We start from the raw sequence: 93,172 nt of genomic DNA, 5'->3' as shown, positions 1-93,172 counted from the left end.
GCGGGGGCTCTGGCTGCGGGGCGGCGGCGTCCGCCGCTGCCGGCGCCAGTGCGGGGGGCCGCGCGGGGAGGGGTCGGCGGTCCGGCCCCGGCGCGCCCACCCTCGCGTACCGGACCCCGCCGGGGCGGCCGCACCCGTACCCCCGTCCGGGCGACGAGCCGCGGCGGTTTCCCGACGGCGAGCCGGACGGCTCCTGGGACGTCACGATCACCTCGCTGCCCCGCAGGCCCTCCCGGCGCCCGGCGCCGGGCCCGCGCCCGCCGTTCACCCCACCGCCCCCTTCCCCGCCGCCACCCGTGGGCCCGCCGGGCTGAGGCGGCGGCGGGGAACGTTCCGTACCGAATCGAACACGCTCGGCCACCAGCTCGTTCCGGGCGCTCCGGACACCTCGCAGTCGGCCCGCATTCACCCCGCCTCCACCGCCCCGCCACCCCCCGTGCGCCTGCCACGCACGGCGGCGGAGGGCGCTGCGCCGGAAAATGGTTCCGGCAGGTGGGACAGGGGTCCGAGCATGTGGGACGGGAAGATACGGTGAGGGCACCATGAGCGCTTCGCAGACCTCCGACGTCCCCACCCTCCTCGTCAAGATCTTCGGCAAGGACCGTCCCGGGATCACCGCCGGGCTGTTCGACACCCTCGCCGCCTACTCCGTCGACGTCGTCGACATCGAGCAGGTCGTCACCCGTGGCCGCATCGTCCTGTGCGCCCTCGTCACCAGGCCCGCCTCCGGCGGCGAAGGCGAGCTGCGGGCCACGGTCCACAGCTGGGCCGACTCGCTGAAGCTCCAGGCCGAGATCCTCTCCGGCACCGGCGACAACCGGCCGCGCGGCAGCGGCCGTTCCCATGTCACCGTGCTCGGGAATCCCCTGACCGCCGAGTCCACGGCGGCCATCGCCTCCCGGATCACCGCGACCGGCGGCAACATCGACCGCATCTTCAGGCTCGCCAAGTACCCGGTGACGGCGGTCGAGTTCGCCGTCTCCGGCGTGGAGACCGGGCCGCTGCGCACCGAGCTGGCCACCTCCGCCTCCCACATCGGCGTGGACGTGGCCGTGGTCTCGGCGGGGCTGCACCGCCGCGCCCAGCGCCTCGTCGTCATGGACGTGGACTCGACCCTGATCCAGGACGAGGTCATCGAGCTGTTCGCCGCGCACGCGGGCTGCGAGGCGGAGGTCGCCGAGGTGACCGAGCGGGCCATGCGCGGCGAGCTGGACTTCGAGCAGTCGCTGCACGCCCGCGTGAAGCTGCTGGCCGGACTGGACGCCTCGGTCGTGGACAAGGTCCGCTCCGAGGTGCGGCTCACGCCGGGCGCCCGGACCCTGATCCGCACCCTCAAGCAGCTCGGCTACCAGGTGGGCGTGGTCTCCGGCGGGTTCACGCAGGTGACGGACGATCTGCAGGAGCGACTGGGCCTGGACTTCGCCTCGGCCAACACCCTGGAGATCGTCGACGGGCGGCTGACCGGCCGGGTCACCGGCGAGATCGTGGACCGGGCGGGCAAGGCGCGGCTGCTGCGCCGCTTCGCCGCGGAGGCCGGCGTGCCGCTGGCCCAGACGGTGGCCATCGGCGACGGCGCCAACGACCTGGACATGCTGAACGCGGCCGGGCTGGGCGTGGCGTTCAACGCCAAGCCGGTGGTGCGCGAGGCCGCGCACACGGCGGTGAACGTGCCGTTCCTGGACGCGGTGCTGTTCCTGCTCGGGATCACCCGGGAAGAGGTCGAGGCCGCCGGCCTGACCTGATGGCGCGCACGTGAGGAGGGCGGGCCCCGGCGGATCGATCGCGCCGGGGCCCGCCCTCGTTCCCTCCGCGTACGCCTTGCCGTGCGCGGTGGCGTGCTCAGTGGTCCTCGGGCGTCCAGAAGTCCAGCAGCGTGCCCACCCCGTGCTCCACGGTCTTCCAGGAGCCGGTGAAGGAGACGACGGCGAAGGCCGCGGTCGGGAAGCCGGTGCGGCTCATCCGGACCGCGGCGTCGCCCTCGGCGCTCCCGGAGAGGGCGTCGGCCAGCGCGTGCATGCCCGGGTTGTGGCCGATGACGAGGAGGTTCTCGACCTCGTCGGACGTCTCGTTCAGCAGGGCGATGAGCTCGCCCAGGGAGGCGTCGTACAGCCGTTCCTCGTACGAGGTGCGCGGCCGGTGCGGCATCTCGTGGACGGCCAGTTTCCAGGTCTCGCGGGTGCGGACGGCGGTGGAGCAGAGGGCCAGGTCGAAGGCGATGCCGGTCTCGGCCAGCTTCAGCCCGGCGGCCGGTGCCTCCTTGCGGCCGCGTTCCGCCAGCGGGCGGTCGTGGTCGGCCACCTGGGGCCAGTCGGCCTTGGCGTGCCGGAGGAGGACGATCCTGCGGGGTGTGTCGGCGCTCATGGCTCCCAGCTTCGCATGAATCGGGCCATCGGGCGCAGGGTGTTGGGGGCTTGGCGGGAGGCGGACGCGGGGCTCGGCCGCGTGGCCGGGAGCGCGCCCCGGTCAGCCGACGACGCGCAGTATCTGCTCGGTGACCTGGACGATCGCGGAGGCTTCGCCGGTGGCGGCGTGGGCTTGGCCGGAGCCGGCGAGGAGGAGCAGCAGCAGGCCGAAGGCGAGCGCCGGCAGGGCCAGCGCCCACCAGTGCAGGCGGGTGCTCGCGCCGTGGACTCGGGGACCGGGGGTGTGCGTGGGGGCCGACATGGCCGCCTCCGTGGGTACGCGGGGTGGGACTGGCTCGCTCTCTTCGAATCTAAGGATTCGAAGGCGCGGTGCCCATCCGGGACACACCCCAGTCGACCCTGACCCTGGCCCCCTAGGGGGTGGGGGGGTTACCCCTACCCCTGCGGCCTGTCAGGGGGAGACGACGGAGGCGAGGACGGAGATGATCACGGTCACGACCAGCATCGCGCCCAGCACCAGGCCGAGCTTCTTGTGGCTGTTCTGCGGGTTCGGTTCGAGTACGGGCGACATGCCGCTCAGTCTCGCATGCCGCATTCGTCCTCGATCGTGCGGTCCCGGCCGGCCAGGACGCCCAGCGCGATCTGCGGGACCAGCAGGGCCGCCATGAGGGTGAGCGGCAGGTCCCAGCCGCCGCTGTGCTGGTAGAGCGCGCCGACGAGGAGCGGTCCGGGGATGGAGATCAGGTAGCCGACGCTCTGGGCGAAGGCGGACAGCTTGACCACGCCGGCCGGGGACTTGGCGCGCAGCCCGATCATCGTGATGACGAGGGGGAAGGCGCAGTTGGAGACGCCGAGCAGGAGGGCCCAGGCCCAGGCTCCGGCGGCGGGCGCGAGGTAGAGGCCGGTGTACCCGACGAGGCCGAAGAGGCCGAGGGTGACGGCGATGGCCCCCTGGTTCCGCATCCGGCCGGCCAGGTTGGGGATCACGAAGGCGAGCGGGACGCCCATGACCATCGTGACGGCGAGCAGGACGCCGGCGGTGGAGGCGGAGACCCCTGCGTCGCGGAAGATCTGCGGCAGCCAGCCCATGGTGATGTAGGCGCCCGTGGCCTGGAGGCCGAAGTAGCAGGCCAGGGCCCAGGCGGTACGGCTGCGGACGATCTTCGGGCCCGCGTCCGCCCGTACGCTCACGCCCGGGCGGCCGGCGGCGGCCCGCTTCTCCCGCCGGGCGGCCGCCGCGACGGGCAGCCAGGGCAGTACGGCGACCAGCGCGAGCACGGCCCAGACCAGCAGACCCGCACGCCAGCTGCCGCCGAGGGCGGAGGTCATCGGGACGGTCGCGGCGGCGGCGAGCGAGGTGCCGAGGGCCAGGGCCATGGAGTACAGGCCGGTCATGGTGCCCACGCGGTCCGGGAACCAGCGCTTGACGATGACCGGGAGCAGCACGTTGGTCAGGGCTATGCCGGCCAGGGTCAGGGCGCTGGCGGCGAGGAAGCCGGCGGCCCCGTGCGTGAAGGGCCGGATCAGCAGGCCCGTGGCGACGGCGGCCATGCCGGCACAGACGACGGCGGCGGGGCCGAAGCGGCGGGAGAGCCGGGGCGCGGTGACGCCGAAGACGGCGAAGCAGAGGGCGGGGACGGAGGTGATGAGTCCGGCCACGGTGCCGCTCATGCCGAGGCCCGTGCGGACCTCCTCGAAGAGGGCTCCGAGGCTGGTGATGGCGGGCCGCAGGTTGAGGGCGGCCAGCACGATGCCGACGATGAGGACCGGCCCGAGCCACGCGGGCTCCGGCTTCGGCTGCGACGGCTTCCGGGCGCTCGCGGGGTCTGCGGAACGGGTCGGCGCCGGTATGGCGGGCGCGGCGTCCGGCCGGTTCAGGGTCCGTATTTCTTCGTCGGGCATTACACCATCATAGAATCATGGGATGATTGGTTGTCCAATCTCGGAGAGGAACCCGTCCGTATGCCGCTGACCTCGCCCCGGCGCTCCGCGCTGGTCGATCAGGTGATCGCCCAGCTCCGGAACCAGATCACGTCCGGCGAATGGCCCGTAGGGGCCCGCATCCCCACCGAGCCGGAGTTGGTGGAGCTGCTGGGCGTCGCCCGCAACACCGTCAGGGAGGCCGTACGGGCGCTGGCGCACAACGGGCTGCTGGACATCCGGCAGGGCTCGGGGACCTACGTCATCGCCACCAGCGAGCTGGCCGGGGTGATGCACCGCCGCTTCGCGGGCGCCGACCCGCGGCACATCGCGGAGCTCCGCTCGACGCTGGAGTCCGCGGCGGCCCGGCTGGCGGCGGAGCGGCGCACCGAGCGGGACATGGGGCAGCTGGACGCGCTGCTGGCGCGGCGCGAGGAGGCCTGGGCGAGCGGGGAGGCGGAGCGGTTCATCGCGGCGGACGTCGCCCTGCACATGGCGGTGGTGGCGGCCTCGCACAACGAGGTGCTCATCGAGCTCTACGCGGACCTCGGGGACCTGGTCGCCGACTGGCTGCGCACGGACGTGGGCACGGAGCTGGATCCGGCGGCGCACCTGGACCACGCCCGCCTGATCGAGGCGGTCCGGCGCGGGGACGGGGACACGGCGGCCTCGGAGGCGGCGGGCTACCCCTACGTCTGCCTCGGCGGGAAGTAGCCCGCGCGGGGGCGCGGGTCAGGGCCGCTGGTGGGTGACCCAGGCCGAGCGGACCTCTTTCCAGCAGCGGCCGGTGAGCTCGGTCCGCCCGGCCGGCGACAGGGAGACGGCGGCGCTGTCCGTGTCCACGTCCCACCAGCGGTCGCACTCCACGTGCAGGCGCAGCAGGTCGGTCTCCGGATAGCCGTTCTGGCACGTGGCCGTGGCCAGCGAGCCCTCGATCACCGTGTCGCAGTCGGCGCCGAAGAGCTCCCGGGGTGCGGGCGGCGGGGGCCGTACGGGCGGCTCCGCGGGGATCTCGTCGAGGTCCACGGCCGCGGGCTCCACGACGGCTGCCGCCCCCGGCTCCGGCAGCGCCTGCTCCCCCTCTTGGCGCGCGTCGGCGCCGGGGACCAGGAATCCGGTCAGGACCACCGAGGTGATCAGCAGCGATACCGCTCGGCTCCGCCTCGCGCGCACCCGCGTACCTCCTCCCCGCACGAGCCGGGAAGATCCCGACTCGGTCAGTTTGCAGGCATCTGTCCCGGTTTTCGACTCGGGAAGATCCGGTCGGAGGGCGGACATCTGATCGAGCGTCCGGCCCGGTCCCCCGCGCCCACCGGGGCGAACGGCGACGGCCGCGCCTTCCGGAAGGAAGACGCGGCCGCCGCCGTACGGACGTACCGGTGCCGCTCAGGCACCCATCGCGTGCAGGCCGCCGTCCACGTGGACGATCTCGCCGGTGGTCTTCGGGAACCAGTCCGACAGCAGGGCGACGACGCCCTTGCCCGCCGGCTCCGGGTCGCTCATGTCCCACTCCAGCATCGAGCGGGAGTTCCACACGTCCGCCAGCTCCGAGAAGCCCGGGATGGACTTCGCGGCCATCGAGCCGATCGGACCGGCCGAGACCAGGTTGCAGCGGATGTTCTCCTTGCCCAGGTCACGGGCGAGGTAGCGGCTGGTGGCCTCCAGCGCGGCCTTGGCCGGGCCCATCCAGTCGTACTGCGGCCAGGCGTACTGCGCGTCGAAGGTCAGGCCCACGACGGCCGCGCCCTCCGCCGGGAACAGCGGCTTGCACGCCATGGTCAGCGACTTCAGCGAGAACGCCGAGACGTGCATGGCCGTCGCGACCGACTCGAACGGGGTGTTGAGGAAGTTGCCGCCGAGGGCGTCCTGCGGGGCGAAGCCGATGGAGTGCACGACCCCGTCGAGGCCCCCGAGCTCCTCGCGGACGAGGCCCTCCAGGCGGGCCAGGTGCTCGTCGTTGGTGACGTCGAGCTCGATCACCTTGACCGGCTTCGGCAGCTTCTTGGCGATGCGCTCCGTCAGCGTCGGCCGCGGGAACGCCGTGAGGATGACCTCGGCGCCCTGCTCCTGGGCCAGCTTGGCGGTGTGGAAGGCGATGGACGACTCCATCAGCACCCCGGTGATGAGGATGCGCTTGCCGTCGAGAATTCCGCTCATGGTGATCAGTGACCCATGCCCAATCCGCCGTCAACGGGAATGACGGCTCCTGTGATGTACGCGGCGTCGTCGGACGCCAGGAAGCTCACGGCCGCCGCGATCTCCTCGGGCTGCGCGTAGCGGCCGAGCGGCACCTGGCCGACGATGCCGGCGCGCTGCTCGTCGGTGAGCACCTTCGTCATGTCGGTGTCCACGAAGCCGGGGGCCACGACGTTGAAGGTGATGTTGCGCGAGCCGAGCTCACGGGCGAGCGAGCGGGCGAAGCCGACCAGCGCGGCCTTGGAGGCGGCGTAGTTGGCCTGGCCGGCCGAGCCGAGGAGCCCGACGACCGAGGAGATCAGGACGACGCGGCCCTTCTTGGCACGGAGCATGCCGCGGTTCGCGCGCTTGACCACCCGGAAGGTGCCGGTGAGGTTGGTGTCGACGACGGAGGCGAAGTCGTCCTCGGACATGCGCATGAGCAGCGTGTCCTTGGTGATGCCGGCGTTGGCCACCAGCACCTCGACGGCGCCGTGCGCGTCCTCGATCTCCTTGTAGGCCTGCTCCACCTGCTCGGAGTCGGTGATGTCGCAGCGGACCGCCAGGACGCCGAGCGCGGTGAGCTCCTGCGGCGGCTCACCCGACCGGTACGTGATCGCGACCTTGTCGCCGGCCTGTGCGAAGGCTCGGGCGATGGCGAGGCCGATGCCCCGGTTTCCTCCGGTGACGAGAACCGAGCGGCTCAACGGATCACCCTTTCGACTAGCGGTCTGAGTACCAGAAACCTATAGGCCGGGCCCCCCGCACGCAGAATCGATCTCCCACAGGGCCTCGGTACGGGGTCTGTCGAGTCCCTACAGAAAGGTGTAGGCACGAGAGCCCCGGGCGCGACATGATCGAGGCGACCAGCCCCGACCCCGGGAGGACCACCGTGCCCCATTCCATCGACGCGGCCTTCACCGCGCTGCCCTTGCGGGCGCTCGCCGACGCGGCGCTCGCCCGGGCCCGCGCGCTGGGCTGCGACCATGCCGACTTCCGGCTCGAACGGATCCGCAGCGCCTCCTGGCGGCTGCGGGACGCCAAGCCGTCCGGCAGTTCCGACACCACCGACCTCGGGTACGCGGTCCGCGTGGTGCACGGGGGCAGCTGGGGATTCGCCTCCGGCGTCGACCTGACCATGGACGGCGCCGCGAAGGTGGCCTCGCAGGCCGTGGCGATGGCGAAGCTGTCCGCGCAGGTCATCAAGGCGGCGGGATCGAAGGAGCGGGTGGAGCTCGCCGACGAGCCGGTGCACGCCGACAAGACGTGGATCTCCGCGTACGACGTGAACCCGTTCGAGGTGCCGGACGCGCAGAAGGCGGACCTGCTCGCCGACTGGAGCTCGCGGCTGCTGGCCGCCGACGGGGTCGCGCACGTCGACGCCTCGCTGCTCGCCGTCCACGAGAACAAGTTCTACGCCGACACCGCCGGCACCATGACCACCCAGCAGCGCGTGCGGATCCACCCGCAGCTCACCGCGGTGGCGGTGGACGCGACCACCGGCGAGTTCGACTCGATGCGCACCATCGCCCCGCCGGCCGGCCGCGGCTGGGAGTACCTGACCGGCACCGGCTGGGACTGGGACGCCGAGCTGGAGCAGATCCCCGGGCTGCTCGCCGAGAAGATGCGGGCGCCGAGCGTCGAGGCCGGGCGCTACGACCTCGTCGTGGACCCGTCCAACCTGTGGCTGACCATCCACGAGTCCATCGGCCACGCCACCGAGCTCGACCGGGCGCTGGGCTACGAGGCGGCGTACGCGGGGACCTCCTTCGCCACCTTCGACCAGCTGGGCAAGCTCAAGTACGGCTCCCCGATCATGAACGTGACCGGTGACCGCACCGCCGAGCACGGGCTCGCCACCGTCGGCTTCGACGACGAGGGCGTCCAGGCGCAGAGCTGGGACCTGGTCAAGGACGGCACGCTGGTCGGCTACCAGCTGGACCGGCGGATCGCGAAGCTCACCGATCTCGGCCGCTCCAACGGCTGCGCCTTCGCCGACTCCCCCGGGCACGTGCCCGTGCAGCGGATGGCGAACGTCTCGCTCCAGCCCGATCCGGGCGGACTGTCCACCGAGGACCTGATCGGCGGGGTGGAGCGCGGCATCTACGTCGTCGGCGACCGCTCCTGGTCGATCGACATGCAGCGCTACAACTTCCAGTTCACCGGGCAGCGGTTCTTCCGGATCGAGAACGGCCGGCTGGCCGGGCAGCTGCGCGACGTCGCCTACCAGGCCACGACCACCGACTTCTGGGGCTCGATGGAGAAGGTCGGCGGCCCGCAGACGTACGTGCTGGGCGGCGCCTTCAACTGCGGCAAGGCCCAGCCGGGCCAGGTCGCGGCCGTCTCGCACGGCTGCCCCTCCGCGCTGTTCCGCGACGTGAACATCCTGAACACCACGCAGGAGGCCGGCCGATGAGCCGTACGAGTCCCCACGAGATCGTCGAGCGCGCGCTGGAGCTGTCCACCGCCGACGGCTGCGTCGTCATCGCCGACGAGCAGTCGACCGCCAACCTGCGCTGGGCGGGCAACGCGCTCACCACCAACGGAGTCACCCGCGGCCGGACCCTGACGGTCGTCGCCACCGTCGACGGCAAGGAGGGCACGGCCTCGGGGGTCGTGTCGCGCTCCGCCGTGACCGCCGAGGACCTGGAGCCGCTGGTCCGCGCCGCCGAGGCGGCCGCCCGCGGCGCCGGCCCCGCCGAGGACGCCCGGCCGCTGGTCACCGGCACCCCGGCCTCGCCGGACTTCACCGAAGCGCCCGCCGAGACCTCCTCGGCGGTGTTCGCGGACTTCGCCCCGGCCCTCGGCGAGGCCTTCGCCCGGGCCCGCGCGGGCGGCCGCGAGCTGTACGGCTTCGCCAACCACGAGCTGGTCTCCACGTACGTCGGCGCCTCGACCGGCCTGCGGCTGCGCCACGACCAGCCGAACGGCACCCTGGAGCTCAACGCCAAGTCCGCTGCCACTGCCGATGGCCGGTTGCTCTCGGCCTGGGCCGGCCGCTCCACCCGGGACTTCAAGGACGTGGACCCGACGGTGCTGGACGCCGAGCTCGCCGTACGGCTGGGCTGGGCCGAGCGGAAGATCGACCTGCCCGCGGGCCGGTACGAGACCCTGCTGCCGCCGACGGCCGTGGCCGACCTCCTGATCTACCAGATGTGGTCCGCGGCGGCCCGGGACGCGGTGGAGGGCCGTACGGTCTTCTCCAAGCCCGGCGGCGGCACCCGGCTCGGCGAGAAGCTGTCGCGGCTGCCGCTGACCCTGCGCAGCGACCCGAACGCGCCGGGCCTGGAGTCCGCGCCGTTCGTGATCGCGCACAGCTCGGGCGACGACGCCTCGGTCTTCGACAACGGGCTGCCGGTCCCGGCCACCGAGTGGATCCGCGAGGGCGAGCTGGCCCGGCTGACCACGACCCGGCACAGCGCCGCCATGACCGGCATGCCGGTCGCGCCGGGCTTCGGGAACCTCATCCTGGACGGCGGCGGCGACCGCTCGCTGGAGGAGATGGTGGCCGCCACCGAGCGGGGTCTGCTGCTGACCTGCCTCTGGTACATCCGCGAGGTCGACCCGGCGACGCTGCTGCTCACGGGCCTGACCCGGGACGGGGTCTACCTGGTGGAGAACGGGCAGGTCGTCGGCGAGGTCAACAACTTCCGCTTCAACGAGTCGCCGGTGGACCTGCTGTCGCGGGCCTCGGAGGCGGGGCGGACCGAGAAGACCCTGCCGCGCGAGTGGAGCGACTGGTTCACGCGGGCCGCGATGCCCGCGCTGAGGATCCCCGATTTCAACATGAGCTCGGTCAGCAAGGGTGTGTGACCACCTAGACTGAGCCCTTGGCGTGACGCATTTCCCCATGTGAAGGAGTCGAGAGACCGTGACGGACATCGTCGACGAACTGAAGTGGCGCGGGCTCTTCGCCCAGTCCACCGACGAAGAAGCGCTGCGCAAGGCGTTCGCGGACGGTCCGGTCACCTTCTATTGCGGCTTCGACCCGACGGCGGCCTCCCTGCACGTGGGACACCTCGTGCAGGTGCTGACCGTACGCCGGCTCCAGCAGGCCGGGCACCGGCCGCTGGCGCTGGTCGGCGGGGCCACCGGTCAGATCGGCGACCCGCGGCCGACCGCGGAGCGGACGCTGAACGACCCGGAGACGATCGCGAACTGGGTGAACCGACTGCGCGGCCAGATCGAGCCGTACCTGTCCTTCGAGGGCGAGAACGCCGCGGTCATGGTGAACAACCTGGACTGGACGGCGGGCATGTCCGCCATCGAGTTCCTGCGGGACATCGGCAAGCACTTCCGCGTCAACAAGATGCTGACGAAGGACTCGGTCGCCAAGCGGCTGGAGTCCGACCAGGGCATCAGCTACACCGAGTTCAGCTACCAGCTGCTCCAGGGCATGGACTTCCTGGAGCTCTACCGGCGCTACGGCTGCACCCTCCAGCAGGGCGGGTCCGACCAGTGGGGCAACCTGACCGCCGGTCTCGACCTGATCCACCGCCTGGAGCCGCACGCCGAGGTGCACGCGCTGGCGACCCCGCTGATGGTCAAGGCGGACGGCACCAAGTTCGGCAAGACCGAGGGCGGGGCCGTCTGGCTCGACCCGGAGATGACCACCCCGTACGCGTTCTACCAGTTCTGGCTGAACGTGGACGACCGGGACATCTCCACCTACATGCGGATCCTGTCCTTCAAGTCCCGCGAGGAGCTGGAGGAGCTGGAGGCGCAGACCGCCGAGCGGCCGCAGGCGCGCGCCGCCCAGCGGGCGCTGGCCGAGGAGCTCACCACCCTGGTGCACGGCGCCGACCAGTGCGCGGCCGTGATCGCCGCGTCGAAGGCGCTGTTCGGCCAGGGCGAGCTGGCGGACCTGGACGAGGCCACGCTGGCCGCGGCCCTGTCCGAGCTGCCGCACGTACGGGTCGCCGAGCCCGGCCTGGTGGTGGACCTGCTCGCGGAGACCGGGCTGGTGGCGAGCAAGTCCGCCGGCCGGCGGACCGTGAAGGAGGGCGGGGCCTACGTGAACAACGCGAAGGTCACGGCCGAGGACGCGGTACCCGCCAAGGAGGAGCTGCTGCACGGGCGCTGGCTGGTGCTGCGCCGCGGCAAGAAGAACCTGGCGGCGGTCGAGGTCACGGGCTGACGCCCGGGGCCCGGCGCCCGGCATGACGCGGGGGCCGCTGCGGACGACTCGTCCGCAGCGGCCCCCGCGTCATGCGCCCCTCAGGTCATCTGCTTGCTGCCGCCCTTGAGCGACTTGTAGACCATCTCACCGAGAGCCACGATCAGCACCGCTCCGGCGAGCTGCAGCAGGTGCCGGGTCCAGTCGATGCCCTTGGTCTCCCCCACTCCGATCCACACCGCGACGGCGTTGCCGAGGATGCCGCCGGCGATGCCGAACAGGGTGGTCAGCCAGAGGGGCTGGAACTGCTTGCCCGGCAGGACGGCCCGGGCGATGAGCCCCAGCACGAAACCGACGATGATCGCCCACAACCATGACATGTCGAGCCTCCTCGTGGCGCGTTGTGCGCATGTGGGCCCAGTTTCGACCCGTACGGCGTACTGCGCATTCCGGACAGCCCCATTCGGGGCACACCCCCTCTCCTCCCCGCGGAGCGGGCGGCGTACGGTGGGAGGGTCCGGACCGGGAGTGTCCGGCAGGCGAATCGGGCGGTGGAGCATGGAGCGGAAGAAGCGGAACGGGGCCCAGGTCTTCCGGATCACCGGGGCCCGGATGAGCCTCCACGAGGACGTGCGGGGACGGCAGCGCCGGTACGTCGTCTCCATGGTGATCAGGACGCTCTCGGTGCTCGCGACGGTGATCCTGTGGAACGTGGAGCGTCACGTGGCGATCGTGACGCTCATCGCCGGCGGGCTGCTGCCGTACGTGGCCGTGGTCATCGCCAACGCGGGGCGCGAGTCGACCCCCTCGCTGCCCTCGCACTTCATCCCGTCACCTGTGCGTCCGGCACTGGATACGGGAAACCTCAAGAAAAGCTCAGATCAATCATGAAGTTCCGGTGCACCGCACCGGGTCCTGCGTGACATACTGCCTACGCGCTCCGCATCCCCCGTCGGAGCGACGGACCGACGCCGGGCAGCTCCCCCCGTGGCTGCTCGGCGTCGCCCTTCCGTGACAGGGGTTTGTAGGGTTGAGGCGTGAACTCCCCTGACTCCTTCAGCTCCCCCGGCTCCCCCGGCTCCCCGGAATCCGCTCTCCCCGCCCGGCCCGGCGACGCGCCCGCGCCCTCCTGCTCGGCCAAGGGCTGCCGCGCGGCGGCCGTCTGGGTCCTGGCGTGGAACAACCCGAAGCTGCACACGCCCGAGCGCCGCAAGACGTGGCTGGCGTGCGAGGAGCACCGGGAGCACCTCTCCCGGTTCCTGGGGGTGCGCGGATTCCTCAAGGACGTCGTGAAGCTCGACGAGTGGGTGCAGCCGGAGGGCTCGGAGCGCCCTTGACGGCCGACGACGGCCGCGGTCGGCTGCCGTCGGCCGCGGTGACCCGTGGCCGGCGGCGTCAGCCGCCGATCGCGGACATCGGCCGGTCGGGCTGGAGGAAGGACGGGTCGTCGAGTCCGGACCCGGCCTTCTTGCCCCACATCGCCACCTTCCACAGGCGGGCGATCTCCTCGTCCGGGGCCCCGGAGCGCAGCGCGGCGCGCAGGTCCGACTCCTCGGTGGCGAACAGGCACGTACGGACCTGGCCGTCGGCCGTGAGCCTCGTACGGTCGCAGGCCCCGCAGAAGGGGCGGGTGACCGAGGCGATGACGCCGACGGTGGCGGGGCCGTCGTCGACGACCCAGCGCTCGGCCGGGGCGGAGCCCCGCTCCTCGGCGCCCTCCTCGGTGAGGGTGAAGCGGGTGCGCAGCGAGGCGAGGATGTCACCGGCGGTGATCATGCCGTCGCGCTTCCAGCCGTGCTGGGCGTCGAGCGGCATCTGCTCGATGAAGCGGAGCTCGTACTCGTTCTCCACGGCCCAGGCGAGCAGGTCGGGAGCCTCGTCGTCGTTGAGGCCCGGCATCAGGACGGCGTTGACCTTGACGGGGGTCAGGCCGGCCTCGCGGGCGGCGGCCATGCCGTCGATGACGTCGCGGTGGCGGTCACGGCGGGTGAGCGTCTTGAAGACCTCGGGCCGCAGGGTGTCCAGCGAAACGTTTACCCGGTCCAGCCCGGCGGCCTTGAGCGCCTGTGCGGTGCGCTTGAGGCCGATGCCGTTGGTGGTCAGGGACATCCGGGGGCGCGGCTCCAGGGCCGCGCACTGCTCGACGATCCCGACCAGGCCGGGGCGCAGCAGCGGCTCGCCGCCGGTGAAGCGGACCTCGGTGATCCCGAGCTCGGTCACGGCGATCCGGATCAGCCTGACGATCTCCTCGTCGGAGAGCAGATCGGACTTGCCGAGCCACTGCAGGCCCTCCTCGGGCATGCAGTAGGTGCAGCGCAGATTGCACCGGTCGGTGAGCGAGACGCGCAGGTCAGTGGCCACGCGGCCGTAGGTGTCCAGAAGCATTTCGGGCCCCCTCCCTGTCCGGTCCATAGAGACGTTCGCGCCACTTCGGGTAAACGCCGGGCGCTGTATCCGAGCCTACGCGACGGCCATGACGCGTAGGGGTGCCCGAATGAACGAGACGCGGCGTGGCCGCGTCGTAGAGAAGTACGACGCGGCCACGTTGCGTGCTCGGCCCATCTCACATGTGCACGGTGTCAGTGCGCGCCCGTTCCCGTAAGGGAGCGGACCTCAAGCTCCGCGAACTTCTGGGGGTCGGCCGGCTCCTTGGACAGGAGCGTGCCCAGCCAGCCCAGCAGGAAGCCGAGCGGGATGGAGATGATCCCGGGGTTCTCCAGGGGGAACCAGTGGAAGTCGACCCCCTTGAACATCGAGGTCTTCTCGTTGCCGGACACGACGGGCGAGAAGAGCACCAGGACCACGGACGAGATCAGGCCGCCGTAGATCGACCAGAGCGCGCCCTGGGTGGTGAAGCGCTTCCAGAAGAGGCTGTACAGGATCGTCGGCAGGTTCGCCGAGGCCGCGACGGCGAAGGCGAGGGCGACCAGGCCCGCGATGTTGATGTCCCGGGCGAGGGCCCCGAGGACGATGGCGACGGCGCCGATGACGACGGTGGACCAGCGGGCCGCCCGTACCTCTTCCTTCTCGGTGGCCTCGCCCTTGCGGATCACGTTGACGTAGATGTCGTGCGCGAAGGAAGAGGAGGAGGCGAGGGTGAGGCCCGCGACCACGGCGAGGATCGTCGCGAAGGCCACCGCGGAGATCACGGCGAGCAGGATCGCGCCGCCGGTGGAGTCGGCGCCGCCGCCGACGGCCTGGGCGAGGAGCGGGGCGGCGGTGTTGCCGGACGGGTTGGAGGCGGTGATCTCCTTGGGGCTGAGCAGCGCGGCGGCGCCGAAGCCGAGGGCGATCGTCATCAGGTAGAAGACGCCGATGATGCCGATGGCCCAGTTCACCGACTTACGGGCGGCCTTGGCGGTGGGCACCGTGTAGAAGCGGATCAGGATGTGCGGCAGGCCGGCGGTGCCGAGGACCAGGGCGAGGCCCAGGGAGATGAAGTCCAGCTTGGAGGTGCCGGTGATGCCGTACTTGAGTCCGGGCTCCAGGAAGGACGAGCCCTTGCCGCTGTTCTCGGCCGCTTTGCCCAGCAGGTCGGAGACGTTGAAGTCGAACTTCCACATCACCAGGAAGGTGATCAGCAGCGCGCCCGCGATGAGGAGGACGGCCTTGACCATCTGGACCCAGGTGGTGCCCTTCATGCCGCCGATGGTGACGTAGAGGATCATCAGGACGCCGACCAGCGCGACGATGGCGATCTGACCGCCGTCACTGGTGATCCCGAGGAGGAGGGAGACCAGCACGCCGGCGCCCGCCATCTGGGCCAGCAGGTAGAAGATCGAGACCACGATGGTGGAGGTGCCCGCGGCGGTGCGCACGGGCCGCTGGCGCATCCGGTAGGCGAGTACGTCGCCCATGGTGTAGCGGCCCGAGTTGCGCAGCGGCTCGGCGACCAGCAGCAGGGCCACCAGCCAGGCGACCAGGAAGCCGATGGAGTACAGGAAGCCGTCGTAGCCCTTGAGGGCGATGACGCCGGCGATGCCGAGGAAGGACGCGGCGGACATGTAGTCGCCGGAGATGGCCAGGCCGTTCTGGAAGCCGGTGAACTGCCGGCCGCCCGCGTAGAAGTCGGCGGCGTCCTTGGTCTGGCGGCCGGCCCAGATCGTGATGACGAGGGTGGCGACGACGAACAGACCGAACAGGGTGATGATCAGCGGCCGGTGCTCGGTGGCCCCCGCGGCCACGTCCGCCGCGAGGGGGACGGGGAGGGTGGCGCTCATTCGCCCGCCTCCATCCGCGCCTTGATCGCCGCCGCCTTCGGGTCCAGCTTCGTGGCGGCGTGGCGGGAGTACAGCCAGGCGATGAGGAACGTCGTCGCGAACTGGGCCAGGCCGAACACCAGGGCGACGTTGATGTTGCCGAAGAGCTTGGTCCCCATGAAGCCGCCGGCGTAGTTGGACAGGAGGACGTAGAGCAGGTACCAGGCGATGAAGGCCACGGTGAGGGGAAAGGCGAAGGAGCGGTAGGAACTGCGCAGTTCGGCGAACTCGGCGCTCTGCTGGACGGCTGCGAACTGCTCTGCCGCGGGGCTCGGCGCGGGCGTTCCCGCGCTGCCGTGCGGCGGCGCTGCTTCGGTGGTCACGGGGGGCTCTCCTTGTGACGCGGGTGCGGTGGGGACGACGGACAAAACAACCTCCGTGTGGGGGGACGGTGGCGCTGATCCCCCCTTGTCAACGGCACGTACGGCGCGTCGGGACGGTTCAACACCCTTTGGTTCTTCGGATGATTCTTCGAAACCTGATTTCGTCGAACTGATGGCGGAAAGTCGATCGCCGGCACTAGGTTCGGTTGTCATGAACCCGCCGTCCGGCGCGACCCCGCGCGGGCGGCTTCTTTCACTGATGATGTGGAGAACCCATGGCTCAGCTGGGGTCACGATCCCCTGAATGGCGCGGCCGTCTCGCCGTTCCGGTCGGCCTGGCGCTCACCGCCTCGCTCGCCTTCCTGCCCTCGGTCGCGGCCTCCGCCGCCCCGCTGGGCAGCACGGCGGCGGGTACGGCGGCCGCGGCCAAGCCCGACACCACCGGCCCCAAGCTCTCGTACGTCGCGAACCTGACCACGTACGCCTCGGTGAAGGCCGCGAAGAAGGCCGTCGAGCGGGCCGGTGGAACGGTGGTGACGTCCTATGAGCAGATCGGGGTCGTCGTCGCACACTCCCAGAACCCGGACTTCGCCAAGCAGCTGCGCGCGCAGCGCAGCCTGTTCGTGTCGGTCGGCGCCACCCGGACGGCCCCCCTCCAGACGGTGGCGACCACCGAGGAGGGCACGACGCAGAAGCTCGGCGCGGCGGACGCCGCGAAGGCGGCGGCGGCGGCCACGGACGGTCAGGAGCCGCTGGAGCCCAACCAGTGGGACCTGCGGGCGATCAAGGCCGATCAGGCACACAAGATCAACGATGGCAGCCGGGACGTCACCGTGGGCGTCATCGACACGGGTGTCGACGACACCCACCCGGACCTCGCCCCGAACTTCTCCAAGAGCCAGTCGGCCAACTGCGTCGGCGGGGTCGCGGACACCACCGACGGCGCGTGGCGCCCGTACCCCGACGGCAGCGACCACGGCACGCACGTCGCCGGGACCATCGCGGCCGCGCGCAACGGCATCGGCGTCGCGGGCGTCGCGCCCGGCGTGCAGGTCGCCGCGATCAAGGTGAGCGAGCCGGGCACCAGCCTGTTCTTCACCGAGGCCGTCGTCTGCGGCTTCATGTTCGCCGCCGAGAAGGGGATCGAGGTGACCAACAACAGCTACTACGTCGACCCCTGGCTCTACAACTGCAAGGCGGACGACGACCAGAAGGCGCTGGTGGAGGCCCTCGGCCGGGCGACCAAGTACGCCGAGCGCAAGGGCGTGCTCAGCGTGGCCTCGGCGGGCAACTCCAACCACGACCTGGCGTCGAACGCCATCGTCGACGACTCCAGCCCGGACGACGGCACCCCGGTCCCGCGCACCATCGACCCGCACGTCTGCCTGGACATACCCACCCAGCTCCCGGGTGTGGTCACGGTGAGCGCGACCGGCAACCAGGGAGTGCGGTCGTACTACTCCAGCTTCGGCCTGGGCGTGGTCGACGTCGCCGCCCCCGGCGGCGACAAGTGGCAGATCCCGGCCACCCCGGACGCCAACGGGCGCGTGCTGTCGACGCTGCCGGGCGGCGGCTACGGCTACAAGCAGGGCACCTCGATGGCCGGCCCGCACGTGGCGGGCGTGGCGGCACTGCTCAAGAGCGCGCACCCGAAGGCCACGCCCTCGCAGCTCCAGGCCATGCTGAAGGCCCAGGCCACGAAGACGGCCTGCCCGGAGAAGATCTACGACGCCACGGGCGCGCTGGTCGACGCCACCACCTGCCAGAGCAAGTGGGGCCAGACCGGGTACTACGGCTACGGCGTGGTGGACGCGCTGAAGGCCGTCAAGTAGCGGGGCGTACGCCCGATACGGGAGGGGCCGGCCAGGGGGATTCCCCCGGGCCGGCCCCTCCCGCCGTCGTTCAGTACGTCACAGAGCACGGCTCGCCGGGCTCAGGGCTTGATGAGCACCTTCAGCGCGCTGCGGTCGTCCATGGCGCGGTAGCCGTCCGGGACCTCGTCCAGCGACACGGCCCGGTCGAAGACGGGCGCCGGGTCGATCGCGCCGCTGAGGACGTCCTCCAGCAGCTCCGGGATGTACGCCCGCACCGGCGCGACGCCGCCGCGCAGGGCGATGTTGCGGTCGAACATCACGCCGAGGTCCAGGCCGGTGCCGCTGCCGTGCGGGACGCCGACGTAGCCGATCGCCCCGCCGTCGCGGGTGATGTTCACGGCGGTGCGCATCGACTGCTCGGTGCCGACGGCCTCGATGACGGCGTGCGCGCCGTGGCCGCCGGTGAGCTCGCGGACGGCGGCCTCGGCCGCCTCCCCGCGCTCGGCGACCACGTCGGTGGCCCCGAAGAGCTTGGCGATGTCCGTACGGGCGGTGTGGCGGCCCAGGGCGATGATCCGCTCGGCTCCCAGGCGCTTGGCGGCGAGCACCCCGCACAGGCCGACCGCGCCGTCGCCGACGACGGCCACGGTGGAGCCCTTGCGGACGCCCGCGCCGAGGGCCGCGTGGTGCCCGGTGCCCATGACGTCGGAGAGGGCCAGCAGGCCGGTCAGCAGCTGGTCGTCGGAGACGGCCTCGGCCGGCAGCTTCACGAGGGTGCCGTCGGCGTGCGGGACGCGGACGGCCTCGCCCTGGCCGCCGTCGAAGCCGACCGAGCCCCAGAAACCGCCGTGCACGCAGGAGGTGTACAGGCCCTCGGAGCAGAAGTCGCAGGTGCCGTCGGACCACATGAAGGGGGCGACGACGAGGTCGCCGGCCTTCAGGCCGGACACGGCCGAACCGGTCTCCTCGACGATGCCGAGGAACTCGTGGCCGATGCGCTGGCCGGGCTGGCGCGCGGCCTCGCCGCGGTAGGCCCACAGGTCGCTGCCGCAGATGCAGGCACGCAGCACGCGGACGACGGCGTCCTCGGGGCGCTGGATCGCAGCGTCGGGCACCTCCTCCACGCGGATGTCGTGCGGGGCGTGGATGACGGTGGCGCGCATGGGTGTGCAGCCCTCCGGATCAGTTCGTTCAGTCTTGTAGGACTTCCCTACCGTACGCCTGCCGCGGGGCGAGTGCTCCAGTGGCCAGGAGGTACTGGGCGGCGACGTACGTCGCCATGATCCAGAAGTCGGGGCGGGGAGCCTGCGGCCAGTCGGCGACCCCGGTGGCGATCAGCGTGTCGGAGAGCAGGAACAGCGCCCCGCCGAGGCCGGCGCGCAGGCCGAGGGCGCTGGAGCGGTAGGCCATGGCGGTGAGCAGCAGGCTGTACCCGGCTACCGGGACCCGCAGGTCGGCCGGCAGGTCCGGCCAGAGCAGGGCGACGGTCCCGATGAGCGCGAGGGCGTACGCGCCGCCGAGCGCCGGGTGCGTCCTGCCCCGGCCGAAGAGCACGAGGTAGCAGACGTGTCCGGCGGCGAAGGAGCCCATGCCGATCAGGAAGGCGGGGTCGGCGTCGAAGAGCAGGGCCAGGTCCCCGCCCCACCCGAAGAGCAGGGCGGCGATCAGCGGCCGGGGGGCCTTTCGCGTGATCACGTACGCGACGAGCAGCGGCATCAGCAGCGGCTTCGCGAGGAGGTGCCCGAGGTGCCAGCCGGCCAGCAGCGAACCGAGGTCGACGGCCGTGGCGACGGCGAAGGCGGCGAGCGGGATCCGGCCCGCCGAGCCGTCGGCGGCGGCCGCCGCGGGGCGGGCCCAGGACGGCGTACGGGAGTCGGTGTCGCTCACGCGGCGTGCTCCGGGGCGGTCGCGGGCTCGGCGGCGGGGGCGCTCCCGGCCGCCGGGGCGGAGGCGGAGGCGGGGGCCTGGGCCTGGGCTTGGGCCTGCGACGGGGCCTGCGTCTGGGCCGGCTGCCAGCCGGGCCCGCGGAAGACGCGTCCGGCGCGCTCGCGCCAGCTGCCGGCGGCGCGGACGTCACGGGCGATGGCGGCGTACTCGTGGGTGGCGACGCGCAGCGGGTTGTAGGTGCCGATGTTCTTGGTGAGCCCGTAGACCGGCTTGTCGGTCTCCCCCACCCAGGAGCCGAACATGCGGTCCCAGACGATCAGGATCCCCCCGAAGTTGCGGTCCAGGTAGCCGCCCTGGGAGGCGTGGTGGACGCGGTGGTGGGAGGGGGTGTTGAAGAGGTACTCGTAGGGCCGCGGCAGCTTGCCGATGCGCTCGGTGTGGACCCAGAACTGGTAGAGGAGGTTGATGCCGTAGCAGAAGGGGATCGCGGCCGGGTGCACGCCGACGGCGACCATCGGCAGGTAGAACCACCAGGTGGTGGCGCTGGTCCAGGGCTGGCGCAGGGCGGTGGTGAGGTTGAAGTTCCGGCTGCTGTGGTGGACCACGTGGCAGGCCCACAGGATGCGGATGACGTGGTGGAGCCGGTGCTGCCAGTAGTAGAGGAAGTCCTGCACCAGCAGCATCAGCAGAACCGTCCACCACAGGAACGGCACGCGCAGCGGGGTCAGTTCGTAGACCGCCGTGAACACGGCGACGACCGGGATCTTCCACAGCAGGTCGAAGCCGATGCTGCCGATGCCCATGGCGACGCTGGTCGCCGCGTCTTTGGTGTCGTAGCCGGCGGCGTCCTCGTCGGGATGGAGCCGGTAGCTCACCACCTCGATGACGGTGAGCAGCACGAAGGCAGGTATGGACCACAGCACGACATCGGGCAGGTTCGGCATGCCCGCACCATAGAGCGGGTTCGGGGGCTCCGCCAGGGGTTGTTACCGATCGGTATCCATCGGGGTTACCGGCGGTTCACGCGATAATCTCCGGGCCAAGGGGAGGGCGGGGGATGACGGGCTTCGAGACGGTGGTCTTACGGGTGGCGGGCACCGCGGCGGGCGCCCTGGTGAAGTCCCTGCTGAGCCGGTCCCCGGGGGCGGGCCTGGCGGCGGACCCGGCCGCCCCGGCCCCGCGCTGGCGCCGCCCGGCGCAGCTCGGCGACCCGGAGATCCGCCGCCTGACGCAGGCCCTGGCGTCCCGCGTGGGCCCGGCGTGCGGATCACTGCCGGAGCACGAGCGCCTGGCGGCGCTGGACGCCGTCGCGGACGCCTTCGCCGCGCTCGGGGCCCTGACCCCGGACTCCCTGTTCGCGGCGGACCTGGACCCCGGCGCCCTGGCGGCCGCCCTCCCGCCGCCCCCACCCGGGCTGAGCCCGCCGGCCGGGGCCCTGTACGGGCGCCTGATCCGACTGTGCTGCGCACACGCGGTGGAGTACGTGACGACCCTCCCGGCCTTCGGCGCCCGGGCGGACGTGGAACTGGTCCGGCGGACGGGCGAGTTGGGCCGGGCGCTGGACCGGCTGGCGGACCGCTCGGACGGGGCGGCCCACGCCTTCGAGGAGCGCTACGCGCGGTACGTCGCCGAGGCCCACGGGCGCATGCTGTTGTTCGGGGTCACCACCAGTACGACGCGCCAGGAATGGCCGCTGGACCTCGCGTACATCAGCCTCGCGGTGAGCGGCGAGCAGGAGCTGATGCCGGGCGGGCCAGGGACGCACCAGACCCCCGTCCGGGCGGAGCAGGCACTCGGCGCGGCCGACCGGGTCCTGCTGCGGGGCCCGGCGGGGTCGGGCAAGAGCACGCTGGTGCAGTGGCTGGCGCTGAACGCCGCCCGGCAGGCCGAGGGGCCGTGGAGCGCGTGCGTACCGTTCGTGCTGCGCCTGCGCTCCTTCACGTCGGCCGATGCCCTGCCGCTGCCGGAGGAGTTCCTGCGGGCATCGGGCGTACCGCTGACGGCTCCGCCGGGGTGGGTCGAGGAACTGATGGCCTCGGGGCGGGCGTTGGTCCTGGTGGACGGCGTGGACGAGGTCCCGCGGCGGCTGCGCACCCGCACGGAGGCGTGGCTGCGCTCGCTGATCACCGCGTTCCCGAAGGCGCGGTACGTGGTGACGACCCGGCCGTCGGCGGTCCCGGAGAGCTGGCTCGCCGGTCAGGGGTTCGCCCCGCACTCGCTGCTGCCGATGGAGCGGGAGGACGTACAGGCCTTCGTCAGGCACTGGCACGCGGCGGCCCGGGCCGGGGGCCAGGAGGTGGACGCGTACGAGTCCGCACTGCTGGAGGCGGTCGCCGGCCGCCGCGACCTCGGCCGGCTGGCGACGAACCCGCTGATGTGCGCGCTGCTGTGCGCGCTGAACCAGGACCGCCGGATGCAGCTGCCACGGGCGCGGAAGGAGCTGTACGACGCGGCGCTGGACATGCTGCTGGTCCGGAGGGACACCGAGCGGGAGATCCTCGGCGTCGAGGGCGTGTACCTCACCCGGGAGGAGCAGATCGCGCTGCTGCAGCGGTTCGCGTACTGGCTGATCAGGAACGGCCAGGTCGAAGCGGGGCGGGACGAGGCCGTTGAGATGGTGGCCGGGTGGTTGGACGCGATGCCGCAGGTACGCGCCGGCGCGGAGCAGGTCTTCTCCCACCTGCTGATCCGCAGCGGACTGCTGCGCGAACCGGTCCGGGGCTCCGTGGACTTCGTCCACCGCACCTTCCAGGACTACCTGGGGGCGAAGGCGGCCGTGGAGTCGCGGGACTTCGGGGTCCTGGTGAAGAACGCGCACGACGACACCTGGGACGACGTGGTCCGCATGGCCGTGGGCCACGCCCGGCCGGACGAACGGACCCGCATCCTGCGGGGGCTGCTGAAGCGCGCGGACAAGGTCAAAGGCGCCCGCAACCGCCTGATCCTGCTGGCGGCGGCCTGCCTGGAACACGCCCCGGAACTGGATGCGCAGGTGCACGGCGAGATCCATGCCCGGACGGCGGAACTGCTGCCGCCGCGCAGCCCGGCCGAGGCGGCTGAGCTGGCCAAAGCGGGGGAGCTGGTCCTGGAACTGCTGCCGGCACCCGCGGGACTGAGCGAGGCCGTGGCCGCGACGGTCGTCCGCACGGCCGCACTGGTGGGTGGGGACCGGGCGCTCCGCGTGATCGCGGGGTTCCGCCAGGACGACCGGTACGAGGTGGGCCACGAAGTGTCGGAGTCCTGGGGGCGGTTCCCCACCACCGACTACGCGGACGCGGTGCTGGCCGACGCCTCCATGCACGCGGCGCACCTGCACATCCGCACGCGCAAGCAGCTGGACGCCTACACCCGGCTTCCCCATATCCGCCGCGTTCACCTCACCTGGTTCGGGCCCATCCCGCGCGGGATCATCGGGCGGCCCGACCTGGAGTGGCTGGTCCTGCAGGGCAACCCGGCACTGACGGACCTCTCACGCCTGAGCGGTCACCTCGCGCTGCGTCACCTCGGCGTCTTCGACTGCCCGCAACTGACCAGCATCGATCCGGTGTCCGAGCTGACTCCGACGAGTCTGGCATTCGGATACGTGCCGGAGGGGCTGTCGCTGGCCGCCCTGGCCGGGATCCCAGGCCTCCGATCGCTGGTCCTCGGCTTCGAGCCGAAGGAACGCCGCCTCGGCGACATCCCGGCGGCCGAAGGTCTGGCCAAGCTGACCCTGTGGCAGGGCGCGCGCGGTGTCTCCCTCGACGGCCTGGAGCGCTGGAGTTCGCTGACATCCCTGGCGATCGCCGGGGACACCCAGTACGAGCAGCTGGTGTCCCGGCAGATCACCGGGCTGACCTCGCTCCAGATCCGCTTCGCCACCAGGGTCGACCCCACGATGCTGCGCCCGTTCCGGCAGCTCACCGAACTGATGCTGCTTCGCTGCGAACTCCGTGGCGGCCTGGATCCCCTGCTCGAACTCCCGGGTCTGACCCGGCTGCGGATCGCCGAATGCGCGGGAACTGTGGACCTCTCCCCCTTGGCTCGGCTGGAGCACCTGCGGCTGGAGCTCGACCGCCGCACCGATTTCGGGGGGACGGAGCGGATCCCGCCGGAGCGGCTCACCTACTTCCCGTGAGCCGCCCCAGCGGGCCGGCGGGCTACCAGATGCGGACCGAGCCGCCCCGGGCGAAGGCGGGGCTCGTGGCCTGCGGGGGGATCGTGTCCAGGGGCTCCGCGATCTCCGCGACCGTCGGGCCGTGCTTGGCCGCGACCGCGTCCAGCAGGGCGAGGTCGAAGCCGTAGACGCGAGCCGCGTTGCCGCCCACCATCGCGGCCACCTCGTCCCTCGTAAGGCCTGCGTAGGCGATGCGGAGGCCCTCGCGGGAGAACGGGGTGGTGCCCTCGTCGTGGGGGTAGTCGCTGCCCCACATGATCTTGTCGAGGCCGATCCGGTCCCGCAGCGGCACCTCGTGCGGGCGCATGAAGCTGGCCCCCACGAAGCAGTTGTCCCGCCACACCTCGCTCGGGCCCTTGCCCATCGAATCCGCCAGCCCCGCCCCGAACTTCGACTCCGCCGTCGCCGAGGCCGCGACCAGGCGGCCGTGGTAGTAGTCCAGCATGTCGAGCACGCCCGGGATCCAGCCCGAGCCCTGCTCCGTCAGGACCAGCTTCAGGCCCGGGTGGCGGCGGAAGGCGCCGCCGAAGACCAGGTGCCACAGGGCCCGGTGCGAGAACCACGTCGTCTCCACCATGAAGACGGCCCGCGCGGCCGGTTCCTCGCCGAGCGGCGGTGAAGCCGAACCGCCGTGGTGGTTGACCGGGACGTCCAGCTCGTCGCACACCGCCCAGATCGGGTCGTACGCCGACGAGTACAGCTCGGGCACCGTCGAGCCCGGCGGGACGCCCGGCAGCAGGATGCCGCCCGTCAGGCCGGCCTCCCGCGTGCGGCGGATCTCCTTGACCGCCGCGTCCACGTCGTTGAGGAGGATCTGGACCACGCCCGCCCGCCGGCCCGGCGCGTCCGCGCAGAAATCCGCCAGCCAGCGGTTGTGCGCCTGGAGCCCCGCCCAGCGCATCGCGTACTCCCCGGCCGTCGGCGGCTGGGCCATCAGCGAGGCCTTCGGGAAGAACGGCGGGATCGTGTTCGGGAAGACCACCTCCGCCACGATGCCGTCCGCCTCCAGCTCGGCGAGCCGGCGCGCCGAGTTCCAGTTGCGGTCCGCCGTGTCCGCGAGGAGGTCCTCGTACGGGTTCACGTACGTGGCGGCCCAGGCGTCGAACTCCTCGTGGTACCGCTTCTCCAGGTACGGCTTGTAGTCCAGCAGGTCCGCGCCCGCGTGGCAGTCCGCCGAGACGACCGTGTACCGGTCCGCCCCCGTCACCGGGTCACCCCCAGCGCCGGGAAGTCCTCGCCCGTCAGCCAGTGGCGGCCCGTCTCCCGCGAGCGGGCCCACGAGGCCTCCACCGCGGCCTGGTCGGCGGGCTGGCCCAGCTCCGCCGGGGTCGGGCCGATCCGGCGGGCGACCGGGGCCAGCTTCTGCGTGTCGAAGCCGAAGACCTCCGCCGCCGCCAGCCCCAGCATCCGGCGGGTCTCGCCGACCGGGATGTCGTGGAAGGTGTTCTTCAGCCAGGTCCGCGTGTTCGGCCAGGTCCCCTCGGGGTGCGGGAAGTCCGAGCCCCACAGGATGTTGTCCACGCCGATCTCGTAGCGCTGGGCGAGTTCGCGCCGCTTGGTGTTCGTCGCGCAGATGAACACCTGCCGGTCCAGGTACTCGCTCGGCGGGCGCCTCAGCTCCTCGAACGGCGAGAGCTTCTTTCCGCCGTGCGCCCCGAGGTAGAGCCGGTCCATGAACCACAGCTGGTTCGGCAGCCACCAGCAGCCCGACTCGGCGACGCCGAACCTCAGCCCCGGGTGCCGCTCGAAGACCCCCGACCAGAGCAGGAACCACAGCGGGCGGGACGGCCACCACGTGACCTCGGAGACGAAGATGCCCAAGTGGTCGCCGTACTCGTGGCGCGGCGAGGATCCCGAGTGGGTGACGATCGGCATCCGCGTCTCGGCCGCCGCCGCCCACACCGGGTCGTAGCGGCGGTCGTGGTAGGGCGCCTTGTCCACCCACATCGCGGGGATCATCAGCGCGCCGAGCCCGGACTCCTTGGCCCGGTGTATCTCGGCGACGACCTTCGAGGGCTCGCCGGTGATGGGCAGCAGGGCGACCCCGCAGTGCCGTTCGGGGGTCTGGGAGACGAACTCCGCCAGCCAGCGGTTGTGCGCCTGCGCGCCCGCCATGCCGAGCTCGGGGTCCTGGTCTCCGGAGAGCCCGAGGCCCACCCCGAAGGGGGCGGCGGTCTGGCTGTCCACGGCGTCGGCGTCGGGGAAGACCACCTCGCCGGCGACCCCGTCCCCGTCGAGTTCCTTGAGCCGCTGCCCGGTGTCCCAGCCGCCCCGCAGCCCTTCCTCGTGATCGTGGAACCACTTCTCGGCGAAGGCCTCGTTGCGGACGCCGAGCCTGGTGGCCTCGGCGCGGCGGGCGTCGCGCTGGCCGAGGAACTCGTCGAACTGGCGGTGGAAACGGGAGTCGAGGTAGGGGCGGTACCGCTCGGTCGGCAGTCCCGCGTGGCAGTCGGAGGAGATGATCAGGTAGGGGTCCTCGTACGTGCTGCTGTCGGTCACGTTCTCGCTCACTGCAAACGCTCCTCAGTCGAGGATGAAGCTCTCGAGGTAGGCGGGGTCGGCGCGGTCGAGCATCGACTGCGACCGGGCGCGGATCTGCCGGTCGCTGTGCTCGCTCGCCGGGAGCATCCAGAAGCGGTCGGCGCGGATGCCGTCGACGACGAGCTCGGCGACCTCCTCGACCGGGGTGAAGTCCACCGCGTGGCCGGCCTTCCTCATCGCGGCCTCGTACTGGTCGAGGCTGCGGTACGGGGTCTTGCGCGGCCGCTGCTTCGCGTACCGCTCGGGCCGGTTGCGGTGCGACTCCCACAGCCCCGTGCGCAGCATGTGCGGTCCGGGGAAGAGGACGGAGGCGCCGACCGGGGCGCGCTCGGCCTTGAGATGGGCGTAGAGCGATTCGGTCATGGTGACCACGGCCGCCTTGGTGACGGCGTAGACGGAGGCGGTGGGCAGCGGGGCGATGCCGCCGTCGCCGGAGGAGGTGTTGACCACGTGACCGGGGCCGCCGCCCGCGATCATGCGCGGGACGAAGGCCTGGATGCCGTGGAAGACGCCCCAGACGTTGACGGAGAAGGCCCATTTCCAGTCGTTGGGTTCGTGTTCCCACATCCGGCCCTCGGCACCGGAGCCCACGCCCGCGTTGTTGCAGAGCACGTGGACGGCGCCGAAGGCCTCGTACGCCGCGTCGGCGAGCGCGATGACGGATGCGCGGTCGCTGACGTCGACGGGCCGGGCGAGCACCCGTGCGCCGTCGGCTGCCAGCTCCTCGGCGGCCTTGCGCAGGGCCGCCTCCTCCACGTCGGCGAGGACGACCTTCAGCCCCTCGGCGGCGAAGCGGCGGGCCATCGCGAGCCCGATGCCGCTGGCGGCGCCGGTGACGACGGCCACCTGTCCGGTTTCGAGCCGCACGTCACACGCTCCCCTCGGGCGGACCGTCGAGGATCTGCAGGGGGTCGTCGTAGCGCTGGTGGATGTACGGGAGGAGGGCCCGGGCGCTGACGCGCTCGACGACACGGCCCTTCTGGTCCGTGGTCTTCTCCCCGATGGTGATCTCCACGATCCGGCGGACGGGGAGGTCGGCGACCGGGTCGAACATCGACTCGCGCAGGACCACGTCACCGGTGATGTGCTCCAGCTTGCGGACCTTCTCGTTGCGGGTGACGTGCACGAGCACCGGGTCGGTGTCGAGGCCCGAACCGTCGACCGCCGGAAGGAACTTGAAGTAGAAGTCCGTCTTGGCGGCCGGCTCGGGCAGCGGCAGCGCGCGGTCCACCGCCCCGCGCACCTCGACGAATGCGATCCCGTGCCGGGCCAGGGAGGCCCGTACGACGAGGCCCTCGCGCTCCACCTCCACCTCGCCCAGCTTCTTCGGCTCGCCGAAGACCTCGCGGCCCCCGATCAGGGCCCGCTCGTGGGTCATCGGCATGACCAGCGGGTACCAGCCCTCGACCCCGCCGTGCCGCGCCGCGACGGCCACCGAGCCGGCGCCGAGGGGGTAGCCCGGCAGGTCGACCTTGCTGATGTTGGCCCGTACGAGGGGCCGCTCGGCGGGCTTGAGCGGCGGCGGCAGGACCGCCGCCACCACGTCCGGGTCGCTCTCCCAGAGCGCCACCACTCCGGTGGACCAGATGTCGGGGAGCCGGGAACTCTTCTCGCGCGACGCCGTGATCTCGGCCTCGGTGCGCGCTCCGTACCGTACGCGTGCCATGTCTCGCGCCACCCTTCGGTAGGTTCTGTAACACAGTTACACCGCCACCGATGAAGGGTAAAGACCCCTGCAGCGACCAGAACTGACGATCCGACAGATTGGCGGGAGACGGCCATGGCCAGAACCACGCTCACCCGGGACGAGGTGCTGGCCGCCGCCGCCTCGCTGGTCAAGCAGCACGGCCCGGCCGCCCTGACCATGCGCAAGCTCGCCGCCGAGCTGGGCACGGCCGTGACGTCCATCTATTGGCACGTCGGCAACCGCGAATCGCTGCTCGACGCCCTCGTGGAGCGGACCGTGCAGGAGATGGGCGCGATACGGCCCGTCGGCCGCACCCCCGTCGAGCGGATCCTCTCCGTGGCCCGGACCCTGCGCCGGGAACTGCGCGAGCGGCCGCACCTGATCGCGATGGTCCACGAACGCGGCCTCACCGAGCGGATGTTCCTGCCCGCCCAGCAGGCCCTGGTCCACGAGGTGCACGCGGCCGGGCTGCGCGGGGCGCGGGCCGCCGACGCCGTGCGCGCGGTCCAGTTCCAGATCGTCGGGTACCTCCTGGTGGAGCGCAATCGCGAGCGCTCCCCCGTCCAGTCCCCGGCCGAGAGCGAGCTGTGGGACCCGCGCGCGGCTCCCGACGACCCCGAGCTCGCCCGCGCCCTCGCCCGCCCGGCCGACCCGGAACGGCTGTTCCTGCTCTCCGTCCGCGCCCTCGTCCACTCCCTGCTGACGGGCCCCCCTCCGGCCCCGCGGTGAATCGCCGACGCGGGAACCCAGCCCCCGGGGGAGCCGGCCGGCCGGGCTGCGCGATCCCGACCGCCGGCGGCGCCCGCTGACGGCTGCGGGCCCGAACGGCTCGTGGCGGCACCGGGGTGAGGGTCCGCCGGGCGCCGGGTGTCAGCGTGTGCCGATATCCTCTGTGACCATGCTCGACGACCGTACGACCGCAGAGACGACGTGGCCGACCGCGTACCCCGAGGGGTACGCGGTCGTCGACGTGGAGACGACCGGGCTCGCTCGCGACGACCGGATAATCTCCGCCGCCGTCTACCGGCTCGACGCTCAGGGCAATGTCGAGGACCACTGGTACACCCTGGTCAACCCGCAGCGCGATCCCGGCCCCGTCTGGATCCACGGGCTGACCAGCGACATGCTCCAGGACGCCCCGCTGTTCAAGGACATCGCCGAGGAGTTCGCCGGCCGGCTCGCGGACCGGGTGCTGGTCGCGCACAACGCCATGTTCGACTGGCAGATGATCGCGCGGGAGTACGCCCGGGCCGCCGGGACCGCGCCGGTCCGTCAGCGGCTGTGCACCATCGCCCTGTCGAAGGAGCTGAACCTCCCGCTGCCCAACCACAAGCTGGAGTCGCTCGCCGCGCACTTCGGCGTGGTCCAGCAGCGCGCCCACCACGCCCTCGACGACGCCCGCGTGCTCGCGGAGGCGTTCCGTCCGTCCCTGCACGCCGCCGCGCGGGACGGCGTACGGCTGCCGCTGCTGGAGTGCCGGCCGCTGACGGAGTGGTCGGACTCCCCCGTCACCCCGCGGATCGGCCGGCAGGCCTCGTACGGGAGCGGCAACAGCTGGCGGCCCTCGCGCAAGCGGCCGCCGTGCCCGCACCCGAACCCGGGGCGCTTCGAGGACGGCAAACCGCTCAAGCAGGGCATGCGGATCGCCTTCTCGGGTGACACCTCGGTGGACCGGGAGCTGCTGGAGGACCGGGCGGTCGAGGCCGGGCTGCACGTCGCGACGAGCGTGTCGCGGCTCACGAGCCTGCTCGTGACGAACGACCCCGACTCGGCCACCTCCAAGACGGTCAAGGCGAAGTCCTTCGGTACGCCGGTGGTCGACGAGGCGGCCTTCACCCACCTGCTGCGGGACGTGGCTGCGGCAGACGGGTGAGCCTCGGGCGACTCGCCCGCCGCCCGCTTTCCCGTCCCGCCGGTCCGGTCCCACCCTGTGGCGCATGGCACGTTGTGAGGTTTGCGGAAACGATTACGGCATGTCCTTCGAAGTGCACGCGCAAGGCAGCGTGCACGTCTTCGACTGCTTCTCCTGCGCCATCCACCGCATGGCGCCCATCTGCGAGCACTGCCGGGTGCAGATCATCGGGCAGGGCGTCGAGGTCGAGGGCCAGTGGTACTGCGGGGCGCACTGCGCCCGCGCGGAGGGGAAGGTGGGCATCGTCGACCGCGTGTGACCCGTGTGACCCTCCCCTCCCCCTCCTCCCCCACCCGTCCTCCCTCCCGACCCCGGACGGCCACCCGGCCGCCGGGGTCCCCGCGGCTGGGGGTACCGTCGTGGGCGTGTACCGCTTTGTGCTGACCCGGCAATGGGTGTGCCTCACCCTCATCGCCCTCGCCCTCATCCCCGCGATGATCAAGCTGGGGTTCTGGCAGTACCACCGCCATGAGCACCGGGTCGCGCAGAACCAGCTGATCGCGGGCAACCTGTCCGCGAAGCCCGTGCCGGTGACCGAGGTGACCTCCCCCGGCCACCAGGTCCCGCGGTCCGACTTCTGGCGCGCCGTCACCGCCACCGGTACCTACGACCCCGCGCACGAGGTCGTCGTACGGATGCGCACCGACAACGACGACAAGGTCGGCTTCCACGTCCTGACCCCGCTGGTGCTCGCCGACGGCCGGGTGGTCCTGGTCAACCGCGGCTGGGTGGCGGGCGGCGACGACCCGCGCGGGTACCCCCCGGTGCCGGCCGCGCCCTCGGGCGAGGTGACCGTCACCGGGCGGCTGAAGGCCGACGAGACGAGCGGCGGCAGCGGCATCAAGGACCGCAAGGGCCTGCCGGACCGCCAGGTGATGCTGATCAACAGCGCGCAGCAGGCGGAGTACCTGGGCAAGTCCGTCCTCGGCGGCTACATGGAGCTCACCGCTCCGGCCCCGGCGGGCGGCAGCCCCGAGCCGATCGCCGATCCCGACCACGACTCGATCGGCCCGCACATGGCCTACGCCGTGCAGTGGTGGCTGTTCGCCGCGGCGGTGCCGGTGGGCTGGCTGGTCCTCGTACGGCGCGAGAAGCGCGACCGGGCGGCGGCAGCCGCCGACGCCACCCCCGAGCGGGAGCCGCAGCCGACGGCGTAGCGTGTCGGGCATGGATCTTGGACTGAAAGACCGTGTCTACGTCGTCACCGGAGCCACCCGCGGCCTGGGCTTCGCCTCCGCCCGCGAACTCGCGGCGGACGGCGCGAAGGTGATCGTGACGGGCCGCGACGCGGCGCGCGCCGCCGAGGCTGCGGCCTCGCTGGGTCCCGACGCCGTGGGCATCGCCGCCGACAACGCCGACCCGCAGGCCGCGACCGCGCTCGTCGCCGCCGCGAAGGAACGCTTCGGCCGCCTCGACGGCATCCTCATCAGCGTGGGCGGCCCCATCCCCGGCCTCGCGTCGACCAACACCGACGAACAGTGGTCCGCGGCGTTCGAGTCGGTCTTCCTGGGCGCGGTGCGGCTCGCCCGCGCCGCGGCGGCCGAGCTGGGCGAGGGCGGGGTCATCGGCTTCGTCCTGTCGGGCTCGGTCCACGAGCCGATCCCGGGCCTGACCATCTCCAACGGCCTGCGGCCGGGGCTGGCCGGCTTCGCCAAATCCCTGTCGGTGGAGCTCGGACCGCGCGGCATCCGCGTGGTCGGGCTGCTCCCGGCCCGGATCGACACGGACCGGGTCCGCGAGCTCGACGCCCTGTCCGGCGACGCGGCGGCGGCCCGCGCGGCCAACGAGTCCGGCATCCCGCTGCGGCGCTACGGCACCCCGGAGGAGTTCGGCCGCTCGGCGGCCTTCCTGCTGTCGCCGGCGGCCTCGTACCTGACGGGCATCATGCTTCCGGTCGACGGCGGCTCCCGCCACGGGTTCTGACGCCCCGCCTCCCGGGCCGGCCGCGTCAGGTGACGCGCCGGGCCCGGTGGGAGGTGATCCGGAAGCGGGCCTCCGCGGCCAGTCCGGGCAGGCCCGACGACCGGCGGGCATGGTCGAGCACCGGCCCGGCCAGCCAGGCCAGGGCGTCGGCCGGTACCGCGTGCGGCTCCAGGTCCAGCCTCATCCGCAGCTTCGGGGTGCCGCGCCGGCGCCCGCGGCCCTGCCGGCCCCGCAGGTCGGCACGGCACCGGGCCACCCCGTCCAGCGCGCCCGCCTCCGCGGCCACCGCCTCCTCCAGCGCCCGCCCGCGCAGCACCGCGTACGCCTCGTCACCGGTGTCGACCATCAGCGCGGACAGCCGCGAGCGCCGCAGCTGCGCCAGCAGCCACCACAGTGCGAGCACCACGCACACCGCGAGTCCGGCCGCGACCGCCCACCACCAGCCGCCCTCGGCATGCCAGTACCGCTCGCGGGTGGCCGCCGACAGCAGCGGCTCGTGGCGGCCGCCGAGCGGCCGCAGCGCCGCCGCCAGCGCCGCACCGGCCGCCAGGAGCACGGCTCCGATGATCCCGAGCAGGACGCGGTTCACGGCTCCGAGCATCCCGTCACCTGTTCCCGGCGGAGGCCCGGGTGACCCGTACCCGCGGCTGCGGCGGGTGGGCGAGGCCCAGTTCGGCGATGCCGACGGTGAGGACCTCCTCCAGGTCGGCCCGTACCTCGGCCAGCTCGCGGAAGTGCGACTGCGCGCGGACCTTCACGCGCGAGCGCCGCACCGCGACCCGTGCCGACCGCACTCCCGACACCTCCATCGCCCGGTCCCGCAGGACCAGCGCGGCCGCCTTGCGTTCCAGGCCGGCCCGGACCCCGTCCTCCGGCTGCGGCGGTCGCATCGAGAGGATCCGGCGCAGCCCCGGCGTCAGCGCGAGGAACAGCAGAAGTGCCCCGGCCGCGGCGAGGACCCCGGCCGCGACGAGGACCCACGGGTCCGCGGGGGTCTTGTGGCCCAGCTGGTCGGCGAGTTCCCGGCGCCATTGCATGCCGGGGCGGCCGGCCCGTACGGCGATCAGGTCGTAGAGGAAGAGGCCCGCGACGCCGAGTACGGCCAGGGCCGTCAGCGCGGCGGGGATCCGCCGGGCCGACCGGAAACGGGGGATGTGGGCCGGGGCGGGGGCGTCGCCGGGGGCGGCGGCCGGGGCCCGGCCGGCGGGGGCGGGCGTCGTCACCGCAGCTTCCGGGTCCGCAGGGCGGCGGTACGGGTGTGCGCGGAGTGCAGGTGCTCGATGTCGATGTCGACTTCGGGTACGGACATGGCGGCGCACTCCTCGACGCGGCGGACCACTTGGCGGCGTACGGCCGCGCACTGGGCGGCGAGGTCGGAGGGGTAGTCGAGCTCCAGACTCACCCGTACGCGGGCGATGTCGTGGTGCACGGTGACGGTGGCGTGCGGGGCGCCCGGGGCGGCGCCGGCCCCCGCGGCTGCGGGCGGCCCCTGCGGCCGCGCGGCGAGCGCCTCCCGGGCGGCCTGGGCCGCGATCTTGGCGACGACCCGGTCGGCGATCATGGTGGCCCCCCGTTCGGCGGGGGGCACCGGCGGCGGGGTGGACCGTGGCGTGGTCATCGGCGCCTCACCTGTTGCGGTCGCGGGGGCGGAAGAAGTCGCCCGGCTCCAGGTCCCCGTCCAGGAACCGGCCGGCGATGAATCCGACGGCGCCGAGCGCCGCCACCAGCAGAAAGGCTCCGAACCCGCCGAAGTACCCGGCGAACGCGAGCGCCATGCCGGCGAAGAGGCCGACGACCGCCATCCTCATGGAGCCTCCTTCACTGGATCCGGGACTCCGGCTCCTCGTCGGGCTCGTCGGGCAGCTTGACGTCGCTGACCGCGATGTTGACTTCGACGACCTCCAGGCCCGTCATCCGCTCGACCTCCGAGATGACGTTCTCACGGACGGCCCGGGCCACGTCGCGGATCGACACGCCGTAGTCGACGACGATCTCCAGGTCGAGGGCCGTCTGCACCTCGCCGACCTCGGCCTTGACCCCGCGTGTGACCGAGGACTTGGCCCCGCCGGGGACGCGGTCGCGGACGGCGCCGAAGGTGCGGGAGAGGCCGCTGCCGCTGCCCATGGCGTGGACGCCGACCACCTCGCGGGCGGCGAGCCCGGCGATCTTCTCTACGACCCCGTCGGAGATGGTGGTGCGGCCGCGTTCGGCCGGCTCCCGGGAGGCGCCCCCGGATGTGGATTCGGTCATCGCGTGTCCCTTCGCGTGGATGGACTCACTCCGGTCCACGGTAAGCGCGCACGCGCGATGGCGCTCCGGGACTACGCCGGTCGGCGGGGAACGGCCCCCTGCCGCCGCGCGACCCCCTGACACGGAACGGGGGCCGGGGGCGCAGCTCCCGGCCCCCGTTCCGGAGCCCTCGCAGTCCCCGGTCAGTCCGAGAGGCCCGCCAAGTCGCGCAGGCGGCGGGCCTGGGCGGCGCGCTCCGCCGAGCGCTGGTCGTCGTACGGGCGGGATCCGGCCTCGCGGAGCAGCGCCTTCGTCTCGATCACGGCGTCGCGCGGCGGGGCCAGCAGCGCCGTCGTGAGGTCCTGCACGGCCGCGTCCAGCTCGTCGGCGGGCACGACGAGGTTGGCCAGCCCGATCCGCTCCGCCTCCTCGGCATGCACGAAGCGGCCCGTCGCGCAGATCTCCAGCGCGCGGGCATAACCGACCAGCGTGGTCAGCGGCTGCGTCCCGGCGAGGTCGGGCACGAGGCCCAGGCTGGTCTCGCGCATGGCGAACTGCACGTCGTCCGCGACCACGCGCAGGTCACACCCCAGCGCGAGCTGGAAGCCGGCGCCGATCGCATGGCCCTGCACGGCGGCGATGGAGACGATGTCGTTGCGCCGCCACCAGGTGAACGCCTCCTGGTACTCGGCGATGGTGGAGTCGAGCAGCTCGTCCGAGCCGCGCGCCAGATCGAGGAAGGACGGCTCACCCTCGAAACCCTCGGGAGTGAACGCCTGCCGGTCGAGCCCGGCGGAGAAGGATTTGCCCTCACCGCGCAGCACCACGACCCGGACGGTGCCCGGCAACGACCTTCCGGCCTCCGCCAACGCCCGCCAGAGCGCGGGGGACTGGGCGTTTCGCTTGGCCGGATTGGTCAGTGTCACCGTCGCGACCGAGTCGTCCACGGTGAGCCGTACGCCGTCCTTGTCGAGCAGAGCCATCGGTGTGCCTCCGGTGTGCAGTCGGCCGCAATCCCGGCCTAAGTGACTGCACAGTAACCACCCGGACGGCCGGAGGGCCGACCGGGGGTCACCGAAGGAACTACGGTGCGGGCGGGCGAGCGTGATCCACCCCGGCTCCGGGCCTGACGGCCTGGAGGGGGGTCGGTCAGGCCGTAGCCGCCTTCTTGCCGCGCGTCGCGCCACCGCGACCACGCAGAATGACTCCGGACTCACTGAGCATCCGGTGGACGAACCCGTAAGACCGGCCGGTTTCCTCGGCCAGCGCGCGGATACTCGCACCGGAGTCGTACTTCTTCTTCAGGTCTGCCGCGAGCTTGTCGCGCGCGGCGCCGGTTACCCGGCTGCCCTTCTTCAGAGTCTCGGCCACCCGTGCCTCCTCATGGGAAGTGCGCTCTGGACTTCTCATGATCACCCCTCCCCGGCTTCCTGGCCACCCATTCAGCAAGGTCGGTACGACGACATTTGCCGAGACGTGGACACATCAGCAGAACGGAATCTCCCCTTCCGCTGCATGATGTCCGTCACACTTCTCCACCCGAACCGGGAATCTCCAGGTCAGGGGCGGGACGGCGAAGAACTGCGGCCCCGGACGCGTACCCGGACGGGCACGGCCGGGGCCGTCGTACAGAGCGCAGGGGTACGAGACCGTCTCACTCAGATGATGGATCACGTCTGAGCCGAATGATCCATAAGGAACTGGATCACCGGCTCCGGGAGGATCAGGCGAGCGCGACGAGGTCCCGGTAGTCCGGGCCCCAGAGGTCCTCGACACCGTCCGGGAGCAGGATGATCCGCTCCGGCTCCAGGGCCTCGACCGCGCCCTCGTCGTGCGTGACGAGGATGACCGCGCCCTTGTACGTGCGCAGCGCGCCCAGGATCTCCTCGCGGCTGGCCGGGTCCAGGTTGTTCGTGGGCTCGTCGAGGAGCAGCACGTTCGCGGAGGAGACGACCAGCGTGGCCAGGGCGAGACGGGTCTTCTCGCCGCCGGAAAGCACCCCGGCCGGCTTGTCGACGTCGTCGCCGGAGAACAGGAAGGAGCCGAGCGTCTTGCGGACGGCGACCAGGTCCAGGTCGGGCGCGGAGGAGCGCATGTTCTCCAGGACCGAGCGCTCCGGGTCCAGAGTCTCGTGCTCCTGGGCGTAGTAGCCCAGCTTGAGGCCGTGGCCGGGGACGACCGTGCCGGTGTCCGGCTTCTCGGTGCCCGCGAGGAGGCGCAGCAGCGTGGTCTTGCCGGCGCCGTTGAGGCCGAGGATGACGACGCGGGAGCCCTTGTCGATGGCCAGGTCGACGTCGGTGAAGATCTCCAGGGAGCCGTAGGACTTCGACAGCCCCTCGGCGGTCAGCGGGGTCTTGCCGCAGGGCGCGGGGTCCGGGAAGCGCAGCTTGGCGACCTTGTCGGAGACGCGCACGGCGTCCAGGCCGGCGAGCAGGCGGTCGGCGCGCTTGGCCATGTTCTGGGCGGCCACGGTCTTCGTCGCCTTGGCGCGCATCTTGTCGGCCTGCGAGTTCAGGGCCGCGGCCTTCTTCTCCGCGTTCTGGCGCTCGCGCTTGCGGCGCTTCTCGTCGGCCTCGCGCTGCTGCTGGTAGAGCTTCCAGCCCATGTTGTAGATGTCGATGACCGAGCGGTTGGCGTCCAGGTAGAAGACCTTGTTCACCACGGTCTCGACCAGGTCGACGTCGTGGGAGATCACGACGAAGCCGCCGCGGTAGTTCTTCAGGTAGTCGCGCAGCCAGACGATCGAGTCGGCGTCGAGGTGGTTCGTGGGCTCGTCGAGGAGCAGCGTGTCGGCGTCCGAGAAGAGGATCCGGGCGAGCTCGACGCGGCGGCGCTGACCACCGGAGAGGGTGTGCAGCGGCTGGCCGAGGACCCGGTCCGGCAGGCTGAGGGCGGCGGAGATGGTCGCGGCCTCGGACTCGGCGGCGTACCCGCCCTTCGTGAGGAACTCGGTCTCCTGGCGCTCGTACTGCTTGAGCGCCTTCTCGCGCGTGGCACCGGAGCCGGTGGCGATGCGCTCCTCGTTCATGCGCATCTTCTTGAGCAGGACGTCGAGGCCGCGGGCGGAGAGGATCCGGTCGCGGGCCAGGATGTCGAGGTCGCCGGTGCGCGGGTCCTGCGGGAGGTAGCCGACCTCGCCCGAGCGCGTGATGGAGCCGGCCGCGGGCTGGCCCTCGCCGGCGAGGCACTTGGTGAGCGTGGTCTTCCCGGCTCCGTTGCGGCCGACGAGGCCGATGCGGTCGCCCTTGGCGATGCGGAAGGAAGCGGACTCGATGAGGATGCGGGCGCCGGCGCGCAGCTCGACGCCGGTGGCGGTGATCACGGAAATACTCCAGGGCGGGGGGACGGCGGAAGGGGGGCAGGACGCGATGCTTCGACGCCGCTAATCCGCGAGGAGATTTGCCATGGGACTCATTCTACCGGGGGTGCGCAACCGGTTTTCGGGGCGTCCGGCCCTTGACACGTCCCCCGTTCGGCTTACGGACGGCCCCGGTGGGGCAGGCGGCGTATCAGGATGGAGCGGGTGATACTCGCCGCAGGGGCGGCCACGCGGAATCGAGGCGGTGCGGGATGCAGTTCGACGACGACGCCAATCTGGACACGTCCGAGGTCCAGGACGTGCGCGGCAGCCGCGTCCCGGGCGGGCGGGCGACGATCGGCGGCGGGATCGCGGGCCTCATCGCGCTGGTCCTCGGGCTGCTCTTCGGCGTGGGACCGGACCAGCTGGGTCTGTCCTCGGGGAGCCCGGAGTCGGCGGCGACCTCCTCCTCGGTCAGTGAGGTGCAGCAGAGCTGCAGGACCGGGCGGGACGCGAACGCCCGCGAGGACTGCCGGCTGGTCGCGGTCGTCAACAGCACCCAGGACTACTGGAAGAGCGAGTTCACCCGGCGCGGCGGCCGCTACAGCCCGGCGTCGACGGTCTTCTTCCAGGACCGCGTGAACACCGCCTGCGGCGCCGCCACCAAGGCGGTCGGCCCCTTCTACTGCCCCGCCGACCGGCAGGTCTACCTGGACCTGGGCTTCTTCGAGGACCTGCGGACGAAGTTCGGCGCGAGCGGCGGCCCCTTCGCCCAGGCCTACGTCGTCGCCCACGAGTACGGGCATCACATCCAGAACCTGACCGGAACCCTGGAGAAGGCCCAGGACGGGCAGCAGGGCGCGAACAGCAACTCGGTGAAGGTCGAGCTCCAGGCCGACTGCTACGCCGGGGTGTGGGCGCACAACGCGACGCGGACCCCGGACCGGGCCACCGGCCGCCCGTTGCTCACCAGCCTCACCGACCAGGACATCAGGGACGGCCTGGACGCGGCGGCCGCGGTCGGCGACGACCGGATCCAGGAGAAGTTCCAGGGCCGGGTGACTCCGGAGGCCTGGACGCACGGCTCGGCGCAGCAGCGTCAGCAGTGGTTCTACCAGGGGTACCGCACGGGCGACATGGCCCAGTGCAACACCTTCCGCTGACTGTCGGCGACGCCTGCCATGCTGTGACGCAGGTCACCGTCACGAGAGGGAGTGGTCGTCATGGCAGGCGTTCCGTCCATCTGTCCCACGCTGCGGTATCGCGACGCGAAGGCGGCCATCAAGCTGCTGACCGGGGCCTTCGGCTTCAGCCAGGTCGCGGTGTACGAGGGTGAGGACGGCTCGGTGATGCACGCGGAGCTGTCGTACGGCAACGGCCTGGTGATGCTCGGCAGCAAACGCACCGGCACCGTCTTCGACAAGGCGATGGGGGACGGCGGGCCCGTGGGGGTCTACGTGGTGGTCGACGATGTCGACGCGCACCACCGGCGGGCCGCGGAGCACGGCGTGGAGATCCTGATGGAGCCCACCGACCAGGACTACGGGTCCCGCGACTACATGGCCCGCGACGCCGAGGGCAACATCTGGAGCTTCGGGACGTACGCGCCGCAGGTCTGAGGCGCGCCGCAGGTCCGGGACCCGCGGCGCGTTCCCGTCCTTCCGTACGCCTTCCCCCCGCTCCGGGCGCGTCCGGCGCCCGCGCGCGGGCGCCTCGGGTGCTACGCGCCGCCGGTGTGGACCCGGAAGGCGGCCCGGCGGACCGCCTTGGCCAGGGCCGGATCCGGGTGGGCGGCCGCCAGGGCGACCAGGACCTGGACGGTGCGCGGGTGGCCGACCGCGCGGACCTCGTCGAGCAGGCGCGGGACGGTGGTCCGGACGGCCGAGTCGAGGTGGCGCGCCAGCAGATCGGCCTCGCCGTGGTCGGCGATGGCCGCGGCGGTGTCCACCCAGAGCCAGGTGCTCTCCTCGGCGGTGAGCACGTCCTGTGCCTCGTCGGGATCGATCCCGTCGTGCTCGGCGAGCCAGAGCAGGGCGTAGGGCCGCAGGGCCGGATCGCGTACGGCGGCGCGCACTTCGGGTTCGGCCGGGGCGCCGACCACGCGCAGGGCCTCGAAGGCGAGCCCGCGCAGCAGGGCGTCCTCACCGCGGGCGGCGTGCAGCAGTTCGCTGACGGCGTGGCCGACGGGCCGGGCGGCGAGCCAGGCCTGGTACTCGGCGCGGGCGGGTCCGGGCCTGAGCCGGGCGCAGCCGTGCAGCATGGCGGCGGCGGACTGCTCGATGTTGCCCGCGGGGCTCTGCGCGGCCACGCAGATCTGTTCGAGCTTGACCCAGACGGCCCAGCTGCCGAGCGGGGTGAGGGCGGCCTGTGCCGGTCCGAGGGTGACGGCGTCGACGGCGGCGAGCCCGCCGAGCGCCCAGCGCAGCAGCCGGGCGAGCGGGACGGGTGCCGCGTGGCCGTTCGCCTCGGGGGAGGGGTCCGGTTCGGCCGCCGCCCCGTCGCCGGGCGCCGCCTCGCGCGCGGGGGTGTCGTAGGGGATCTCGCAGCGCTCGCCGCGCAGTTCGGTGACCCGCTGCCCGAGCAGGTCCAGCAGGTCCGGGACGGTGACGGGACCGGCGGACAGCTGGAGCAGGGACAGCAGTTGGGGCATCGCCTCGACCACCTCGGCGACGACCGCGGGGGCGATGTCGGCGGGGGCCGGGTGGACGAGCGACCAGGCGTCGAACAGGGCCACCCAGCCGCGCAGTACGGCGGTGTCGTCGCGGTCCCAGGCGCGCAGCCGCCAGCCCGGCCGGGCCTGGTCGCCGTGGACCTCGACCAGTCCCGCGAGGCGGGCGCGGTCCCAGCCGACCTGGATCTGGCCGTGGGTCAGGTTCAGTTCGCCGGAGGCGCGTTCGACGTCCGGGGCGGGCAGCGCTCCCGCCGGGGCGGGCCTGCCCCCCTCGCCGGCACCGAGGTTGAGCTCGGCCCAGCGGGCGAGCCGTACCGCGTCGGCCAGCGAGGCCCGGGCCCGGTTCGCGAGATCGGCCGTGGCCGGGGTGCCGGCCGGGGGCCTCGAAGCGGTACGGGCGCGTCGGTCGGTCACCGCCTTGCGGGCCGCGGCGACCGAACGCGGGGAGACGAGTCGGAGTCTGGAGTCGCGAGCCAACTGCTCATCAGGCTTTCGGGACGTCACGGAAGCAGTCTCGCCCGTCACCGGCCGAAAGCCCAAACGGAACCAGCCACTATCGTCGACCGTCAGGGGTACATACCGGGATACTCCGCCCTCCCTGTCCCGTCCGGCACACGGCCTTCACATGAGAGGGGTCAGGAAGCGCCTCAGGGCTTCCTCGTATCCGGCCGGATCCGCGTTCCACATCGCCCCGTGCGGGGCTTCGCGGACGGTCCGCAGCGTGACCAGGTCGGGGCGGGCCTGCGCGAGCCGTCGCGAGGGCTCCCAGGGGGCGAGCGTGTCGTCCGGTCCGTGGTGGATCAGGACGGGGACGCGCAGCGCCGCGGGGTCCGCGCCGGCGGCAGGGCGGTCGCCCCGCAGTCCCGCGCGGCCCTCGGCGGCCCGGACCGCGAAGGGGACCAGCGCCGCGGGGGTGCGGCGGGCCGCGACGAGCGCGCGCAGGGTCGCGTGCCAGTCCAGCACCGGCGAGTCGAGCACGAGCCCGCAGATGCGGTCGGCGAGCGCCGAGCGCGCGGCGGCGTGCAGGGCCATGGCGGCCCCGGTGGACCAGCCGTGCAGGACGACCCTGCGGGCTCCGTAGCGCACGGCGTAGCGGATCGCGGCGTCCACGTCCCGCCATTCGGATTCACCGAGGTGGCCGAGACCGTCCGGTGACGCGGGGGCTCCGAGGTCCCCGCGATAGGCGAGGTCGAGGACGGGCATCCGCTGGCGGTGCAGGAAGGGCATGACCACCATCGGGTGCTCCCGGCCGGCGCCGAGTCCGTGCACGGTGATCACCCAGGTGTCGCGGGCGGCGGGCACGAACCAGGCGGGCAGTCCGCCGAGCTCGCCCGGGACGTCCACGTCGGCGTGTTCCAGCCCGAGGGCGGTGCGCGGGTTCCCCGCGTGGACCTGCGGGGTGAGGGTGACGCGGGTGCCGGGCTCGAGGCTGCCGTGGGTGACGGCGAGGAGCCGGCGCACGACGGCGTCCGGGCCGGGGTCGAGCCCGTCGAGCACGGAACCGACCACGGCGTGCACCCCGGGGGCGCTGAGCCCGTACGTGCCGGGGCGCAGGGAGGCCAGCGAGCGGGTCAGCGTGATCCGCCCGGGGCCGGTGGAGTGGACGGCGAGCCGGGGGTCGCCGGGCAGCGGGCGGCCGGGGTCGTGCCGCAGGGCGGCGTCGGCCGCGTACCGGCCGGCGGCGATCGCGGCGGCGCCGGCCCCGACGAGAGTGGTCGCGACGGCCGCGGCGGTCGCTGTGGCGGAAGGCACGGCTCCAGTGTCGAGGCGGGAGCGCCGCCGGGCCACTGGAGCGGAATGCTCCGGTTACGGCCGGGCGGGGACGGGCAGGGAGGGGGCGGCGCTCCGGCGGGCCCGCCTGCGGAAGTGATCTGCGTCTCCCGCGGAGCCCCCGCGGGGCGGGCCGAAGGGGCCGGAGACGCCGGTGGACTCTCCCGGTTACCCGGGGTTGACGTGCATCAATCGCCGTATCAGCGGCAAAATGCGGATGAAGGTCTCGATGGCACGACGGGCCAGTACACCGCTCCGCCCGAGTCAGTTCACCTTCCGTTCATCCAGGTTGCCTACGGTCGCCGAGCCACTGACGTCAAACAGAAGCCTGGGTAAATGGAGCACATAACGCTTCTCCTCGGGATCGTGATCATCACCGCTCTCGTGTTCGACTTCACGAACGGTTTCCACGACACGGCCAACGCGATGGCCACCACCATCTCGACCGGCGCCCTCAAGCCCAAGACGGCGGTGGCCATGTCCGCCGTGCTCAACCTCGTCGGAGCGTTCATGTCCGTGGAGGTCGCCAAGACGATCTCCAAGGGCCTGGTCAACGAAGAGGGAATCCAGCCGGAAGTGATCTTCGCGGCCCTGGTCGGCGCGATCCTCTGGAACCTCGTCACCTGGCTGGTCGGACTCCCCTCCAGCTCCTCGCACGCCCTGATGGGCGGCCTGGTCGGCGCGGCCGTCGCCTCCGCCGGCCTCGGCGCCGTCAACGGCGGCACGCTCGTCACCAAGGTGCTGCTCCCCGCGGTCGCCGCGCCGATCGTGGCCGGTGCGGCCGCGATGCTGGCCGCCAAGGTCACGTACAAGCTGGGCGGGAACGTCGGCAAGAAGACCTCCGCCAAGGGCTACAAGGCCGGTCAGATCGCCTCGGCCGGTCTCGTCTCGCTCGCGCACGGCACCAACGACGCGCAGAAGACGATGGGCATCATCACCCTGGCCCTGGTCGCCGGCGGCGCGCTCGCCCCCGGCTCCAACCCGCCGGTCTGGGTCATCGTCTCCGCCGGCATGGCGATCGCGATGGGCACCTACCTGGGCGGCTGGCGCATCATCCGCACCCTGGGCACCGGCCTGACCGACCTCCAGCCGCAGCAGGGCTTCGCCGCCCAGACCTCGGCCGCGAGCGTCATCCTGGCCTCCTCCACCCTCGGCTTCTCCCTCTCCACCACCCACGCGTGCTCCGGCGCCGTCATGGGCGCGGGACTGGGCCGCAAGGGGGGCGTGGTCCGCTGGTCCACCGCCACCCGCATGTTCATCGCCTGGGGCCTGACCCTGCCGGCCGCGGCCGTCGTCGCCTCGGGCGCCGAGCTGGTCATGCGCACCGGTGACGTCGGTGTCGCCGCCGTCGCGCTCTTCCTGATCGCCTCCTGCGTCGCCATCTGGCTCATCTCGCGCCGCCAGGTCGTCGACCACAGCAACGTCAACGACGTGCAGGCGGCCGAGGAGCCGGGTGTCGTCACCACGGCCATGGCCGCCGTCACCGTCCCGCCGACGGTGGCCGCCGAGGCCGCTGCCGAGGCCGTCGCCGGTACGACCGCCGCGGTCACGGACGAGGCCCTGAAGGCCACCATCCCGGCGGCCGCCCCGACCGCACCGGCGGCTCCCGCCGCCGCGGTCTGACCCCGAGAACGACAGAGGAATCCGCAGTATGAAGATCGACTGGGCAGCACTCGGCTCCGTCTTCGGGGTCAGCCTCTCCGCCACCGTCGCCCTCGTGGCCCTGTTCACCCTGGGTCTGGTGGGCCTCTCCAAGCACGAGACCGCCACCGAGCAGGGCGGCACCGCCACCCTCGCCCGCAGCGGTGCGTACGCCTGTTTCGCGCTCGTCACGGCGGCCGTGGGGTACGGGATCTACCTGATCGTCAGCTGACCTGGTCCGATGCCCCGGTCCGACCGATCGGGGCACGGCGTGCCAAAGCTCCCTCCGGGTTCCCCGGGGGGAGCTTTCGTACGCCCGCGAGCCGGGTCCGCGGACTGCCCCGCCGCAGGTCAACGGCGAGTTGACGGGCCTTCGCGGTGCGTGGTGGACTGCCCGAGCCAATACGGCGGCATGGAGAGGAAGTCCGGTGTGAATCCGGCGCGGTCCCGCCACTGTCACCGGGGAGCACGCGGCACGTGCGCCCCGGGAGCCAGGAACTCCCACCGCCGGACACGTCGAACCAGGGCGCGGACCCTGAGTGAGGACATAGCTGCACCATGCGTGCCGACCGCGTTTTCGCGTACGGCGCCACGGCGGGCCTGATCGGCGACCGGATCTTCGGTGATCCGCGCCGAGGGCACCCCGTGGCCGCCTTCGGACGAGCCGCCGCCGCCGTCGAACGCGCCCTGTGGCGCGACGACCGCGCCCGGGGCGCTCTGCACACCCTCGTATGCGCCGGGGGCGCGGTCGCCGTCGGCGCGCTGGGCGCCCGCGCCGTGCGCTCCCGGCCCGCGGCCGCCCAGGTGGCCCTGACCGCCGTGGCCACCTGGGCCGTCGTCGGCGGCACCTCACTGGGCCGCGAGGCCCGCGCCATCGGCGGCGCGCTCGCCGCCGGGGACGCCGAGGTGGCCCGCGAGCGGCTGCCGCACCTGTGCGGGCGGGATCCGCAGGCCCTGGACGAACAGCAGATGGCCCGCGCCGTCGTCGAGTCGGTCGCCGAGAACACCTCCGACGCGGTGGTCGGGGCCCTGGTGTGGGGCGCCGCCGCCGGCGTCCCCGGGCTGCTGGCGTTCCGCGCCGTGAACACGCTGGACGCGATGGTCGGCCACAAGTCCCCGCGCCACCTGCGCTACGGCTGGGCCTCGGCCCGGCTCGACGACCTCGTGGGCTGGCCGGGAGCGCGGCTGACCGCCCTGGCCGCCGCTGCGGCCGGCCCCGACCGCCGGGGAGCCGTACGGGCCTGGCGCGCGGACGCCGCCGCACACCCGAGCCCGAACGCCGGGCCCGTGGAGGCCGCGTTCGCCGGGGCGCTCGGGGTACGGCTGGGCGGGACCCTCGCGTACGGCGGGCGCATCGAGCACCGGGCCGTGCTGAACGGCGAGACGGGGCGGCCGGTGGAGGTCGCGGACATCGAACGCGCGGTGCGGCTGTCGCGTCGGGTGACGTGGCTGGCGCTGGGGGCGTGCGTGGCACTGCGCTGTGCGGTGTCGTACGGCATACGGAAGGGACGCGGATGAGCGGCGCGAAGCTCGGCGGGGGACTTCTCGTCGCCGGGACCACATCGGACGCGGGCAAGAGCGTGGTCACGGCGGGCATCTGCCGCTGGCTGGCCCGCCAGGGCGTGAAGGTGGCGCCGTTCAAGGCGCAGAACATGTCGCTGAACTCCTTCGTGACGCGCGAGGGCGCCGAGATCGGGCGCGCGCAGGCGATGCAGGCCCAGGCGGCCCGCGTGGAGCCGACGGCACTGATGAACCCGGTGCTGCTCAAGCCCGGCAGCGACCGCAGCAGCCAGGTGGTGCTGCTGGGCAAGCCGGTGGGCGAGATGAGCGCGCGCGGCTACCACGGCGGGCGCCAGGAGCAGCTCCTCGGGATCGTCACGGACTGCCTGGAGCAGCTGCGGGGCACGTATGACGCCGTGATCTGCGAGGGGGCGGGCAGTCCGGCCGAGATCAACCTGCGCCGGACCGACATCGTGAACATGGGCATCGCGCGGGCCGCGCGGTTCCCGGTGGTCGTGGTCGGGGACATCGACCGGGGCGGGGTCTTCGCCTCGTTCTTCGGGACGACGGCCCTGCTGTCGCCGCAGGACCAGTCGCTGATCGCCGGCTACATGGTCAACAAGTTCCGCGGCGACGTGTCGCTGCTGGAGCCGGGGATGGAGATGCTGCGCGGCCTGACCGGGCGTGCGACGTACGGGGTGCTCCCGTTCCGGCACGGGCTGGGCATCGACGAGGAGGACGGGCTGCGGGTTTCGCTGCGGGGCGCGGTGCGCGAATCGGTCGTGGCCCCGCCGGTCGGCGAGGACGTGCTGCGGGTCGCGGTGTGCGCGGTCCCTCTGATGTCGAACTTCACGGACGTCGACGCGCTGGCGGCGGAGCCGGGCGTGGTGGTGCGGTTCGTGGACCGGGCCGAGGAACTGGCCGACGCGGACCTGGTGGTGGTGCCGGGCACGCGCGGCACGGTGAAGGCCCTGGAGTGGCTGCGCGAGCGCGGCCTCGCGGACGCACTGCTGCGGCGGGCCGCCGAGGGCAGGCCGGTGCTCGGGATCTGCGGCGGCTTCCAGGTGCTCGGCGAGCACATCGAGGACGAGGTCGAGTCGCGGGCCGGTTCGGTGGACGGGCTGGGCCTGCTGCCGGTGCGGATCCGCTTCGAGCGGGAGAAGACCCTGGAGCGGCCCTCCGGGACGGCGCTCGGCGAGGCGGTCGACGGGTACGAGATCCACCACGGGGTGGCCGAGGTCCTGGGCGGGGAGCCGTTCCTCGACGGCTGCCGGGTGGGTTCCGTGTGGGGCACGCACTGGCACGGCTCGCTGGAGTCGGACGGCTTCCGGCGGGCGTTCCTGCGCGAGGTGGCCGCGGCCGCGGGCCGCCGCTTCGTCCCCTCCCCGGACACCTCGTTCTCCTCCTTGCGGGAGGAGCAGCTGGACCTGCTCGGCGACCTGATCGAGGAACACGCCGACACGCGTGCGCTGCTGCGGCTGATCGAATCGGGCGCCCCCGCGGACCTCCCGTTCCTCCCCCCGGGCGCCCCGTGACGGCCCGGGATCCGGGGGCGGGCTTGCCCGCCCCGTACGACCACACCCGCCCGCGTACCCGTACGCGTACGCGCACCAGGAAAGGCATCGCATGAGCACGCCCTACCCGTTCACCGCAGTGGTCGGCCAGAGCGACCTGCGCCTCGCGCTCCTGCTCAACGCCGTGAGCCCGGCGGTCGGCGGCGTGCTCGTGCGCGGCGAGAAGGGGACCGCCAAGTCCACCGCCGTCCGCGCGCTGTCCGCGCTGCTGCCCCAGGTCGACGTCGTCCCCGGCTGCCGGTTCTCCTGCGCCCCGGCCGCCCCCGACCCCGGCTGCCCCGACGGCCCCCACGAGGGCGGCTCCGGCACCGCCCGGCCCGCGCGCATGGTGGAGCTGCCCGTGGGCGCCTCCGAGGACCGCCTCGTCGGCGCCCTCGACATCGAACGGGCCCTCGCAGAAGGCGTGAAGGCCTTCGAGCCCGGCCTGCTCGCCGACGCGCACCGCGGGATCCTCTACGTGGACGAGGTCAACCTCCTCCACGACCACCTCATCGACCTCCTCCTCGACGCCGCCGCGATGGGCGCCTCGTACGTCGAGCGCGAGGGCGTCTCCGTGCGTCACGCCGCCCGCTTCCTGCTCGTCGGCACGATGAACCCCGAGGAGGGCGAGCTCCGCCCCCAGCTCCTGGACCGCTTCGGACTCACCGTGGAGGTGGCCGCCTCCCGCGAGCCCGCCCAGCGCGTCGAGGTGGTGCGCCGGCGGCTCGCGTACGAGGACGACCCGGCCGCCTTCGCCGGCCGCTGGGCCGGTGACGAGCAGGAGGTCCGCGCTCGCGTCGTGGCCGCCCGCGCCCTGCTCCCCCAGGTCCGCCTCGGGGACACCTGCCTGCTCCAGATCGCCGCGACCTGCGCCGGGTTCGAGGTCGACGGCATGCGCGCCGACATCGTGATGGCCCGGACCGCGACCGCGCTGGCCGCCTGGGCCGGGCGGACCGACGTGCGCAAGGAGGACGTGCGCCGGGCCGCGCTGCTGGCGCTCCCCCACCGGCGGCGCCGCAACCCCTTCGACGCCCCGGGCCTCGACGAGGACAAGCTCGACGAGATCCTGGACGGGTTCCCCGACGAGGAGCCCGAGAACGAGCCCGACCCGGAGCCCGAGGGCCCGGACGACGGCGGTCCGCAGGACGGCGGCCCGGACGGCGGAGGCGGCGGGATCCCCCCGCAGGGCGGACCCGAGGCGCCCGAAGCCCCCGAGGCCCCGGCCCCGGACGCCGCCCCGGAGAACGCCCCCGAGGCCGGCCCCGAGTCCCCCGACTCCCCCGCCCCCCAGCCAGCCTCCCAGGACGGCGCCGGGCGCGAGCAGGCCGCCGTACGGGCCGCCGAGCCGTTCCGGACGAAGATGCTCAGCGTCCCGGGGCTCGGCGAGGGCGCGTCCGGGCGACGTTCGCGGGCCCGCACCGCGCACGGCCGCACCACCGGCGCCCAGCGCCCCCGCGGCCAGCTGACGAAGCTGCACCTCGCCGCGACCGTCCACGCCGCCGCCCCGCACCAGAAGGCGCGCGGGCGCACCGGGCGCGGGCTCGTCGTCCGCAAGGACGACCTGCGCCAGGCCACCCGGGAGGGCCGCGAGGGCAACCTGGTCCTGTTCGTGGTCGACGCCTCCGGTTCGATGGCGGCGCGCCAGCGCATGGGCGCCGTCAAGGGTGCGGTGCTCTCGCTGCTGCTGGACGCCTACCAGCGCCGGGACAAGGTCGGTCTGATCACCTTCCGCGGCTCCGCCGCCGAGCTGGCGCTGCCGCCCACCTCCTCGGTCGACGCGGCCGCGACCCGGCTCGAACAGCTGCCGACGGGCGGGCGCACCCCGCTCGCCGCGGGCCTGCTCAAGGCCCACGAGGTACTGCGGATCGAGCGGCTGCGCGATCCCAGCCGCCGCCCGCTGCTCGTGGTCGTCACCGACGGGCGGGCCACGTCGGCGGGTTCGACCGGTTCGACCGGATCCGCCGGTGCCGCCGGCGGGGACCCGCGCGCGCTCGCGGGCCGCAGCGCCCGGCTGCTCCAGGCCGAGGGCGTCGCCTCGGTGGTCGTGGACTGCGAGTCGGGACCGGTCCGGCTGGGGCTGGCCGGGGTACTGGCCGCCGACCTCGGCGGGCCCGCCGTCACGCTCGACGGGCTGCGGGCCGACTCGCTGGCCGGGCTCGTGAAGAACGTACGTACCGCATCCGACACCCACAGGAGGGCCGCGTAATGCCGCAGGGACAGCCGACCGTCGTTCCGGACGACGGACTCACGACGCGCCAGCGCCGCAACCGCCCGCTCGTCTTCGTCCACACCGGCCCGGGCAAGGGCAAGTCGACGGCGGCCTTCGGGCTGGCGCTGCGCGCCTGGAACCAGGGCTGGCCGATCGGGGTGTTCCAGTTCGTCAAGTCGGCGAAGTGGAAGGTCGGCGAGGAGAACGCGCTCAAGGTGCTCGGGGCGTCGGGCGAGGGCGGCTCCGTTGTCTGGCACAAGATGGGCGAGGGCTGGTCCTGGGTCCAGCGCGACGCGCAGCTCGACAACGAGCAGGCGGCCAAGGAAGGCTGGGAGCAGGTCAAGCGCGATCTGGCCGCCGAGACGCACAAGCTGTACGTGCTGGACGAGTTCGCGTACCCGATGCACTGGGGCTGGATCGACGTCGACGAGGTCATCGAGGTGCTGCGCGGGCGGCCGGGCGCCCAGCACGTGGTGATCACGGGGCGCAACGCGCCGCGGAAGCTGGTGGAGTTCGCGGACCTGGTCACGGAGATGACCAAGGTCAAGCACCCGATGGACGCCGGCCAGAAGGGCCAGAAGGGCATCGAGTGGTGACCTCGTTCCGCATACCCCGGCTGGTGATCGCCGCGCCGTCCTCCGGCAGCGGCAAGACCACCGTCGCCACGGGCCTGATGGCGGCCTTCACGGAGCGCGGCCTCGCCGTGTCCCCGCACAAGGCCGGGCCCGACTACATCGACCCCGGCTACCACGCCCTGGCCACGGGGCGGCCGGGGCGCAACCTGGACGCGTTCATGTGCGGGCCGGACTTGGTCGCCCCGCTGTTCGCGCACGGGGCCGCGGGCTGCGACCTCGCGCTCGTCGAGGGCGTGATGGGGCTGTACGACGGCGCCGCGGGCCGGGGTGAGCTGGCGTCGACGGCGCAGGTGGCGAAGCTGCTCCGGGCGCCGGTGGTGCTGGTGGTCGACGCCTCGTCGCAGTCGCGGTCGGTGGCGGCGCTGGTGCACGGCTTCGCGTCGTTCGACCCGCAGGTGCGGCTGGGGGGCGTGATCTTGAACAAGGTCGGGTCCGACCGGCACGAGGCGATGCTGCGGGAGGCGCTGGAGGAGGCCGGGATGCCGGTGCTCGGCGTCCTGCGGCGGGCCCCGCAGGTGGCCGCGCCCTCGCGGCACCTGGGGCTGGTACCGGTGGCGGAGCGGCGGTCGGACGCCGTGTCCTCCGTCTCCGCCCTCGCGGACCAGGTACGGGCGGGCTGCGATCTGGAGGCCCTGATGGCCCTGGCGCGGACCGCCCCGGCGCTGGAGTGCGAGCCGTGGTCGCCGCAGGGGGCGCTGGTCCCCCGCGACGGCCACGACGGGCCGCAGGCGCTCGACGCCCCGGGCGCCGGCCCGCGGCCCGTCATCGCCGTCGCGGGCGGTCCCGCGTTCACGTTCTCCTACGCCGAGCACGCCGAGCTGCTCAGCGCCGCCGGGGCGGAGGTCGTCACCTTCGACCCGCTCCGGGACGAGGCCCTGCCCGACACGACCACCGGTCTGGTGATCGGCGGCGGGTTCCCCGAGGTGTACGCGCCCGAGCTCGCCGCCAACGCGCCGCTGCGCGAGGCCGTCGCGGCCTTCGCCGCGGCCGGCGGGCCCGTCGCCGCCGAGTGCGCGGGGCTGCTGTACCTCGCCCGCTCCCTGGACGGCAAGCCCATGTGCGGGGTCCTCGACGCCGACGCACGCATGTCGGAGCGCCTGACCCTCGGCTACCGCGAGGCCGTCGCGGTGTCGGACAGCGCCCTCGCCGTCGCCGGCACCCGCCTGCGCGGCCACGAGTTCCACCGCACGGTGATCGAGCCGGGCGCCGGTTCCGCGCCCGCGTGGGGGTTCACGCACCCCGAACGCCGGGTCGAGGGCTTCGTACGGCAGGGCGTGCACGCCAGCTACCTGCACACGCACTGGGCGGCGGAGCCCTCCGTGGCCCTGCGGTTCGCGCGGTCGGCGGCGCGGGCCCGGTGAGTTCAGTCCGCGAGGCCCACCACCAGCCAGATCCCGGCCACCCCGCCCACCGTGCACATCAGCGTGGACAGGGCGGGGTGCTTGTGGTGCGCCTCCGGCAGGATCTCGGCGGCCGCCAGGTACAGCAGGGCTCCGCCGAAGAATCCGAGGTAGGCCCCCAGCGGTTCCTCCGGAAGGGTGAACAGCAGAGTGGACAGCGCGCCCAGTACCGGGGCCACCGCGTCCGCGAAGAGCATCATCAGGGCCTTGCGGCGGGCGTTCCCGTACAGCCGGGTGAGCGTGTACGTGTTGAACCCGTCGGCGAAGTCGTGCGTGATGACGGCCAGCGACACGGCCACGCCCATGCCGCCCCCGACCTGGAAGGCCGCGCCCAGGGCCACGCCGTCGGCGAAGCTGTGGCCGACCATCGCCGAGGCCGCCGTCAGCCCGACCTCGGGGACCCGGCCCCCGTTCTCGGCGCCGTGCGCGGCCTGGCGCACCGCCAGCAGGCGTTCCACGACGTGCGCGATCAGGAACCCGGCCACGAAGAGCAGCAGGGCGAGCGGGACGCCGAACACCTTGCGGCCGGCCGCGTGCAGCGACTCCGGCAGCAGGTCGAGGCCCACGACGCCGAGCATCAGCCCGCCGGCCAGGCCCAGCACGAGGTGGCGGCGGTCGGTGACGCGCTGCGCCGTCCACCCGCCCGCCAGGGTCATCAGGAACGCGCCCAGCGCCACGATCACGGCCATGTGCCCCTGGATACCGACTCCTCGCCCCGTGTGCACGTGTGCGCGCGGGCGGCGGGGCACGAACCATTGACGACGACGGAGGGGGCATGAGCCCGGTGGGCGAGTACGCGACGCAGCTGGTGGTCGGGGTCGGCGGACGCAAGGGTGTCTCCGTGGCGGAGGTCTGCGCCCTCGTCGAGGAGACCCTGCGGGGGGCCGGACTGGCCGCCGGAGCGGTGAAGGCGCTGGCCACGGTGGAGTCGAAGGCGGAGGAGGCGGGGATAGCGGGCGCGGCGGAACGTTTCGGCGTACCCCTGCTCAGCTATCCCGCCGAGGAGCTGGCCACGATTGCCGTACCGCACCCCTGCGACACGGTGCGGGGCGCCGCCGGCACCTCCTCGGTGGCGGAGGCCGCGGCGCTCGCGGGCGGGGGTGAACTGCTCGTGCCCAAGCGCCGGTCGGTGGCGGCGACCTGCGCGGTGGCCACCGTCCAGCCGCACGACCTGCGCCATCACGGGGACGCGGAGGTGCGCGGCGACGGCGGCGCGCTGGTGGACCTCGCGGTCAACGTACGGGCGCACACACCGCCGGACTGGCTCAAGCAGCGCATCGCGGCTTCGCTCGACGGTCTCGGCTCGTACCCCGACGGGCGGTCGGCCCGTGCGGCGGTGGCGGCCCGGCACGGGCTGCCGGTCGGGCGGGTGCTGCTGACGGCCGGGGCCGCGGAGGCGTTCGTACTGATCGCGCGGGCCCTAGGCGCGCGGCGGCCGGTGGTGGTGCACCCGCAGTTCACCGAGCCCGAGGCGGCGCTGCGCGACGCGGGGCACACGGTGGAGCGGGTGGTGCTGCGGGCGGCGGACGGGTTCCGGCTGGACCCGGAGGCGGTGCCCGAGGAGGCGGACCTGGTGGTGGTCGGCAACCCGACCAATCCGACCTCGGTCCTGCACCCGGCGGCGGTGCTGACCGCGCTGGCCCGGCCGGGCCGGATCCTGGTGGTGGACGAGGCGTTCATGGACGTGGTCCCGGGTGAGCGGGAGGCGCTGGCCGGGCGGACGGACGTGCCGGGGCTGGTGGTGCTGCGGAGCCTGACGAAGACCTGGGGGCTGGCGGGGTTGCGGATCGGCTACGTGCTGGCCGAGCCGCGGGTGATCGCGAAGCTGGCGGCGGCGCAGCCGCTGTGGCCGGTGTCCACGCCGGCGCTGGTGGCGGCCGAGGCGTGCATGGCCCCCGCGGCGCTGGAGGAGGCGGAGGCCGCCGCCCGGCAGATCGCGGTGGACCGGGCGCATCTGCTGGCGGGGCTGGCGGAGTTCGAGGAGATCACGGTGTCGGGGGTGGCGCAGGGGCCGTTCGTCCTGATCCGGGTGGCGGGCGGCGCGGAGGTCCGCGCCCGGCTGCGCTCCCTCGGGTTCGCGGTCCGCCGCGGGGACACCTTCCCGGGGCTGGACGACTCGTGGCTGCGGCTGGCGGTCCGCGACCGGGCCACGACGGGCAGCCTGCTCCAGGCCCTGGACCACGCGTTGGCGCTGACGGCCCGCTGACCGGGCCCCCGGACCGACCCGCTTGACCCCGGAGCCCGGCCCGGCCCGCTGCCTGCCCGGCCGCCGGGAAACGGGCCCGCTCCCGCCGCGGCGGGGCCGCCATCCGGAGGCCCCGGCTCCGTTGGCGGGGTGGCCGGAGGTAGGCGATGATCTCGGCATCAGCAGGGAAGCCCGGGGGGTCCGGAAGTGAAGACATCAGCGACGACAGGCCTGGCCGTGGCGGCGGTGGCGGCCATAGCCGGCGGGATCCTCGCCCTGCCGAGCCTGCTCGACCACGGCACGGAGGCCGGCGAGCAGCGGCTCGGGGCCAGGCCCGGGACCGGCAAGGAGGGCCGGGGCGAGGCGAGTCCGGCGGCGCCCGCCGGGGCCAAGCCGTTCACGCTGGTCGCGACCGGCGACATCATCCCGTACCCCTCGATCGTCCAGCGGGCCGCCGACGACGCCCAGGGCAGCGGCCAGAGCCACGACTTCCGGAAGATACTCGCGGGGGTCAAGCCCCTGGTGGCCGCCGCCGACCTGGCGATATGCCACCACGAGATACCGTACGGCCGGCCCGGCGGCCCCTACACCGGATATCCCGCGTTCAAGGCCCCGCACCAGCTGGCCGACGCGCTGAAGGACGCCGGGTACGACAGCTGCTCGACCGGCTCGAACCACACCCTGGACGACGGCTACGACGGCCTCGTCCGCACCCTGGAACACCTCGACCGGGTCGGCATCAAGCACGTCGGCTCCGCCCGCAGCGCCGATGAGGCCAAGGCCCCGGCGGTGCTCTCCGCCGGCGGCGCCAAGGTCGCCCAGCTGGACTACACGTACGGGACGAACGGGATCCCGGTCCCGGCCGCAAAGCCCTGGTCCGTCAACCTGATCGACCAGAACCGGATCATCGCCGACGCCCGCGCGGCGCGGGCGGCCGGCGCGAACGTGGTCGTCCTCAGCGTCCACTGGGGTACCGAGTGGCAGACGGCGCCCGACCAGCAGCAGCGGGACCTGGCGCAGGCGCTGACCGCCTCGCGCGGCCCGGACGGGCTCCCCGACATCGATCTGGTCCTCGGGACGCACAACCATGTGCCGCAGCCCTACGAGAAGATCAACGGCACATGGGTCGTGTTCGGCATGGGCGACCAGATCGCCAGCTTCTACGAGGCCGACAAGGCGCGCGGCAACATGTCCTCGATCCCGCGTTTCACCTTCACCCCGGCGGCCGCCCACCCCGGCCGGTGGGACGTGACCAAGGCCGAGTACCTCACCCAGTACTCGGACATGAACCCGCCGTTCCGCGTCGTGTGCACCTCCTGCGCCGCCACCGAATCCGGGCTCGGGGCGGCCGCGAAGTCCGCGTACTCCGCCGTCGACAAGCAGGTCAGCGAGGCCGTGCTGTCGCGCGGAGCGGACAAGCAGGGTTTGGTGCGCGCCACCCGCTGAGCACCCCGCGGACCGCGGTCGGGTGACGAGGCTACGAGGTGCGGCCGCGCCGGGTCACGACCAGTGCGGCCGCCCCGATGCCCAGCAGGACCAGCGCACCGCCCGCGACGTACGGGGCCGGCGAACCGCCGCCGGTCTCGGCCAGGTTGGCGTCGGCCGTGACGGCCGCGCCGGTCCCGGAGGCCGCCGTCTGCGGCTTGAGGCCGGACCCCGCCGAGGGTTCGGGCGCCGGCGCCCCGGCGGGGGATTCGCAGTGCGCCTCGGCGAGCACGACCTCGCCCTCGACCTGGGCCACGTTCAGGTCCAGCGGGTTCACGGACACCTTGAGCCGCAGCGCCGCCGCCGCGGCCGTGGTGGAGGTGGTCCGGGTGCCGGAGAGCTCCAGGCTGACCATGCCGACCTTGGGGATCTCGACCTTGGTCGGGCCGCCCGCCGAGAGGGTGACCTTCTTGCCGAGCACGGTCACCGAGCCGAGCACGTTCGAGCTCGCCACGGGCTTCCTGCCCGCCTCGCACACGGCCTTGGACGTGACCTTCTCCACCTGGATCAGGGAGAGCGCGGGCAGCCCCGGGACGTGCACCGTGGCGTCGGCCAGGTTGGCCTCCGCCTCGGCGCGGTTCTTGTCGGCGGTGGCCTTGGAGGTGGCCACGTCCGCGCGCAGCAGGCTGACCGGCTTCCCCCCCTCGACCCCGTCCAGGGCCACCGTCAGGGCAGTCTTCTGTGCCGTCGCGGGGGCGCTGACCTCGTTGAGGGTGGTGGTCAGCGGCACGTGGACGGCCTTGTTGAGCAGGCCCACGTCGAGGCCGGCGCGCAGGACGACGGCGCCGGCCTTGCCCTCGTCCCCGCCGGCGGGGACGCCGCCGGCGGCGGACGCGGGCGGGGCGGTGAGCAGGGCGACCGCTCCCGTGGCGATCAGGACGGCTGCGGGCATGCGGAAGGTGTTGCTGTTCAAGGTGGTGGAACCCCCGGGGAGATGGGAGCCGTCGCGCCGCCAATGGGGGACATCGCGCGCCGACGGCCTCTGACCCTGGGAATCTTTACGCACGGAGAGTGAACGGGCGACGACCTGCGGTGAGTTCACCCCAAAGGGTGGTTTTCATGCATGTATTCGATTTACTGCGCCTCAGAAGGAACGGGAGTTCTTTTCCGCCACACGGCCGCCGGGAACACGCCGACGCCGGCCCCCCGGGCGGCCTTTCACAACGACGTCGGGCCTCCGGCGTCACGCCCCGCGTCAACCGCCCGTTCAGGCGCGGACCTTCCCGTTCACGACGACGCGCCGCGGCTGCGCCAGCGCCCGTACGTCGGCCCGCGGGTCGGCGTCGTAGACCACCAGGTCCGCCGGCGCCCCTTCGGTCAGGCCCGGCCTGCCGAGCCACTCGCGGGCCGCCCACGTCGTCGCCGAGAGGGCCTCCAGCGCCGGGATCCCGGCCCGGACCAGCTCCTCGACCTCGGCCGCGACCAGGCCGTGCGGCAGGGAACCTCCCGCGTCGGTACCGACGTACACGCCGATGCCCGCGTCGTAGGCGGCCCGCACGGTGTCGTACCGGCGCTCGTGCAACCGCCTCATGTGCGCCGACCAGCGCGGGAACTTGGCCTCGCCGCCCGCCGCCATCTTCGGGAACGTCGCGATGTTCACGAGCGTCGGGACGATCGCCACCCCGCGCTCCGCGAACAGCGGGATCGTGTCCTCGGTGAGCCCGGTGGCGTGCTCGATGCAGTCGATGCCCGCCTCGACCAGGTCGCGCAGCGAGTCCTCGGCGAAGCAGTGCGCGGTGACGCGGGCGCCCAGCCGGTGCGCCTCGGCGATGGCGGCCTCGACCTCCGCCCGCGGCCAGCAGGGCGCCAGGTCCCCCACCTCGCGGTCGATCCAGTCCCCCACCAGCTTGACCCAGCCGTCGCCGCGCCGCGCCTCGCGCCCCACGTACGCGACGAGGTCGGACGGCTCGATCTCGTGGGCGAAGTTGCGGATGTAGCGGCGCGGGCGGGCGATGTGGCGGCCCGCCCGGATGATCTTCGGCAGGTCCTCGCGGTCGTCGATCCAGCGGGTGTCGGAGGGGGACCCCGCGTCGCGGATGAGCAGGGTGCCGGCGTCGCGGTCGGTCAGGGCCTGGCGTTCGGCGGTCTCCGCGTCGACCGGGCCGTGGGCGTCGAGGCCCACGTGGCAGTGCGCGTCGACCAGCCCGGGCAGGGCCCAGCCGGACACGGTGGTGATCTCCCGCGCCCCGTGCGGGCGTTCGTAGGAGATCCGGCCGCCGACCACCCAGAGCTCGTCGCGCGCGTCGTCGGGCCCGACGAGCACACGCCCCTTCACATGCAGCACGTCATCGGTCATGTTCCGCACTGTACGTGCGGCCTCGGTACGCTCGTGCGGGTAGACCCCGGACGCAGCGGACGAAGAGAGAGCACCACCGTGACGCACCCCCTGCTGGACCTCCCACCGCTCACGGCGGAGCGCTTCGCGTCGATCGAACGGGGGGTCGCGGACCTGCTGTCCACCCGGCAGGAGGTGGTGATCACGCAGGGCGAGGCGCTGCTGCCGCTGGAGGGGTGCATCCGCTCGGGCGCGCGGCCCGGTTCGACGGCGCTGAACGTGGTCACCGGCCCGTACGGGACCACCTTCGGCAACTGGCTGCGCGACTGCGGGGCTGAGGTGGTGGACCTGGCGGTGCCGTTCGACACGGCGGTGACGGCCGGGCAGGTGGCCCGGGCGCTGGCCGAGCACCCGCGGATCGACTTCGTCTCGCTGGTCCACGCGGAGGCGGCGACCGGGAACACCAACCCGGTGGCGGAGATCGGCGAGGCCGTACGGGCCCACGGGGCGCTGTTCATGCTCGACGCGGTGGCTTCGGTGGGCGCGGAGCCGCTGCTGCCGGACGCGTGGGGCGTGGACCTGTGCGTCATCGGTGCCCAGAAGGCGATGGGCGGACCGGCAGGGGTCTCGGCGGTGTCGGTCTCGGACCGCGCGTGGGCCCGCTTCGCCGAGAACCCGGCGGCCCCGCGCCGCTCGTACCTCTCGCTCCTGGACTGGAAGGAGCGCTGGATCGACGCGGGCCGCACGGCGCTGCCGCACGCCCCGGCGCAGCTGGAGATGCTGGCCCTGGAGGCGTGCCTGGAGCGGATCTCGACCGAGGGCCTGCCGATGGTGATGGCCCGCCACTCCGCCGCCGCGGCGGCGACCCGGGCGGGCGCGCAGGCGATGGGCCTCGCCCCGTTCGTGACGCGCCCCGAGGAGGCGGCGCCGGTGGCCACCACGCTCCGCGTGCCGCAGGCCCCGCTGGTGGCGTCGAAGGCGCTGGCCGCCGCCCCCGCGGCCCCGGTGTCGGCGGCCGGGGAGATGATCCGGGTCAACCATTACGGCCAGGCGGCGTCCCTGGAGGCGGTCCTCACCTCCCTGACGGCCCTCGCCACGGCCCTGGGCACGGATCCGGCCGATGCCGCGGCCGCCGCGGAAGCTGCCTGGTCGGAGACCTTGTACTGATACCGGTCCGCCCGGGGCCGCAGCCCCGGGCGGACCGGCGGGACCGGGCCCCGGTCAGGCCTGCGGGGCAGGCGGGGCGGCCCCGGTCAGGCCTGCGGGACCGCGCAGGCGCCGTCCGGGGTGCAGGCCTCGGCCCCGGCCGCGGGCTCGGGCACCTCGCGGCCGGCCCAGGCCTGTTCCAGGGCCTGGGTGAAGACCTCGGCGGGCTGGCCGCCGGAGATGCCGTAGCGGCGGTCGAAGACGAAGAACGGCACGGCGTTCGCGCCGAGTTCGGCCGCCTCGCGCTCGTCCGCCCGTACCTCTGCGGCGTACGCGGTGTCGTCGGCCAGGACCGTACGGGCCTCCGCCTCGTCCAGCCCGGCCTCGACCGCGAGGGCGATCAGCACCTCGGGGTCGAACACCGACCGCTCCTGCGCGAAGTTCGCGCGGTAGGCGAGGTCGAGCAGTTCCTCCTGACGGCCGCGGGCGGCGGCCAGGTGCAGCAGGCGGTGGATGTCGAAGGTGTTGCCGTGGTCGCGGCCGTCGGTGCGGTACGTCAGCCCCTCGGCGCGGGCGCTCGCGGCGACGTGCTCCTCCATGGCGCGGGCCTCGTCGAGGGTGCGGCCGTACTTCTTGGCGAGCATCTCCAGGACGGGCGCCACCGTGCCCTTGGGGCTGTTCGGGTCGAGCTCGAAGGACCGGAAGACGATCTCCACCTCGTCGCGGTGCGCGAACTCGGCCAGCCCCTTCGTGAACCGGGCCTTGCCGATGTAGCACCAGGGGCAGGCGATGTCGCTCCAGATCTCGACGCGCATGATCCTTTTTCTCTCCTTGTTCCGGGATGGGACGGTTTCGGCTTCAACCACCTGTCGGGGCGTCGCATTCCCCGGAGCCGAGGCTGAGCCACAGCGTGAGGTGCGAGCCGGAGCGCTGCGCACCGGCCGGATCCGGGTGCCAGCCCTGGCGGGCGTAGAAGGCCTGGGCCCGCAGGTTGTGTTCGTAGACCTCCAGCCGGACCCGGCCGATCCCGGCGCGCCGCCACGCCTCGACGCAGGCGGCGTGCAGGGCGGCGCCGGTGCCCCGTCGCCAGTGGGCCGGATCCACGTGCAGCTGGGTGAGGGTCGTCTCGCCGCCGGCCGTCCGGAAGGCGGCCACCCCCGTCAGCTCCCCGTCCCGCTCGGCGCACAGCACCCCGCCCTCGGCGGCACTCCGGGCGACCGCCACCGACCAGCCCTGGCGGGTGCCCGCGAGTTCGGCCTCGCCCGCGCCGTCCTCCTCGGGGGCGCGCCGCTGGTAGTAGGTGGCCCGGGCCCGGGTGTGGAGGGCCGCTATGGCGTCGAGATCTGCGGGTCGCGCGGGTCTGATCATGGGAAGGGAAACGCGCCGGGAACCACGTCGGTTCCCGGCGCGTCGTGGAGCGGCCGGCGCGGCTACTTCTTCAGCCAAGCCGCCATCATCTTCTGGGCGATCGGGGCGGCCAGCTTGCCGCCGCCGATCTCGGAGCGGTCGGTGTCCGAGTTCTCGATCACCACGGCGACGGCGATCTGCTTGCCGCCGAGCTTGCCGTACGAGGTGAACCAGGCCAGCGGCGGCAGGCTGTTGTTCACGCCGCGCTGCGCGGTACCGGTCTTGCCGCCCACCTCGGCGCCCGTCACCTGCGCGGGCTTGCCGCCGCCCTCGGTGGCGACCGTCCGCATGGCGTCCTGGAGCATCGAGGCGGTCTTCTCCTTCATGACCTGCTCGGACTTCGGGTCCTTGAGGCTCTCCAGCACGTTGCCGTTCCCGTCGGTGACCTCGGAGACCGAGTGGGGGGCGACGAGCTTGCCGCCGTTCTCGATCGCGGCGGTCACCATCGCCATCTGGAGCGGGGTGGCCTGCACGTCGAACTGGCCGATACCGGTCTGCGCGACCTGGTCGACGGACATCTTCTGCGTCGGGTACTTGCTCCCCGGACGGGCGGTCACGGGGGTCGAGATCTCGCTGTTGAAACCGAGCTTCTCCGCCATCGCCCGCATCTTGTCCTGGCCCAGCTTGTGCGCCAGCTCCGCGAAGACGTTGTTGCAGGACAGCCGCAGCGCGGTGCGCGCCGAGACGTTGTTGCAGGCCGCGGAGCCCGCCTCGCTGGGCAGCTGGGTCCGGGTCCCGGGGATCGTGTACGGGTCCGGGGTGCCGGTCGGCGTGTCGAGGTTGGTGACCAGGCCGTTCTCGATGGCCGCGGCGAGGGTGACCAGCTTGAAGGTGGAGCCGGGCGCCTGCGGCTTGCGCAGGGCAACGTTCTCCAGGGCCTTGCCCTTGTCCTCGATCAGCTTCTCCCAGGCCTGCTTGTCGTTGGCCCCGGCGATGCTGCCCGGGTCGAAGGAGGGGTTGTTCACGATGGCGAGGATCTCGCCGGTCGCCGGGTCGATGGCGACGGCGGCGCCCTGCTTGCCCTGGAGCGCCTCGTACGCGGCCGTCTGCACGTCCTTGTCGACGGTGGTCAGCACGTTGCCCGGCGCGGCCCGCTTGTTGGTGAGCATGTCCATCACCGTCTTGAGCCGGTCGTCGGACCCGTTGAGGATCTTCTTGTAGACCCCCTCCAGCATGCTCGTGCCGAAGGCCTGGGAGCTGTAGCCGGTGAGCGGCGCGTAGAGCGGGCCGTTGACGTAGGTGCGCTTGTAGCCGAAGTCCTTTCCGTCCGTCTTCACCGAGCCGGTGATCGCCTCCCCGCCCACGATGATGTTGCCCAGCGGGTTCTCGTACTGCCCGATGAGGTTCCGCCGGTTGTTCTCGTTGTCCGCGAGGGCCTGGCCTTGGTAGGCCTGCACCCAGGTGACCCGCACCAGAAGGGCCAGCACCAGGAGCAGACAGAAGACCGACGCACGCCTGATCGTTTTGTTCATCTCCGGGAAAGACGTGTCAGGGCCTCGCGGCGTTCCGCTCTGCCCCGATTGTGGCCGGGTTCTCAGTCTTTCTTCATGAAGCCGCCCTCGTAGGCCGCGATGACCGCCTGGGTGCGGTCGCGCGAGCCCGTCTTGGACAGGACCGCCGCCACGTGGGTCTTGATCGTCTGTGGACCGACGCCGAGTCGTTCGCTCATCTCCTGGTTGGACAGGCCGGTGGCCATCAGGCGCAGTACGCCCGCCTCCCGGTCGGTGAGCCGCGCCGCCCAGGGCGCCGCGCAGCCCCGGCCGCCGGGCGCGTGGGACGCGGCCAGGGCGCGGACGGCCGCCGGGAAGAGCAGGCTGTCGCCCCGGGCGACGAGGCGGACCGCGCCGATCAGCTCCTCGGGCTCGGCCCGCTTCAGGAGGAAGCCGGCGGCGCCCGCGCGCAGCGCGTCGTAGACGTACGCGTCGTTCTCGAAGGTGGTGACGACCACGATCCGGGGCGGCTCGGCCAGTGTGGACAGGATCTGCTCGGTGGCCCGGATGCCGTCGATCTCGGGCATCCGGACATCCATCAGCACCACGTCGGGGGCCAGCGAACGCACGAGGGGGACGGCCTCGGCGCCGGTGGCCGCCTCGCCGACCACCACCAGATCGGGTTCGGCTTCGAGGATGACCCGCAGGGCGGTGCGGACCATCCGCTCGTCGTCGGCGATCACGATGCGCAGCGGCGCCCGGCCCGAGGCGGCCGTCACGAGCCCCCGCCGAGCGGGAGGACGGCCCGCAGCCGCCACAGCCCCTGGTGCGGGCCGGCTTCGACGCGGCCGCCGAGCAGGCCGGCCCGCTCGGCGGCGCCGGGCAGTCCGCGGCCCCCGGTGGTCCGGGGCCGCGGCCCGGCGGCGGGACCCGGCGGATTGGTCATGGTGATCTCCAGTTCACGAGGGGGGCCGTCTTTCGCGCCCCGTACGGCGATCCGCAGCTCGACGGGGCCCGCGCCGTGCCGCAGGGCGTTGCTCAGGCCCTCCTGGACGATCCGGTACGCCTCGCGGGAGGCGATCGCCGGGAGCTGCGCCCAGTTTCCGCCCGGTCCGGGGTCCTGGTGGTCGGTGACGGCGGTCCCGGCGGCCCGGGTGCGGGCCAGCAGTGCGCCGAGATCGGCGGCGAGGGTCGGGGCGGGGGCGGCGTCGGCCCGGGCCGGGTCGCCGTCCCGCAGCAGGCCGAGCACGGCGTCGAGCTCGCCCACCGTCCGCCGGGTGGTCTCCTCGATCGCGGCCAGCGCCTCCCGTACGAACCCGGGGTCGTGGTCGAGCACCCGCCGGGCGGCCGCCGCCTGGAGGGTGACGGCGCCGAGGGCGTGCCCGACCGCGTCGTGCAGCTCCCGGGCCAGCCGGTTGCGCACGGCCAGGTCGGCGGCCCGCTCCTCGGCCGCGGCCAGCCGGTCCGCCGCCGTCGGCCCGAGCAGGACCGGCGCCGTCCGGGCCAGCAGCGCCCCGGCCCCGGCGGCGGACAGGACCACCCCGGCGAGCAGCCCGATCCCGAGCAGCGGTGCCAGGTACGGCCCGGCGCCGGTGCTGAACACCCCGAGCCCCAGCTCGGCGCTCCGCAGCCCGCTCACGAACGGCAGCGCGATGAGCACCACCGCCATGGGCGGCGCCGCGAGGCTGATCCCGCTGACCACCGCGCCGACCCCCAGGTGCAGGGTCCACCAGGCCGAGGTCCGCCCCCGCGCCGCCCAGGACCGGGCCGGCCCCTCGGCCAGCAGCTCGCCCGGCACCCCGCACAGGGCCCGTACGGCTCCGGCCGACAGCGGCCGGACGAGCCCGAACACGGCGCTCCCCGCGGCCAGCGGCAGGGCCAGCCCGTACGAGGCGAAGGTCAGCGGGACCGAGTTGAAGAACCCGCCCCGGCCGGCTCCCACGCCGACCACCACCTGGGCGAGGAGGAAGTACGGCATCAGCAGGGCCCCGCCGAGGACCAGGTGCACCCACCGCAGCCGGGCCCTCGGCCCCAACAGCCGGGACGCCGCCGTCCGCATCACCCCTCGCGGCGGGGGACGAGGAACCGGGTCAGCACGGCGGCGGCACATATTCCGGTGATCATCTGGCCAGCGTAGATCGAGCGGACCGCCGCCGAGGCCGGTTCGCCGCCGTCGAGCTGCGGGCCCAGCGAGGCGATCCACTGCCACAGCCCCCAGCACAGGGCGGCCGCCGAGCCGGTCCAGGTGAGGGCCGACGGCCACCACGCGGCGCGGCTCCCGCCGCGGGCCAGCAGCACCGCCCCCACGCCGGCGGCGAGCGCGCACATCGCGTGCACCGCGAAGACCACTCCCGTCAACACCGAACGGGCGGCGGCCTGCTCCTCCCCCAGCCCCGCCGTCCCCCCGAAGGCCCAGTACAGGTGGACGGCGGCGATCACCAGGCCGCCCAGCGCCGCGGCTCCCGCCACCACCCCCGTGGGTGACGGGAGCCCGCGGCCCAGCACGCCCTGCCACCGCCGGCCCCAGCGCCTGCGCGCATAGGGCACGAACAGCCCTGCCAGGGCGAGTCCTTGGACGGAGAAACCGGTGTAGACGACGGTGAACACCCATGGGTCGAGGAAGGCCCGCGCCCCTTCCCCGGAGGCCGCCGGGGAGCCCTGACCGGCCGCCCGTATGAGCAGTTGGGCGGGGAACGCGAAGAGGATCGGGGTGAGGAGCCCGGTGGCGACGAAGGCGGGCAGCGTGAGCAGCCAGGAGGGCACCCGCATCCCCCAGGGCCGGGTGAGGACCAGGACGAGAACGATCACGCTCGCGTCCATGGCCAGGGTCACCGCGTTGGCCACGGCGAGGAACGTCCCCTGCTCCAGCAGCGGGCTGCCGTCGGGGATGCCGACCCGGCTCCCCGACAGCCAGGCGGACTTGAGTACGAGATAGGGCACGGTGGCGGCCAGGGCCACCGCCCTCAGGGCCTTGGGTCCGGCCCCCGTGTGAACGGCTTGTGCGGTCATGACCCAACGGTCCCGCCCGCGCCGCCCCCCACCTCCCCCGCACAGGGGAACCGCCTCCCCCGCCCGGGGGAGGAACCTCCCCGTCCGCCGGCTCACATGCGCCGGGTCGCCACCGACAGCCGGTCCCGCGCCTCGAACAGCGCCGCCTTGATCCGCTGTTCGCGGTCCGCCGTCAGCCGGGCCACAGGCACCGAGCAGCTCACCGCGTCCCGGGCCGGGGTCCGGTACGGGACCGCCACCCCGAAGCACCGCAGCCCGAGCGTGTTCTCCTCCCGGTCCACCGCGTAGCCCTGCTCCCGCACGAGCGCCAGCTCCTCCACGAGCCGCTCCCGGTCGGTGATCGTGTGCTCGGTGACCGCCTCCAGCCGCCGCGGCAGCAGCGCCCGCACCTCGTCGTCGGAGTGGGTCGCCAGCAGCGCCTTGCCCAGCGCGGTCGAGTGCACCGGCAGCCGCCGCCCGACCCGCGTGAAGGGCCGCAGGTAGTGCTGGGACGGGCGGGTGGCCAGGTACACCACGCTCGTGCCGTCCCTGCGGGCCAGGTGGATGGTCTCGGTGGTGTCGTCGGAGAGCCGGTCCAGGGTGGGCCGGGCCGCGGCGACGACCTCGTCCCCGTCGATGTACGAGCTGCCGACGAGCAGGGCCCGTACGCCGATGCCGTACCGCGTGCCCGTCGCGTCCGTCTCCACCCACCCCAGGTTCACCAGCGTGCGCAGCAGCATGTAGAGGCTGGACTTGGGCAGTCCGAGGTCGTGCTGGATGTCGGCCAGGCTGTGCAGTCCGGGCCGCGCCGCGAAGTGCTCCAGCAACAGGACCGTGCGGACGGCGGACTTGACGGCGGCCGGCGCCCCCGGGCCGCTTTCCGCCCCTACGACCCCTTCCGGCGTCCCCGGCCCCTCCCCTTCCGCGCCGGATCCGCCCGGCTCGCCTCTGTTCATTCGCCTTCTTGCCCCTCTTGTCCCTTGTCAATGCGGAAGACCCGGAAATAGAGTCCTGAACGGATGTGATCATCCATCCATCGGAACGGCGTTCAGAATACTGAACACCACCGCGCGGGTCAGCGAGATCCAGGAGGCAGTGCGCCATGGCAGCAACACCAGTCTGGAGTGTGGACCCCCGCACCGGGAAGCAGCGCGAACAGGTTGCGGTCGAGGCCACGTCCGGCGAGGTGGACGAGGCCGTGCGCGCCGCCCACGCGGCCCGCGGCGCCCTCGCCGACCGGACCGCCCGCGCGGCCTTCCTGCGCGCGGCCGCGGACCTGCTCGACGAGGCCGCGGCCCACGTCATCGAGGCCGCCGACGCCGAGACCGCCCTCGGGCCGGGCCGGCTCACCGGCGAACTCGCCCGGACCACCGGCCAGCTGCGGGCCTTCGCCGACTCCGTGGACGAGGGCTCCTACCTCGACATCCGCATCGACCGCCCCGACGCGGGCGCCGTCCCGCCGCGCCCGGAACTGCGCCGCTACAAGGTGGCGCTGGGCGTGGTCGCGGTCTACGCCGCCTCCAACTTCCCGCTGGCCTTCTCCGTCCCCGGCGGGGACACCGCGAGCGCGCTGGCCGCCGGCTGCCCGGTGGTCGTCAAGGCGCACCCCGACCACCCTGCCACCTCCGAGCTGTGCGCCTCGCTGCTGCGCCGGGCGGCCGTGGCGGCCGGGCTGCCCCCCGAAGTGGTCTCCGTCGTCCACGGGTTCGACGCGGGCCTGGAGCTGATCCGCCACCCCCTCGTCAGCGCCGCCGGGTTCACCGGTTCCATCCGGGGCGGGCGGGCGCTGTTCGACGCGGCCGCCGCCCGGCCCGTGCCCATCCCCTTCCACGGCGAACTCGGCTCCCTCAACCCCGTCGTCGTCACCCCCGCGGCCGCCGCCGAGCGCGCCGAGGAGATCGCCGTCGGCCTCGCGGGCTCGGTCACGCTCGGGCTCGGCCAGTTCTGCGTCAAGCCGGGCCTGGTCCTGGTCCCCGAGGGCGCGGACGGCGACCGGCTCACCGCGGCGCTGACCAAGGCGCTCGGCGAGACCGAGCCGGGCGTCCTGCTCGACCACCGGATGCGGGAGAACTTCGTCTCCGGCGTCCGCGAACGCGCCGCGCTGCCCGGCGTCGACGCGCCCGTCACCCCGGGCTCCGGCGGCGAGCACACCGTCGGCGCGGGGTACCTGACCGTGCCGGCGGCGCGCCTGCTGGAGGGCGGGGCGTACGAGGTGCTGCTGGAGGAGTGCTTCGGACCGGTGACCGTGGTCGTACGGTACGGGGACCAGAGCGAGGCGGGGTCGGTGCTCGGCCTTCTCCCCGGGAACCTGAGCGCCACGCTCCAGCTCTCCGCGGCCGAGGCCGACGGCGGCCCGGGACCGGCGGCGGAGCTGATCGAGCAGGTCACGGCGCTGGCCGGGCGGATCCTGGTCAACGGCTGGCCGACCGGGGTCGCGGTGGCCCCCGCCCAGCACCACGGCGGCCCGTACCCCGCGGCGACCTCGCACTCCACCTCGGTCGGCGGCACCGCCATCGAGCGCTGGCTGCGGCCGGTGGTCTACCAGTCGGTGCCGGACCCGCTGCTCCCGGCGGAACTGCGCGAGGCGAACCCGCTCGGGCTGCCGCGCCGCGTCACGCCCGCCGCGTCCTGAGGGGCCCCGCCCGGTAATTGCGTTGCCCGCCCCCGCCGCGCGGGGGCAGGCTGCCGGTCATGCCGAGACCTCACGGATTCACGTACGAACAGCGCGCCGACGCGAGCGTGGTCATCACGCACCAGGGGCGGGCCGCGAGCACGTTGCGCGGCGGCCGGGCCGAGAAGTTCCTCGCCGAGGTGGAGTCGGGGGACGCGCAGCTCGTGATGGCCCGCTGGACGGGAGCCTACAAGTTCGGCAACGAGCGGACGGCGAAGAACCACCCTCGCAACCGGCGCTGAAATCCGCGGCGGGAGTCGCGAGAGTAAGGGAACGGCAAAGCACCTCCGGTCGTTCTCCGGTCATGACCGCTATGACCCCAGGTTCCAACCTGCCGCTGGGCACCGTCCGTGTGACGGTGGACGTGGCTGCCCCGGTCCGGCTCGACGTGTCGGGACTGCTCCTCGCGGCGAACGGCAAGGTGCGTTCCGACGCCGACTTCATCTTCTACAACCAGCCGTCCGGGCCCGGTGTCAGCCACCGGTCCGGCGGCGGCGCGGCGCCGGACTCGATCACCGTCGACACGGGCGCGCTGCCTCCGGGCATCGAGCGGATCGTGGTCACGGCCAGTCCCGACGCCGCGGGCCAGACCTTCCAGGGCATCGAGCCCACCGCCACCGTGCGGCACGCCGAGACCGGCGCGGTGATCGCCAGCTTCACCCCGCCGCGGCTGGGCACCGAGACCGCGCTCGTGGTCGTCGAGGTCTACCAGCGCGGCGGCGTGTGGAAGGTGCGCGCGGTCGGCCAGGGATACGCCAACGGCCTCGCCGGGATCGCGACGGACTTCGGGGTCTCGGTGGACGAGGAGCCCACTCCGCCGCCCGCCGCCGCCCCGCAGGCCCCCGCCGCCCCCTCCCCCTCGTCCTGGCCGAGCGCCCCGGCGGCGGCGCCCCCGGCGGCGCCCTCGTTCCCCGCGGCCCCGCCCGCCGCGCCCGCCCCGCCCGCCGCCCCGGCGGCCGCACCCGGCACCGGGAAGATCAACCTCGACAAGGGCCGGGTCAGCCTCCAGAAGAACCAGACCGTGTCCCTGGTCAAGAACGGCCGCCCGCTGCTCTCCCAGGTGAAGATGGGCCTGGGCTGGGAGCCGGCGTTCCGCGGCCGGGACATCGACCTCGACGCCTCCGTCATCGCGTACGGCCCGCAGCGCGACCACATCGACAGCTGCTACTTCGGCAAGCTGTCCATCCTCGGCGGAGCCATCAAGCACTCGGGTGACAACCTCACCGGCGAGGGCGGCGGGGACGACGAGGTGATCGTGGTGGACCTCGGGCGGCTGCCCGCCGAGGCAACGGGCCTGGTCTTCACGGTCAACTCCTTCTCCGGACAGAAGTTCACCGAGGTCGCCAAGGCCTACTGCCGCCTGGTCGACGCGGCGAGCGGGGAGGAGCTGGTGCGCTTCGACCTCACCGGTGCGGAGCCGCAGACCGGGGTCATGATGGCCAAGCTGATTCGCCAGTTTTCGGGCGAATGGGAGATGACGGCCATCGGAGAGTTTGTGAAGTCCCGCACAGTGCGCGGGATGGTCAAGCCCGGCTCCCAGACACTCTGAGCAGGTGGGCGGGCACATGGAGCGACCAAGACCGGCGGCCGGAGGGCCCAGGTGATGGATTCCACCCTTAATAGGGGGGTGGCTGTCAGTGCCCGCCCTTAGCCTTGAAAGCATGTACAGCACACTCCGGCCCTCGGGTCCCGCCCGCCCGTCCGCCGCAGAGGCGAACGAGGCGATACGGCACCTCGTGGCGACCCGGGTGGACGACGAGTGGCCCTCCGAAGCGTACGAGTTCCTGCTGGAGGAATGGGCCGCCGCCAGCCGCGCCGAGATCGCCGCCGGCCAGTAGACGAGAAAGGCTGTGCCGCCACCCCGTGAACGGGTGGCGGCACAGCCTTCGTTCGTGGGCTCCGGGTGTCAGCGGGTGCGGCGCCACGGACCGGTGATGGCGAGCATGATGCCCGGGTCCTGGATGTTGGCGTACAGCGTGTGCCCGTCCGGGGAGAAGCAGACACCCGTGAACTCGGAGTATTCCGGCTCCTGCGCCGTACCGATGTTCATCTCGTTGCGCGCCAGCGGGTAGGTCCGCCCCGACTCGGTCGCGCCGAACAGGTGCTGCAGGCCGTTGCCGTCCTCCGCGATGACCAGACCGCCGTACGGGGAGACCGTGATGTTGTCCGGGCCGTCGAAGGAACCGTCCCCGGCCGGATCGGTGTTCACGCCGAGCACCACCGTCAGCCGGATCGTGCGCCGCTTCGGGTCGTAGAACCACACCTGGCCGTCGTGCGCCGTGCCCGGGCTCTCCTCGCGGGCGTACGAGGAGACGAAGTAGGCGCCCCCGTCGGCCCACCACATGCCCTCCAGCTTGCGGGCGCGGGTGATCGCCCCCTCGCCGAACTGCTTGCGCACCGACACCGTCCGCGCGTCGCGGTCCGGCACGGTCACCCAGTCGACCCCGTAGACGGTCCCGATCTTCGTGGCGCGCGAGAGGTCGTCGACGAACAGGCCCGCGCTGTCGAAGCATTTGGCGGCGGCGAGCACTCCGGCGTCGGCGGCGAGCGTACGGAGCCTGCCGCGCCCGTGGCGGAAGCCGCTCGGCGGGGTCCAGCGGTAGAGCAGCCCGTTGGGGCCGGAGGCGTCCTCGGTGAGGTAGGCGTGGCCCTGGCGCGGGTCGATGACCACGGCCTCGTGGGCGTACCGGCCGAACGCCTTGATCGGCTGCGGGTCGCGGTTGGCGCGCCGGTCGTGCGGATCGACCTCGAAGACGTACCCGTGGTCCTTGGTCATGCCGTTCTTGCCGGCGAGGTCCTCGGTCTCCTCGCAGGTCAGCCAGGTGTCCCAGGGGGTGGCGCCGCCCGCGCAGTTGGTGGACGTTCCGGCGATGCCCACCCATTCGGCGACCTCGCCGCCTCGCCGGACCTCGACCACCGTACAGCCGCCGGCCGCGCCCGGGTCGTAGACGAGGCCCTCGGCGAGCGGAACGGGGTGGGCCCAGTTCGACCGCTTGCCCTTGAGCTCGTGGTTGTTGACGAGGAGGGTGACCCCGCGGTGGCCCTCGAAGGCGGCGGTGCCGTCGTGGTTGGACGGGGTGGACTCGCCCGAGTCGAGGGTGGTGACCCCGCTGTGGGTGATGACGCGGTAGCGGAACCCGGCGGGGAGGGCGAGGAGTCCGGCCGGGTCCGCGACGAGCGGGCCGTAGCCGGGCTCGCAGGGCCGGCCGCGCTCGTCGTCGCGGCCGGTGCCGCCGTCGGCCGCCAGGGCTCCGGGGGCGGTGGCGAGCACGCCGACCGTCCCGGTGAGCGCGACTCCCGCGCCGGCGATCGCGGTGCGGGCGGTGAAGTCTCTACGGCTGAGCGGCATCGGGTCTCCAGGGGTGGGGAGGTGGTGCGCCTGTCGTGCGGTCGTCGGCGCACACGCTCTCGCCCGCACGTGAACGGCGGCTGAATTACCCGCGAAGCGGGGCCGATCCCTTGCCGGTGGCCGCAATGGCCGACTCCGGCTCAGGAACGGCGGGTTCCGTCCGCCGGCCACCCCCTGCCCTCCCCTGCCGCTCCCGTATCCGATCCCCCCGGGGTCAGGCTTGGCGCGAACGGGCTTTGAAAGCGGCCTTGCGGGCCTCCTTGGCAGACTTCTTGTCCGGGTGCATCCGGCCCATCGCCTCCAGCACGTACGCCGTCGCCGGGTGGTCCACCCGCCAGACCTGGTCGAAGAACCCGGTGTGGTGCTCGGTCAGCGAGCTCATCAGCAGCGGCAGTTCCGCCGTCTCCCCGTCCGCCGCGAGCTGCGCCGCGATCGTGTCCACCGTCAGCCAGAACACCATGGCCCCGTCCGGCGCCGGTACGTCGGCCGCCCCGCGCTCCGAGAGCCACACCCGGGCGAGTCCGCCGAGCTCCGGGTCGTCCAGCACGGCGCGGACCGCCTCTTCCGCCTCAGGGCCGGCCGGGGCGAGGGCCTGCTGGCAGCGGAGCCGGCGCAGCGGGCCGCCCGCGTCGGCGCCCCGGGCCGCGGCCAGCAGTTCGGCGACCGCGTCGCGCGGTGCGCGGCCGGCGAGCCACTGCCCGATCTCGGCCTGGGCAGCGCCCTCGGGGTAGCCGGAGACCGCGTCGAGCAGGGCGTCGGCGCCCTTGTCGGCCAGTTCGCCGACGGCGGGGGCGGTGACACCGGCCTCCAGCATGCGGGCGCGGATCCCGTAGAGGCCGAGCGGAGTCAGCCGGACCAGCCCGTACCGGGAGACGTCCTCGTCGTCGAACCCGCCGGCCCCCGGACCGGAAGCCGATCCCGCCGCGGCGGACTCCTCCTCGTCCGCCTCCGCCATCAGGGCCTCATCCACCGGCCGGAACTCGACGAGCCCGATGGGCTCCAGCTGCCGGAACTGGTCGTCGAGGCGCATCATCGCGTCCGAGACCTGCTCCAGGACGGCGTCGGTCGGCTCGCCCATGTCCTCGGGGACGACCATCGAGGCGGCCAGCACCGGCAGCGGAATCGGGCCCTCCGAGGCCCCGTGTCCGGAGACGGTGAGCAGGTAGAGGTTGGCGAGGACCCCGTCGAGGAAGTCCGCCTCGCGGCCCGGGTTCCAGTCCAGCCGGTCGAAGTCGATCTCGCCGCCCGCGTCCAACGCGTCGACGAGGTCGTCCAGATCGGGCACGGCCGCGTCCGCGAGCACCGTGTCCAGGGCCGCCAGCCACAGGTCGAGCACCTCGCCCGGCGCACCGCCGGTCACCAGGGCCAGGTCCTCACCGGGCACGGCGGTTCCGGACTCCCCGCCGCCGTCCTGGTCGCCGTGCGCCGCGCCGTCACCGCCGACGCCGCCGTCACCGCCGTCACCGCCGTCATCGGGTTCGGTCACGTCGACGAGGCCGGTGTCGACGGCCACCCGCCAGGCCTGGCCGGCGAGCACCGGGCCTTCCTCGTCGGCGGGGTCCAGGCCCAGTGCCGCGGCGGCCTCGGGCAGCTGTGCGGCGGCGAGTTCGCCGCCGGCGCCGACGCGCGTGTGCGGTCCGGCCCAGCGGGCCAGCCGCACGGCGCGGGCGAAGAGCGGGGCTCCGAGGGCGTCGCGGGCCAGTTCCGCGTCGGAGGGCAGCCGTACCGGCGGCAGCGTGGGGTGCGGCTCTGCGGACATGGGGCGGTCTCCTCGCGAACGCGGTGGGGCAATGGGGCTCGGCCGCGCGGGACGGTGGTGCGGCGGCCCCGCGGCGCTGGTCCGGCCGCCGCCCGGGCGGCAGTCCGGCGCACCAGCGTAGACGCATATCGGGCGCGCCCGGGGGGCCATCTCCTTTGGTTCATCCCACAGTCAGACTCCGTATCCCCTGGAGGCCTTGACAACTTCCCTGCTCACACAGGAAATTGACGCGCGTAGATGTATGGGGGACCCCCGGAATTCCTGTGGATCGCCTGCGGCCGGCCCGCGGCGCGCCGTGCGAATCCGGCCAAACATACGCAACACCCTCCGCTTTCCTCTTCCACACACCGGAGTTCTTGACCATGCGCTCCTCGCATCCCCGTTCCGCCGCCGTCTCGGCGCTCGTCGCCACCGCCCTGGCCACCGGCCTGCTGGCGGGCACCGCCGACGCGGCCGAAGGCTCCGCGTCGGCCGACCCGATACACATCCACGACATCCAGGGCACCACCCGCATATCGCCGCTCAACGGCAAGCAGGTCGCCGATGTCGCCGGCATCGTGACGGGCGTGCGCACGTACGGCTCGCGCGGCTTCTGGATGCAGGACCCGGACGCCGACGACAACGACGCGACCAGCGAGGGCATCTTCGTCTTCACCGGCTCCGCCCCGACCGTCGCCGTCGGCGACGCGGTCAAGGTCTCCGGCCTGGTGGGCGAGTACGTCCCCGGCGGCGTCTCGTCCGGCAACCAGTCGGTCACGCAGATCTCCAAGCCGGTCGTGACCGTGGTCTCCTCGGGCAACGCGGTGCCCGAGGCCACCGCGATCAACGAGTACAACGTGCCCGCCGAGTACGCCCCGGCCGGCGACCCGGCCGCCGCCCACAGCATCAACGGCCTGCCCCTGGAGCCCTCGCGCTACGCCCTGGACTTCTACGAGTCCCTCGAGGGCATGAACGTGAAGATCGGCACCTCGCGCGTGGTCGGCGCCACCGACCCGTACTCGGAGATGTGGGTCACGGTGAAGGGCTGGGAGAACACCGCCAAGCGCGGCGGCACCCTCTACGGCTCGTACGAGTCCCAGAACACCGGCCGCCTGCAGATCCAGCAGCTGGCGCCGGTCGCGCAGCAGCCCTTCCCGGTGGCCAACGTCGGCGACAAGCTGACCGGGACCACCGAGGGCCCGCTGGACTTCAACCAGTTCGGCGGCTACACCCTGGTGGCCCGCACCCTCGGCACGGTCAAGGCGGGCACGCTCGCCCCCGAGAAGACCAAGCCGCAGGCGGCGAACGAGCTCGCGGTGGCCACGTACAACGTGGAGAACCTCGACCCGAGCGACCCGCAGGAGAAGTTCGACAACCTGGCCAAGGCCGTCGTCGCGAACCTCGCCTCGCCCGACATCCTGGCCCTGGAGGAGATCCAGGACGACAACGGCGCCAAGAACGACGGCACCGTCTCGGCCGAGGAGACCATCAAGAAGTTCACCGCGGCCATCGTGGCGGCCGGCGGCCCGGCCTACGAGTGGCGGACCATCAACCCCGAGAACAACAAGGACGGCGGCGAGCCCGGCGGCAACATCCGCCAGGTCTTCCTCTTCAACCCCGCCCGCGTCTCCTTCACCGACCGCGCCGCGGGCGACTCGGTGACCGCGACCGGCGTGACGCAGGTGAACGGCGGCAAGGCCGCGCTGACCCACTCCCCCGGCCGGATCGACCCCGCGAACCCCGCGTGGGCCGACAGCCGCAAGCCGCTGGCCGGCGAGTTCGTCTTCAAGGGCAAGACCGTCTTCGTCATCGCCAACCACTTCGGCTCCAAGGGCGGCGACGAGGGCCTCACCTCGATCCACCAGCCGCCGGTGCGCTCCTCGGAGGCCAAGCGGCTGCTCCAGGCGCAGGCCGTGAACGGCTTCGTCAAGCAGCTCCTCGCGGCGGACAAGAACGCGAACGTCCTGGCCGTCGGCGACATCAACGACTTCGAGTTCTCCGCTACCGCGCAGGCGCTGGAGGACGGCGGGGCGCTGTACTCGGCGATCAAGTCGCTGCCGAAGGCGGAGCGCTACTCGTACGTGTACCAGGGCAACGCGCAGGTGCTGGACCAGATCCTGACCAGCCCGGCGGTCAAGAACTTCACGTACGACAGCGTGCACATCAACGCGGAGTTCTCGGCGCAGAACAGCGACCACGACCCTCAGGTGCTGCGCTTCCGCCCGTGACCGCGGTGCGGTCTTGAGCGCAGGGCCCCCGGACGCCGTATCCGGCTCCACGGCACGGACGGGGGGTACAGCTCGGGAGAAGTCAGGACTTTCGCCCCTGGCGTGACGCTCGCCACATCGCCACCCATTCGACCCGGGTTGTGGTGTTGAGTGGCCCCACGCTCGAACCTGTCCCCCCGTGTCCCCCGGAGGACCGCGTGTTCCCCTCCATCTCCCTCGCCCAGGAAATCGGCCTGGCCGTCCTGCTCGTGGCCGCCCTCGTGTGGGTGCTCGGCCTCGGGCACATGCTGTGGGACTCCCGCTTCCACCACCCCGAGCCGGGCGCCCGCGAGGGCGTCGCGCTCATCCCGGCCCAGCGCAGCGCCGCCACGCACCCGATGGAGACGGTCCAGCTGACCCAGGCGGAGGAAGAGGCCTTCGCCGGCCTGATCCGCACCCTCCCCCTCCACTGACCCGCCCCGTCCTTCCGCGCTCGGGGCGGAGGGGCGGACCGGGTCCGGAGAAACGCGACGCCCTCACCACCCCTTGGCAGGGGGGGATGAGGGCGTCGCGGCCGTTCCGGGACGGCCGGGGCCGCCTGCCGGGGGTCAGTTGTGGGAGTGGAGGACCTCGTTCAGGCCGCCCCAGACCGCGTTGTTCGGGCGGGCTTCGACGGTGCCCGTGACCGAGTTGCGGCGGAAGAGGATGTTGTCGGCGCCCGAGAGCTCCAGGGCCTTGACGATCTGGCCGTCCGGGAGGGTGACGCGGGTGCCCGCGGTCACGTACAGGCCGGCCTCGATGATGCACTCGTCGCCCAGCGCGATGCCCACGCCCGCCTCGGCACCGACCAGGCAGCGCTCGCCGATCGAGATGATCTGCTTGCCGCCGCCCGAGAGGGTGCCCATCGTGGACGCGCCGCCGCCGATGTCGGACCCGTTGCCGACCACGACGCCGGCCGAGATGCGGCCCTCGACCATGGAGGTGCCGAGGGTGCCCGCGTTGAAGTTGACGAAGCCCTCGTGCATGACGGTGGTGCCCTCGGCGAGGTGCGCGCCCAGGCGGACCCGGTCCGCGTCGGCGATGCGCACGCCCTCGGGGGCGACGTAGTCCGTCATCCGCGGGAACTTGTCGATCGAGGTGACCTGGAGGTACAGGCCCTCGGCGCGCGCGTTCAGCCGTACGGTCTCCACCTGGTCCACGGCGACCGGGCCGAGCGAGGTCCAGGCGACGTTGGCCAGCAGGCCGAACATGCCGTCCAGGTTCTGGCCGTGCGGCTTGACCAGGCGGTGGCTGAGCAGGTGCAGGCGCAGGTACACGTCGTGCGCGTCCAGCGGCTTGTCCTCCAGGGAGGAGATCACGGTGCGGACGGCTACGACCTCGACGTCGCGGACCGCGTCCAGGCGGATCGCCTTGGCCGCGGCGGCCCCCAGGAGCTGTACGGCCTGGTCGGCGGTGAGGCGCTCGGTGCCGGCCGGGCCGGGCTCGGCGACCAGCTCGGGGGCGGGGAACCAGGTGTCGAGGACGGTGCCGTCGGCGGCGATGGTGGCAAGTCCGGCGGCGACGGCGCCGGTGGTACGCGTAGCAGTCATGCCCGAAACCTAACCGGCCGCGGCCCCCGCTTGCGAACCGGTCTCATGTGCCGGTCGCGCCGCGCCGGGCTCCCCGTCCGGCCCGGCGCCGCGCGCCGGGCGACGTGACACGTACAGCACCGCCCCGCCCGCGCCCGCCGCCAGCGCCGCGCACAGCGGCCACAGCAGCGCGGGCGCGGCCGCGTACAGGGCTCCGCCCAGCGGGGGCCCGAGGACCACCCCGCTGACCGAAACCCCCGCGTACAGGCTCTGGAACCGTCCCATCGCGTGCTCCGGCGCCTGGTCGGCGACGTAGGCGGTGGCGGTGGTCTTGTACAGGATCTCGCCGAGGCTGAGCAGCGCCATCATCGCCACGGCGCCGGCGACCCCCGTCCCGGCCGGCAGCACCGCGTACCCGGCCCCGACGAGCACGATCCCGGTGCCGATGACGGGCAGGGGCGGCCGGGCGCGCAGCGCGACGGCGGCCGGGAGTTCGAGCAGCAGGATGACGCCGCCGTTGAGGGCGATCACGAAGCCGAAGGCGCGCACGTCCAGGCCGTGGTCGGCGAGGTAGACGGGGAAGGCCGAGTACTGCTGGCGGTAGACGAGGTCGGTCACGAGGATCGCGCCGAGCAGGACGAGCACGGCGGGCCTGGCCCGCAGCTCCTCCCACACGCCTCGGCCCAGACCCCCGTCCGGGACCGAGGCGGGGCGGGAGGGGCTGCGGGAGGCGCCGCGGGCCGGGACGACCCGCGCGGTCCACAGGGCGAAGAACAGGGTCCCGAGGCCGTCGGCGACGAAGAGCCAGTCGTACGAGAACCAGGTCGCGAGCAGGGCCCCCAGCGGCGGGCCGAGGGTGAAGCCGCCGTTGGAGACGCAGCGGACCACGGCGAAGGCCTGCCGGCGGGCGCCCCCGGGGACGGTGACGGCGACCAGCGCGGAGTTCGCCGCCCGGACCACGCCGGATGCGTACTGGGCCAGCGGAAGGGCCGCGTAGAGCCCGGCGGTGGACAGCAGCGGGAAGGACATCAGGGCGAGCCCGCCCGCGGCGGAGGCGGCGAGCAGCACCCGGCGGTGGCCGAAGCGGTCCCCGTACCAGCCGCCGGTGAAGTTCCCGGCGACGAGGCCGATGCCGCCGATGCCGGTGGCCAGGCCCGCCTGGGCGGCGCCGAGGCCGCGCGGACCGGTCAGGTACAGGAAGACGAAGACGAAGGTGAAGCTGACGACGGCGTTGACGAAGACCCCGGCCGCCAGCAGCCACACCACGCGGGGCACGTCCTTGAAGCCCTGCGCCATTGCCATGTCCGCCCCCGAGCCGTAGCGAGTCTGCACTGAGTTCCTTTTGGGAACGGACTATGTCAGCATGACAGCCTTGGGTCAACGGACAAAGGAGTGCCCATGGCCCAGCGCACGCCCCTCGACGACGCGGACTGCGCCATCGCCCAGGCCCTCGACGTGGTGGGCGACTGGTGGACGCTGCTGATCGTGCGCGACGCCGCGCGCGGCGTGCACCGCTTCGACGCCTTCCAGCGCGAGCTCGGGGTCTCCCGCAAGGTGCTGGCCGAGCGGCTGAAGCTGCTGGTCGAGGCGGGGGTGCTGACGCGTGAGCCGTACCAGGAGCGCCCGGTGCGGCACGAGTACCGGCTGACCCCGCGCGGGCGGGGGCTGCTGCCGGTCCTGGTGGCCCTCCAGGACTGGGGAGACACCTGGGTCCTGGGGGAAGGCGAGATGACGGCGACGACCGAGGAGTCCTCGCGGGAGGCCGAACGGGTGCACGCGCTGCGCGGCACGCGACTGCCGGAGCTGGTGCTGGCGGACCGGTTCGGGGAGCTGCGGGATCCGGTGGCGGACACGCCCTTCACGGTCCTGTACTGCTTCCCCGGCGCGTACGCCCGGGCCGAGTCCTACCCGCCGGGGTGGGCGGGGATCCCGGGGGCCAAGGGTTGCACGTTCGAGTCGTGCACGTACCGGGACCAGCTGGCGCAGTTCACGGCGGCCGGGGCGACGGTGCACGGGGTGTCCACCCAGCGGCCCGACGAGCAGCGGGAGTTCGCCGAGGCGGAGGGGCTGCGGTTCCCGCTGCTCTCGGACGCGGAGCTCTCGCTGACGGCGGCGCTGCGGCTGCCGACGTTCCGGGCGGCGGGGGTGAGCCGGCTGAAGCGGCTGACCCTGGTGGTGGACCGGGAGCGCGTGGTGCGCGAGGTGTTCTACCCGGTCCGGGACATCGAGGCCGGCGTCGCGGCGGCGCTGAGGGCCGTCCGCGACGCCGGCACGGGCGTCAGTTCAGGGTGAACCAGGCCGCGCGGGACTTCTTCCACTCCGCGTGGGTCAGGTCCTTGGCCTCGATGCCGTCCCCGTACAGGTCGGCGGAGCCGCTGTCCGTGATCAGCTGGACGCGCGCGCCCGCGGCCGACAGGTCCGGCACGTCCACGATGGCCTCCCAGCCGCCCGGGTCGCTCGTCGGCAGGTCGGCCCGCTTGACGGGGGCGTGGCCGGCGACGCCGTCCCACTGGTAGAGCGCGTACGGGTCGGAGTTGTCGTCCGCGGCCCAGGAACCGGCGAGGATCAGGTACTGGTCGGCCGCGTTCTTGCGGATGTCGCGGATCGCGAGCCCGCCGAGGTCGAGCTCGATGCCCGCCCCGAAGGCGGCCTTGGCACCGCTGGAGAGCACCTTGTCGAAATTGGTCACCGGCACCACCAGCGCCTTGCCGCCCGGCACCGCCGGGGCCAGCGGGGCGCGGAAGCCCAGGTAGGCGGTGGTGGTCGAGCCCGGCGCGAACTCCAGCCCCTCCACGTTGAACCCGTCGATCTGCTTGGGCGCCTGGCCGGCCGCCGTGCCGGCCGCGAAGCCATAGCGGTTCCCGTTGGCCTTGTCCCAGGCCACCAGGTCGTCGCGGAGCTGCTTGTACGAGCGCCCGTACGCGAGCTGCGTGGCGGACCCGGAGCCGCTCACCGTCGTGGTGAACACCGTGTTCCGGGGCGCCTTGTACTCGCCGTCCTTGTTGTTGCCGAGCGAGCCCGTCCAGTAGATGGTGTTCCCGACCAGGGTCGCGCCCTCGATGTCCACCTCCTTGGTGACGCCGAGCTGCGAGCTGAAGTCCCAGGTGCGGACCGGGGCGGCCGAGCGGGAACGGTCGTACAGGCGCAGTACGTTGTTCTCGTCGTCGGCGACGACGGTGTACCCGCCGCCGACGTCCACGGCGGCCGAGGAGTCGGAGGCGCCGCTGAAGTAGCGGGCGTCGGCCGGGTTCTGCACGGCGCCGGAGGCGGCGTAGGAGAGGGTCTTGGTGGCGCTCTTGCCGCCCAGCCCCGTCACCTTGACGGTGAGGTTGGTGTAGCCGCGGCCGCGTGCGGCGACGGCCAGCCGGCGCACCGCCCCGGTCCCGGTGACGCTCACGTCGCCCGTTCCGGCCACCGAGGCCTTGCTCGACGCGGAGGCGCTGACCGTCAGCGCCGACACGTCGGCGCCGCTCTGCGCCACGGTCACGTCGACCGCCGGGTCCCCGACCCCGCCGACGGCCCCGGACAGGTACGACGCGGACAGGCTGATGGTCGGCGTCCCGTACGTCACCGCCTGGGCGGGAGCGACGGTGACCGTCCCGGCGACGACCAGCGCCGCGATGCCTGCGATGCCAAGCTGCTTCTTCATCGGTGTCCCGTCCCCAAGAGTCGAGCCGCGCGTGAACAGCGTCACGCCGTGACGGCCGTCGAGCAGGTTCGGCCACCGTGGCCAACATCCGGTGCACGTCAATCGTCCACCGGAAGAACTCGCAGGGCCCGTCGGGAGAGCGCCGGACGCCGCCCCGCCCGCTCCGGAGAAACGCGCAAGGCCCCCGGCGCGGTGCCGGGGGCCTTGCGTGGAGCGGGTGGCTCAGACGTTGAAGCCGAGCGCGCGCAGCTGCTCGCGGCCGTCGTCCGTGATCTTGTCGGGGCCCCACGGCGGCATCCAGACCCAGTTGATCCGGAGCTCGCTGACGATGCCGTCCGTCGCCGACTTCGCTTGGTCCTCGATGACGTCCGTCAGCGGGCAGGCCGCCGAGGTCAGCGTCATGTCGAGGGTGGCGATGTTCGCGTCGTCGATGTGGATGCCGTAGATCAGGCCCAGGTTGACGACGTCGATCCCCAGTTCGGGGTCGACCACGTCGTAGAGGGCCTCGCGGACCTCTTCCTCGGTGGCCGGCTTGATCGACGCCTCGGCGGGCGTCGCGTTCTCGGTCATGCCGTCTTCCTCTCCGCGGCGTCGCCCAGTGCCTGGGCGGTCGCGTCCTTCCAGGCCATCCAGCTCAGCAGAGCACACTTCACGCGAGCCGGGTACTTGGAGACGCCGACGAACGCGACCGCGTCCTCCAGCACCTCCTCCATGGCCTCGTCGGGCTCGATCTTGCCCTTCGACTGCATCATCTCCAGGAACACGCCCTGGATCTTCTGCGCCTCGGCCAGCTCCTTGCCGACGAGCAGCTCGTTCAGCACGGACGCGCTGGCCTGGCTGATGGAGCAGCCCTGGCCCTCGTACGAGACGTCGGTGAGCGTCTCGCCGTCGTACTTCACGCGCAGCGTGATCTCGTCGCCGCACGTCGGGTTGACGTGGTGCACCTCGGCGTCGCCGTCGCGCAGGCCACGCCCGTGCGGGTGCTTGTAGTGGTCCAGGATCAGTTCCTGGTACATCGAATCCAACTTCACTGCGTCGTCCTCGTCGCCCTCGTCAGCCGAAGAAGTTCCGTACGTGCTCCAGCCCGTCGATCAGCGCGTCGACGTCCGCCGGAGAGGAGTACAGGTAGAAAGACGCTCGCGTGGTCGCGGGAATTCCGTAGCGCAGGCAGACCGGGCGCGCGCAGTGGTGTCCCACGCGGACCGCGATGCCCTGCTCGTCCAGGACCTGGCCCACGTCGTGGGGGTGGATGTCGCCGAGTGTGAAGGAGATCGCGGCGCCGCGGTCCTCGGCCGTCATCGGGCCGATGATCCGCAGGTCGGGGACCTCCAGGAGGCGCTTCACCGCGTACTCGGTGATCGCGTGCTCGTGCGCGGCGATCTTGTCCATTCCGATCGCGGACAGGTAGTCCACGGCCGCGCCGAGGCCGACGGCCTGCGCGATCGGGGGCGTACCCGCCTCGAACTTGTGGGGCGCCGGGGCGTACGTCGAGGCGTGCATCGACACGGTCTCGATCATCTCGCCGCCGCCGAGGAACGGGGGCAGGTCCTCCAAAAGCTCCTGGCGGCCCCAGAGCACGCCGATGCCGGTCGGGCCGCACATCTTGTGGCCGGTGAAGGCCACGAAGTCGGCGCCGAGCGCCTGCACGTCCAGCGGCATGTGCGGAGCGGCCTGCGAGGCGTCGATCAGCACCAGCGCGCCGACCTCCTGCGCGCGCCGGACGATCGCCTCGACCGGGTTGATCGTGCCCATGATGTTGGAGACCAGCGTGAAGGAGACGATCTTCGTCTTCTCCGTGATGACCTCTTCGATGTTGGACAGGTCGAGCCGGCCGTCGTCGGTGAGGCCGAACCACTTCAGCTTCGCGCCGGTGCGCTGCGAGAGCAGCTGCCACGGGACGATGTTGGAGTGGTGCTCCATCTCCGTGATGGCGATCTCGGTCTCGCGGTCGACCCGGTAGGGCTCGTCCGCCCAGCCGAGCATGTTCGCGACCAGGTTGAGCGACTCCGAGGCGTTCTTGGTGAAGATCACCTCGTCGCGGCTCGGCGCGTTGATGAAGGCGGCGACCTTGTCGCGGGCGCCCTCGTACAGCGCCGTGGCCTCCTCGGCGAGCACGTGCACGCCGCGGTGGACGTTGGCGTTGTGCTGCTCGTAGTACTCGTTCAGCGCGTCGAGCACCTGGCGCGGCTTCTGGGACGTGGCCGCGTTGTCCAGGTAAACGATCTTCTTCCCGTCGTGGACCACACGATCCAGAAGGGGGAAGTCCTTGCGGATCGCCTCGATGTCGAGGAGGCCAGGCAGCTGTGTCACGCGGTCGCGCCACCCTTCACGTACTTGTCGTAGCCCTCGGCCTCCAGCTGGTCCGCCAGCTCGGCGCCACCGGATTCGGCGATGCGGCCGTTCGCGAACACGTGCACGAAGTCGGGCTTGATGTAGCGCAGGATGCGCGTGTAGTGGGTGATCAGCAGGGTGCCGACCTCACCGGTCTCGCGGACGCGGTTGACGCCCTCGGAGACGATGCGCAGGGCGTCGACGTCGAGGCCGGAGTCGGTCTCGTCGAGGATCGCGATCTTCGGCTTGAGCAGCTCCAGCTGGAGGATCTCGTGGCGCTTCTTCTCACCGCCGGAGAAGCCCTCGTTGACGTTGCGCTCGGCGAAGGCCGGGTCCATCTGGAGCTGCTCCATCGCGGACTTGACCTCCTTCACCCAGGTGCGCAGCTTGGGGGCCTCGCCGCGGATGGCGGTGGCCGAGGTCCGCAGGAAGTTGGAGACCGAGACGCCGGGGACCTCGACCGGGTACTGCATGGCGAGGAAGACGCCGGCGCGGGCGCGCTCGTCGACGGACATCTCCAGCACGTCTTCGCCGTCGAGGGTCACGGTGCCACCGGTGATGGTGTACTTCGGGTGACCGGCGAGCGAGTACGCCAGCGTGGACTTGCCGGAGCCGTTCGGACCCATGATGGCGTGCGTCTCGCCGGCCTTGACGGTGAGGTCGACACCCTTGAGGATCTCGCGGGCGCCGTTCTCGGCCTCGACGGAGACGTGCAGGTCGTGGATTTCAAGCGTTGCCATGGATACCTCAGGACTCCTGGGTGAGGGAGACGAGCACGTCGCCCCCTTCGATCTTTACGGGGTATACGGGGACCGGGCGGGTCGCGGGCAGACCGGACGGCTTGCCGGTGCGCAGGTCGAACGAGGACCCGTGCAGCCAGCACTCGATCATGCAGTCCTCGACCTCGCCCTCCGAGAGCGAGACGTTCGCGTGCGAGCAGATGTCGTTGATCGCGAACACCTCCCCCTCGGTGGAGACGATGGACACCGGCGTGCCGTCGAGTTCCACCCGCTTGGGGGTGTTCTCCTCCAGCTCGCTCAGCGCGCAGGCCTTGAGGTAGGTCATCAGACGGACGCCTTGAGCTCGGTCTCGATCTTGGCGAGCAGGCGCTCCTCGATGTCGTCGACACCGATCTGCTGGACGAGCTCGGCGAAGAAGCCGCGCACGACCAGACGCCGGGCCTCGTCGGCGGGGATGCCGCGGGCCTGGAGGTAGAAGAGCTGCTCGTCGTCGAAGCGGCCGGTCGCGGAGGCGTGGCCGGCGCCGACGATCTCGCCGGTCTCGATCTCCAGGTTCGGCACCGAGTCGACCCGCGCGCCGTCCGTCAGGACGAGGTTGCGGTTCATCTCGTAGGTGTCGGTGCCCTCGGCGCTCTTCTCGATGAGGACGTCACCGATCCAGACGGCGTGCGCGCCCTCGCCCTGCAGCGCGCCCTTGTAGACCACGTGGGACTTGCAGTGCGGGGCGTCGTGCGTGACCAGGAGGCGGTGCTCCTGGTGCTGGTCGGCGTCCGTGAAGTACAGGCCGAGCAGCTCGGCCTCGCCGCCGGGGCCCGCGTAGCTGATCCGGGGGTGCAGGCGTACGAGGTCGCCGCCGAAGGTGACGACGATGGACTTGAAGGTCGCGTCGCGGCCGATCAGCGTGTTGTGCTGGGAGCAGTGGACGGCGGTGTCGTCCCAGTCCTGCACGGAGACGACGGTGAGCTTGGCGCCGTCGCCGACGAGGAAGTCGACGTTGGCGGCGCGCACGCCGTCACCGGTGTGGTCGATGACGATGACGGCCTCGGCGAAGGCCTGGACGTCGAAGACGGTGTGCCCGAAGGTCGTGCCGCCCTCGCCGTGCAGCGAGACGCGCACCGGCTCGGTCAGGACGGTCTCCTTGGGCACGGTGACGACCGTGGCCTTCGTGAAGGACGAGAACGCCTGGGCGGCGATCCGGTCCACCGGGGTGCCGGCCTTGCCGATGCGCGCGTCGCCGCGCTCCACCGACTCGACGGTGACGCCCTCGGGCGCGTCGATCTGGGCCTTCATGGTGCCGCCCGCGACCGCGGTGCCGTCGTGCAGACCGCGCAGGCGCGCGAGCGGGGTGAAGCGCCACTCCTCCTCGCGGCCGTGGGGGACGGGGAAGTCCGCCACGTCGAAGGACGGGGGTGCACTCATCCGGGTGGCGACGGTGGACTCGGCGGCCACCGCGATCGCGCCGGCGGTGGTCGAACCCGCCGCGGGGGTACCGCCCTGAACCGTCAGGTTCTTGGGGGCGTTCTGAGCCTCAGCCATGGCTGTCGTCTTGCTCGCTCTCGTGTCTACGTCAAAGAATTGCTGCGGATCGGGACGGTCGGGTCAGCCGACCGAGCCCTCCATCTGCAGCTCGATCAGCCGGTTGAGCTCCAGCGCGTACTCCATGGGCAGCTCGCGCGCGATGGGCTCGACGAACCCGCGCACGATCATGGCCATGGCCTCGAACTCGGTCATGCCGCGGCTCATCAGGTAGAAGAGCTGGTCGTCCGAGACCTTGGAGACGGTCGCCTCGTGGCCCATGGAGACGTCGTCCTCGCGGACGTCCACGTACGGGTACGTGTCCGAGCGGGAGACCGTGTCGACCAGGAGCGCGTCGCAGAGCACGTTCGACTTGGAGCCGTGGGCTCCCTCGCCGATCTCGACCAGGCCGCGGTACGAGGTGCGGCCGCCGCCCCGCGCCACCGACTTGGAGACGATGTTCGAGGAGGTGTTCGGCGCCATGTGGACCATCTTGGAGCCGGCGTCCTGGTGCTGGCCCTCGCCCGCGAAGGCGATGGACAGGGTCTCGCCCTTGGCGTGCTCGCCCATCAGGTAGACGGCCGGGTACTTCATGGTGACCTTGGAACCGATGTTGCCGTCGATCCACTCCATGGTCGCGCCCTCGTACGCCACGGCGCGCTTGGTGACCAGGTTGTAGACGTTGTTCGACCAGTTCTGGATGGTCGTGTAGCGGCAGCGGCCGCCCTTCTTCACGATGATCTCGACCACGGCGCTGTGCAGCGAGTCCGAGGAGTAGATCGGGGCGGTGCAGCCCTCGACGTAGTGGACGTACGCGTCCTCGTCGACGATGATCAGCGTCCGCTCGAACTGGCCCATGTTCTCCGTGTTGATGCGGAAGTAGGCCTGGAGCGGGATGTCGACCTTGACGCCCTTGGGCACGTAGATGAACGAGCCGCCCGACCACACGGCGGTGTTCAGCGACGCGAACTTGTTGTCGCCGACCGGGATGACCGTGCCGAAGTACTCCTGGAAGAGCTCCGGGTGCTCCTTGAGCGCGGTGTCCGTGTCGAGGAAGATGACGCCCTGCTCCTCCAGGTCCTCGCGGATCTGGTGGTAGACGACCTCGGACTCGTACTGGGCCGCGACACCGGCGACGAGGCGCTGCTTCTCCGCCTCCGGGATGCCGAGCTTGTCGTACGTGTTCTTGATGTCCTCGGGCAGGTCCTCCCACGAAGCGGCCTGCTTCTCGGTGGAGCGCACGAAGTACTTGATGTTGTCGAAGTCGATGCCGGAGAGGTCGGAGCCCCAGGTCGGCATGGGCTTCTTGTCGAAGAGCCGCAGGCCCTTGAGGCGGAGCTTCAGCATCCACTCGGGCTCGTTCTTCTTCGCCGAGATGTCGCGGACGACGTCCTCCGACAGGCCTCGCTTGGCAGCCGAGCCGGCCGCGTCGGAGTCGGCCCAGCCGTACTCGTAGTTGCCCAGACCCTCAAGCTCAGGGTGAGCAGTCTCCGTGGTCATGCGGGGTTCCTCCCGGCCGTGCTGGCAGATGCTGATGTGTCGTTCTGTGGGGTGCCCGCGCCTCGCGGGATGAAGGTGGTGCACACCCCGTCGCCGTGGGCGATCGTGGCGAGGCGCTGCACATGCGTCCCGAGCAAGCGGGAGAAGACCTCGGTCTCCGCCTCGCAGAGCTGCGGGAACTGCTCGGCGACATGGGCGACCGGGCAGTGGTGCTGGCAGAGCTGTTCACCGCTGTGCGGACCGGGAGCACTCTTCGCCGTAGCAGCGTACCCGTCCGCGGTCAACGCCTTGGCAAGGGCCTCGGTACGGTCCTCGGGCGCGGCGGCGTCCAGGCTTTCCCGGTAGGTCTCGGCCTGTGCGTCCATGCGGGCCCTGGCGAAGGCGGCCACGGCCGCCTCCCCCTGCTCGCCCCCGCCGGCGGCCTGCGCGATCCAGCGCAGCGCGTCCGCGGCGAGCGAGTCGTAGGACTGGTCGAACGCGTCGCGGCCGCAGTCGGTGAGCGCGAAGACCTTGGCGGGCCGGCCCCGGGTGCGCGCACCGTAGACGCGCTGCTCGCGGGGCTCGACCACGTCGTCGGCGACGAGCGCGTCGAGGTGGCGGCGGACGGCGGCCTGGGTGAGGCCGAGACGCGCCGCGAGGTCGGCGACGGTGGACGGACCGTGGTCCAGGATGGAGCGCGCGACCCGGTTGCGGGTTGACCGCTCCCCGGTAGCGAGCTCCCCCTGAGGGGCCTCGATCATCCGTTCGCCGTATTTCACAACGCCATTGTTGCGTAATTAGTCGAGCCCCGACAAGCCGTGACCGAGGCCACTCCTGGTGGCCTCTATCACTAAGGGTTACCTAATTTGTCTACGCAGAGTGAAGCGGAAGGGGTCGATCCGCTCCTGCGCCAGGCGCCTCCGTGAGCCCGCGAACGGCTCCCACCAGCGATCCTGCGCCGCCGGGGGCTTTCGCGCACGGTGAAGGGCGCGGTCCGCAAAGGTCACCGAAACCGGCTGGCCCATACGGGTCGCAGGACGAAAAAGATCGGGACCGTGCGTGTCCGCGCCCCTTCGACCCCGGGACCGAGGACCCCCCGCCCGGCTCCGTAGACTCCCCCGCATGAGCAACGATCCCGCCGTGGAGATCCGCGGACTGGTGAAGCGGTACGGGCCCAAGACAGCGGTGGACGGTCTCGACCTCACCGTCCGCAAGGGCTCGGTCACCGCCGTCCTCGGCCCCAACGGCGCGGGCAAGACCACCACCGTGGAGACCTGCGAGGGCTACCGCCGCCCCGACGCCGGCACCGTCCGCGTCCTCGGCCTCGACCCCGTCGCCGAGGCCGGGGCGCTGCGCCCGCGGATCGGCGTGATGCTCCAGTCCGGCGGGGTCTACTCCGGCGCCCGCGCCGTCGAGATGCTGCGCCACATGGCCAAGCTGTACGCCCACCCGCTCGACGTGGACGCCCTGGTCGAGCGGCTCGGGCTGGGCGGCTGCGGCCGCACCGCCTACCGGCGCCTGTCCGGCGGCCAGCAGCAGCGCCTGGCCCTGGCCATGGCCGTGGTCGGCCGCCCCGAGCTGGTCTTCCTGGACGAGCCGACCGCGGGCCTGGACCCGCAGGCCCGGCGGGCCACCTGGGAGCTCGTACGGGAACTGCGGGCCGACGGGGTCTGCGTCGTCCTCACCACCCACCACATGGACGAGGCCGAACAGCTCGCCGACGAGGTCGCCATCATCGACGCCGGCCGGGTCATCGCGCACGGCAGCCCCGAGCAGCTGTGCCGCGGCGGCGCCGAGAACACCCTGCGCTTTACCGGCCGGCCCGCCCTCGACCTGGGCTCGCTGCTCAAGGCGCTGCCCGACGGCACCGAGGCCGCCGAGCCCACCGCCGGCGTCTACCGGGTCACCGGCGACGTGGACCCGCAGCTGCTGGCCACCGTCGCCTCCTGGTGCGCCCAGCACGGGGTGATGCCGAGCAGCCTCTCGGTGGAGCGGCACACCCTCGAAGACGTTTTTCTGGAGCTGACCGGCAAGGAGCTGCGCGCATGACGCCGACCGCCACCGACCCCCACCCGGGGTCCGGGGGTCGCCCCCCGGGAGCCGGTACGTTCACCCCCGCGCCGGGGGCCGCCCCCGTGTCCCGGATGATCCTGGCGCAGACCGCGCTGGAGACCCGGATGCTGCTGCGCAACGGGGAGCAGCTGCTGCTGACCGTGATCATCCCGGCTCTGCTGCTGGTGCTGTTCTCCGCCGTGGACATCGTCGACACCGGCGCCGGGAAGTCGGTCGACTTCCTCGCTCCCGGCATCCTCGCGCTGGCCGTGATGTCCACCGCCTTCACTGGGCAGGCCATCGCCACCGGCTTCGACCGCCGCTACGGGGTGCTCAAGCGGCTCGGCGCCTCGCCGCTGCCGCGCTGGGCCCTGATGGCCGCCAAGACGCTGTCCGTGCTGGTCACCGAGGTGCTCCAGATCGCCCTGCTGACGGTGATCGCCCTCGCGCTGGGCTGGTCCCCGCACGGCGACCCGCTCGCGGTCGCCGCGCTGGTCCTGCTGGGCACCGCGGCCTTCTCCGGGCTCGGGCTGCTGATGGCGGGGACCCTCAAGGCCGAGGCCACGCTGGCCGCCGCCAACCTGGTGTTCCTGCTGCTGCTGGTCGGCGGCGGGGTCATCGTGCCGACGGAGAAGTTCCCCGAAGGGGTGCAGTCCGTCCTGGGACTGCTGCCGATCTCGGCGCTGTCCGACGGGCTGCGCGCGGTGCTCCAGGGCGGCGCCGGGGTGCCGTGGGGGGACGTGGCCGTCCTCGCCGCATGGGCTGTCCTCGGACTCGGCGCCGCCGCCAAGCTGTTCCGCTGGGAGTGAATCCCCTCCCCCGGACGTTGGCCCGGCAGGAGGATGGGCGCCGCCCCGCGGGGGCGGGGCACACCAGGACGCCGGGGGGCGGGCATGGCGCTACGGGAAGACGTTCTACGGATGGACGCCCGATGGGCGCAGATCCGGTCGGGGGCCGCGCGGGCGGCTCCGGCCGAGGCCGAGGCGCTGCTGACGGAGCTGATCGGCGCGCTGCGCGAGCCGGCGCGGACCGATCCGGAGTGCGCGGCGCGCCTGGGCCTGCGCCTGGGCGACCTGGCGGCCCGCCGCTTCGCCGGCGGTGACCGGGCCGGGGCCCTTGCGGCCGTCGAGGAGGGGCTGCGGTACGGCGGCCAGGCGGCCGGGCACGCCCCGGAATACGCGCGCTGGTATGCCCGGGGCCTGATCAACCAGGGGGTCTGGCTGGCCTGGCCGCTGAGCGACGAGGTACGGCTGCCCCGCCATCCGCTCGGCCCGCGGGCCGGATCCGGCCCGAGCGCGATGGAGCGGGCGGCGGGCGAGCGCGCCCTGGACCTGACCCGGGCCGCGGTCGAGGTGTGGGCGGCGCTGGACCAGCGGGACCCGGTCAATCGGCGCGGTCTCGCGCAGGCCAAGGTGTTCCTCGGGGACCGGCTCGCGGAGCTGGGCTCCGCCGAGGAGGCGGTGGCCTGGGCGGTGGACGCGGAGGGCGGTTTCCGCCACCTGCTGCGCGCGGCCCCCGGTGCGGAGGAGGCCCAGGAGGCGGAAGAGGCACTCGACCACATCGGCCGCCAGCTCGAACTGCGGCTGCGCTTCCTGTCCTTCGACTCCCTCGTCTCCCTGCGTGCCCGCGGCCTGCTGCCCGAACCCCTGCTGCCCCAGGCCGTGGTGGCCGCCCGGATCCAGGGCGTGGCCGAGCCCGAGATCGCCGGCGGGCTGCGGCTCGATGCCGAACAGGTGCGCACGATGCTGGAGGTCACGCCCTGGCAAGCGGTGTGGCGCTTCGAGGTGCGCGGCCCTGACGGGCTGTGGAACGTACAGGGACATCCGTGGCACGGCAGAACGGAAGTGCGAAACGGGACAGCAGAGGACATAGGCAATGAACTGATACGGGGATTCACGGCCTCCGCCGACTGCCCCGGCGAGGGCGCCCCTTGGCGCCTGCTCCTCTGGTGGCACGAGGAGGGCGACCCCGCGGGGGCCCGGTTCCGGGCGGCCGGCGGCCCCGACACGGCACCGGAGGGGACCGCGGACACCCCCTCGTGAAAGTTTGCACAAGGCGCCGCGTACGATAAGGGCCGTGTTGACCCCTCTCGCCTTCATCGCCAACCGCTGGACCCCGTCACCCCGGACCGTCCGGCGGGCCGCCCTCGCCGCGCTCGTCATGAGCGTGCTCATCGTCGTCACGGGCGGCGCGGTACGGCTGACCGGATCCGGTCTCGGCTGCGACACGTGGCCCAAGTGCACCGACGACAGCCTGATCGTGACCCAGGCGCAGGGTTTCCACGGGGCCATCGAGTTCGGCAACCGCATGCTGACGTACGTGCTCTGCGCGGCCGTTGGCTGGTGCATCGTCGCCGCCCGCTCGGCCAAGCCGTGGCGGCGCACGCTGACGCGGCTCGGCTGGCTCCAGTTCCTCATCGTGATGGGCAACGCCGTCCTCGGCGGGATCACCGTCCTTACGGGGCTCAACCCGTACAGCGTGGCCGGGCACTTCCTCCTCGCCACCTCGCTGGTCACGGTCACGACGATCACCTGGCAGCGCACCCGCGAGGGCGACACCGCCGCGAGGCCGCGCGTCCCCGCTGCGGTACGGGGGCTTTCCCGGGCCCTGCTCGCGACGGCGCTGGTCCTGATCGCGGCGGGCACGGTGGTCACCGGTTCCGGTCCGCACGCGGGCGACAGCAGCGAGATCAAGCGGATGCCGTTCGACTGGGCCACCACCGCGCACGTCCACGCCATCTCCGCCTGGGTGGTGTGCGCGCTCGCCGTCGCCATGTGGCTGGTGCTGCGCGTGGCCGACGCGCCGGCGGACACCCGGGCCCGCGCCCGTGACCTGCTGATCGTGCTGCTCGCGCAGGGCGCCGTCGGCTACGTCCAGTACTTCACGCACGTGCCCGAGGTGCTGGTCGCCGCGCACATGCTCGGCTCCTGCCTGGTGTGGATCGCCGTGCTCCGGGTGGCGCTCAGCCTGCGGGAGCGGCCCGCGGCGGAGGCGCAGATCCCCTCTCAGGGCGACCCGCAGCTCTCCTCCGTCTGAGCCGGGGCCGGGAGCCGGGCGCCGCCGGGCACCGGCTCACCCCCGCTCGTCCAGCCGGTAGACGCGGCGGGCGTTGCCGGCCGCGACCATGGCCGCCACCCGTTCGGCGTCCCGCCAGGACCAGGCACCGTCGCCGACCCAGCCGCCCAGCACCCGGCCCAGCGCCTCCCGGAACACCAGGGCGCCCACCGCGTGCAGTTCGGGCAGCCGGCGCCCGCCGCTGGAGAACAGCAGCTTGCCGAAGGGGGCGGCCTCCAGCACCTCGGCCAGCACCCCCGCCGCCCGCGCGCCGCTCTGCCCGAGCGCCGCGCCCAGATCCGCGTGGACGTGCGGGAAGGCCGCCGCCAGCTGGGCTGCGTGCCGGTGGTACGGGTACCCGCCGAGCAGCACCAGCCGGGTCCCGAGTCCCGCGGTGGCCCGTACGAACTCAGTCAGCAGCGCCGGATCGGCCTCCTGCGGCCGCTGCCCCGGATCCCCCGCGCCCGCCCCGGTGTGCAGCTGGAGCGGCAGCCCCGTCGCCACCGCGCTCCACAGCAGGTGCCGCAGGAGTACGGGGTCCCGTACGGCCCCGCCCTTGGCGCGCCGGGCCAGCCACCGTCCGGCCGCCCCCCGCACCTCGCCCGGACCGGGCGGCTCGGGGGCCTGCCCGAGCACGGCGGGATATCCGGCGTCCGCCCCGCAGGTGAAGGCCACGGCCGCGGCGGCGGCGTGGTGGACGGCCTCGGCGAGGTTTGCGAGGAAGGCCGGCACGGTGCCGGAGGTGTCGGCGACCTGCTCGGCGAGCAGCTCCAGCCGTACGACCTCGAAGGCGTCGGCGTCCGCCGTGAGCGCCAGCTCCTTGGGGCCGGTGAGGTCGCCGGGCACTCCCGTGTCGACCAGATAGGCGGCGACGCCGGAGCCCCGCAGCAGCCGCCGCCCGGACTCGACCACGCCCAGCTCGCGCCGCCGGGCCAGGTACCGGGCGGGGGCGCAGTGCGGCTCCAGGCCGAGCAGGGGCGGGCACCAGCGGCGCACCGCGAAACCGGTCTGGGTGTCGAAGAAGGTGGTCCCGGCCGCGGGCGCGCCGGCCGAGCGGACCAGCTGGGCCTCGAAGGTGCCGAGGCCCAGCTCCGTACGGAGCACTCCCTGGCAGTACTGGTCCACCAGGGGCGGCGTTTCGATCATCCGGGCATCCCGTTGCGGACGTGAGGAAGGGGCTTCCACACGTCCTAACGGGTGAGCGGGGTGTGAGGTGTTGCTCGCGCTGTTGACCGAGCGGCCACCGTCACGGTCCGGCGCGGCGCTCAGGCCGCCGGGTCGGCCGCCCCGCCGAGCTGGATCCCGGCCATGCGCGACCACTCGTACGGGCCGGTCTTGACGCGCGCGGCGAACTCTCCGTCGAACTCGTCGTGGAGGGTCAGGCCGGCCTTCTCGGCCGCCAGCCGGGCCACCGCGTACGTCGGGGCCACGAGGTCGCCCCAGCCGCCGTCCGTGCCGACGAGGACGATCCGGGTGCCGGCCTGGCCGATGTACGCGATCTGGCCCTCGGCGCCGCCGTGGTGCCGGGCGAACGCGCCGATCTGCCGGGCCAGCTTCGCGGCCTTCCGGTCCTGCTTCTTGTCTGCGGTGTCCGCCGTGGTGTCTGCCATGGACAGCATGCTACCGGCGGGTAATGAACGGAGGAAGCGTCAGCGCAGGAAGGGATCCACGGCCACCGCGACGAACAGCAGCGACACGTACGTGATCGACCAGTGGAACAGGCGCATCTCCTTGAGCTTCGCGCCCGTCACGCCCGCCTTGGCCCGCGCGTGCAGCGCGTGCGCCTCCCACAGCCACCAGCCGCCGGCCGCCAGCGCCACCGCGGTGTAGAACCAGCCGGTGTACCCCAGAGGGGTGAGCAGCAGCGAGACCGCCACCATCACCCAGCTGTAGAGGACGATCTGGCGCGCCACGGCCTGGTTGCCCGCCACCACCGGCAGCATCGGCACGCCGACACGCGCGTAGTCCTCCTTCACCTTCATGGACAGCGGCCAGTAGTGCGGCGGCGTCCAGAAGAAGATGACGAGGAAGAGGATGACCGCGGCCCAGGAGACCTCGTTCTTGACGGCCGACCAGCCGATGAGCACCGGCATGCAGCCCGCGATGCCGCCCCAGACGATGTTCTGCGCGGTGCGCCGCTTCAGCAGCATCGTGTAGACGACCACGTAGAAGAGGAGCGCGCCGAGGGCGAGCGCGGCCGACAGCCAGTTGATGAGCAGCCCGAAGAACAGGGTGGAGACCACCGCGAGCGTGATGCCGAAGGCGAGGCACTCGCGCGGGCTGACCATGCCGGTGACCAGCGGCCGCTGCGAGGTGCGGTCCATCAGCGCGTCGATGTCGCGGTCGATGTACATGTTCAGCGCGTTGGCGCCGCCCGCCGACAAGTACCCGCCGAAGCAGGTGGCGAGGACCAGCCACAGCGACGGCACGCCCTGTTCGGCGAGGAACATCACCGGCACTGTGGTGATCAGCAGAAGTTCGATGATCCGCGGCTTGGTCAAAGCCACGAAAGCCATGACCCGGGCCCCGAACGGCCGGTGGACGGGGCTCGTCCCGAGCACCCCCGCTGGACGGGATTCGACGGCCGTCACGCACACCCCTGACAGAGAAACCAGCAAGCTCCGGACATAAAGGTCCGCTGAAGGCTCGCACGTACCACGCCACTCTAGACGTTGCACTTACGTCGCCCCGCGCGGGGGTCGCCCCGTGTTGGTCCGATCGGAGCCGCCGACGTTGTGACGGACTGCGGGCACTCGAATAGCTGCACGCCGTCACGGGGGTAGGCTCGGAATCGCGCCGGTGCACCGTTCGTCACCGGGTAACAGACATGTGGAGAGGAGCCCTGACCCACGGTGAGCACCAAGCCGACGACCACAGAGCTCGACTGGACCGACCTCGACCAGCGGGCCGTCGACACCGCC

Annotated in this window: 92 protein-coding genes and 1 riboswitch (1 of these 93 only partly in view); of the genes, 38 read left to right on the top strand and 54 right to left on the bottom strand. The window is 72.8% G+C overall.

Features of this window, described 5'->3' with window-relative positions; genetic code table 11:
* Positions 1-542 precede the first annotated feature (542 nt).
* Positions 543-1,742 carry a phosphoserine phosphatase SerB gene (gene serB / locus ACS04_RS13280; RefSeq protein WP_048476764.1) on the top strand — a complete coding sequence of 400 codons (1,200 nt, stop codon included), beginning with the start codon at positions 543-545 and terminating at the stop codon, positions 1,740-1,742.
* Between the two features lie 97 nt (positions 1,743-1,839).
* Here the strand turns inward: serB and ACS04_RS13275 are convergent, their stop codons facing one another.
* The 4 genes from ACS04_RS13275 to ACS04_RS13265 form a co-directional block, all read right to left on the bottom strand.
* A complete protein-coding gene (locus ACS04_RS13275; protein WP_048476763.1) occupies positions 1,840-2,361 on the bottom strand; it encodes a SixA phosphatase family protein in 522 nt (173 codons plus the stop codon).
* A 102-nt stretch (positions 2,362-2,463) separates the two neighbouring features.
* Positions 2,464-2,664 carry a hypothetical protein gene (locus ACS04_RS13270; RefSeq protein WP_048476762.1) on the bottom strand — a complete coding sequence of 67 codons (201 nt, stop codon included), beginning with the start codon at positions 2,662-2,664 and terminating at the stop codon, positions 2,464-2,466.
* A gap of 150 nt (positions 2,665-2,814) precedes the next feature.
* Positions 2,815-2,934 carry an SGM_5486 family transporter-associated protein gene (locus ACS04_RS40025; protein WP_280920998.1) on the bottom strand — a complete coding sequence of 40 codons (120 nt, stop codon included), beginning with the start codon at positions 2,932-2,934 and terminating at the stop codon, positions 2,815-2,817.
* Positions 2,935-2,939: 5 nt separating this feature from the next.
* Complete coding sequence (locus tag ACS04_RS13265; protein ID WP_048476761.1) at positions 2,940-4,265, bottom strand: CynX/NimT family MFS transporter; 1,326 nt, start codon at positions 4,263-4,265, stop codon at positions 2,940-2,942.
* A gap of 60 nt (positions 4,266-4,325) precedes the next feature.
* Between ACS04_RS13265 and ACS04_RS13260 the strand changes: the two genes are divergently transcribed.
* Positions 4,326-4,997: a FadR/GntR family transcriptional regulator gene (locus ACS04_RS13260; RefSeq protein WP_048476760.1), complete on the top strand. Its 672-nt coding sequence runs from the start codon at positions 4,326-4,328 to the stop codon at positions 4,995-4,997.
* Positions 4,998-5,015: 18 nt separating this feature from the next.
* On the opposite strand, the gene ACS04_RS13255 is transcribed toward ACS04_RS13260, so the two are convergent.
* From ACS04_RS13255 to fabG, 3 genes are all read right to left on the bottom strand, one after another.
* Positions 5,016-5,456, bottom strand: coding sequence for a hypothetical protein (locus ACS04_RS13255; protein ID WP_107438597.1), 441 nt, complete (start codon positions 5,454-5,456; stop codon positions 5,016-5,018).
* Between the two features lie 213 nt (positions 5,457-5,669).
* The gene (gene fabI, locus ACS04_RS13250; protein WP_048476759.1) at positions 5,670-6,440 is read right to left on the bottom strand and encodes an enoyl-ACP reductase FabI; all 771 of its coding nucleotides are present in this window, start codon (positions 6,438-6,440) and stop codon (positions 5,670-5,672) included.
* 5 nt (positions 6,441-6,445) lie between these two features.
* Positions 6,446-7,165 (bottom strand): 3-oxoacyl-[acyl-carrier-protein] reductase, encoded by a 720-nt coding sequence (gene fabG, locus ACS04_RS13245; RefSeq protein WP_048476758.1) that lies wholly within the window; start codon positions 7,163-7,165, stop codon positions 6,446-6,448.
* A 185-nt stretch (positions 7,166-7,350) separates the two neighbouring features.
* Here fabG and ACS04_RS13240 point away from each other — a divergent pair, with 185 nt between their 5' ends.
* From ACS04_RS13240 to tyrS, 3 genes are read left to right on the top strand one after another with little or no spacing between them, the layout of a single operon-like run.
* Positions 7,351-8,874 (top strand): TldD/PmbA family protein, encoded by a 1,524-nt coding sequence (locus ACS04_RS13240; RefSeq protein ID WP_048476787.1) that lies wholly within the window; start codon positions 7,351-7,353, stop codon positions 8,872-8,874.
* On the top strand, positions 8,871-10,271 hold the full coding sequence (locus ACS04_RS13235; RefSeq protein WP_048476757.1) for a metallopeptidase TldD-related protein: 1,401 nt from the start codon (positions 8,871-8,873) through the stop codon (positions 10,269-10,271). Before ACS04_RS13240 ends, ACS04_RS13235 begins: the two co-directional genes overlap by 4 nt.
* 58 nt (positions 10,272-10,329) lie before the next feature.
* Positions 10,330-11,595 carry a tyrosine--tRNA ligase gene (gene tyrS, locus ACS04_RS13230; protein ID WP_048476756.1) on the top strand — a complete coding sequence of 422 codons (1,266 nt, stop codon included), beginning with the start codon at positions 10,330-10,332 and terminating at the stop codon, positions 11,593-11,595.
* An 80-nt stretch (positions 11,596-11,675) separates the two neighbouring features.
* On the opposite strand, the gene ACS04_RS13225 is transcribed toward tyrS, so the two are convergent.
* Entirely contained in the window at positions 11,676-11,954 is a 279-nt protein-coding gene (locus ACS04_RS13225; RefSeq protein WP_048476755.1) for a GlsB/YeaQ/YmgE family stress response membrane protein, read from the bottom strand.
* Positions 11,955-12,132: 178 nt separating this feature from the next.
* Between ACS04_RS13225 and ACS04_RS13220 the strand changes: the two genes are divergently transcribed.
* Positions 12,133-12,465 (top strand): DUF3099 domain-containing protein, encoded by a 333-nt coding sequence (locus ACS04_RS13220; RefSeq protein WP_048476754.1) that lies wholly within the window; start codon positions 12,133-12,135, stop codon positions 12,463-12,465.
* 146 nt (positions 12,466-12,611) lie between these two features.
* A complete protein-coding gene (locus ACS04_RS13215; protein ID WP_048476753.1) occupies positions 12,612-12,911 on the top strand; it encodes a hypothetical protein in 300 nt (99 codons plus the stop codon).
* Positions 12,912-12,969: 58 nt separating this feature from the next.
* Here ACS04_RS13215 and moaA read toward each other — a convergent pair whose 3' ends face one another.
* The 3 genes from moaA to ACS04_RS13200 all read right to left on the bottom strand — a co-directional run bounded on the left by moaA (position 12,970) and on the right by ACS04_RS13200 (position 16,156).
* Positions 12,970-13,959, bottom strand: coding sequence for a GTP 3',8-cyclase MoaA (moaA, locus tag ACS04_RS13210; protein WP_048476752.1), 990 nt, complete (start codon positions 13,957-13,959; stop codon positions 12,970-12,972).
* 194 nt (positions 13,960-14,153) lie between these two features.
* A complete protein-coding gene (locus ACS04_RS13205; RefSeq protein WP_048476751.1) occupies positions 14,154-15,794 on the bottom strand; it encodes a solute symporter family protein in 1,641 nt (546 codons plus the stop codon).
* A complete protein-coding gene (locus tag ACS04_RS13200; protein ID WP_048476750.1) occupies positions 15,791-16,156 on the bottom strand; it encodes a DUF485 domain-containing protein in 366 nt (121 codons plus the stop codon). Before ACS04_RS13200 ends, ACS04_RS13205 begins: the two co-directional genes overlap by 4 nt.
* 275 nt (positions 16,157-16,431) lie before the next feature.
* Between ACS04_RS13200 and ACS04_RS13195 the strand changes: the two genes are divergently transcribed.
* Positions 16,432-17,988 carry a S8 family peptidase gene (locus tag ACS04_RS13195; protein WP_048476749.1) on the top strand — a complete coding sequence of 519 codons (1,557 nt, stop codon included), beginning with the start codon at positions 16,432-16,434 and terminating at the stop codon, positions 17,986-17,988.
* 101 nt (positions 17,989-18,089) lie between these two features.
* Here ACS04_RS13195 and ACS04_RS13190 read toward each other — a convergent pair whose 3' ends face one another.
* From ACS04_RS13190 to ACS04_RS13180, 3 genes are read right to left on the bottom strand one after another with little or no spacing between them, the layout of a single operon-like run.
* Positions 18,090-19,133, bottom strand: coding sequence for a zinc-dependent alcohol dehydrogenase family protein (locus tag ACS04_RS13190; protein ID WP_048476748.1), 1,044 nt, complete (start codon positions 19,131-19,133; stop codon positions 18,090-18,092).
* A gap of 28 nt (positions 19,134-19,161) precedes the next feature.
* The gene (locus ACS04_RS13185; RefSeq protein ID WP_053080759.1) at positions 19,162-19,857 is read right to left on the bottom strand and encodes a lysoplasmalogenase; all 696 of its coding nucleotides are present in this window, start codon (positions 19,855-19,857) and stop codon (positions 19,162-19,164) included.
* Positions 19,854-20,801, bottom strand: coding sequence for a sterol desaturase family protein (locus tag ACS04_RS13180; RefSeq protein WP_048476747.1), 948 nt, complete (start codon positions 20,799-20,801; stop codon positions 19,854-19,856). Before ACS04_RS13180 ends, ACS04_RS13185 begins: the two co-directional genes overlap by 4 nt.
* A 113-nt stretch (positions 20,802-20,914) precedes the next feature.
* Between ACS04_RS13180 and ACS04_RS13175 the strand changes: the two genes are divergently transcribed.
* A complete protein-coding gene (locus ACS04_RS13175) occupies positions 20,915-23,974 on the top strand; it encodes an NACHT domain-containing protein (RefSeq protein WP_048476746.1) in 3,060 nt (1,019 codons plus the stop codon).
* Between the two features lie 22 nt (positions 23,975-23,996).
* Here ACS04_RS13175 and ACS04_RS13170 read toward each other — a convergent pair whose 3' ends face one another.
* Genes ACS04_RS13170 through ACS04_RS13155 form a run of 4 tightly spaced genes read right to left on the bottom strand, consistent with a single transcriptional unit; the run spans position 23,997 to position 28,220 of the window.
* Positions 23,997-25,220 (bottom strand): amidohydrolase family protein, encoded by a 1,224-nt coding sequence (locus ACS04_RS13170; RefSeq protein WP_048476745.1) that lies wholly within the window; start codon positions 25,218-25,220, stop codon positions 23,997-23,999.
* Positions 25,217-26,524, bottom strand: coding sequence for an amidohydrolase family protein (locus tag ACS04_RS13165; protein WP_245236383.1), 1,308 nt, complete (start codon positions 26,522-26,524; stop codon positions 25,217-25,219). Before ACS04_RS13165 ends, ACS04_RS13170 begins: the two co-directional genes overlap by 4 nt.
* 12 nt (positions 26,525-26,536) lie before the next feature.
* A complete protein-coding gene (locus ACS04_RS13160) occupies positions 26,537-27,421 on the bottom strand; it encodes an SDR family NAD(P)-dependent oxidoreductase (protein ID WP_048476744.1) in 885 nt (294 codons plus the stop codon).
* A 1-nt stretch (position 27,422) separates the two neighbouring features.
* Positions 27,423-28,220: an acetoacetate decarboxylase family protein gene (locus ACS04_RS13155; protein ID WP_048476743.1), complete on the bottom strand. Its 798-nt coding sequence runs from the start codon at positions 28,218-28,220 to the stop codon at positions 27,423-27,425.
* Positions 28,221-28,334: 114 nt separating this feature from the next.
* On the opposite strand from ACS04_RS13155, the gene ACS04_RS13150 reads away from it, so the two are divergent.
* The 5 genes from ACS04_RS13150 to ACS04_RS13130 all read left to right on the top strand — a co-directional run bounded on the left by ACS04_RS13150 (position 28,335) and on the right by ACS04_RS13130 (position 32,076).
* A complete protein-coding gene (locus tag ACS04_RS13150; protein WP_048476742.1) occupies positions 28,335-28,970 on the top strand; it encodes a TetR/AcrR family transcriptional regulator in 636 nt (211 codons plus the stop codon).
* 163 nt (positions 28,971-29,133) lie between these two features.
* Positions 29,134-30,114, top strand: a complete 981-nt coding sequence (locus tag ACS04_RS13145) for a DEDDh family exonuclease (RefSeq protein WP_048476741.1) — start codon at positions 29,134-29,136, stop codon at positions 30,112-30,114.
* A gap of 64 nt (positions 30,115-30,178) precedes the next feature.
* A complete protein-coding gene (locus ACS04_RS13140; RefSeq protein WP_078622409.1) occupies positions 30,179-30,412 on the top strand; it encodes a hypothetical protein in 234 nt (77 codons plus the stop codon).
* A gap of 106 nt (positions 30,413-30,518) precedes the next feature.
* The gene (locus ACS04_RS13135) at positions 30,519-31,310 is read left to right on the top strand and encodes an SURF1 family cytochrome oxidase biogenesis protein (RefSeq protein ID WP_048476784.1); all 792 of its coding nucleotides are present in this window, start codon (positions 30,519-30,521) and stop codon (positions 31,308-31,310) included.
* 10 nt (positions 31,311-31,320) lie between these two features.
* Positions 31,321-32,076, top strand: a complete 756-nt coding sequence (locus ACS04_RS13130) for an SDR family oxidoreductase (RefSeq protein WP_048476783.1) — start codon at positions 31,321-31,323, stop codon at positions 32,074-32,076.
* 25 nt (positions 32,077-32,101) lie between these two features.
* On the opposite strand, the gene ACS04_RS13125 is transcribed toward ACS04_RS13130, so the two are convergent.
* The 8 genes from ACS04_RS13125 to ACS04_RS13090 form a co-directional block, all read right to left on the bottom strand.
* Complete coding sequence (locus tag ACS04_RS13125; protein WP_048476740.1) at positions 32,102-32,677, bottom strand: hypothetical protein; 576 nt, start codon at positions 32,675-32,677, stop codon at positions 32,102-32,104.
* Between the two features lie 4 nt (positions 32,678-32,681).
* Positions 32,682-33,299, bottom strand: a complete 618-nt coding sequence (locus ACS04_RS13120; RefSeq protein WP_048476739.1) for a DUF6286 domain-containing protein — start codon at positions 33,297-33,299, stop codon at positions 32,682-32,684.
* Positions 33,296-33,694 carry a hypothetical protein gene (locus ACS04_RS13115; RefSeq protein ID WP_048476738.1) on the bottom strand — a complete coding sequence of 133 codons (399 nt, stop codon included), beginning with the start codon at positions 33,692-33,694 and terminating at the stop codon, positions 33,296-33,298. Before ACS04_RS13115 ends, ACS04_RS13120 begins: the two co-directional genes overlap by 4 nt.
* 7 nt (positions 33,695-33,701) lie before the next feature.
* The gene (locus ACS04_RS13110; RefSeq protein ID WP_048476737.1) at positions 33,702-33,884 is read right to left on the bottom strand and encodes a hypothetical protein; all 183 of its coding nucleotides are present in this window, start codon (positions 33,882-33,884) and stop codon (positions 33,702-33,704) included.
* A gap of 10 nt (positions 33,885-33,894) precedes the next feature.
* Complete coding sequence (locus ACS04_RS13105) at positions 33,895-34,326, bottom strand: Asp23/Gls24 family envelope stress response protein (RefSeq protein WP_107438596.1); 432 nt, start codon at positions 34,324-34,326, stop codon at positions 33,895-33,897.
* Positions 34,327-34,508: 182 nt separating this feature from the next.
* Positions 34,509-35,288, bottom strand: a complete 780-nt coding sequence (locus ACS04_RS13100; RefSeq protein ID WP_048476735.1) for an enoyl-CoA hydratase/isomerase family protein — start codon at positions 35,286-35,288, stop codon at positions 34,509-34,511.
* Between the two features lie 166 nt (positions 35,289-35,454).
* On the bottom strand, positions 35,455-35,676 hold the full coding sequence (locus ACS04_RS13095) for a helix-turn-helix domain-containing protein (protein ID WP_048476734.1): 222 nt from the start codon (positions 35,674-35,676) through the stop codon (positions 35,455-35,457).
* Positions 35,677-36,028: 352 nt separating this feature from the next.
* Positions 36,029-37,627, bottom strand: a complete 1,599-nt coding sequence (locus ACS04_RS13090) for an ABC-F family ATP-binding cassette domain-containing protein (protein WP_048476733.1) — start codon at positions 37,625-37,627, stop codon at positions 36,029-36,031.
* A 248-nt stretch (positions 37,628-37,875) separates the two neighbouring features.
* On the opposite strand from ACS04_RS13090, the gene ypfJ reads away from it, so the two are divergent.
* Together ypfJ and ACS04_RS13080 are read left to right on the top strand one after the other, a co-directional pair.
* Positions 37,876-38,766: a KPN_02809 family neutral zinc metallopeptidase gene (gene ypfJ / locus ACS04_RS13085; protein ID WP_048476732.1), complete on the top strand. Its 891-nt coding sequence runs from the start codon at positions 37,876-37,878 to the stop codon at positions 38,764-38,766.
* 60 nt (positions 38,767-38,826) lie between these two features.
* A complete protein-coding gene (locus ACS04_RS13080) occupies positions 38,827-39,222 on the top strand; it encodes a VOC family protein (RefSeq protein ID WP_048476782.1) in 396 nt (131 codons plus the stop codon).
* A 101-nt stretch (positions 39,223-39,323) separates the two neighbouring features.
* Here ACS04_RS13080 and ACS04_RS13075 read toward each other — a convergent pair whose 3' ends face one another.
* Both ACS04_RS13075 and ACS04_RS13070 read right to left on the bottom strand, forming a co-directional pair.
* Complete coding sequence (locus ACS04_RS13075) at positions 39,324-40,778, bottom strand: hypothetical protein (protein ID WP_078864720.1); 1,455 nt, start codon at positions 40,776-40,778, stop codon at positions 39,324-39,326.
* A gap of 117 nt (positions 40,779-40,895) precedes the next feature.
* Entirely contained in the window at positions 40,896-42,026 is a 1,131-nt protein-coding gene (locus tag ACS04_RS13070) for an alpha/beta hydrolase family protein (RefSeq protein WP_048476731.1), read from the bottom strand.
* Between the two features lie 354 nt (positions 42,027-42,380).
* On the opposite strand from ACS04_RS13070, the gene ACS04_RS13065 reads away from it, so the two are divergent.
* The 7 genes from ACS04_RS13065 (at position 42,381) to ACS04_RS13035 (ending at position 50,943) form a co-directional block, all read left to right on the top strand.
* Positions 42,381-43,667 (top strand): inorganic phosphate transporter, encoded by a 1,287-nt coding sequence (locus ACS04_RS13065; RefSeq protein WP_048476730.1) that lies wholly within the window; start codon positions 42,381-42,383, stop codon positions 43,665-43,667.
* 28 nt (positions 43,668-43,695) lie between these two features.
* Positions 43,696-43,917: a hypothetical protein gene (locus tag ACS04_RS13060; RefSeq protein WP_048476729.1), complete on the top strand. Its 222-nt coding sequence runs from the start codon at positions 43,696-43,698 to the stop codon at positions 43,915-43,917.
* A gap of 137 nt (positions 43,918-44,054) precedes the next feature.
* Positions 44,055-44,205: riboswitch (cobalamin riboswitch) on the top strand.
* Positions 44,206-44,243: 38 nt separating this feature from the next.
* Positions 44,244-45,203, top strand: coding sequence for a cobalamin biosynthesis protein (locus tag ACS04_RS13055; RefSeq protein ID WP_048476728.1), 960 nt, complete (start codon positions 44,244-44,246; stop codon positions 45,201-45,203).
* Positions 45,200-46,720, top strand: a complete 1,521-nt coding sequence (locus ACS04_RS13050) for a cobyric acid synthase (protein ID WP_048476727.1) — start codon at positions 45,200-45,202, stop codon at positions 46,718-46,720. The genes ACS04_RS13055 and ACS04_RS13050 overlap by 4 nt, the downstream gene beginning before the upstream one ends.
* Before the next feature lie 91 nt (positions 46,721-46,811).
* The gene (locus ACS04_RS13045) at positions 46,812-48,944 is read left to right on the top strand and encodes a putative cobaltochelatase (protein WP_048476726.1); all 2,133 of its coding nucleotides are present in this window, start codon (positions 46,812-46,814) and stop codon (positions 48,942-48,944) included.
* Positions 48,944-49,543, top strand: a complete 600-nt coding sequence (gene cobO, locus ACS04_RS13040; protein ID WP_048476725.1) for a cob(I)yrinic acid a,c-diamide adenosyltransferase — start codon at positions 48,944-48,946, stop codon at positions 49,541-49,543. The genes ACS04_RS13045 and cobO overlap by 1 nt, the downstream gene beginning before the upstream one ends.
* Entirely contained in the window at positions 49,537-50,943 is a 1,407-nt protein-coding gene (locus ACS04_RS13035) for a cobyrinic acid a,c-diamide synthase CobB (protein ID WP_078864719.1), read from the top strand. Before cobO ends, ACS04_RS13035 begins: the two co-directional genes overlap by 7 nt.
* Positions 50,944-50,945: 2 nt before the next feature.
* Here the strand turns inward: ACS04_RS13035 and ACS04_RS13030 are convergent, their stop codons facing one another.
* Positions 50,946-51,671 carry a ZIP family metal transporter gene (locus tag ACS04_RS13030; protein WP_048476724.1) on the bottom strand — a complete coding sequence of 242 codons (726 nt, stop codon included), beginning with the start codon at positions 51,669-51,671 and terminating at the stop codon, positions 50,946-50,948.
* An 86-nt stretch (positions 51,672-51,757) separates the two neighbouring features.
* On the opposite strand from ACS04_RS13030, the gene cobC reads away from it, so the two are divergent.
* Positions 51,758-53,188, top strand: a complete 1,431-nt coding sequence (gene cobC, locus ACS04_RS13025; protein WP_078864717.1) for an Rv2231c family histidinol phosphate aminotransferase CobC — start codon at positions 51,758-51,760, stop codon at positions 53,186-53,188.
* A 186-nt stretch (positions 53,189-53,374) separates the two neighbouring features.
* Positions 53,375-54,613, top strand: a complete 1,239-nt coding sequence (locus ACS04_RS13020) for a CapA family protein (RefSeq protein ID WP_245236382.1) — start codon at positions 53,375-53,377, stop codon at positions 54,611-54,613.
* A gap of 31 nt (positions 54,614-54,644) precedes the next feature.
* On the opposite strand, the gene ACS04_RS13015 is transcribed toward ACS04_RS13020, so the two are convergent.
* Both ACS04_RS13015 and ACS04_RS13010 read right to left on the bottom strand, forming a co-directional pair.
* Complete coding sequence (locus ACS04_RS13015) at positions 54,645-55,565, bottom strand: SCO1860 family LAETG-anchored protein (protein ID WP_048476723.1); 921 nt, start codon at positions 55,563-55,565, stop codon at positions 54,645-54,647.
* A 294-nt stretch (positions 55,566-55,859) separates the two neighbouring features.
* Complete coding sequence (locus ACS04_RS13010; protein ID WP_048476722.1) at positions 55,860-56,948, bottom strand: amidohydrolase family protein; 1,089 nt, start codon at positions 56,946-56,948, stop codon at positions 55,860-55,862.
* A 78-nt stretch (positions 56,949-57,026) separates the two neighbouring features.
* Between ACS04_RS13010 and ACS04_RS13005 the strand changes: the two genes are divergently transcribed.
* Entirely contained in the window at positions 57,027-58,094 is a 1,068-nt protein-coding gene (locus ACS04_RS13005; RefSeq protein ID WP_048476721.1) for a pyridoxal-phosphate-dependent aminotransferase family protein, read from the top strand.
* An 86-nt stretch (positions 58,095-58,180) separates the two neighbouring features.
* Here ACS04_RS13005 and ACS04_RS13000 read toward each other — a convergent pair whose 3' ends face one another.
* The 7 genes from ACS04_RS13000 to ACS04_RS12970 all read right to left on the bottom strand — a co-directional run bounded on the left by ACS04_RS13000 (position 58,181) and on the right by ACS04_RS12970 (position 64,854).
* Positions 58,181-58,888 (bottom strand): DsbA family oxidoreductase, encoded by a 708-nt coding sequence (locus ACS04_RS13000; RefSeq protein ID WP_048476720.1) that lies wholly within the window; start codon positions 58,886-58,888, stop codon positions 58,181-58,183.
* 43 nt (positions 58,889-58,931) lie between these two features.
* Entirely contained in the window at positions 58,932-59,441 is a 510-nt protein-coding gene (locus ACS04_RS12995) for a GNAT family N-acetyltransferase (protein ID WP_048476719.1), read from the bottom strand.
* Between the two features lie 62 nt (positions 59,442-59,503).
* Entirely contained in the window at positions 59,504-60,952 is a 1,449-nt protein-coding gene (locus tag ACS04_RS12990) for a peptidoglycan D,D-transpeptidase FtsI family protein (protein WP_048476718.1), read from the bottom strand.
* A 62-nt stretch (positions 60,953-61,014) separates the two neighbouring features.
* The gene (locus tag ACS04_RS12985) at positions 61,015-61,632 is read right to left on the bottom strand and encodes a response regulator (protein WP_245236384.1); all 618 of its coding nucleotides are present in this window, start codon (positions 61,630-61,632) and stop codon (positions 61,015-61,017) included.
* A gap of 53 nt (positions 61,633-61,685) precedes the next feature.
* A complete protein-coding gene (locus ACS04_RS12980) occupies positions 61,686-62,969 on the bottom strand; it encodes a sensor histidine kinase (RefSeq protein WP_048476717.1) in 1,284 nt (427 codons plus the stop codon).
* The gene (locus ACS04_RS12975; protein WP_048476716.1) at positions 62,969-63,919 is read right to left on the bottom strand and encodes a DUF3995 domain-containing protein; all 951 of its coding nucleotides are present in this window, start codon (positions 63,917-63,919) and stop codon (positions 62,969-62,971) included. The genes ACS04_RS12980 and ACS04_RS12975 overlap by 1 nt, the downstream gene beginning before the upstream one ends.
* Positions 63,920-64,011: 92 nt before the next feature.
* A complete protein-coding gene (locus ACS04_RS12970; RefSeq protein WP_245236381.1) occupies positions 64,012-64,854 on the bottom strand; it encodes an IclR family transcriptional regulator in 843 nt (280 codons plus the stop codon).
* 146 nt (positions 64,855-65,000) lie between these two features.
* On the opposite strand from ACS04_RS12970, the gene ACS04_RS12965 reads away from it, so the two are divergent.
* The 4 genes from ACS04_RS12965 (at position 65,001) to ACS04_RS38630 (ending at position 68,407) form a co-directional block, all read left to right on the top strand.
* The gene (locus ACS04_RS12965; RefSeq protein ID WP_048476715.1) at positions 65,001-66,530 is read left to right on the top strand and encodes an aldehyde dehydrogenase (NADP(+)); all 1,530 of its coding nucleotides are present in this window, start codon (positions 65,001-65,003) and stop codon (positions 66,528-66,530) included.
* Positions 66,531-66,589: 59 nt separating this feature from the next.
* On the top strand, positions 66,590-66,811 hold the full coding sequence (locus ACS04_RS12960) for a hypothetical protein (RefSeq protein WP_048476714.1): 222 nt from the start codon (positions 66,590-66,592) through the stop codon (positions 66,809-66,811).
* Between the two features lie 71 nt (positions 66,812-66,882).
* Positions 66,883-68,118 (top strand): TerD family protein, encoded by a 1,236-nt coding sequence (locus ACS04_RS12955; protein WP_048476713.1) that lies wholly within the window; start codon positions 66,883-66,885, stop codon positions 68,116-68,118.
* Between the two features lie 112 nt (positions 68,119-68,230).
* On the top strand, positions 68,231-68,407 hold the full coding sequence (locus tag ACS04_RS38630) for a hypothetical protein (RefSeq protein ID WP_167352585.1): 177 nt from the start codon (positions 68,231-68,233) through the stop codon (positions 68,405-68,407).
* A 68-nt stretch (positions 68,408-68,475) separates the two neighbouring features.
* Here the strand turns inward: ACS04_RS38630 and ACS04_RS12950 are convergent, their stop codons facing one another.
* Together ACS04_RS12950 and ACS04_RS12945 are read right to left on the bottom strand one after the other, a co-directional pair.
* Positions 68,476-69,918, bottom strand: coding sequence for an alkaline phosphatase PhoX (locus tag ACS04_RS12950; RefSeq protein WP_048476712.1), 1,443 nt, complete (start codon positions 69,916-69,918; stop codon positions 68,476-68,478).
* Between the two features lie 214 nt (positions 69,919-70,132).
* Complete coding sequence (locus ACS04_RS12945) at positions 70,133-71,677, bottom strand: hypothetical protein (RefSeq protein WP_048476711.1); 1,545 nt, start codon at positions 71,675-71,677, stop codon at positions 70,133-70,135.
* A gap of 362 nt (positions 71,678-72,039) precedes the next feature.
* On the opposite strand from ACS04_RS12945, the gene ACS04_RS12940 reads away from it, so the two are divergent.
* Both ACS04_RS12940 and ACS04_RS12935 read left to right on the top strand, forming a co-directional pair.
* On the top strand, positions 72,040-73,884 hold the full coding sequence (locus ACS04_RS12940) for an endonuclease/exonuclease/phosphatase family protein (RefSeq protein ID WP_048476710.1): 1,845 nt from the start codon (positions 72,040-72,042) through the stop codon (positions 73,882-73,884).
* A gap of 197 nt (positions 73,885-74,081) precedes the next feature.
* Positions 74,082-74,336, top strand: a complete 255-nt coding sequence (locus ACS04_RS12935) for a hypothetical protein (protein ID WP_048476709.1) — start codon at positions 74,082-74,084, stop codon at positions 74,334-74,336.
* Positions 74,337-74,471: 135 nt separating this feature from the next.
* Here the strand turns inward: ACS04_RS12935 and dapD are convergent, their stop codons facing one another.
* Both dapD and ACS04_RS12925 read right to left on the bottom strand, forming a co-directional pair.
* Entirely contained in the window at positions 74,472-75,452 is a 981-nt protein-coding gene (gene dapD / locus ACS04_RS12930; protein WP_048476708.1) for a 2,3,4,5-tetrahydropyridine-2,6-dicarboxylate N-succinyltransferase, read from the bottom strand.
* Between the two features lie 9 nt (positions 75,453-75,461).
* Positions 75,462-76,733 (bottom strand): MFS transporter, encoded by a 1,272-nt coding sequence (locus tag ACS04_RS12925; protein WP_048476707.1) that lies wholly within the window; start codon positions 76,731-76,733, stop codon positions 75,462-75,464.
* A gap of 96 nt (positions 76,734-76,829) precedes the next feature.
* On the opposite strand from ACS04_RS12925, the gene ACS04_RS12920 reads away from it, so the two are divergent.
* Positions 76,830-77,723, top strand: a complete 894-nt coding sequence (locus ACS04_RS12920; RefSeq protein WP_048476706.1) for a winged helix-turn-helix transcriptional regulator — start codon at positions 76,830-76,832, stop codon at positions 77,721-77,723.
* Here the strand turns inward: ACS04_RS12920 and ACS04_RS12915 are convergent.
* The 9 genes from ACS04_RS12915 to ACS04_RS12875 form a co-directional block, all read right to left on the bottom strand.
* Positions 77,710-79,080 (bottom strand): DUF3616 domain-containing protein, encoded by a 1,371-nt coding sequence (locus ACS04_RS12915; RefSeq protein WP_048476705.1) that lies wholly within the window; start codon positions 79,078-79,080, stop codon positions 77,710-77,712. The genes ACS04_RS12920 and ACS04_RS12915 overlap by 14 nt on opposite strands.
* Positions 79,081-79,302: 222 nt before the next feature.
* Positions 79,303-79,650: a metal-sulfur cluster assembly factor gene (locus ACS04_RS12910; protein WP_030160393.1), complete on the bottom strand. Its 348-nt coding sequence runs from the start codon at positions 79,648-79,650 to the stop codon at positions 79,303-79,305.
* Complete coding sequence (gene sufU, locus ACS04_RS12905; RefSeq protein ID WP_030160391.1) at positions 79,647-80,111, bottom strand: Fe-S cluster assembly sulfur transfer protein SufU; 465 nt, start codon at positions 80,109-80,111, stop codon at positions 79,647-79,649. The genes ACS04_RS12910 and sufU overlap by 4 nt, the downstream gene beginning before the upstream one ends.
* Positions 80,112-80,133: 22 nt before the next feature.
* Positions 80,134-81,390, bottom strand: coding sequence for a cysteine desulfurase (locus ACS04_RS12900; protein WP_048476704.1), 1,257 nt, complete (start codon positions 81,388-81,390; stop codon positions 80,134-80,136).
* Positions 81,387-82,151, bottom strand: coding sequence for a Fe-S cluster assembly ATPase SufC (gene sufC / locus ACS04_RS12895; protein WP_048476703.1), 765 nt, complete (start codon positions 82,149-82,151; stop codon positions 81,387-81,389). Before sufC ends, ACS04_RS12900 begins: the two co-directional genes overlap by 4 nt.
* A gap of 7 nt (positions 82,152-82,158) precedes the next feature.
* Complete coding sequence (locus ACS04_RS12890) at positions 82,159-82,476, bottom strand: bifunctional 3-phenylpropionate/cinnamic acid dioxygenase ferredoxin subunit (RefSeq protein ID WP_048476702.1); 318 nt, start codon at positions 82,474-82,476, stop codon at positions 82,159-82,161.
* Positions 82,476-83,687, bottom strand: coding sequence for a Fe-S cluster assembly protein SufD (gene sufD, locus ACS04_RS12885; RefSeq protein ID WP_048476701.1), 1,212 nt, complete (start codon positions 83,685-83,687; stop codon positions 82,476-82,478). Before sufD ends, ACS04_RS12890 begins: the two co-directional genes overlap by 1 nt.
* 63 nt (positions 83,688-83,750) lie before the next feature.
* Positions 83,751-85,166: a Fe-S cluster assembly protein SufB gene (gene sufB, locus ACS04_RS12880; protein WP_048476700.1), complete on the bottom strand. Its 1,416-nt coding sequence runs from the start codon at positions 85,164-85,166 to the stop codon at positions 83,751-83,753.
* The gene (locus tag ACS04_RS12875) at positions 85,163-85,906 is read right to left on the bottom strand and encodes a helix-turn-helix transcriptional regulator (protein WP_048476699.1); all 744 of its coding nucleotides are present in this window, start codon (positions 85,904-85,906) and stop codon (positions 85,163-85,165) included. Before ACS04_RS12875 ends, sufB begins: the two co-directional genes overlap by 4 nt.
* Positions 85,907-86,267: 361 nt before the next feature.
* Here ACS04_RS12875 and ACS04_RS12870 point away from each other — a divergent pair, with 361 nt between their 5' ends.
* The 4 genes from ACS04_RS12870 to ACS04_RS12855 all read left to right on the top strand — a co-directional run bounded on the left by ACS04_RS12870 (position 86,268) and on the right by ACS04_RS12855 (position 90,233).
* On the top strand, positions 86,268-87,194 hold the full coding sequence (locus ACS04_RS12870; protein WP_048476698.1) for an ABC transporter ATP-binding protein: 927 nt from the start codon (positions 86,268-86,270) through the stop codon (positions 87,192-87,194).
* Complete coding sequence (locus ACS04_RS12865) at positions 87,191-88,006, top strand: ABC transporter permease (protein ID WP_048476697.1); 816 nt, start codon at positions 87,191-87,193, stop codon at positions 88,004-88,006. Before ACS04_RS12870 ends, ACS04_RS12865 begins: the two co-directional genes overlap by 4 nt.
* A 111-nt stretch (positions 88,007-88,117) precedes the next feature.
* Positions 88,118-89,239, top strand: a complete 1,122-nt coding sequence (locus tag ACS04_RS12860) for a hypothetical protein (RefSeq protein WP_053080758.1) — start codon at positions 88,118-88,120, stop codon at positions 89,237-89,239.
* Positions 89,240-89,264: 25 nt separating this feature from the next.
* Positions 89,265-90,233: a COX15/CtaA family protein gene (locus tag ACS04_RS12855; RefSeq protein ID WP_048476775.1), complete on the top strand. Its 969-nt coding sequence runs from the start codon at positions 89,265-89,267 to the stop codon at positions 90,231-90,233.
* Positions 90,234-90,269: 36 nt separating this feature from the next.
* Here the strand turns inward: ACS04_RS12855 and ACS04_RS12850 are convergent, their stop codons facing one another.
* From ACS04_RS12850 to ACS04_RS12840, 3 genes are all read right to left on the bottom strand, one after another.
* Positions 90,270-91,397 carry an amidohydrolase family protein gene (locus tag ACS04_RS12850; protein WP_048476695.1) on the bottom strand — a complete coding sequence of 376 codons (1,128 nt, stop codon included), beginning with the start codon at positions 91,395-91,397 and terminating at the stop codon, positions 90,270-90,272.
* Positions 91,398-91,516: 119 nt separating this feature from the next.
* On the bottom strand, positions 91,517-91,861 hold the full coding sequence (locus ACS04_RS12845; RefSeq protein ID WP_048476774.1) for a hypothetical protein: 345 nt from the start codon (positions 91,859-91,861) through the stop codon (positions 91,517-91,519).
* Between the two features lie 39 nt (positions 91,862-91,900).
* Positions 91,901-92,848 (bottom strand): heme o synthase, encoded by a 948-nt coding sequence (locus ACS04_RS12840; RefSeq protein WP_078864715.1) that lies wholly within the window; start codon positions 92,846-92,848, stop codon positions 91,901-91,903.
* A gap of 255 nt (positions 92,849-93,103) precedes the next feature.
* Here ACS04_RS12840 and tkt point away from each other — a divergent pair, with 255 nt between their 5' ends.
* On the top strand, positions 93,104-93,172 hold the 5' end (the start) of the coding sequence (gene tkt, locus ACS04_RS12835; protein ID WP_048476694.1) for a transketolase. The gene runs 2,034 nt beyond the window's last position; 69 of the gene's 2,103 nt are visible here — the first part of the coding sequence; it begins with the start codon at positions 93,104-93,106; its stop codon lies off the right edge, out of view.

Source organism: Streptomyces roseus, assembly GCF_001044425.1.
GTDB lineage: Bacteria > Actinomycetota > Actinomycetes > Streptomycetales > Streptomycetaceae > Streptomyces > Streptomyces roseus.
This window is presented reverse-complemented; position numbering and strand designations above follow the sequence as displayed.

Coding starts and splice junctions, on each gene's coding strand:
- cobO (WP_048476725.1), top strand. CDS start 48,944: ATGCCGCAGGGACAGCCGACCGTCGTTCCGGACGACGGACTCACGACG.
- ACS04_RS13270 (WP_048476762.1), bottom strand. CDS start 2,664: ATGTCGGCCCCCACGCACACCCCCGGTCCCCGAGTCCACGGCGCGAGC.
- ACS04_RS12940 (WP_048476710.1), top strand. CDS start 72,040: ATGCGCTCCTCGCATCCCCGTTCCGCCGCCGTCTCGGCGCTCGTCGCC.
- ACS04_RS12985 (WP_245236384.1), bottom strand. CDS start 61,632: ATGGTCCGCACCGCCCTGCGGGTCATCCTCGAAGCCGAACCCGATCTG.
- sufC (WP_048476703.1), bottom strand. CDS start 82,151: ATGGCAACGCTTGAAATCCACGACCTGCACGTCTCCGTCGAGGCCGAG.
- ACS04_RS13180 (WP_048476747.1), bottom strand. CDS start 20,801: ATGCCGAACCTGCCCGATGTCGTGCTGTGGTCCATACCTGCCTTCGTG.
- ACS04_RS12860 (WP_053080758.1), top strand. CDS start 88,118: ATGGACGCCCGATGGGCGCAGATCCGGTCGGGGGCCGCGCGGGCGGCT.
- sufB (WP_048476700.1), bottom strand. CDS start 85,166: ATGACCACGGAGACTGCTCACCCTGAGCTTGAGGGTCTGGGCAACTAC.
- ACS04_RS12920 (WP_048476706.1), top strand. CDS start 76,830: ATGGCCCAGCGCACGCCCCTCGACGACGCGGACTGCGCCATCGCCCAG.
- ACS04_RS13055 (WP_048476728.1), top strand. CDS start 44,244: ATGCGTGCCGACCGCGTTTTCGCGTACGGCGCCACGGCGGGCCTGATC.
- ACS04_RS13140 (WP_078622409.1), top strand. CDS start 30,179: ATGGCACGTTGTGAGGTTTGCGGAAACGATTACGGCATGTCCTTCGAA.
- ACS04_RS12845 (WP_048476774.1), bottom strand. CDS start 91,861: ATGGCAGACACCACGGCGGACACCGCAGACAAGAAGCAGGACCGGAAG.
- ACS04_RS12850 (WP_048476695.1), bottom strand. CDS start 91,397: ATGATCGAAACGCCGCCCCTGGTGGACCAGTACTGCCAGGGAGTGCTC.
- ACS04_RS13130 (WP_048476783.1), top strand. CDS start 31,321: ATGGATCTTGGACTGAAAGACCGTGTCTACGTCGTCACCGGAGCCACC.
- ACS04_RS12955 (WP_048476713.1), top strand. CDS start 66,883: ATGACCCCAGGTTCCAACCTGCCGCTGGGCACCGTCCGTGTGACGGTG.
- fabI (WP_048476759.1), bottom strand. CDS start 6,440: ATGAGCGGAATTCTCGACGGCAAGCGCATCCTCATCACCGGGGTGCTG.
- ACS04_RS12960 (WP_048476714.1), top strand. CDS start 66,590: ATGCCGAGACCTCACGGATTCACGTACGAACAGCGCGCCGACGCGAGC.
- ACS04_RS13235 (WP_048476757.1), top strand. CDS start 8,871: ATGAGCCGTACGAGTCCCCACGAGATCGTCGAGCGCGCGCTGGAGCTG.
- ACS04_RS40025 (WP_280920998.1), bottom strand. CDS start 2,934: ATGTCGCCCGTACTCGAACCGAACCCGCAGAACAGCCACAAGAAGCTC.
- ACS04_RS13155 (WP_048476743.1), bottom strand. CDS start 28,220: ATGGCACGCGTACGGTACGGAGCGCGCACCGAGGCCGAGATCACGGCG.
- ACS04_RS12970 (WP_245236381.1), bottom strand. CDS start 64,854: ATGAACAGAGGCGAGCCGGGCGGATCCGGCGCGGAAGGGGAGGGGCCG.
- sufD (WP_048476701.1), bottom strand. CDS start 83,687: ATGGCTGAGGCTCAGAACGCCCCCAAGAACCTGACGGTTCAGGGCGGT.
- ACS04_RS13045 (WP_048476726.1), top strand. CDS start 46,812: ATGAGCACGCCCTACCCGTTCACCGCAGTGGTCGGCCAGAGCGACCTG.
- ACS04_RS13105 (WP_107438596.1), bottom strand. CDS start 34,326: ATGACCGAATCCACATCCGGGGGCGCCTCCCGGGAGCCGGCCGAACGC.
- ACS04_RS12865 (WP_048476697.1), top strand. CDS start 87,191: ATGACGCCGACCGCCACCGACCCCCACCCGGGGTCCGGGGGTCGCCCC.
- ACS04_RS13225 (WP_048476755.1), bottom strand. CDS start 11,954: ATGTCATGGTTGTGGGCGATCATCGTCGGTTTCGTGCTGGGGCTCATC.
- ACS04_RS13260 (WP_048476760.1), top strand. CDS start 4,326: ATGCCGCTGACCTCGCCCCGGCGCTCCGCGCTGGTCGATCAGGTGATC.
- ACS04_RS12975 (WP_048476716.1), bottom strand. CDS start 63,919: ATGACCGCACAAGCCGTTCACACGGGGGCCGGACCCAAGGCCCTGAGG.
- ACS04_RS13050 (WP_048476727.1), top strand. CDS start 45,200: ATGAGCGGCGCGAAGCTCGGCGGGGGACTTCTCGTCGCCGGGACCACA.
- ACS04_RS13000 (WP_048476720.1), bottom strand. CDS start 58,888: ATGCGCGTCGAGATCTGGAGCGACATCGCCTGCCCCTGGTGCTACATC.
- ACS04_RS13030 (WP_048476724.1), bottom strand. CDS start 51,671: ATGGCCGTGATCGTGGCGCTGGGCGCGTTCCTGATGACCCTGGCGGGC.
- ACS04_RS13110 (WP_048476737.1), bottom strand. CDS start 33,884: ATGAGGATGGCGGTCGTCGGCCTCTTCGCCGGCATGGCGCTCGCGTTC.
- serB (WP_048476764.1), top strand. CDS start 543: ATGAGCGCTTCGCAGACCTCCGACGTCCCCACCCTCCTCGTCAAGATC.
- ACS04_RS13275 (WP_048476763.1), bottom strand. CDS start 2,361: ATGAGCGCCGACACACCCCGCAGGATCGTCCTCCTCCGGCACGCCAAG.
- ACS04_RS12925 (WP_048476707.1), bottom strand. CDS start 76,733: ATGGCAATGGCGCAGGGCTTCAAGGACGTGCCCCGCGTGGTGTGGCTG.
- ACS04_RS12890 (WP_048476702.1), bottom strand. CDS start 82,476: ATGACCTACCTCAAGGCCTGCGCGCTGAGCGAGCTGGAGGAGAACACC.
- ACS04_RS13220 (WP_048476754.1), top strand. CDS start 12,133: ATGGAGCGGAAGAAGCGGAACGGGGCCCAGGTCTTCCGGATCACCGGG.
- ACS04_RS13065 (WP_048476730.1), top strand. CDS start 42,381: ATGGAGCACATAACGCTTCTCCTCGGGATCGTGATCATCACCGCTCTC.
- ACS04_RS12870 (WP_048476698.1), top strand. CDS start 86,268: ATGAGCAACGATCCCGCCGTGGAGATCCGCGGACTGGTGAAGCGGTAC.
- ACS04_RS13150 (WP_048476742.1), top strand. CDS start 28,335: ATGGCCAGAACCACGCTCACCCGGGACGAGGTGCTGGCCGCCGCCGCC.
- ACS04_RS13010 (WP_048476722.1), bottom strand. CDS start 56,948: ATGACCGATGACGTGCTGCATGTGAAGGGGCGTGTGCTCGTCGGGCCC.
- ACS04_RS13195 (WP_048476749.1), top strand. CDS start 16,432: ATGGCTCAGCTGGGGTCACGATCCCCTGAATGGCGCGGCCGTCTCGCC.
- ypfJ (WP_048476732.1), top strand. CDS start 37,876: ATGCAGTTCGACGACGACGCCAATCTGGACACGTCCGAGGTCCAGGAC.
- ACS04_RS13115 (WP_048476738.1), bottom strand. CDS start 33,694: ATGACCACGCCACGGTCCACCCCGCCGCCGGTGCCCCCCGCCGAACGG.
- ACS04_RS12965 (WP_048476715.1), top strand. CDS start 65,001: ATGGCAGCAACACCAGTCTGGAGTGTGGACCCCCGCACCGGGAAGCAG.
- ACS04_RS12875 (WP_048476699.1), bottom strand. CDS start 85,906: ATGATCGAGGCCCCTCAGGGGGAGCTCGCTACCGGGGAGCGGTCAACC.
- ACS04_RS12990 (WP_048476718.1), bottom strand. CDS start 60,952: ATGAACAAAACGATCAGGCGTGCGTCGGTCTTCTGTCTGCTCCTGGTG.
- ACS04_RS13190 (WP_048476748.1), bottom strand. CDS start 19,133: ATGCGCGCCACCGTCATCCACGCCCCGCACGACATCCGCGTGGAGGAG.
- ACS04_RS13205 (WP_048476751.1), bottom strand. CDS start 15,794: ATGAGCGCCACCCTCCCCGTCCCCCTCGCGGCGGACGTGGCCGCGGGG.
- ACS04_RS38630 (WP_167352585.1), top strand. CDS start 68,231: ATGTACAGCACACTCCGGCCCTCGGGTCCCGCCCGCCCGTCCGCCGCA.
- ACS04_RS13080 (WP_048476782.1), top strand. CDS start 38,827: ATGGCAGGCGTTCCGTCCATCTGTCCCACGCTGCGGTATCGCGACGCG.
- ACS04_RS12950 (WP_048476712.1), bottom strand. CDS start 69,918: ATGCCGCTCAGCCGTAGAGACTTCACCGCCCGCACCGCGATCGCCGGC.
- ACS04_RS13175 (WP_048476746.1), top strand. CDS start 20,915: ATGACGGGCTTCGAGACGGTGGTCTTACGGGTGGCGGGCACCGCGGCG.
- ACS04_RS13125 (WP_048476740.1), bottom strand. CDS start 32,677: ATGCTCGGAGCCGTGAACCGCGTCCTGCTCGGGATCATCGGAGCCGTG.
- ACS04_RS13265 (WP_048476761.1), bottom strand. CDS start 4,265: ATGCCCGACGAAGAAATACGGACCCTGAACCGGCCGGACGCCGCGCCC.
- cobC (WP_078864717.1), top strand. CDS start 51,758: ATGAGCCCGGTGGGCGAGTACGCGACGCAGCTGGTGGTCGGGGTCGGC.
- ACS04_RS12945 (WP_048476711.1), bottom strand. CDS start 71,677: ATGTCCGCAGAGCCGCACCCCACGCTGCCGCCGGTACGGCTGCCCTCC.
- ACS04_RS13100 (WP_048476735.1), bottom strand. CDS start 35,288: ATGGCTCTGCTCGACAAGGACGGCGTACGGCTCACCGTGGACGACTCG.
- ACS04_RS12910 (WP_030160393.1), bottom strand. CDS start 79,650: ATGACCGAGAACGCGACGCCCGCCGAGGCGTCGATCAAGCCGGCCACC.
- ACS04_RS13060 (WP_048476729.1), top strand. CDS start 43,696: ATGAAGATCGACTGGGCAGCACTCGGCTCCGTCTTCGGGGTCAGCCTC.
- moaA (WP_048476752.1), bottom strand. CDS start 13,959: ATGCTTCTGGACACCTACGGCCGCGTGGCCACTGACCTGCGCGTCTCG.
- ACS04_RS12915 (WP_048476705.1), bottom strand. CDS start 79,080: ATGAAGAAGCAGCTTGGCATCGCAGGCATCGCGGCGCTGGTCGTCGCC.
- ACS04_RS12980 (WP_048476717.1), bottom strand. CDS start 62,969: ATGCGGACGGCGGCGTCCCGGCTGTTGGGGCCGAGGGCCCGGCTGCGG.
- dapD (WP_048476708.1), bottom strand. CDS start 75,452: ATGACTGCTACGCGTACCACCGGCGCCGTCGCCGCCGGACTTGCCACC.
- ACS04_RS12995 (WP_048476719.1), bottom strand. CDS start 59,441: ATGATCAGACCCGCGCGACCCGCAGATCTCGACGCCATAGCGGCCCTC.